The 115,343-nt window shown below is 45.9% G+C and carries 86 protein-coding genes (1 of these 86 running past the window's edge); 54 read left to right on the top strand and 32 right to left on the bottom strand.

Translation table 11 applies throughout. The features are described from left to right. On the bottom strand, positions 1–333 hold the 5' portion of the coding sequence (locus GVN20_RS15430) for a 2-hydroxyacid dehydrogenase (RefSeq protein ID WP_166559206.1). The gene continues 660 nt to the left of window position 1, outside the view; only the first 333 of its 993 coding nucleotides appear in the window; it begins with the start codon at positions 331–333; the stop codon falls past the left edge of the window. Between the two features lie 137 nt (positions 334–470). Between GVN20_RS15430 and lysM the strand changes: the two genes are divergently transcribed. Next, positions 471–935, top strand: coding sequence for a peptidoglycan-binding protein LysM (gene lysM / locus GVN20_RS15425; protein WP_166559205.1), 465 nt, complete (start codon positions 471–473; stop codon positions 933–935). 113 nt (positions 936–1,048) lie between these two features. Here lysM and GVN20_RS15420 read toward each other — a convergent pair whose 3' ends face one another. Then, complete coding sequence (locus tag GVN20_RS15420; RefSeq protein WP_166559204.1) at positions 1,049–2,005, bottom strand: GNAT family N-acetyltransferase; 957 nt, start codon at positions 2,003–2,005, stop codon at positions 1,049–1,051. 19 nt (positions 2,006–2,024) lie between these two features. Beyond that, positions 2,025–3,452 (bottom strand): chromosomal replication initiator protein DnaA, encoded by a 1,428-nt coding sequence (dnaA, locus tag GVN20_RS15415; protein ID WP_166559203.1) that lies wholly within the window; start codon positions 3,450–3,452, stop codon positions 2,025–2,027. A 363-nt stretch (positions 3,453–3,815) separates the two neighbouring features. Between dnaA and GVN20_RS15410 the strand changes: the two genes are divergently transcribed. The 12 genes from GVN20_RS15410 to GVN20_RS15355 all read left to right on the top strand — a co-directional run bounded on the left by GVN20_RS15410 (position 3,816) and on the right by GVN20_RS15355 (position 24,169). Beyond that, on the top strand, positions 3,816–5,195 hold the full coding sequence (locus GVN20_RS15410) for a methylmalonyl-CoA mutase family protein (protein WP_166559202.1): 1,380 nt from the start codon (positions 3,816–3,818) through the stop codon (positions 5,193–5,195). A 57-nt stretch (positions 5,196–5,252) separates the two neighbouring features. Beyond that, positions 5,253–7,391, top strand: coding sequence for a methylmalonyl-CoA mutase (gene scpA, locus GVN20_RS15405; protein ID WP_166559201.1), 2,139 nt, complete (start codon positions 5,253–5,255; stop codon positions 7,389–7,391). A 92-nt stretch (positions 7,392–7,483) separates the two neighbouring features. Next, positions 7,484–8,809: an AAA family ATPase gene (locus GVN20_RS15400; protein ID WP_166559200.1), complete on the top strand. Its 1,326-nt coding sequence runs from the start codon at positions 7,484–7,486 to the stop codon at positions 8,807–8,809. Then, on the top strand, positions 8,806–9,423 hold the full coding sequence (locus tag GVN20_RS15395; protein ID WP_166559199.1) for a hypothetical protein: 618 nt from the start codon (positions 8,806–8,808) through the stop codon (positions 9,421–9,423). The genes GVN20_RS15400 and GVN20_RS15395 overlap by 4 nt, the downstream gene beginning before the upstream one ends. Before the next feature lie 24 nt (positions 9,424–9,447). Next, positions 9,448–10,242, top strand: a complete 795-nt coding sequence (locus tag GVN20_RS15390; RefSeq protein ID WP_166559198.1) for a thymidylate synthase — start codon at positions 9,448–9,450, stop codon at positions 10,240–10,242. A gap of 45 nt (positions 10,243–10,287) precedes the next feature. Beyond that, positions 10,288–12,171, top strand: coding sequence for a helix-turn-helix domain-containing protein (locus GVN20_RS15385; protein ID WP_166559197.1), 1,884 nt, complete (start codon positions 10,288–10,290; stop codon positions 12,169–12,171). 249 nt (positions 12,172–12,420) lie between these two features. After that, positions 12,421–15,390, top strand: a complete 2,970-nt coding sequence (locus GVN20_RS15380; RefSeq protein WP_229599081.1) for a TonB-dependent receptor — start codon at positions 12,421–12,423, stop codon at positions 15,388–15,390. A 41-nt stretch (positions 15,391–15,431) separates the two neighbouring features. Further along, positions 15,432–17,027 (top strand): RagB/SusD family nutrient uptake outer membrane protein, encoded by a 1,596-nt coding sequence (locus GVN20_RS15375; protein ID WP_166559196.1) that lies wholly within the window; start codon positions 15,432–15,434, stop codon positions 17,025–17,027. A 40-nt stretch (positions 17,028–17,067) separates the two neighbouring features. Continuing rightward, positions 17,068–18,372 (top strand): SusE domain-containing protein, encoded by a 1,305-nt coding sequence (locus tag GVN20_RS15370; protein ID WP_166559195.1) that lies wholly within the window; start codon positions 17,068–17,070, stop codon positions 18,370–18,372. A gap of 184 nt (positions 18,373–18,556) precedes the next feature. Next, positions 18,557–19,471 carry an alpha/beta hydrolase gene (locus GVN20_RS15365; protein ID WP_166559194.1) on the top strand — a complete coding sequence of 305 codons (915 nt, stop codon included), beginning with the start codon at positions 18,557–18,559 and terminating at the stop codon, positions 19,469–19,471. 5 nt (positions 19,472–19,476) lie between these two features. After that, the gene (locus GVN20_RS15360) at positions 19,477–21,330 is read left to right on the top strand and encodes a glycoside hydrolase family 13 protein (RefSeq protein WP_166559193.1); all 1,854 of its coding nucleotides are present in this window, start codon (positions 19,477–19,479) and stop codon (positions 21,328–21,330) included. A 52-nt stretch (positions 21,331–21,382) separates the two neighbouring features. Beyond that, positions 21,383–24,169: an alpha-amylase family glycosyl hydrolase gene (locus GVN20_RS15355; RefSeq protein ID WP_166559192.1), complete on the top strand. Its 2,787-nt coding sequence runs from the start codon at positions 21,383–21,385 to the stop codon at positions 24,167–24,169. 3 nt (positions 24,170–24,172) lie between these two features. On the opposite strand, the gene GVN20_RS15350 is transcribed toward GVN20_RS15355, so the two are convergent. The 5 genes from GVN20_RS15350 to GVN20_RS15330 all read right to left on the bottom strand — a co-directional run bounded on the left by GVN20_RS15350 (position 24,173) and on the right by GVN20_RS15330 (position 30,279). Beyond that, the gene (locus GVN20_RS15350; protein WP_166559191.1) at positions 24,173–26,149 is read right to left on the bottom strand and encodes a hypothetical protein; all 1,977 of its coding nucleotides are present in this window, start codon (positions 26,147–26,149) and stop codon (positions 24,173–24,175) included. A gap of 8 nt (positions 26,150–26,157) precedes the next feature. Further along, a complete protein-coding gene (locus GVN20_RS15345) occupies positions 26,158–26,484 on the bottom strand; it encodes a MerR family transcriptional regulator (RefSeq protein ID WP_166559190.1) in 327 nt (108 codons plus the stop codon). A 142-nt stretch (positions 26,485–26,626) separates the two neighbouring features. Then, entirely contained in the window at positions 26,627–28,408 is a 1,782-nt protein-coding gene (locus GVN20_RS15340; RefSeq protein WP_166559189.1) for an ABC transporter ATP-binding protein, read from the bottom strand. Positions 28,409–28,530: 122 nt separating this feature from the next. After that, the gene (locus GVN20_RS15335) at positions 28,531–29,763 is read right to left on the bottom strand and encodes a carboxypeptidase-like regulatory domain-containing protein (protein WP_166559188.1); all 1,233 of its coding nucleotides are present in this window, start codon (positions 29,761–29,763) and stop codon (positions 28,531–28,533) included. A gap of 30 nt (positions 29,764–29,793) precedes the next feature. After that, positions 29,794–30,279 carry a GNAT family N-acetyltransferase gene (locus tag GVN20_RS15330; RefSeq protein ID WP_166559187.1) on the bottom strand — a complete coding sequence of 162 codons (486 nt, stop codon included), beginning with the start codon at positions 30,277–30,279 and terminating at the stop codon, positions 29,794–29,796. A gap of 145 nt (positions 30,280–30,424) precedes the next feature. On the opposite strand from GVN20_RS15330, the gene GVN20_RS15325 reads away from it, so the two are divergent. Then, entirely contained in the window at positions 30,425–33,796 is a 3,372-nt protein-coding gene (locus GVN20_RS15325) for an exodeoxyribonuclease V subunit beta (protein ID WP_166559186.1), read from the top strand. Positions 33,797–33,971: 175 nt separating this feature from the next. On the opposite strand, the gene GVN20_RS15320 is transcribed toward GVN20_RS15325, so the two are convergent. Both GVN20_RS15320 and GVN20_RS15315 read right to left on the bottom strand, forming a co-directional pair. Then, a complete protein-coding gene (locus tag GVN20_RS15320; RefSeq protein WP_166559185.1) occupies positions 33,972–35,669 on the bottom strand; it encodes a M14 family metallopeptidase in 1,698 nt (565 codons plus the stop codon). 84 nt (positions 35,670–35,753) lie between these two features. After that, positions 35,754–38,771 carry a PD-(D/E)XK nuclease family protein gene (locus tag GVN20_RS15315; protein ID WP_166559184.1) on the bottom strand — a complete coding sequence of 1,006 codons (3,018 nt, stop codon included), beginning with the start codon at positions 38,769–38,771 and terminating at the stop codon, positions 35,754–35,756. 227 nt (positions 38,772–38,998) lie between these two features. Here GVN20_RS15315 and GVN20_RS15310 point away from each other — a divergent pair, with 227 nt between their 5' ends. From GVN20_RS15310 to GVN20_RS15280, 7 genes are all read left to right on the top strand, one after another. Further along, a complete protein-coding gene (locus GVN20_RS15310) occupies positions 38,999–41,983 on the top strand; it encodes a TonB-dependent receptor (protein ID WP_166559183.1) in 2,985 nt (994 codons plus the stop codon). A 20-nt stretch (positions 41,984–42,003) separates the two neighbouring features. Further along, on the top strand, positions 42,004–43,410 hold the full coding sequence (locus tag GVN20_RS15305; RefSeq protein WP_166559182.1) for a RagB/SusD family nutrient uptake outer membrane protein: 1,407 nt from the start codon (positions 42,004–42,006) through the stop codon (positions 43,408–43,410). A gap of 60 nt (positions 43,411–43,470) precedes the next feature. After that, positions 43,471–43,974 carry a hypothetical protein gene (locus tag GVN20_RS15300; RefSeq protein WP_166559181.1) on the top strand — a complete coding sequence of 168 codons (504 nt, stop codon included), beginning with the start codon at positions 43,471–43,473 and terminating at the stop codon, positions 43,972–43,974. Between the two features lie 235 nt (positions 43,975–44,209). After that, positions 44,210–45,331, top strand: coding sequence for an efflux RND transporter periplasmic adaptor subunit (locus GVN20_RS15295; RefSeq protein ID WP_166559180.1), 1,122 nt, complete (start codon positions 44,210–44,212; stop codon positions 45,329–45,331). Positions 45,332–45,363: 32 nt separating this feature from the next. Next, entirely contained in the window at positions 45,364–48,471 is a 3,108-nt protein-coding gene (locus tag GVN20_RS15290; protein ID WP_166559179.1) for an efflux RND transporter permease subunit, read from the top strand. Positions 48,472–48,607: 136 nt separating this feature from the next. Continuing rightward, positions 48,608–49,027 carry a type II 3-dehydroquinate dehydratase gene (gene aroQ / locus GVN20_RS15285; RefSeq protein ID WP_166559178.1) on the top strand — a complete coding sequence of 140 codons (420 nt, stop codon included), beginning with the start codon at positions 48,608–48,610 and terminating at the stop codon, positions 49,025–49,027. Next, positions 49,024–50,124, top strand: a complete 1,101-nt coding sequence (locus GVN20_RS15280; protein ID WP_166559177.1) for an aminotransferase class V-fold PLP-dependent enzyme — start codon at positions 49,024–49,026, stop codon at positions 50,122–50,124. The genes aroQ and GVN20_RS15280 overlap by 4 nt, the downstream gene beginning before the upstream one ends. Before the next feature lie 702 nt (positions 50,125–50,826). On the opposite strand, the gene GVN20_RS15275 is transcribed toward GVN20_RS15280, so the two are convergent. Continuing rightward, positions 50,827–52,926: a hypothetical protein gene (locus tag GVN20_RS15275; protein WP_166559176.1), complete on the bottom strand. Its 2,100-nt coding sequence runs from the start codon at positions 52,924–52,926 to the stop codon at positions 50,827–50,829. Between the two features lie 133 nt (positions 52,927–53,059). Next, the gene (locus tag GVN20_RS15270; RefSeq protein WP_166559175.1) at positions 53,060–53,662 is read right to left on the bottom strand and encodes a pseudouridine synthase; all 603 of its coding nucleotides are present in this window, start codon (positions 53,660–53,662) and stop codon (positions 53,060–53,062) included. Between the two features lie 102 nt (positions 53,663–53,764). Here GVN20_RS15270 and murA point away from each other — a divergent pair, with 102 nt between their 5' ends. The 12 genes from murA to GVN20_RS15210 all read left to right on the top strand — a co-directional run bounded on the left by murA (position 53,765) and on the right by GVN20_RS15210 (position 67,813). Then, positions 53,765–55,072 (top strand): UDP-N-acetylglucosamine 1-carboxyvinyltransferase, encoded by a 1,308-nt coding sequence (murA, locus tag GVN20_RS15265; RefSeq protein WP_166559174.1) that lies wholly within the window; start codon positions 53,765–53,767, stop codon positions 55,070–55,072. 26 nt (positions 55,073–55,098) lie between these two features. Next, positions 55,099–55,971, top strand: coding sequence for a histidine phosphatase family protein (locus tag GVN20_RS15260; protein ID WP_166559173.1), 873 nt, complete (start codon positions 55,099–55,101; stop codon positions 55,969–55,971). Positions 55,972–56,032: 61 nt separating this feature from the next. Beyond that, positions 56,033–57,280 carry an MFS transporter gene (locus GVN20_RS15255; protein WP_166559172.1) on the top strand — a complete coding sequence of 416 codons (1,248 nt, stop codon included), beginning with the start codon at positions 56,033–56,035 and terminating at the stop codon, positions 57,278–57,280. A 13-nt stretch (positions 57,281–57,293) separates the two neighbouring features. Continuing rightward, on the top strand, positions 57,294–58,712 hold the full coding sequence (locus GVN20_RS15250; protein ID WP_166559171.1) for an amidohydrolase family protein: 1,419 nt from the start codon (positions 57,294–57,296) through the stop codon (positions 58,710–58,712). Positions 58,713–58,831: 119 nt separating this feature from the next. Next, positions 58,832–60,211, top strand: a complete 1,380-nt coding sequence (locus GVN20_RS15245) for a cytochrome ubiquinol oxidase subunit I (protein WP_166559170.1) — start codon at positions 58,832–58,834, stop codon at positions 60,209–60,211. Then, positions 60,211–61,245 (top strand): cytochrome d ubiquinol oxidase subunit II, encoded by a 1,035-nt coding sequence (cydB, locus tag GVN20_RS15240; RefSeq protein WP_166559169.1) that lies wholly within the window; start codon positions 60,211–60,213, stop codon positions 61,243–61,245. Before GVN20_RS15245 ends, cydB begins: the two co-directional genes overlap by 1 nt. 143 nt (positions 61,246–61,388) lie before the next feature. After that, a complete protein-coding gene (locus GVN20_RS15235) occupies positions 61,389–62,060 on the top strand; it encodes a C1q-like domain-containing protein (RefSeq protein ID WP_166559168.1) in 672 nt (223 codons plus the stop codon). 43 nt (positions 62,061–62,103) lie between these two features. Further along, on the top strand, positions 62,104–62,667 hold the full coding sequence (locus GVN20_RS15230) for a hypothetical protein (RefSeq protein WP_166559167.1): 564 nt from the start codon (positions 62,104–62,106) through the stop codon (positions 62,665–62,667). 127 nt (positions 62,668–62,794) lie between these two features. Next, on the top strand, positions 62,795–64,000 hold the full coding sequence (locus GVN20_RS15225) for an acetyl-CoA C-acetyltransferase (RefSeq protein WP_166559166.1): 1,206 nt from the start codon (positions 62,795–62,797) through the stop codon (positions 63,998–64,000). Positions 64,001–64,055: 55 nt separating this feature from the next. Beyond that, positions 64,056–64,445: an endonuclease domain-containing protein gene (locus GVN20_RS15220; RefSeq protein WP_166559165.1), complete on the top strand. Its 390-nt coding sequence runs from the start codon at positions 64,056–64,058 to the stop codon at positions 64,443–64,445. Between the two features lie 41 nt (positions 64,446–64,486). Continuing rightward, positions 64,487–66,628: a 3-hydroxyacyl-CoA dehydrogenase NAD-binding domain-containing protein gene (locus GVN20_RS15215; RefSeq protein WP_166559164.1), complete on the top strand. Its 2,142-nt coding sequence runs from the start codon at positions 64,487–64,489 to the stop codon at positions 66,626–66,628. Between the two features lie 84 nt (positions 66,629–66,712). After that, positions 66,713–67,813, top strand: a complete 1,101-nt coding sequence (locus GVN20_RS15210; RefSeq protein ID WP_166559163.1) for a DNA alkylation repair protein — start codon at positions 66,713–66,715, stop codon at positions 67,811–67,813. An 82-nt stretch (positions 67,814–67,895) separates the two neighbouring features. Here GVN20_RS15210 and GVN20_RS15205 read toward each other — a convergent pair whose 3' ends face one another. The 11 genes from GVN20_RS15205 to GVN20_RS15155 form a co-directional block, all read right to left on the bottom strand. Beyond that, on the bottom strand, positions 67,896–68,441 hold the full coding sequence (locus GVN20_RS15205; RefSeq protein ID WP_166559162.1) for an NADH-quinone oxidoreductase subunit J: 546 nt from the start codon (positions 68,439–68,441) through the stop codon (positions 67,896–67,898). A gap of 73 nt (positions 68,442–68,514) precedes the next feature. Further along, positions 68,515–69,093, bottom strand: coding sequence for an NADH-quinone oxidoreductase subunit I (locus GVN20_RS15200; protein ID WP_166559161.1), 579 nt, complete (start codon positions 69,091–69,093; stop codon positions 68,515–68,517). Between the two features lie 63 nt (positions 69,094–69,156). Further along, entirely contained in the window at positions 69,157–70,254 is a 1,098-nt protein-coding gene (gene nuoH, locus GVN20_RS15195; protein ID WP_166559160.1) for an NADH-quinone oxidoreductase subunit NuoH, read from the bottom strand. Positions 70,255–70,314: 60 nt separating this feature from the next. Next, positions 70,315–71,406 (bottom strand): 2Fe-2S iron-sulfur cluster-binding protein, encoded by a 1,092-nt coding sequence (locus GVN20_RS15190; RefSeq protein WP_166559159.1) that lies wholly within the window; start codon positions 71,404–71,406, stop codon positions 70,315–70,317. A 31-nt stretch (positions 71,407–71,437) separates the two neighbouring features. Beyond that, positions 71,438–72,778 carry an NADH-quinone oxidoreductase subunit NuoF gene (gene nuoF / locus GVN20_RS15185; RefSeq protein WP_166559158.1) on the bottom strand — a complete coding sequence of 447 codons (1,341 nt, stop codon included), beginning with the start codon at positions 72,776–72,778 and terminating at the stop codon, positions 71,438–71,440. A 21-nt stretch (positions 72,779–72,799) separates the two neighbouring features. Further along, positions 72,800–73,300 carry an NAD(P)H-dependent oxidoreductase subunit E gene (nuoE, locus tag GVN20_RS15180; RefSeq protein ID WP_166559157.1) on the bottom strand — a complete coding sequence of 167 codons (501 nt, stop codon included), beginning with the start codon at positions 73,298–73,300 and terminating at the stop codon, positions 72,800–72,802. Positions 73,301–73,312: 12 nt separating this feature from the next. Continuing rightward, positions 73,313–74,545: an NADH dehydrogenase (quinone) subunit D gene (gene nuoD, locus GVN20_RS15175; protein ID WP_166559156.1), complete on the bottom strand. Its 1,233-nt coding sequence runs from the start codon at positions 74,543–74,545 to the stop codon at positions 73,313–73,315. 74 nt (positions 74,546–74,619) lie between these two features. Then, a complete protein-coding gene (locus tag GVN20_RS15170) occupies positions 74,620–75,120 on the bottom strand; it encodes an NADH-quinone oxidoreductase subunit C (RefSeq protein WP_166559155.1) in 501 nt (166 codons plus the stop codon). Positions 75,121–75,178: 58 nt separating this feature from the next. After that, complete coding sequence (locus GVN20_RS15165; RefSeq protein ID WP_114069742.1) at positions 75,179–75,724, bottom strand: NADH-quinone oxidoreductase subunit B; 546 nt, start codon at positions 75,722–75,724, stop codon at positions 75,179–75,181. Between the two features lie 86 nt (positions 75,725–75,810). Beyond that, positions 75,811–76,179 (bottom strand): NADH-quinone oxidoreductase subunit A, encoded by a 369-nt coding sequence (locus GVN20_RS15160; RefSeq protein ID WP_166559154.1) that lies wholly within the window; start codon positions 76,177–76,179, stop codon positions 75,811–75,813. Between the two features lie 147 nt (positions 76,180–76,326). Continuing rightward, on the bottom strand, positions 76,327–78,498 hold the full coding sequence (locus GVN20_RS15155; protein WP_166559153.1) for a T9SS type A sorting domain-containing protein: 2,172 nt from the start codon (positions 78,496–78,498) through the stop codon (positions 76,327–76,329). 146 nt (positions 78,499–78,644) lie between these two features. Here GVN20_RS15155 and ffh point away from each other — a divergent pair, with 146 nt between their 5' ends. The 6 genes from ffh to GVN20_RS15125 all read left to right on the top strand — a co-directional run bounded on the left by ffh (position 78,645) and on the right by GVN20_RS15125 (position 86,229). Then, positions 78,645–79,958 (top strand): signal recognition particle protein, encoded by a 1,314-nt coding sequence (gene ffh / locus GVN20_RS15150; RefSeq protein ID WP_166559152.1) that lies wholly within the window; start codon positions 78,645–78,647, stop codon positions 79,956–79,958. A 38-nt stretch (positions 79,959–79,996) separates the two neighbouring features. Then, positions 79,997–80,488, top strand: a complete 492-nt coding sequence (locus GVN20_RS15145) for a hypothetical protein (protein ID WP_166559151.1) — start codon at positions 79,997–79,999, stop codon at positions 80,486–80,488. Positions 80,489–80,508: 20 nt separating this feature from the next. Next, positions 80,509–81,036, top strand: a complete 528-nt coding sequence (locus GVN20_RS15140; protein ID WP_166559150.1) for an NADH-quinone oxidoreductase subunit J — start codon at positions 80,509–80,511, stop codon at positions 81,034–81,036. Between the two features lie 87 nt (positions 81,037–81,123). After that, complete coding sequence (locus GVN20_RS15135) at positions 81,124–82,032, top strand: LD-carboxypeptidase (protein ID WP_166559149.1); 909 nt, start codon at positions 81,124–81,126, stop codon at positions 82,030–82,032. Between the two features lie 46 nt (positions 82,033–82,078). Continuing rightward, positions 82,079–83,056 carry a glycoside hydrolase family 43 protein gene (locus GVN20_RS15130; RefSeq protein WP_166559148.1) on the top strand — a complete coding sequence of 326 codons (978 nt, stop codon included), beginning with the start codon at positions 82,079–82,081 and terminating at the stop codon, positions 83,054–83,056. A gap of 68 nt (positions 83,057–83,124) precedes the next feature. Further along, positions 83,125–86,229 carry a two-component regulator propeller domain-containing protein gene (locus GVN20_RS15125; RefSeq protein ID WP_166559147.1) on the top strand — a complete coding sequence of 1,035 codons (3,105 nt, stop codon included), beginning with the start codon at positions 83,125–83,127 and terminating at the stop codon, positions 86,227–86,229. 16 nt (positions 86,230–86,245) lie between these two features. Here GVN20_RS15125 and GVN20_RS15120 read toward each other — a convergent pair whose 3' ends face one another. Continuing rightward, a complete protein-coding gene (locus tag GVN20_RS15120) occupies positions 86,246–88,015 on the bottom strand; it encodes a long-chain fatty acid--CoA ligase (protein ID WP_166559146.1) in 1,770 nt (589 codons plus the stop codon). Positions 88,016–88,221: 206 nt separating this feature from the next. Here GVN20_RS15120 and GVN20_RS15115 point away from each other — a divergent pair, with 206 nt between their 5' ends. Together GVN20_RS15115 and GVN20_RS15110 are read left to right on the top strand one after the other, a co-directional pair. After that, entirely contained in the window at positions 88,222–89,682 is a 1,461-nt protein-coding gene (locus GVN20_RS15115) for an META domain-containing protein (RefSeq protein WP_166559145.1), read from the top strand. 127 nt (positions 89,683–89,809) lie between these two features. Beyond that, complete coding sequence (locus GVN20_RS15110) at positions 89,810–90,904, top strand: AI-2E family transporter (protein ID WP_166559144.1); 1,095 nt, start codon at positions 89,810–89,812, stop codon at positions 90,902–90,904. Positions 90,905–91,188: 284 nt separating this feature from the next. Here GVN20_RS15110 and GVN20_RS15105 read toward each other — a convergent pair whose 3' ends face one another. The 3 genes from GVN20_RS15105 to GVN20_RS15095 are packed head-to-tail and all read right to left on the bottom strand — an operon-like array spanning position 91,189 to position 92,456. Beyond that, a complete protein-coding gene (locus GVN20_RS15105) occupies positions 91,189–91,731 on the bottom strand; it encodes a hypothetical protein (RefSeq protein WP_166559143.1) in 543 nt (180 codons plus the stop codon). Further along, the gene (locus tag GVN20_RS15100; RefSeq protein WP_166559142.1) at positions 91,728–92,210 is read right to left on the bottom strand and encodes an RNA polymerase sigma factor; all 483 of its coding nucleotides are present in this window, start codon (positions 92,208–92,210) and stop codon (positions 91,728–91,730) included. The genes GVN20_RS15105 and GVN20_RS15100 overlap by 4 nt, the downstream gene beginning before the upstream one ends. 42 nt (positions 92,211–92,252) lie before the next feature. Then, on the bottom strand, positions 92,253–92,456 hold the full coding sequence (locus GVN20_RS15095; RefSeq protein WP_166559141.1) for a hypothetical protein: 204 nt from the start codon (positions 92,454–92,456) through the stop codon (positions 92,253–92,255). 178 nt (positions 92,457–92,634) lie between these two features. On the opposite strand from GVN20_RS15095, the gene GVN20_RS15090 reads away from it, so the two are divergent. From GVN20_RS15090 to GVN20_RS15075, 4 genes are all read left to right on the top strand, one after another. Further along, positions 92,635–93,993 (top strand): aspartate aminotransferase family protein, encoded by a 1,359-nt coding sequence (locus GVN20_RS15090; protein ID WP_166559140.1) that lies wholly within the window; start codon positions 92,635–92,637, stop codon positions 93,991–93,993. A gap of 3 nt (positions 93,994–93,996) precedes the next feature. Beyond that, complete coding sequence (locus tag GVN20_RS15085) at positions 93,997–94,929, top strand: carbon-nitrogen hydrolase family protein (protein ID WP_166559139.1); 933 nt, start codon at positions 93,997–93,999, stop codon at positions 94,927–94,929. Between the two features lie 66 nt (positions 94,930–94,995). Beyond that, positions 94,996–95,433, top strand: a complete 438-nt coding sequence (locus GVN20_RS15080; RefSeq protein ID WP_166559138.1) for an antitoxin Xre/MbcA/ParS toxin-binding domain-containing protein — start codon at positions 94,996–94,998, stop codon at positions 95,431–95,433. A gap of 2 nt (positions 95,434–95,435) precedes the next feature. Further along, positions 95,436–95,888 carry an RES family NAD+ phosphorylase gene (locus GVN20_RS15075; RefSeq protein WP_166559137.1) on the top strand — a complete coding sequence of 151 codons (453 nt, stop codon included), beginning with the start codon at positions 95,436–95,438 and terminating at the stop codon, positions 95,886–95,888. Between the two features lie 103 nt (positions 95,889–95,991). Here GVN20_RS15075 and purB read toward each other — a convergent pair whose 3' ends face one another. Continuing rightward, positions 95,992–97,335, bottom strand: coding sequence for an adenylosuccinate lyase (gene purB / locus GVN20_RS15070; RefSeq protein ID WP_166559136.1), 1,344 nt, complete (start codon positions 97,333–97,335; stop codon positions 95,992–95,994). 105 nt (positions 97,336–97,440) lie between these two features. Between purB and GVN20_RS15065 the strand changes: the two genes are divergently transcribed. Both GVN20_RS15065 and GVN20_RS15060 read left to right on the top strand, forming a co-directional pair. Then, positions 97,441–99,552 (top strand): PQQ-binding-like beta-propeller repeat protein, encoded by a 2,112-nt coding sequence (locus tag GVN20_RS15065; RefSeq protein WP_166559135.1) that lies wholly within the window; start codon positions 97,441–97,443, stop codon positions 99,550–99,552. A 92-nt stretch (positions 99,553–99,644) separates the two neighbouring features. Next, positions 99,645–100,343 (top strand): MIP/aquaporin family protein, encoded by a 699-nt coding sequence (locus GVN20_RS15060; RefSeq protein ID WP_166559134.1) that lies wholly within the window; start codon positions 99,645–99,647, stop codon positions 100,341–100,343. 75 nt (positions 100,344–100,418) lie between these two features. Here GVN20_RS15060 and GVN20_RS15055 read toward each other — a convergent pair whose 3' ends face one another. Beyond that, positions 100,419–101,081: a hypothetical protein gene (locus tag GVN20_RS15055; protein ID WP_114462601.1), complete on the bottom strand. Its 663-nt coding sequence runs from the start codon at positions 101,079–101,081 to the stop codon at positions 100,419–100,421. Positions 101,082–101,268: 187 nt separating this feature from the next. On the opposite strand from GVN20_RS15055, the gene GVN20_RS15050 reads away from it, so the two are divergent. Continuing rightward, positions 101,269–101,979, top strand: a complete 711-nt coding sequence (locus tag GVN20_RS15050) for a tetratricopeptide repeat protein (RefSeq protein ID WP_166559133.1) — start codon at positions 101,269–101,271, stop codon at positions 101,977–101,979. 79 nt (positions 101,980–102,058) lie between these two features. Here the strand turns inward: GVN20_RS15050 and GVN20_RS15045 are convergent, their stop codons facing one another. After that, entirely contained in the window at positions 102,059–103,285 is a 1,227-nt protein-coding gene (locus tag GVN20_RS15045; protein WP_166559132.1) for a sugar MFS transporter, read from the bottom strand. A gap of 226 nt (positions 103,286–103,511) precedes the next feature. Between GVN20_RS15045 and GVN20_RS15040 the strand changes: the two genes are divergently transcribed. From GVN20_RS15040 to GVN20_RS15015, 6 genes are all read left to right on the top strand, one after another. Further along, a complete protein-coding gene (locus GVN20_RS15040) occupies positions 103,512–104,660 on the top strand; it encodes a Gfo/Idh/MocA family protein (RefSeq protein ID WP_206023276.1) in 1,149 nt (382 codons plus the stop codon). Between the two features lie 104 nt (positions 104,661–104,764). Beyond that, complete coding sequence (locus GVN20_RS15035) at positions 104,765–105,358, top strand: RNA polymerase sigma factor (RefSeq protein ID WP_166559131.1); 594 nt, start codon at positions 104,765–104,767, stop codon at positions 105,356–105,358. Between the two features lie 181 nt (positions 105,359–105,539). Then, positions 105,540–106,640 (top strand): FecR family protein, encoded by a 1,101-nt coding sequence (locus tag GVN20_RS15030; protein WP_166559130.1) that lies wholly within the window; start codon positions 105,540–105,542, stop codon positions 106,638–106,640. A gap of 239 nt (positions 106,641–106,879) precedes the next feature. Next, complete coding sequence (locus GVN20_RS15025; protein WP_229599080.1) at positions 106,880–110,389, top strand: TonB-dependent receptor; 3,510 nt, start codon at positions 106,880–106,882, stop codon at positions 110,387–110,389. A gap of 20 nt (positions 110,390–110,409) precedes the next feature. Continuing rightward, positions 110,410–112,176: a RagB/SusD family nutrient uptake outer membrane protein gene (locus GVN20_RS15020; protein WP_166559129.1), complete on the top strand. Its 1,767-nt coding sequence runs from the start codon at positions 110,410–110,412 to the stop codon at positions 112,174–112,176. A gap of 221 nt (positions 112,177–112,397) precedes the next feature. Then, complete coding sequence (locus tag GVN20_RS15015) at positions 112,398–113,450, top strand: sugar phosphate isomerase/epimerase (protein WP_166559128.1); 1,053 nt, start codon at positions 112,398–112,400, stop codon at positions 113,448–113,450. 150 nt (positions 113,451–113,600) lie between these two features. On the opposite strand, the gene GVN20_RS15010 is transcribed toward GVN20_RS15015, so the two are convergent. Beyond that, the gene (locus GVN20_RS15010) at positions 113,601–114,122 is read right to left on the bottom strand and encodes a c-type cytochrome (RefSeq protein ID WP_114069764.1); all 522 of its coding nucleotides are present in this window, start codon (positions 114,120–114,122) and stop codon (positions 113,601–113,603) included. A 148-nt stretch (positions 114,123–114,270) separates the two neighbouring features. Beyond that, on the bottom strand, positions 114,271–115,343 hold a 1,073-nt coding region (locus GVN20_RS15005), incomplete at its 5' end, for a phospholipase domain-containing protein (RefSeq protein WP_166559127.1).

Here is a 115,343-nt window from a genome sequence, read left to right as displayed (position 1 = left end):
GATAAGTGCTACGGCGTGTTCGGCCACGGCGTGGGGCGAATACGCCGGCACGCGCACCACCGCAATTCCGTGGGCCTTGGCGGCCTGTAAATCCACATTGTTGAACCCCGCGCAGCGCAGCGCGATAATTTTGACATTTTTGGCGGCCAACTGCTCAATGACTTCGGCGTTGAGTTGGTCGTTGACGAACACACAAACCGCTTGGCTGTCACTCAGTAAATCTATGCTTTCGAGGCTCAAATCGGTATCATAAAACTTTAACTGATAGGACGTGTTGAAGCGATTAAAATAGCTGCGGTCATAAGACTTCGAACTGAAGAAAGAAATTTTCATAATGGATATTTTGCTTATATTAAAAGTGACCAAACACTAAAATAATAGTCAAAGGATTTGCAAGGACTTAAAAAAAAGGTAGATTTGAGTGTTGCCAAGTAATTTTTTCTAAAACTTAATCAAAATCTCGAACAATTATGGGACTCATGTCATTTTTTAAAGGAGTAGGTGAAAAAGTCTTTGGTAAAGACAAAGAAGTTGAAACCGCTGCTCCCGAAAAAGTTGCTGACTTAAAAGCCAGTGCTTTATTACAGCATGTGAAGACGCTTGGGCTTGCTTACAACAAATTGATTGTAAAAGTATCGGGCCACACGGTTATTCTTGAAGGAGAAGTAGCTGCTCAGGAAGATTCTGAGAAGATTGCATTGGCAGTTGGTAACGTAGAAGGCGTAGAGGCGGTTGACAATAACCTCGTTGTGGAAACTCCAGCTCCTGAAGCACAGTATCATGAAGTGAAAAAGGGAGATACGCTCTCTTTGATTGCGAAACATTACTACGGTGATATGATGAAATATCCGGTCATTTTTGAAGCCAATAAGCCAATGTTGTCTGATCCTGATAAAATCTATCCAGGCCAGATTTTACGCATTCCTGCGCTTTAGTTCGCAAAGATTTAGAATTTTAAAAGGGTTAAAAGTTGAGGTAATTTTGCCTAACTTTTAACCCTTTTTTGTGAGATTAACTGATTTATTATCAGTTATTTATAGGTTTTTTATTAAGCTAATTTTTCAATTCTCCAGTTTTGAATTTGCTTCAACGGAAAAGGCAAATCATTGAATGTGAATTGGGTATATATTTCTTCTACTCCCCCAAAACTTTGGTAAAATGAAGCAATAGAATCAAGTTCGGGGCTTTCAAAATCAAAGATGAGGTCAATGCTGGCGTATTCTTGGATGATTTGGTCAATCAACCATGTGCGGCTGTTTCCTTTTCGACCCGTAGGGGAGGCCGCATTGAAAAGATAAATGATTCGGTTCTCAAAAATCGCAAACAATGCGCCTGCTTCAATGCACCCATCTTTGGTAGCATAGACCAATCGCAGGGCGTTTTTTTGCGCTAATACCGCCGTTAGTTTACGTAATAAATCGTATGCTTTCTCCGATACTCCACCCACAATTTGGGAGGAATGATTTTCTTGAAATAGTTGGATAATCGGCTCAATGTCAGTGCTTTGTTTAGACTGCCAACCGAATCGTTGTGCGCGCCTTAAGTTCGTTTTTCGGTCATTTGAATAGTTTTGAAAAAGAACAGCGTAGGGGAGGTGCAGCGGTAAAATTATATTGCTCGCTTTTTTTATTTTTAATGAATTGGGAAAAACCGTTTGCGCAGCAAAGCGCCCCGTATAAATAGAAACGTAGCGAAATGAGGTAGTCAATTGGGACAAAAGCAGATTTGATGCTTCCTGAAAATCAACGTTTGAGTGGGTGAAAATTCCTAAAAGTTGACAGAAAAAAGGTTGGTGTATTACTTTCAAACCCCATTTTTGGCGACAAGGTAGAGGCATTACCGCTTGCCATTGGCCATTTTCTGTCAATACCAGCGCCTTCCAATCGGGCGAAACCGTATCCAAATACCATGAATAGGCGTAGAGAATCTGCTGCGGAGAAGCAGCAATAAAATCATCCCATTGGGTGGAATCTAGTTGGGAGCGATGAAGTAGAAGGACGGGCACATGATTAATCGTCTGATTACTAACTAAAAGTACTCCGAATTTTTTGAACAGCATCTTTGACCGAATCATCCTGTTCCATCAAATCGCTGATGGTCTGGATGGCGTGAATGACGGTGCTGTGGTCGCGGCCACCAAAATGATAACCGATGGATTTTAGCGATAAATCCGTCAGTTCTTTGGCGAAATACATCGCTACCTGACGTGGGTAAACTAATTCTTTCTTCCGACTTTTACCTTTCAAATCGGCAATGCTCACGTCGTAATAATCCGACACGATTTCCTGAATCGTATCAATATTGACTTCGCGGTCTTCGGCCGTCACGATGTTTTTCATGACGGTTTTGGCCAAATCGAGATCAATATCGCGGCGCACCAGCGAAGCTTGGGCCATCAATGAAATAATTACCCCTTCTAATTCTCGCACGTTGGTATTGACGCTGTGGGCAATGTATTCAATGACGCTGTATTCGATATAAATCCCCTCGGCCTGCAATTTGCGCTGAATAATGGCAATCCTTGTTTCAAAGTCGGGCTGCTGGAGGTCGGCGGTTAGGCCCCATTTAAAGCGGGAGAGCAATCGGTCTTGTAAGCCCTGCAACTCGCTCGGGCGGCGGTCGGAAGTCATGATGATTTGACGCCCCGATTGGTGCAAGTGGTTGAATATATGGAAGAACGTATCCTGCGTTTTTTCTTTTCCTGACAAAAACTGCACATCGTCCAGAATCAACGCATCGACTTTCATGTAAAAATCGGTGAAATCTTGGAGCGTGTTGCTTTTGATGGCGTTGATAAATTGGTTGGTAAATTTCTCTGACGAAACGTACAACACAAATTTATCGTGGTGATGGCCTTTGATGTGGTTGCCAATGGCCTGCACCAAGTGCGTTTTGCCCAGCCCTACGCCGCCATAAATCAACAACGGGTTGAAAGAGGTCACCCCGGGGCGTTGCGCCACGGCCATGCCTGCCGAGCGAGCCAAGCGGTTACAATCTCCCTCGATGTAATTGTCAAAACTATAAGTAGGATTGAGGTACAAATCCAACTCTGATGAATCGGGGCTACGCGGAGGTTGAGGGGTGGCTTTTTTCGGCTCAGAAGCGGCTTTTTGACGCGCTTCGGCGGCTTCGGGTGAGTTGGTGGTCGGAACGTGAACCTTGATAGGAGGCTGTCGGTCACCGCCCGTATCTACGATGATAGAGTACTCCAGTTGGCCGTCGCGACCGATGGCGTGGTCGAGTGCCCTACGCAGCACGTGAATGTAATTTTCCTCCAGCCACTCATAAAAAAATTGACTCGGAACTTGTATGGTCAAAGTTTTCCCTGCAAGCCGAAAGGGAACTATCGGCTCAAACCAAGTTTTAAAGCTCTGTTCGGGAACGTTGGCCTTAATGACTTGAAGGCACTTTTCCCATACAACAGCCACTTCTTGTTGAAAAAAACTATCCACTGAGTATCCTGAGTTATTCGTAAAAAACGGTCCAAAAATGTTGAGAGAGTACTATCTAAGTGTCAGTAAATCTGATTTTTAACGTTTAGCTCCGAATACATATAAGGTCACTAAAAGCCCTTTTTGCACAACCGCCCTTAAATTAAGGGTTGCAAAAATAGGAAAAAGGAATTAGAAACAATGACTTAAATATACTGATTTTGTTTTTGGAATGGCAAATTTAAAATGGTACAAGCTAATATTGTATTATAGATAGGATAGATAAGACGGTATTTGTTTTGTAGGAAGTTGAAAGCTCAAAATATAACTCCTATTTTTACCTTCAGTAACGTAAAACGTACTTTTTTTTATTAAAAACAGTTCATGAGCTTTTCCCTTTTTTCAGAATTTTCGCCATCCGATAAAAACGCGTGGGTACAACAGGCGCTCAAAGATTTGAAAGGTAAAGACTACGACAAGACATTGTTGTGGAATACCCCCGAGGGCTTTGTGGTGGAGCCCTATTATACCGACCAAGAGGTGCAAGAAACACAGCTTACGGGGTTGCAGGCGGCTCAACAAAAGAAATTAGGCTGGTTGAATCAACCCATAGTGACTTATGAAAGCGAGCGGGCTACCAATGCGGCGATGCTGGCGGTTTTGCAGAAAGGCGTTGATGCCCTGACGCTCGACTTACGGAATACCGACCTCGAAACCATTGAGTTTACCAAACTTCTCTACGGAATAAAACTCAGCGATACGCCTCTATTTTTCCAAATCAACGGGCAAAACAACGCTTTGATTCGTGCTCTTCAAACGTTTATTGCGTACCAAATGAAAGGTGGTTTGGCCGATGATGGCTTGGCAACATGGATGATGACGGGGCAACTTTCGGAAACGTATTTTGCCGAATTGGCAGCGGTAGCCATCGCGACAAAAGCATCGCCTAGCTTCAAAACCATCTGTGTAAGTAGCCATGTGTTTCACAATGCAGGTGCCAACGCGGCGCAGGAATTGGCCTTCGCGCTGGCTTCGGCGGTGACGTATGCTGATAAGCTGACCGATGCGGGCCTTGACCCAGATGCCGTTTTTTCGAAACTTTATTTTTCGGTTTCGATGGGTACCAACTACTTTATGGAGATCGCGAAGTTGCGGGCGCTGCGGTTTTTATGGCAACGAGTGCAGATGGGCTGGGGAATAGAGCCTAAAATAGCCTACGTTCACGCCCAAACTTCGACTTTCTACGATGCGGCCATTACGCCCAATACCAATCTGTTGCGGGCGACAACCGAGGCCATGAGCGCGGTTATTGGCGGTTGTGATGCGCTGACCGTTCACGCATACGACTCCACGTTTAGGACGCCAGATGAATTTTCGGAACGTATTGCCCGAAATATTTCTATTTTGCTGAAAGAAGAAAGTTATCTCGATAAAACCCTTGACCCTGCGGCGGGTAGTTATTTCCTCGAAAACCTGACCCAACAATTGGCAGAGGCCGCTTGGAGTTTGTTTTTGGAAGTAGAAGAAAAAGGAGGCTTATTGGCAGCTTTTGAACAGGATTTTATTCAAAATAAAATCAAACAAAACGCAACTGAGACCCTAGCCGCCCTTCAACAGGGAACGCGGGTAATGGTAGGTGTGAACAAATTTCGGGTGGATGAAGAAGTGCCTGTAAAATATACTCCAACTCCCGAAGCCGTCAATAAAACCGTGTCTTTTAAATTACTTCATCCCCAACGTATCGCTCAAACATTTGAACGATGATACAAATCGCTCAATTTCCCAAAATATTGCTAAAAAAATATAGTTGAACTACAACTAATGAAACCCAACTTCCTCAACATACATTCTTCCATTCAAGCCCCAATTACGGAAATGGGGTCGAGCAAACCTTTTGTGACTGCAGAAGGCATCAAAGTGAAACCTACGTTTACCAAAATGGATATTCGGGAGGCGGAACATTTGGGTTTTGGGGCAGGGATTCCGCCTTTTTTGCGCGGCCCGTACAGCACGATGTACGTCCTGCAGCCTTGGACGATTCGCCAGTATGCTGGTTTTTCTACGGCCGAGGAGTCCAATGCTTTTTATCGTCGGAATTTGGCCGCCGGCCAAAAAGGACTTTCGGTGGCGTTTGACTTGGCCACGCACCGAGGCTATGATTCTGACCATCCGCGCGTGGTGGGTGATGTGGGCAAGGCAGGCGTTGCGATTGACAGTGTCGAAGACATGAAAGTGCTGTTTGACCAAATTCCGCTCGACCAGATGTCGGTGTCGATGACTATGAACGGAGCGGTATTGCCCATCATGGCCTTTTATATCGTTGCGGCGGAGGAGCAAGGCGTAAAACCCGAGCAATTGGCAGGGACCATCCAGAACGATATTTTGAAGGAGTTCATGGTGCGTAATACCTACATTTATCCGCCCGCGCCGAGTATGCGTATCATTGGTGATATTTTTGCGTATGCCAGTAAGTTTATGCCCAAATTCAACAGCATCAGTATTAGCGGCTACCACATGCACGAAGCGGGCGCTCCCGCGCACATTGAGCTGGCCTACACGCTGGCTGATGGCTTAGAATACCTGCGCACGGGGCTGGCAGCGGGTATGGACATTGACGGTTTTGCACCTCGTTTGTCGTTTTTTTGGGGCATTGGCATGAACCATTTTATGGAAATCGCCAAGATGCGGGCGGGGCGACTGCTTTGGGCTAAAATTGTTAATCAGTTCGGGCCCAAAAACAGTAAATCGTTGGCATTGCGCACGCATTGCCAGACATCGGGCTGGTCCCTGACGGAGCAGGACCCGTTCAACAACGTGGCCCGAACCACCATTGAAGCCATGGCGGCGGCATTGGGACATACGCAAAGTTTACACACCAATTCGCTCGACGAAGCCATTGCGTTGCCGACCGACTTTTCGGCGCGGATTGCCCGCAATACGCAGTTGTATTTACAGTACGAAACCGATATTTGTCGCGTGGTAGACCCGTGGGGTGGGAGTTATTACGTCGAATATTTGACCAAAGAACTGACCGAAAAAGCCTGGGCGTTGATTGAAGAAGTGGAAGAAATGGGCGGCATGACCAAAGCCATCGAAGCGGGATTACCCAAAATGCGAATCGAAGAAGCCGCCGCCCGTAAGCAGGCCCGCATCGACAGTGGAAAAGACGTAATTGTGGGTGTAAACAAGTACAAACCCGATTCGGTAAAGCCGCTGGAATTGTTGGAAGTGGACAATAAAGCCGTTCGTGAAGCGCAGGTAGCGCAACTTGCGCGTATAAAGGCCGAACGGGATTCGGATAAAGTACAACGGACATTGGCGGCCATAACGGACGCTTGCCGACAGCAGGGAGGGATGGATAATAAAACTAATTTGCTGGCGTTGGCGATTGAGGCGGCCCGTGTGAGAGCTACTCTCGGGGAGATTTCGGATGCAATGGAAAACGTTTTTGGAAGATATAAAGCCGTGATACGTTCTATTTCAGGAGTTTATAGTGCGGAGGTTTCGGACGACGAGAATTTCCGAATTGCCCGCGAAATGACCGACCGCTTTGCCGAGTTGGAAGGCCGTCGACCACGAATTATGGTGGCCAAAATGGGGCAGGATGGCCACGACCGGGGGGCCAAAGTTATTGCGACGAGTTTCGCAGATTTGGGCTTCGATGTCGATATGGGGCCATTGTTCCAGACGCCCGAAGAAACCGCCCGTCAGGCGGCCGAAAATGATGTACATATTGTGGGAGCGTCTAGCCTTGCGGCAGGACATAAAACGCTTGTTCCTCAGCTCATTGAAGAACTCAAAAAACTCGGTCGGGAAGATATTATGGTTATTGCGGGGGGAGTCATTCCTCCGCAGGATTACGACTTTTTGTACAAAGCGGGTGTCAAAGGTGTATTTGGCCCCGGAACGGTGATTTCGGTCGCGGCCCAAAAGATTTTGAAGGAATTGATGGGAGAGTAAAGAAAAAAAACAAATATCCCACTTGAAGGTGCCTTGTTAGCAACAGCAAGGCATTTTTTTGTTAATTTGAGACGGAATTAAAGATAAAGACAATGGATAACTTTCGTATTGAAAGGCTGGTAATCAATAAAATTGGGCCGTTTGAGCACCTTAAGTTAGATTTCCCACTGAAAAAAGAACTCGATAAAGCTGAGATTCATATTTTGACTGGAGAAAATGGAACAGGGAAAAGTACAATTTTGGAGGCTTTGATTTATCCAATAAATGTTGATACTACCCGACAGTTTATTTATCCAGAAGATATGTACCGTATTCAAAATGGAATTGTAAACAAAATATGGAATCAAAGAATAGATAGTCGTATTCAAATTAAATTCAGCACCATAAATTCATTTTCTGCTTATTGGAGTGAAGATAAATGGATGGTAGATCATCTCCAAGCATATACAATTTTAGAGTATTTAAATAGAGCAAATCGGTTAGATAGTAATGATTTAAATATTGCTTTTTTTGCATATTCAGGTTATAGAAAAGCGGAAAAAACCAGTATTACTGGTATTCAGGAAATAGAGGAATCACCAATCGCTAACGCCCATAACTTTCATTTATCAATAACACCCCAAAATCTCATTCAATGGCTTGTAAATATTCAAACGCGCGAATTGATTGCAAAAGGGAAAGGTGACATTGAAAAAGCAAAACAATACCGCAGAACCATCGGAATCATAGAAGATGCGTTAGGAGAAATCATTGAATCCGAAGTAAAGTTTGATCTTGAAGAAGACCCCTTAGGAGTAAAAATCAAGGTTGACGGGCAATCGCTCAACTTTGACCAATTACCCGACGGCCTAAAATCCATGGTGAGTTGGATGGGGGACTTGTTAATGAGAATGGACAGGCTCAAATGGGTAAATAATACGCCTGTTTTAGAGCGGAATTTTATCCTGTTACTGGATGAAATTGAAGTTCATTTGCATCCGGCTTGGCAGCGAAAAATTTTGCCAGTTGTTCAAAAACTCTTCAAAAATGCCCAAATATTCATTTCTACGCATTCGCCTTTTGTAGTGGGTTCAGTGGATGGCGCTTGGGTGCATCGGTTTGTTAAAAAAGACGGATACAGTGTCTTAGCAGGGGAGCCGATTTTGTCGGAAGATGCCAAGAGTTATGATTATATTTTGGAAGAAATCTTTGGCATTAAGGAGCGTTTCGGAGTAGATGTTGAAAGGAAATTGGCTGAATTTCAGTTGCTTAAAAAAGAAGTGCTAAAAAGTCCAGAAACGGTTGATTTGACTAGATTTAAGGAGTTGATAGGAGAGTTGATGAATCAAAATAGTGTTGAAATTGAAAGCATCCTCGGTATGGAACTTAGGCAGCTTAAACGCCTTACCAACCAAGATTTTTCTGTTGCTGAAATATGAGAAAGTTTACGCGTTTAGATACCCCTGATGTTTTACTTGAACTGGATGCCAAAACAGAAAAAGCTCGGTGGCAAATGTACGGAGAACGATATGCGCAGCAGCGGGCAACCCATCCTTCATTTGAGTTTCAATGGCCCCAAATCAGCAGTAAAAAGTTAAATCAACATCTTTTGCCTCATTTGATGGCAATGACCGATGACCATTGCTCGTATTGTGATGGTTTTCCTTTAAAAAGAGGAGATGATACGATTGACCATTTTCATCCTAAGACCAATCCTGCGTTTTATTCGGAAGTCTGTAAATGGGAAAATCTGTATATCTCCTGCAAACACTGTCAAGATTCAAAAGGAAGTAAGTTTGAAAAGGTGTTGTTAAGACCAGATGAGATTGAGTTTCATTTTAACCGCTATTTTATTTACGATTATATTGAACACACAATTTCCCCCAATCCGTTTGCTTCTGAGGACGAACAATATCGAGCGCAAAAGACCATCGAAATCTTTGATTTAAAACACAAAAGCCTTTGCGTAAGCAGACGTCATGCGTATCAAAGGTACGTAAGTGACACTGATCCCGTTTTGTCGGATTACAATTTTAGGTTTATGTTTGAGTAAAAATTAGGTTTCAGGAATTCAACCATGCAACAATACCACGACTTACTTCGCCATATTTTAGCCCACGGAACCCGCAAAACTGACCGTACGGGCACGGGAACCATCAGCGTATTTGGGTACCAAATGCGCTTTGACCTACAAGAAGGCTTTCCGCTGGTCACGACCAAAAAGGTCCATACCAAATCCATCATCCATGAGTTGCTTTGGTTTTTGAAGGGCGATACCAACATCAAGTACCTCAAAGACCACGGCGTGAGCATCTGGGACGAATGGGCCGATGCCGATGGCAATCTCGGCCCCGTCTATGGCAAGCAATGGCGCAGTTGGGAAGCCCCCGACGGACGCGTCATTGACCAGTTTCAGGATGTGTTGAAGCAGCTTAAAAACAGCCCTGATTCCCGACGCATCATTGTATCGGCTTGGAATCCAGCCGATTTGAATAAAATGGCCTTGTCTCCTTGCCATGCATTGTTTCAGTTTTATGTGGCAGATAATAAACTTTCTTGCCAACTCTATCAGCGCAGTGCGGATGTGTTTTTGGGCGTGCCGTTCAACATCGCAAGCTATGCCCTTTTGACCATGATGATTGCGCAGGAGTGCGGGTTTGAGTACGGTGATTTTATCTGGACGGGTGGTGATACCCACATTTATAGTAATCACTTAGAACAAGTTGAATTGCAACTCTCGCGTGAATTGCGTCCGTTGCCTGTCATGAAGATGAATCCCGATGTAAAAAGTGTTTTTGACTTTAAATTTGAGGATTTTACGCTTGAAAATTATAACCCTTGGCCAGCCATTAAAGCGCCTGTCGCAGTGTAAGAATATTAAACTTTTTCAACGCACCGATTTCAATTTTTGAAAGCTATGAAGAGGTTGTTGTTATTGGTTGTTTTTGGGTTGCCATTCTTTGCCTTTGCACAAATTCGGGTAGAGATAACAAAACATACTCCGTTTAAAACAGCCAACCAACGTCTTTTTTTGGCTTGTGATTTTAACAATTGGCAACCTGGCGATGTTGAATTTGAGCTAAAGCGCGATGTAAATGGCGTGTACTCGTTGTTATTACCTGATTCTCTTACGCATTTCAAATACAAAGTAACCCAAGGAAGTTGGGGTTTGGTAGAAGGAGATTCAGAGGGAAACAGCCGCCCTGACCGTGTCTATGATCGTTTGACAGAGCCCAATCCTAAATTGTTACAACTTCAAATAGAAGGTTGGGAAGCGCACGCTACGTATCGGTTTGTAGTTACATCCATTCCTACCAATACCCCAAAAGATGCGGTAATTTACATTACGGGCAATTTTAATAACTGGAATACTAGTGATGAGAACTATCGGCTGAAACGACAAATGGATGGAACGTATCGTGTTACCGTTGTGTCTGATTTGGATCGCCTTGAGTATAAATTTTCCCGTGGCGATTGGAATAGCGTAGAAGGAAAAGAAAATGGAAAAACTCGACCCAATCGGCTGCTTTATCGTAATGAATCATTAAAAAGCGATAATATTACCGTCGAAATAATTAGTTGGGAAGATTTATCTGGCACCTTTCGTTCTATCTCCATTTACGACTTACTTTTGCTATTTTCAGCCTTTCAAAGTGCCTTATTGATTATTGCCATAACGTCTATGCAGGACTACAACCGTCAGGCAAATCGTTGGTTGGTAGTCTCGTTGGCATTTATGGCTGTTATTGTATTGATTCGAGTAGTAAGTGCTTATCGGGAAGTGGCACAAGAGTACACAAAGTTGTTGTTAATCCCCGATTTTGTGCTGTTTCTGTACGCACCGCTTTTTTATTTTTATATTCAGAAACTGCTTTTCAAGACGCCTAAATTCCCTTCTAAATGGTGGGGGCATTTTGTGTTGCCCAGCCTGCAGTTTTTGATGTATTTGCCCTATTTTTTAATGGAAGATAAAAGCCTTCAAATCAAAATCGTGAATCGTGATGTTGATTTGATGTGGCTTTTTTGGGGAACTGGCACGGTGGCGCTGATGGTAAATGTGTATTATTGGTTGGCCAGCCGGCGGGTAATTAGGTCGTACCGAGCTTTATACGCTAATCAGGCTTCTTATGAACAAAATCTGCAATACCTTTCAACGGTACTTGCCTTGCAGGCAGTTTGTTTGGTTTTATGGTTATTTTCGGGGGGGCTTTTTGTGGTAGGCTATTTTCTAAAAATGGATACCATATCCATTGTCCAAAAAAGTATTGATACGATTTGGCTGGCTTTTTCGACAATTCCTTATTTTTTGGGGTATTTTGCCATTCATCAACCCGAAATATTTAAATTACCAACGCAGCCCATTTCCTTTCTGAAACCCAACGATGAACCTTCGATTATAATTCAGGATGCCCTTACTCCTTTGGTAGAAAAAGAATCTGAATTGGTCGAAAATCTCTCCAATTACAAAGAGAAGCTGGAAAGCTACATGAAGAAAAACAAGCCCTATACCAACCCTGGACTGACCCTCAATGAACTTGCTCAGAAGCTCAAAATGACGCCGCATCTTCTTTCTAAAATTATCAACGAAGGGTACAATAAAAACTTTTTTGACTTCATCAATGAATATCGTATAGAGGAATTTAAACTACGTTTTGAAGACCCTCGCAACCGGCAATATACCATGTTGTCTATTGCCTTTGAAGTGGGTTTCAATTCTAAAACTTCCTTCAACCGAGCATTTAAGAAAATGACCCAACAAACCCCTCGCGAATTTTTCTACGAGTCGCGGGTTGAAGAATAGAAAATACGACCTTTTTCTCCCCCAATAAGTACCACCTTATAAAGTGGAACGCATTTGATTCTATTAAACCTTCTGGAAATCAGCTGATTTGAGCTGTGGAAAACCTGTGTTTTAAAATAGGTTTCAAACTACAAAGTGGAACGATTCGTCATAATACTGATGGTACTTTTGCAAGAAGTTTTTGACAATTACAGTTTGTAAAGTCAATTTCTTAGGTAAAATCTTCTAAACAATTTATTAAAAAAACCTATGATGATTCAGTTCTATAGCATGTTTTGGCAAGTGGGTGCAGCCCCGCGGTTGAAACTCATGGTGTTGGTATGGATACTGGCGGTAGCCTCTGCCACGGCACAAGACCTTTCCGTGTCTGGAAAAGTGCAGGAAAGCAACGGCTCGGCATTGCCAGGCGTGAGTGTTTTGGTAAAAGGTACTACCAGAGGAACCCAAACCGATGCCGAAGGAAACTTCAAAATTGTAATACCTGCCAATGCCACGTTGGTCTTCAGTTTTGTGGGAATGACTACGCAGGAAGTGGCGGTAGGAAACCGCACGACCGTTTCCGTGACGTTGCTTAATGACAACAAACAGTTGGCCGAGGTGGTGGTCATTGGTTACGGTACGCAGCGCAAAAAAGACCTTACGGGTTCGATTGCCTCTATTACGACCGCTGATTTTAACAAAGGAAACATTGCTACCCCTGACCAACTAGTAGCTGGTAAAGTGGCTGGGGTGCAAATAACGCCCAATGGCGGTGCCCCAGGTGCGGGGAGTACAATCCGTATTCGCGGAGGTGCTTCTTTGAACGCGAGCAACGACCCCCTCATCGTCATTGACGGTGTACCTTTGGACAACAGCGAATTGAGAGGCGCTCCCAATCCGCTAAGTTTAATTAATCCCAATGATATTGAGTCGTTTAATATTCTGAAAGATGCTTCTGCCACCGCTATTTATGGATCACGGGCTTCTAACGGAGTGATTATGATTACAACCAAAAAGGGAAAGAAAGGCGACATTATGCGCGTCAATTTGAGTACGCAAGCTTCCATAGGTCAAAGAACGGGGCAAATTGAAGTTCTTTCGGCTGATGATTTTCGAGCTTTAGTCAATCAATACGGGACGGGTGCTCAAAAATCGTTATTGGGGTCGGACGTCACCGACTGGCAAAAAGAGATTTATCGTACGGCTGTCAGCACCGACAACAACTTGAGTGTTACAGGTTCGGTGAAAAACATGCCCTACCGCGTGTCAGTGGGATATACCAATCAAAATGGTATTTTAAAAACCTCCAATATGGGGCGGACTTCGGCTTCCGTAGGCTTGACCCCGATGCTGCTCGACAACCACTTGAAAGTGGATATTAACGTCAAAGCATCTACTATTAAAAATCGTTTTGCCAACCAAGGGGCAATAGGTGCAGCAGTTGCTTTTGACCCTACTCAACCTATTTTTTCGGGTAAAGAATCGTACGGCGGTTATTTTGAGTGGGTAAATGCCGACGGAAAACCCAACACCATTGCAACCCGTAACCCACTTGGATTGTTGGATTTGACGGACGATAAAAGTACCGTTAATCGCAGTATCGGTAATATGCAGTTGGATTATAAATTCCATTTTTTGCCTGAACTGCACGCCAATCTAAACGTAGGTTATGATGTTTCCAAAAGTGATGGAAATCGCTCTGTACCCGCATTGGCAGCCTCCAATTTTAGTAATGGTGGCGAAAGAACAGTCTATACCCAAGACCGCTCCAATAAGTTATTGGATTTTTACTTCAACTACGTAAAAGACCTCACCAAGGATACGCGCATTGACTTAACGGCAGGGTACTCGTACCAAGATTTTTTGAATACCACCACGAGCATTACCAAAGATGCCGCAGAAACCAAAATCATCAACGATAGCCCTTACAAAACCCAAAATACGTTGGTATCTTTCTTTGGACGGGCAAATCTGAACCTTCAGGACCGCTATTTATTGACCTTTACACTTCGCCGCGACGGTTCGTCCCGTTTTGCCAAAGACAACCGTTGGGGAACTTTTCCATCGGCGGCTTTTGCGTGGAAAATCAACGAAATGGAGTTTTTGAAAAATTCTAACGTACTATCTGACTTGAAGTTGCGCTTAGGATATGGGGTAACAGGGCAGCAGGATGTAGGTCAAAACTTTGCGTATTTGGCACGCTATACGCCAAGTACAGCCACTGCTCAACAGCAACTGGGAAACACGTTTTATACTACGCTACGTGCCGAAGGATACAACGCAAACATCAAATGGGAACAAACCGTTACTCAAAACGTAGGCTTGGATTTTGCCTTCAAAAAAGCAAGAGTATCGGGTAGTATTGATTACTATCGGAAAGAAACTACGGACTTGCTAAACGTCGTGCCCGTTGCGGCAGGTACCAACCTCACCAACGAAATCTTGTCGAATGTAGGTTCGATTGAAAATAAAGGATTGGAACTGTTGTTGAACTACAACGCTGTCAGTAAAGAAGATTTTACGCTTGATTTGGGCTTTAATGCGACTTATAACGAGAACAAAATCACCAAATTAACCTCGGCCAACGATCCCAATTACAAAGGAGTATTAGTAGGCGGTATCGCAGGCGGTGTGGGCAGTACCATTCAAATCCATTCGGTGGGGTATCCAGCATCGTCGTATTTTGTGGCGCAGCAAGTGTATGACCAAAATGGTAAACCCGTTGAAGGTGTGTACGTTGACCGCAATCAGGATGGTAAAATTACCGTGGACGATTATTATCACTACAAATCTCCCGCGCCACGCGTTTTTATCGGTTTCAACGCCCAAACTTCTTATAAAAAATGGAGTGGTGGTTTTGTAGTTCGGGGTAACTTTGGCAACTACGTTTATAACAACATCGTTTCTACACGCGGCGTATTGCAGGCGTTCCAAGGAGCCAACAACTCACTGGCCAATGTTGTGCCCAACGTCAACGTAACCCAGTTTGCCACCCCGCAGTATTTCTCGGATTACTACATGGAAAATGCCTCTTTCCTGCGCATGGACAACCTTTTTGCGGGCTATGATTTGGGTAAACTTTTTGGCGGAAAAACCTCCGCACGCGTATCTGCGACTGTACAAAACGTGTTTGTAATCACCAAATACACGGGACTAAATCCCGAAGTAAGCGGTGGTATTGACAACAATATTTACCCCATGCCTCGGACTTATACTTTGGGTTTAAACATTGGATTTTAGGAGTTTATAACGAATAAACGTTTCCAAACAAACAAGAAAAAATGAAGAATTTTATCCATATAAATAATATAGTGGGAGGATTCGCGCTGGCGTTGGTGGTTTCCTCTTGTGTCAAAGACCTTGACAGAATGCCTTTTAATGAGGTTACTTCGGCAACTGTTTATAGCGACCCCGCTGCTTACCGACAAGTAGGTGCAAAGCTGTACGCAGGGCTGATGTTGACAGGCCAACAAGGCCCTGCTGGCGACGACCGTACCAAAGACATCAAAGGGATGGACGAAGGCTTTTCGAGCTATTTGCGTAATTATTGGTACTTACAAACACTTACGACTGACGAAGCCGTAATTGCTTGGAGTGATGCGGGTTTGCCTGAGTTGCACCAAATGAAATGGTCATCCAATAATCCTTTTGTGAGAGGTTTTTACAACCGAGTTTTCTATCAAATCGCCTCTTGTAATGAATTTATTCGAGAAACAAGCGATGCAAAATTGGCGGAAAGGGGAGTGTCAGGTACAATCCTTACCGATGCAAAAGCCCTGCGGGCCGAAGCGCGTTTTCTGCGGGCACTGAGCTACTGGCACGCGTTAGATTTGTTTGGGGGAAATGTGCCATTTGTTACCGATAACGACGTTGTAGGCTCAGCGCCACCTATACAGACAAATGCTAAGGACTTGTTTGCTTATATTGAGTCAGAATTGAAAGCCATTGACAACGAGTTGGTTGAAGCGCGTAAAAATGAATATGCCCGCGCTGACAAAGCGGCGGCTTGGATGCTGCTTGCCAAACTGTATCTCAACGCAGAGGCACAAGGCCAAGGCAACCGTTACGCCGATGCTGCCACTTATGCCAAAAAAGTGATTGACGCAGGGTACAGTTTGCAGTCAAAATACGATGATTTGTTCAAAGCCGACAACCATAACTCATCTGAAGTGATTTGGGCATTAGCGGCCGACGGAAACCGCAGTCAAACCTGGGGGGGGATGACTTTTCTGTGCCACGCGCCTGTGGGTGGTTCGATGCCCGCTTCGAGTTATGGTATCGACGGCGGTTGGGGCGGTGTTCGAGTAACGCCTTCCTTTGTAAAGCTGTTTGCTGACCCATCAGGCAAGACTGATAAAAGAGCCATGTTTTATACCGACGGACAAAAGTTGGAAATAAACGAAATTCCCACTTTTACCGATGGTTATGCCATGCCTAAATACAAAAATATAACCTCTGCTGGTAAGGTTGGAACGAATTTAACCCATCCTGATACTGATTTCCCTATGTTTCGTTTGGCGGATGCGTATTTGATTTATGCTGAAGCAGCGGCACGCGGGGCTGGTGATAAAGCATTGGCACTTGATTATGTCAATAAACTTCGGGTAAGAGCCTACGGAAATACGTCGGGGAATATTGCAGCGGCTGATTTAACCCCTGATTTTGTATTGGCCGAGCGCGGTCGTGAGTTGTCTTGGGAAGGTGGCCGTCGTACAGACTTGTTACGCTTCGGCAAATTTACCAGTTCCTCTTACTTATGGGCGTGGAAAGGCGGTGTAAAAGACGGGGCAGGCGTGCAGGATTATTTGAAAATCTTCCCTCTCCCTTCTACCGACTTAACGGCCAATCCTAATTTGGTGCAAAATGCTGGTTATTAAGCCCCTGAAAATCTCTGATTACAGATTAACACAAAAAAACATGAAAAATTGGTTTCATAAATTCATATACGCTGTCGTAGTCCTAACGACATTGAACTCCTGCGAAAAAGACGAAATAAAGGCAGTCATTAATTCAGGAGCTGTGCCCGTGGTGACACTTTCGGCCTCGTCGGTGGTGTTGACCAAAGAAAATGCCGATAAAGATGCGTTGACGATTTCGTGGGCAAAGCCTGATTATGGTTTCAACGCGCCCGCAGCATACACGATTTTGATTGATAAAAAAGGAGGAGACTTCTCAAATGCGACTGCAATAACAACGGGTGCCGAATTGAAGAAAACCTTCAAAACCTCAGAATTAAACCCTATTTTATTGAAATTAGGCTTGAAAGTAGCCACTGCCGGAGATGTGGACGTAAAAGTGCAGTCGTTTTTGGGCGGAAGTACCAATCTGAATTCGTCGGTTGTTTCGCTGAAAGCAACGCCTTATCTGGACAAACTTGACCTGAGTACGAATCTCGGTGTGGTGGGGTCGGCTGCTAATAACTGGGGAGCGACGCCCGATTTGCCTTTCTATAAAACCGACAAATCCAACGTATATGTAGCCTATGTGACACTCACCGATGGCGAAATTAAATTCCGTGAAAACAACAAGTGGGACGTAAACTACGGAGGCACTAACGGTACGCTTGTGAAAGGGGGAGACAATATCGTGGTCAAAGCTGGTTCGTATAAAATCACAGTGGATTTTGAAGCCCTCAAATATACCGTGGAGAAGTTTTCGTGGGGAATTGTCGGCTCGGCTACGCCAAATGGCTGGAGTGCGCCAGATGTGCCCTTTTTCTATGACCCTTCTTCTGACCAATGGAGATCGATTGCAACGTTGAAAGACGGCGAAATCAAGGTTCGTCAGAACGAAGATTGGACCGTAAACTATGGTGACAAAGGCGCTGATGGTACGCTCGAAGTGGGGGGTGACAATATTGTGGTAAAAGCAGGGACTTACTTGGTGACGGTTGACTTCAAAACCCTGAAATATACCATTGTTCCTACCAAAGTATGGGGGGTAGTGGGTAGTGCGACTCCTAACGGATGGAATGGGCCCGATGCTAAATTTAGACCCGATTTTGGTACCGAAGGTATTTTTACACTGTCCAATATCAAGCTGATTGATGGAGAAATCAAATTCCGCCAAAATGATGATTGGGCTGTAAACTATGGCGACGACAAAGCCGATGGTGTGATTGAAGCTGGCGGGGCAAATATTGCCGTAAAAGCTGGTACGTACGATATTGTTCTTGATTTTACCAATGCCGCCAAACCCACTTACAAGTTCATTAAGAGATAGATAAAAATCCAAACTGAAAACTAATAGGTTGATTATCGAAAGCACCGATAAACTTTTGTCGGTGCTTTTTTAATCATCTATCGAGTTTATTACGGTATGCGTGAGCGGCAGCTCTGACCTACAAGTAACTTTACCAGCAAAAGGTCTAATTGAGATGCCATTGAAAACGAATAAATTAAAAACGATGAAATCATTATTGATCCTAGGCCTGTTATCTGTCGGTACTTTTGCCCAAAATCTACCCAAAGTCAGCTCGGGAAGCATCAAAAGAATAGAAAACCTCGCTTCTCAATACGTCTCGGCAAGAAACGTGGATGTTTGGCTACCTGAAGGATATACTCCCCAAAAAAAATACTCAGTGCTCTATATGCACGACGGACAAATGTTGTTTGATAGTACCAACAATTGGAACAAACAGGAATGGGGGGTGGATGAAACACTGGCCAAAATGATGGCCGATGATAAAATTAAAGCTACTATCGTGGTGGGTATTTGGAATTCGGACAAAGGCCGTCATGCCGATTATTTTCCACAAAAACCCTACGAGCAATTAACAACGTTAGAAAAACAATTTGTGGTTGAACAACTCCAAAAAGCAGGCCGAACAAAGGAGGCTTTTCAGCCTGTATCAGACTATTACCTGAAATTTTTGGTAACTGAGCTAAAACCCCTGATAGATAAGACTTACGCTACGCTTCCCGATAGAAACAACACCTTTGTGGCTGGGTCGAGCATGGGTGGACTTATTTCGATGTATGCGATTTGTGAATACCCTACTGTTTTTGGAGGAGCGGCCTGCTTGTCTACCCACTGGCCTGGGATATTCAGCACTGAAAACAACCCTGTTCCGAATGCTTTCTTTAGCTATCTGACAACCCATTTGCCCAATCCTGAAAATCATAAGATCTATTTCGACTACGGCGACCAAACCCTGGACGTGCTCTATCCACCGCTTCAAAAACAGGTTGATACTATTTTACATGCAAAGGGATTTACGGATAAAAATTGGGTGACCCGATTTTTTCCAGGCGATACCCACAGCGAGCAAGCGTGGAAAAAACGAATTCCTATTCCTATTGAATTTTTACTAAAAAAATGATGAACATGAAAAAAAAAATTGCTCTTATCTTTCTTTTGTCTGCCTTATGGTGGGGCGCAACTGCTCAAATACAACACGTAGAACCCCTCAATTGGTGGGTGGGAATGAAAAATAAAAACCTTCAATTGTTGGTTCATGGAAACAACATTGGTGAAACCACTCCCGTGATTAATTACCCAGGCATTTTTATCAAAAAAATCCACAAAGCCGACAGCAAGAACTATTTGTTCATAGATGTTGTCGTCGAAAAAAATACCAAGCCGGGTACGTTTCCGATTCGTTTCCAAAAAGCAGGCAAAACGCTTTATTCTTATGACTATAGTGTGCTTCCAAGGCTTTCTGAAAGTGCACAACGAAAAGGGTTTAATGCCTCGGATGTGATTTATCTGATTACTCCCGACCGATTTGTTAATGGCGATTATACTAACGATGTGGTGCCAGCGATGAAAGAAACCCAAATCAATCGCAAATTTGAGGGAGCAAGGCACGGGGGGGATATCAGGGGAATTATCAATAGCCTCGATTACATCTCAAGTATGGGTTTTACGGCCATTTGGCCTACTCCATTGCTCGAAAACGATATGCCAAGCTACTCGTATCATGGCTATGCTATTACCAATCATTATAAAGTAGACCCAAGGTTTGGTACGTTGGAGGATTACAAAGAGTTGTCTTTGAAAGCACGTCAAAAAGGCATCAAACTGATTTTTGACGAAGTGCTCAATCACACAGGCTTGGGCTATTGGTGGACGAATGACTTGCCCTTCAAAAATTGGATTAATTACCCCAATGTTTATCAAGCTACCAATCACCGCCGCACCGTCAATCAGGATAAATATGCCTCTGAGTTTGATAAAAACTTGATGAAAAATGGTTGGTTCGATAAAATGATGCCCGATATGAACGGACAAAACCCCTTTATGGCCAACTATTTAATTCAAAATTCCATTTGGTGGATTGAAACATTGCAGCTTGGCGGTATCAGACAGGATACATATGGCTATTCGGATAAAACTTTCCTAAAAAATTGGAGCTGTGCCCTCATGCATGAATACCCCAATTTCAGTATTGTGGGTGAAGAATGGAGTATCAATCCGTTAATAACATCGTATTGGCAAAAGGGAAAGCAAAATGCCGACGGCTATGATGGCTGCCTTACAAGTGTTATGGATTTTCCACTGCAAGCAGCTTTGGTAGAGGCATTAAAAGAAAAAGACGATGCGAATTTCGGTAAAGGATTGCCCGCTTTATACGAAGCCTTGGCCAATGATTTTGTCTATGCCAACCCCTTTCAAATTTTGACCATGGGCGATAATCACGACATGGACCGATTGTACACGCAGCTGAACAATGATGCCGAACTGACTAAAATGGCCCTAACGTTTTTATTGACCACTCGGGGCGTGCCTCAATTGTTTTATGGAACAGAGGTGTTGATGGAGAATACGGGTCACCACAAAAATGATGGCCTGATTCGTTCTGATTTTCCGGGTGGTTGGAAAGAAGATACCGTGAGTGCATTTTCGGGCAAAGGATTGAGCCCTCAACAGCTTGATATGCAGCTTTATCTCAAAAAACTGTTGAATTGGCGGAAAAACAATACAATTATTGCCACCGGGAAAACCCTTCATTTTGCGCCTTCAGGCAGCGTGTATGTTTATTTTAGATACACCAACGAGGCAAAGGTCATGGTGGTGATGAACAAAAGCAAACAAGCTCAAACGCTGGATTTAGCGAGGTATTCGGAAATATTAAAAGAGGGAAGTGTCGTAAAAAACGTAGTCACTGATGAAGTAAAGACCCTGGGTAGTACCCTTTCTGTCGCAGGGAAAAGCGCGGTGGTTTTTGAAGTAAAATAAAGCATAGGAATAGGACTTATTGTGTCGGATAATCAATTAACTAATACCATCGATGGAAAAGCTAACGCGTTTACTTTTTTGCCTCTTTTTTGCAAATTTTGCTTTTGGGCAAGCGCTCATTGTTAAGCCCGAATTTCCAACCTCGGAGGGAGAGATTACCCTAGTCTTTGATTTGACACAAGCAAAAGACAATCGAAAAGCAGGCTTACTTAACCAAGCAAGTGGGTTGTATATTTGGGCGTGGGGCGGGTCTGACCCCGCCAACAAAACAGCAGAGTTTGGGCCAGCGGGGCAAATGAGTTTTTCGCAACCCTTTGCCCCTGGATTGTTGACCCGCGTCAGTGATAATATATGGACTATCAAGTTGACTCCCAATAAATACCTCAACGTAACTGGAAGAAAAGCTTTACGTTGGATGGGGGTTTTGGTGAAAAACGCCAATGGCTCGGCTCAAACCGAAGATTTTTTGTTTGACTTTTACGCTTCCAATCAGTTGTTTGTACGATTTAATACCCCAACCGGAAAAAACTTTTTCGTCGAGGCCAACCGTTCTATCTCCATAAAAGCAAGAGCATCTATTACGGCTAAATTAACTTTGACGCTCGACGGAACTGCCGTGGCAACGGCCACCGATACAAGTATTTCGGTAACGATTCCAACTGGAACGGCCTCTAACCAACGCCGTACGGTGCGTGTCACGGCCAGCACAGCAAATCAGGAGGTTTTTGAGGAGTTTACTTTTACAGTTAGTCCATCACCTACGGTGGCTGCTTTGCCTTCGGGATTGCGAAACGGCATCAATTACACCTCGGCTACCTCGGCTACTTTAGTGCTTTTTGCTCCCGATAAAAAGTTTGTGTATGTCTTGGGCGATTTCAATAACTGGGAAAATCAGGCTGATTATTTAATGAACCGTACACCTGATGGGCAAACGTACTGGCTGGAAATCAAAAATTTAACCCCACAAAAAGAATATGCTTTTCAGTATTTGGTAGATGGGGTAATCGCCGTAGGAGACCCCTACGCTGAAAAAATACTTGACCGCAACAACGATAAATTTATCCCCGCCACTACCTACCCCAATTTGTTGCCTTTTCCTCAAAAAGCACAAGGAAATATTGTGTCGGTCTTGCAAACCAATCAAGCGCCTTATGTTTGGAAGGTCAATAACTTCAAACGCCCCGCCAACGAAGATTTAGTAATTTACGAACTACTAGTGCGTGATTTTGTGGGTAGTCGTTGGTACAAAACCGTAGCTGACTCATTGCCTTATCTGAAAAAAATGGGCATTAATGCCCTTGAGTTGATGCCTATTATGGAGTTTGCTGGTAATGATTCTTGGGGCTATAACCCCATTTTTCATGTTTCTCCAGACAAAGCCTACGGAACCCCCAACGACTTAAAGACATTAATTGATAAGTGCCACGAAAACGGCATTGCGGTCATTTTGGACATGGTTTTGAACCAAGCCGACTATGATTTTCCGTATGTAAAAATGTACTGGGACGGAACGCAGCCCGCTGCTAACAATCCCATGTTTAATCCACAGGCGACACATCCGTTCAGTGTCTTTTTTGATTTTAACCACGAGGCCGCTGCTACCAAAGACTACGTGCAGCGTGTCAATGAGTTTTGGTTGAAAGAGTACCGTTTTGACGGCTTTCGTTTCGACCTTTCCAAAGGATTTACCCAAACGAATTCAGGCACTGATGTGGCGCGTTGGGGAAGATACGATGCCAGCCGAGTGGCTATTTGGAAACGGATTTATGACCAAATTCGCAAAAATGATCCAACGGCTTATGTGATTTTGGAGCATTTTGCTGATGATCAGGAAGAAGCCGAACTCGCCAACTACGGCATGATGCTGTGGGACAATCAAAATGGGGTGTTTAGAGAAGCGGTTAAAAACGGTAAAGGTAATTTTAATCGCCTTTCGTGGAAGAACCACGCTGGTTTTCAGAAACCTGCCACAATTGGTTACATGGAAAGCCACGACGAAGAAAGGATAATATACGATGCCATTATCAACGGGAATGCTGAAGTGAAAAATATCCCGACGGCCTTGGAACGAGTGAAAGCCGCCGCCACGCTGTTTATGCTTACGCCTGGACCTAAGCTGATGTGGCAGTTTGGTGAATTGGGGTACGATGTTTCAATTGACGAAAATGGCCGTACAGGGGCAAAGCCGATTCGGTGGGAATACCTAAAAGATGCCAATCGGTTGAAACTGTACAAAGTTTTTTCAGAACTTATTCGCTTCAAAACTACGCAAGAAGTTACAAAAACGACCGATTTTACGCTCGAAACCTTCGATAATATTAAACGCCTGACCCTCCATCATTCGTCGATGAACGTACGGGTTATTGCTAATTTTGGACTAAACGACCAATTAATTTCATTGCCAGCAGGGCGTTGGTTTGATTATTTTACGGGACAAGAAATAAATGTGGACTCAACACACCCGCAATATACCTTTCAAAGTGGTCAATTTCATGTTTTAACTTCCGTAAAAATGGCGATTCCAGAGTTGAATTTAGTACCTTGGAAACTACAGATTATTACAGCGGTAGCACCTCTTGTATTTGATAATGAATTACTTGTCTTTCCTAACCCTTCGCAAAAATGGCTGCATTTAGAGTGGGAAAGCACCTACCGAGGGGAAGTGAAAATTGAGATTACCGACATGGCTGGTCGGCAGCTTCGGTATTTTGTACCTCAAAAAACGTCCAACTTTATGAAGCAGCAACTGCCCGTCAATGATTTGCCTTTGGGGAGCTATTTGATACGTATTTTGGAGGGAGAAAAAAGTCAGATGAAGCGATTTATGCGGGAATTTTAATCATTACAATTCTTCTAAATACAGCGTATTCCCCTCTACGTTTCGCTGTATTTTTTTGCCGTTGATGGTGGTCGTAAACATGACTGGCTCGAAGGCTTCGGCAAAATTGTCCTGAAACAACAGCAGACGTTTGCCCGTTTTTGGGTTTTTCCACACTTGTAGCCACGGCTGATTGTGTTTAAACGCCCGCGCAAACTCTCCCGTGTCATTTTGCCAAACCGCTTTTATGGTTTCCTGCGTTGCTCTTCGGTAGTCAAAACCGTAGCTTTCGCGGGTTTGGGTGCCATCCAGAATGTGCTGATACTTGGCAAACAACTCATGTGCCTGCACCATGGTAGCTATCCCGAGGGCGTCTTTGCCGATGTAATCTTCGTTGAGTGAGGGGCAGGTGGGTTGGTCGGGTCCTTGGTACTCATACACAAAATACCCCCCCGTCTTTTGCGATTCACACGAAAGATTTCCGTTGATTTTGGAATACCTCAACGCCTGATACGGATTGTAGGATTGGCCAAAAATCCAGTAATTGGTGTAGAAAACGCGTGGATTGCAGAGATGAATAAATACTGCATCGCGCACCAGATTCATGGGGTACATCACCCGATTGTCTAGTTGCCTGATGTAGCCTTTGGTGCCATTTCCTACCCTAAAACGCCGCGTGTAGCTGCGTCGGGCGTCGGCGGGTTTGTCTTCGTAGGGCCAAATAAAGTTGAGGAATTTTACTTTTTGGGGAACAATCAACGATTTTAGATTGAGGATGTCCAGCGTTCGCAGGTACCAGTTGACGGGCGCTTTCCAGACTTGAGGGGGTTGGTCGGTGGCATCACTCGTATTGACGGTGCTGCTGGTATAGCCAAAACCCGTCATGAGGATGGTCGGATAAGGGATTTTTATGTTTTGGATGGATTTTGCTTCTTGATGAATGGCCAAATAGTCATCAATATTTTTTTTGCCGGCGCTCCAGTTGTCGTTGGCGTAGCCGTCCAATGTGAAGCTGTTCCCCTTAAACGTAAACGACGGTGCATCCCCAATCCACGAATAAAACAACTTTCCGTGGCGTTTGTAAATTCGATCTGAAAGCTCATACATGATTTTCCCAAAGTTGGGGTCAGACATGTCCCAATACCATCCTTCTTCGGCTTTGCCAGGCTCAAAATCGACCGAAAAAGCGTCGGCAGGGGTGCTTTTAGCCAACCAATCGGCGGCTTGGTCGAGTTGTTTGGAGTCAAAACGGGTAATTCCTTGCTTATTTTGCGGCTTAATGTGCTTGATTAAGCCATCCACTTCACCCGCGTACAGGAGTTTAAATTTAGTGGGATTAACGTTCCAACTGACCTTTTGTAAGTTCTTAACGGGTTCGTCAATGGGCAATGATTCAGAACCGTATTTTTTATTAAGCAACGTGAATGCGGGGGTTTGTTTGAAAATCCGACTGTCGCCCACGGCACCATTATTGGGCCAAAGCGGCTGAGTGTAGGCGATTTTAAAGGGGTTTTTATCCAACGAATCCCGCACCCAAAAAATGGCCTCGTAGGCGGCGGCGTATTTGGCCTGCCCAGCGGCCACGTTAAACGCCGACGTGAGCCAGCTTTCTGAATTTACGTTGGCTACTTCCGTGACGTATTTGACAAGATGAATCCAGCGATTGGGTAAAAGCGGTTGCTGCGTAAGTTGACGAGCATCCACCCGGTTGACACTGCCATTGAGGGCATAATAGGTCGTGCGCCCTTGCTCTGGTTTTGAGGCATCGACCAGGTATAATTTATTGTCGGTACGGCGTTCAATCCTCAATTGGAGTTGTTGGTCTTCGTAGCGGTTGGGGTCAGGCTCAAATTCAAAATGAACAAGAGCTGCTTGGGCGCGTGGAAGGGCTTTGAGCGGAGGAACAGCTTGGAGGGTGGTGGTAGGGGTGGGTTCGCCAAAAAAATATGTTGCGATTAGGTAAATACCCGCAATGAGCCCTGCTGTTATGCCTATTTTCATGCTGTTTTTCACTTGAGAAGTTCTTTGACGTCTTGGAGGTAACGTTTAACAACTTCCAACTGTTGTATAGCCCGTTTTATTTTGATTCGCTGACTCCGGTCCGATTCCATGATTTGGCGGGCGGCCGACAATTTGTGTTTTTTGTGCTCAACGAGATAGACAATTTCGTCGAGAATTTCCAAATCTGCTGATGTGTAGATACGGTCACCACCGCGTTTTTCGGGCTTTAGCATCGGAAACACTGATTCCCAATACCGAAGTTTGGAGGCATCAAAACCGTAACGAGCGGCTACTTCATTGATGTTATAGTAGAGTTTGTGTGAATCGTCAAGCATAAGGGTGATAACGGTTTAAGGAAAGCTTAAAAATCAATTTCCCTTAGTTGAAAGCATTGCTTCTTGATTCCCAATACTTTTACTTTTCAAATTTGCCATTTTATATTTTGTGGTTTCCTAAGACTTTAATAAAATCAGTCGGTTACACTTCTTCGCTCTGCAACTGCTTTTCATACAGTTCTTTATATACCCCGTTTTGGTCCATTAAAAGTTCGTGGGTGCCTTGCTCTACGATTCGCCCTTCGTCCAATACAACGATAAAATCGGCTAGTTTCGCCGACGAAACCCGGTGCGAAATGATGACCGACGTACGGTCTTTCATGATGCGGCTCATGTTGTTCAAAATGGTGTTTTCGGTTTGAGTATCTACGGCGGAGAGGCAGTCGTCCAAAATCAATATTTTGGGGTCGCGGGCAATGGCGCGGGCGATGGAAAGACGTTGTTTTTGGCCGCCCGAAAGCGTAATGCCCCGCTCACCGACGCGGGTGTTAAATCCTTCTGGAAACTCGATAATGTTGGCGTAAAGGTCAGCGTCTTTGGTGGCTTGTTCGATTTTTTCAAATGACATTTCGGTTGAGCCAAACGACACGTTGGATTCGATGCTGTCGGAGAATAAAAATACATCTTGTGGCACGTAGCCCATTTGCCCGCGTAGCGATTGCAGTTTGAAATCTTTAACGGGGATGCCATCAATCGAAATGTCGCCTTCGGTGGGGTCATACAGGCGCATGAGCAGATTCGCGACCGTACTTTTGCCCGAACCTGTCGTGCCCAAAATGGCCACGGTTTCCCCCGATTTTACGCTTAGGTTAAAGTTTTTGAGGGCTTTGATGCCAGTATCGGGATAATCAAAACTTACATTGCGGAAATGAATATCTCCCGCAATGTCATGTTCAAGGTTTTTGGTGGAAACCAAATCCGTTTTTGTGTTCAGAAACTCGTTGATGCGTTGCTGCGACGCGGCTGCCCGCTGCGTTTGGCTGGTGGTCCAGCCGAGCGCCATGACGGGCCAAGTGAGCATACTCACGTACAAAATAAACTCCGTAATGTTGCCGGGCGTTAGTCGACCCGACATGATTTCTTGCCCACCCACGAAAACAATAAGCACGTTGCTCAGGCCGACAAGGACCATGATGAAAGGATAGAATAAAGAGTCTACAATGGTTAGTTTCAGTGACTTATTTCGGTAGTCGTTGCTTTGTTTGACGAAGTTTCGCAATTGCTCATGTTCGCGGACAAAGGCTTTGATAACCCGAATACCCGAGAACGATTCCTGTACGTAGGTCGAAACGCTGGAAAGTTGCGCCTGCAATTCTTCTGAGCGCTTCATGATGATGGTGTTGACGAAATAAATGCTAAGTGATAAAATCGGCAGTGGCAGCAATACATAAAACGTCAGTTTGGCATTGACCGAAACCATGTAGCTGATGACCAGGATAAACAGCGTGATTAAATTGATGCCGTACATGATGGACGGCCCCACATACATGCGTACTTTGCTGACATCTTCGGAGATACGTGCCATCAAATCACCCGTATTTTGGCGACGAAAAAAGCTCAATGGCAGGGTTTGGTAATGAGCATAAATCTCGTTTTTGAGGTCGTACTCAATATGTCGCGACATGACGATGAGGGTTTGGCGCACCAAAAACAAGAATATCCCTTTCAGCAAAGCCATGATAAGAATCAAAATCCCGTAGAGCAAGATACTAAACGCGAAAATGTCGTAAAGATTAGCTTGAAGCGAAGAGCCTTTAAAGAGAAAGTATACATCAAGCGTATCTTTCACTAAATCAAGCGCATAACGGACTAGCTGGGCGGGAATGATTCCAAAAAGATTGGAAATAATCGTGAAAACAGTCCCTAAAATCAGGTACCATTTGTATTTAACTAAGTATTTGTTGAGGTGAGCGAGTGCTTTCAAAATGACGCTTGTAGTTGGGTTGCGGGACTGTATTTCGTCTACTCTATCGGTTTTAACACCAAAATTTCAGAAAACGTTTGCTGAGAAGCCAAAGAAACTACCCGAAAAGGGAGCACCTGGGATTAGTTTTCCTCTTCTTCAATGATATTGAAATCCTTCCAAAAATCATCATCAAAGGTCATGCTTTGTTCCGAAAAAGAGGCATCAATTTTCAAAATTTGATTTAACGGAAATTTTTGTACGTTACGGTTGCGGATGTGAGTAGTTACAAAAGCCATTTGATTATGGAGCCCGACCCCCACATCAATGCGCTTGGGGGCGTTTTTGGGCCGCGTTCCTTTAGGCCAGACATAATATTCGTACTCAAAATCATTCACCACGCGTGCATCGTGGAGGTACCATTTGCCCTCAAAAGGAGCGTAATTGATGATGTATTTACGGTTTTTGAGGCGTATACCTGGATAGCTGAGTTCGTATTGACGCAATGCCGCATCGCTCAATTCGTATTCTGCTTTAACCACCGCGAGGCTTTCAGTTTCGATGTAAAGGGTTCCTTTGTAGGTCGCAAATCGCTGATTAGCTGAGCGTTTGGTGACGGAATTGTTTTTGAAGTTGATTTTGTACAGAAAAGTGTTGCCGATGCTTTGGGCGCCGTCGTATTCAAAAGTGTAGGAATTTAAGTCATACAGGGGAAAATCCCGCGCTCGGACCACGTCCAGAAAATAGCCAAGATACGGTCCGTTGGTAATGCTCGGAATTGGGCACGTATCATTTTGGACGGTAACAACGGCGGTCGGGAGTTCTTTCTTGCGGCCTTTAATCATCCGCGCCTGATCGGGGATATTGGTATCTACGCCAGATTTGTAGAGTTGAATAACCCCTTCCGAAAACGCAAAGTATTGATTCGCCGGTACTTGTTTGACAGATTCTCGGTAAAAGCCTTCAATAATGCTGGGGTTTTGGTCATAATTTTGGGGTATGAGTGCTACGACTTGGTAAATGATTTCGGTGGGGTTTACGGGTTTTACCACCACTTCTTTCAGCCGAATGGCGTTTACGTTTAGTTTGATTTCCAGCGGGCTTGACTGAATGGCGGCTTTGACGGGGATTTGGTACGATTCAAACCCCATGCAATTGATAACGAGCACTTCCGAAGCGTATTGTTGGCTTAGTTTTAAGCTAAATCGCCCCTGCTCATTGGCCACCGTCCCGACGCTTTTGCCCACAATGCCCACGCCCGCAAAGGGAACGGGTTGATTGTTAGAGATATCCAAAACGCGCCCTTCAATGGTGATGGTTTGGGCGTAGGAAAAAGTGCACCAACCCATAAGCACAATCAATAGCAGGGTTTTCATGTTGTGTTTTTGTTATGATTTGGCCGAGTTTTATAAAACCAACTCAAATTGTACTTCCCGGACGGGGCGGCCCCATTCGGCGTGGAAGCGCTCGCCCGTGAGTTGGAAACCAAAAGAATCGTATAAATGCAGCGCGGCTTGTAATTCATCAAAGGTTTCAAGCGTAATTTTCTGATAACCCACTTCACGACAAAAATCAATGGCGAGTTGCATCAATTGACGCCCCAACCCACGACCGCGCACCGAAGGATGCAGAATCAGCGACCGCAGATGTGCCACGCCCGGACTTTCTTCGTACACCAGAATACAGCCCACGATGTGTTCGTCGGTTTCGGCCACCCATAAACGTTCCTTTTCGGGAGTATAATGTTGGATAAAATGCGTCAAAAAAGTAGCCACTTCGATGTCGTTCAGGAGGGTCATTCCGTACTCTTTGGCATAAATGATACCCACTAAATAGGTAATGTACCCAAGGTCTCCGGGGCGAATATCGGTACGAATAGTAATGGCAGACATAGCGTGATGGATTCGCAGAATCAGGAATTGAATTGAAGGGGCAAATTAGGGCGGATTTGGTTGAACACAAAATTCAAGACTTACTTTCTGCGGTTTCGTTTTGAATCTGACTAACTTTAGGACTTTAACTCCGGAAGATTTCTTTATGTTCAAAATTGTTAGTTCGTCGGCAGGGTCGGGAAAAACCTATACGCTTACCAAAGAATACCTCAAACTCGCCTTGCAAAGCGACAACGCCTATTATTTCAAGCATATTCTGGCCATTACGTTTACCAAGGCCGCCACGCGTGAGATGAAAGACCGCATCATGGTCAAGTTGGAGGCATTTGCCAACGGCCACGAAGACCCGATGCTGCACGACATCATTCAGGAGTTATACCCCGAATCCCTCGCCGACCGCGAAGGTGCGTACAAGCTCCGCGAACGCGACATTCGTAACCGGGCCAACCGCGTTTTTAAACAAATTTTGCACGATTATAGTGACTTTGCCATTCTGACCATCGACAGTTTTGTGCAAAGGGTGGTGAGCGCGTTTACCGATGAACTGGGGATTCCGTTTTCGTTTGAGGTGGAGATGGAGGCGGGGGAGTTGTTGCTGATGGCCGTAGAACGAATGCTCGAAAAAACGGGCGACGACGCATATACCGAGTTGACAGATATTCTTGAATCTTTTTATTTGGAAGCGGGGCAGGAAGGAAAAAATTACCACAGCCTGCCCGAAGCTATGGCGGGTTTTGCCAACGATTTGCTCAATGAGCAACGCTACGCCGCCATCATGAAAAATGCGCATCTGTCGGCCAAAGATTTTAAAAAAATTCGGCGGCAACTGGTGAGTGCGCTGCGCAAGTGGGAGAATCAACTGGTGCAATGGGCCGAAAAAGGGCATCAACTGATACTGGAAAGTGGCTTGGACGAGAAAGATTTTTCGTACGGAACGGTGTTTCGGTATTTCAAAAAACGCACCGATACTTCCGATGCGATGACCGAGCCAGGAGCGCGCGAAAAAGACGCATTCGAAAACGACAAAGGCTGGCTCACCAAAACCGCCCGCCCGTTTGTGGTCGAAGCGGTAGCGCAGATAAAACCGCAATTGGTGGATTTTTACGAACGAATTGAAGAAAATCGTTTGGCGGTGAGTGGGAATTATTTTTTGTACCAACAGCTCATTCCGCACCTGTATCACCTGTCGTTGTTGAATGAAATTAAGGAGGAATTTGACCGTCAGTTGCGGGAAAATAACCGCGTACATATCTCAGAGTTTAACCAAAAAATCCTGCAAATCGTGACCGAAGACCCCGTACCGTTTATTTATGAGCGGATGGGGGAGAAGTTTAACCATATTCTGATTGACGAATTTCAGGATACGTCCAAATTGCAATTTGCCAATGTGTTGCCGCTGATTGACAACAGCCTCGGCTACGACCACTTCAATCTCGCGGTGGGAGATTCTAAGCAGGCCATTTACCGTTTTCGGGGCGGCGACATGGACCAAATCATCGCGCTTCATTCCCAGAATTTGGACCGATTGGCGCAATCTCTGGGCGACAGCGAGTTGACGGTGGAGCGCCTAGAAAGCATTCAGTGGCATTTGACGGGCGATGTGCTACGGGTCAATCGTCGGAGCGCCAAAGAAATCATTGAGTTTAATAACGCGTTTTTTGGCAGAATTGAAGAACTTTATCGCGACCAATTTCCGCTTTCGCACGATGTGTTTGAGCAGGTGGCGCAGGAGTTGCCACCCAATCCCAAAACGGGCGGTGAAGTGCAGATTGAGTTTATTCCCGCCCTGAATAACGACACCAACGACGACGACGATACGCCCGCCATGATTAACCGCACGCTGGCTCTGATTCAGCAAGCAACCGAAATCGACGGGTTTAGCGTGGGCGATATTTCGGTGTTGTGTCGGTACAAGAAAGATGCAAAAAAAATAGCTAACCACCTGAAAGAGAATGGGTACAACATCATTTCAGACGATTCACTTTCGCTGCGTTTTTCGGGGGCCGTCAATTTGGTGACTGCCTTTATGCGCGTGCTCGTTAAGCCCGACAGCCGATTGGATAAGTACGAAGCGCTCTATTTATTTTTCCGAATGATTGTCAAACGCATTCCCGACAACAAAGACAATCAACGCCTAAAAACGGTGGTGGAATCGCACGATGTGCGGGAGTTTTACGTGTATATCAATGAATGTTTGCGCCAAGTCAAGGCCGAAGCTGGCGAGCTGAAAGAGGGCTATGTCGTTGATGCGTTTTTGAATCCGTACCGATTGCTCCAAATCAGTGCGTATGAGCTGGCCGAAAAATTGGTGCAGACGTTCGGGCTGTTTGAAATCGTAGATGAGCGTGATTATCTGTTTCGTTTTCTGGATGTGGTCTTGGAATTCAATACCAAACGCGGCAGTCATTTGGCCGATTTTCTGGATTATTGGGAAACCCAAAAAGAGAAGATTTCCATTTCGGCACCGTCAGACCCCAACGCGATTACGGTGCAGACCATCCACCGTTCCAAAGGCTTGGAGTACCCCGTGGTGATTATTCCGTACGCCGATTGGGATTTTGTGCCCAATGCCAAACGCGATTCGATGTGGGTAAATCTTGATAAGTCAGAGGAGTTGGGCATTGGCGGTTTTGGTACAAAAGACGCTGAAAGTGGTGAAATGATTGAACACACGGAGACCAAGTGGCTCCAAACGGGTTCGGTTCAAGTAAAAGAGACATTGTTGCAGACTACCGAGTCGGTAGCATTACAGTATAAAGAGGAGCGTGAGCGCGTATTTGTTGAAAACCTAAACTTGTTGTACGTGGCGTTTACGCGTCCGACCAAAAAACTGTACGTGTTGGCCAAAGAAGAAAATTTTGCCAAAATCAAATCTCCCAGAAAAGTAAGTTATTGGCTGTATCAGTATTTGGAAAGCACACCAGAACCCGCAATCGGGAGCCTTGAAACACTGGCGCAACTCGCTCCGCGAACTCCTCACGCCACCCTTCAGGCACCCACTTTTTATGTCCCGCAGATTATCTCTACGGACCGCAGCCGCGAGTTGCGCCTGCGGCGCTTGGCCAATCGTATCTTTGACGTAGAAACATTTGAGAAAAAACGCGACCACGGCAACAAAGTCCACCGTGCCCTTTCGATGGTACGTACGCCCGAGGACGTTCCCTCGGCTTTGGTTCGATTGCAAACGGAAGGCATAATTGATAATATCGAAGCCGAAGATATTCGTAAGAGCCTCGATAAAATTCTTCAACACCCTGATTTGCAAGGGCTATTTGAAATGGAGTCTAACGTCATCAATGAGCGCGAAATTTTAACCCCCGATGGAAATATTCACCGCCCCGACCGGGTAGTACACTTGAATGACCGAGTCGTAATCGTCGATTACAAAACGGGTATTCCGCTCGAAAGTCATACCATACAGATTAAACGTTACGCCAAACTTTTCTATGAAATGGGCTACCCAAGGGTCGAATCGTTGCTGGTGTATATTGAGCGAAATGAAGTAATCAGGGTTTGAATATTATATTTCGTATTTTTTTTGAAATGTGGTGACTTTTTTGGTGGTTTTTGCGTATATCATGTATAATATACACAAGCCCCAACCCTCCACCACATTATGGACCCTTTTTTTTACTTTGATGAAGATGAGTTTGAAACCCCCGAGCCAGTATTGCTCGTTGCGGAAAGCGAGGTTATTTCACCAACCTATACACAGGATAGCGTGAATATGTCTGCTCAAAATAAGGTGAGTTGCGATAAATAAATTCGAGTTGCGCCGCACCGCTTTTGGCAAAGGCTTCATCTGTTTTTTTTCTTTCTTCTAATTTTTGTTTCAGGGTCGCATCTTTGCGCAGCATTTCAGCCGCAATGTCTTCAAAAACATAGGCTGAAAAATGCTCTTTTTGTCCTAAGATACTATCAAAAAAGTTCCACGCAAAAAATGAATCAGGGCCTTGAGGTTCAAGGGTTTCGATGAGGTAGCGGTTGGATTTTTGGTTGGTTTCAATAAGATAATCCCCTTTGTAAAATTGTATTTTCTGCGTCTCTTTTCTGACCGTTACGCCCGTATGGTTATAATGGCCTTCGTAAGGCTTTTGGGGAATTTTGTAATCTTCAATATAGTATACTTCCACTTCCATTTGGGTATCTTTTTCTAAAGATTTTAGCGCTACCCCATTGATTTTGAGGAGTTCTGCCACCCGCGCCCAACTTTGCGGCAACACGTAGGCGTTTGGTTTCTGAACCGTCAAATCGGCTACGTAGTGGTCAAAAAAGGGAATACGTTTGGTAAACGGCTCGCTGCGCTCATAATACAAACGATTTAGTCCGCTCACTTCGCTGGGTTTGTACTTGGCCGCAAAGCCTTTGAAAGTAATCGAATCGGCTACGCTGCGGTCCAATTTCCAGCTTAATGGAAACGACTTTTGGGCCGCTACGGCTTCGTCGGCTTTTTGTTTGTTGGCAATCAACGTCGTGGCATGTTTGGTACTTAGGTTGAGGGTCGTTTCCATAAATACGTAAGTGCCTTTGACCCGCGTAGGATAATCCTTGAGCATGTGTAATTCAACCACGAAGGTTTCACAGTTGAACAGCGACGCGTAGCCCGAACTATACCTAGGGGCATCGTTGAAGCCCGAATAACCCGTTTCGGGGGTGCTGCCAAAGGCGTTTACGTAAGGCACAGGGTCAAAACCCGATTTTGATAATTGAGCGTCCAAAGCGGGCTTAAACTCTTTGGTGAAAAAGGCCGAAACAAGCGGATTAAACTTGTCTTTTTGCGTCGGAAAATACGTAACAGCGTGCTGATAATCAGCGCCATTGGAAGTGTGATTGTCTACGATGATGTGGGGCTTCCACGCCTGAAACATCTTTTGCCACGACTCCGAATTTTTAGAATCCGTTTTGATAAAATCGCGGTTTAAGTCATAATTCCGTGAATTGGCCCGAAATCCATAACTGTTGGGGCCGTTCTGATTAGGGCGCGACACGCCGCGGTTAAGGATACCATCTATGTTGTAGACTGGCACGATGCACAGCAACACATTGGGGGGCAGCATTTTCTTTTCCAACAGTTCTCGCGCCCACATCATGCTGGCGTCAATGCCCTCGGGTTCGCCGGGGTGGATGCCATTATTGATCAAAAGCGTTACTTTATCAGCCTGAGGTTTGAAGACTTTGTTGGCCGATAACACAAACAAATGTAGCGGTTTGCCAATGTCGCTCGTGCCTACTTCGAGTAGCGTGGCTTGGTCATATTTTTGGTCTAAATCTTGGTAAAAGCGGATAACTTCGTCGTACGTGGCGGTTTCTTGCCCTTTGCTTTTTTCGTAGGAAGTGAGTTGAGCAAAGAGTGCATTGGACAACAAAAGCAGTAAAAATAACTTTTTCATAAGGTGGGAAGTAGATGAAGTGTTTGGTTTATGGTGCAAGTTTAAGGTGCAAGTATCGGTAAAAAATAGACGAAACATCAACCCTTAGCGCCCACAAATTTCTTTATAATCACAATATTGACAGGCTTGCATATGGTCGGTTTTACGGAAAGGCTCGTCGGTATTGAGGAGTTTTTCGGTGATAAAGGCCCTGAGATACTCCTCCGAATGCGACACGTAACTTTCGGGGTCGTTGGCTTGGTCAAATTGTAAGGGGTTTTCGATGAAACCCCGTTTAATATTTCGCAATGAATAAAATCCAGACGTTACCTCGTAGTTGTCCAAGTGAAAATCCTGACCGCGTAGGTTGAGGCCTTGGTCGCGTAGCATCTGTTTGTAAATCAGGTACTGATAAATCCATAATTGCCTGATTTTTTCGTAGTTGCCGTTGCTGCCAGAGGTCATAATGTCGGCCAGTTTATCGGGCGTGACTTTGGGGAGTTGTTCGATTTTTCCTGTTTTATAATCGGCCACGCGAATGATGTTATCCACCAACTCAATGCGGTCAATTTTTCCCGCCACTTTAAACAAAATCGTCTTGTCACCCCATTGCAGTGGCAACGTCGCCGATAGTTTTCGCTCGGTAGCCAGCACCACCAGCGAATCGTTGCGCGTGCGCTGTTCCCGCAAGAAGTCCACCACGGTTTGTTCGGCCACTTGGTACAACAGTCGATTGATGCCCGATTCGGCATCGTAACCCCCAAATTGTTTATCAAATTCTTCTCGTAAAATCGCTTTTACCTCTTCGTCGGTGATGGGTTTGTTTTCCATCAGGTATTCTAAGTCGATGCGTTCTAGCACTTTGTGAATCCAAGAACCAAAGTCGGCCGAACCAATACGTTCTTCCACTTCTTCGTCTTCCGACACGCCCGCAATGCGGTTAAAATAATACTGGAGCGAGCATTTTAGGTACTGGTTTAAATGAGTAGCATACAACCCGTCTTTTTCGAGAGAAGCAATAAGAAAGGCAATCGTTTCGGGCGTTTTGGGCACGGTCCAATCAATTGTGGCAGCCTTTTGCCGCGCTATTTGTACTTTTTGTTCCTCTTCGGCTCCCTGTTTGTCGGCCTCCTTAAACATCACCATCATCTCCTGATACCGAACAGTGCTTTTGTCTTTTGTCATGGGCACCAACTCATGTTCTAGCTGACGAATAAAACGGCTTTTTTCGCCGCCGTTGTAGGTACTCGGGTCGGTGACGTACACGAGATGAACGTCTTTGGCGCGTTGGAGCAAGCGATAGAAATGGTAAGACATCACCGCGTCTTGGTCGCGGTAAATAGGCAAGCCCGCCTCTTGGGCAATGTCCCACGGAATCAGCGAGTTTTGACGTTTTGAAGCAGGAAAAACCCCTTCATTCATCGAAAGAATAATAATGCGTTCAAAATCGAGGGCCTGTGTTTCGAGCATCCCCATAATTTGCAGCGGGCTGACGGGCTCACCACTGAAAGGAATCCGGGTTTGGCGGATGAGTTCGTACATAAATGCCTTGAAGGTCCGTAAATTTAGCTTCTCGGCGTGGCTGGAGTTGAGGGTGGTTTCGAGTTGTTTTAGTAGGGTATAAAATAAATACAGGTACTCCGTCTCGATGGCGTTTTGGGTGTCTTTGTATACTTCGCGCAGCAAGTCGATGATGACGTACAGCGCTTTGATGACCGTGTGTGGGTTGTCGTCCCAGCGGCCAAACAGCGCCACAAAAAGCGGGTGATTTTCGCCCCATTCTAGCAATTGTTTGGGGTCGAGGTACACAAAATTGCGCCGTTGTATCTCGCCAATGGTGGTCTGAATGATGCTCGGCGCGGTCGAATCGCGTTGTTGCAACGCCAGAAATTCGTATCTCCTGATAAACGGGTGATTGAGTACTTTCTGAACAGTTCGGTGGTTGTATTTAGGGATTTTAACCGCGCGGCCGTCTTTAGCCCGGAATTCTGCCACCGTAAACTGCAATTCAAACAGCGAGTCTACAAGCGTGAACAACAGCGAGTTTCTCAGCGTGAGTCCCATCGTTACGTTGAGGTCACTGATGGTTTCGTCCAAACCGTTCAAGACAGGAACCAGCAGGTTTTCGTCGGCGAGCACCATCGCCACGGGGCGGTTTTCGGTGCCGCCTTGCTCAGCTGCACACCATTGTTGGTAAAGTTCGCCCGCTACTTTGGCCTGCATCGAGGCATTCGGAACGGCATAAACCGTAATGTCTTTGGGCGTTTGTAGAATGTGGTTTTCGGTCCATTTCCATTCGCCCGCCCACGCAGCATCTCGGTAGCCGCGCAGGGCTTTTCCACCTTCGATGTAGGGATTTTCGCGCATATAGTAGTGGTCAGTATCCCACAGAATTTCAGCGCGTTGGGCTTTGATAAGGGTCCGAATGATTTTTTCTTGCGCGGCACTCAAAGCGCTTAATCCGACAAAATAAAAGTCGGGCGAGGAGTCCTCAACGGTTTCTTCGGAGTTTGGTTGATTGGTCTCTTCTTTGTCGTTCAGCAAAAGTTCAAATGTATTTTCGGCCAACGTGCGGTAGGCCAAACCGCGATAAACGCGCTTTTTGGACTGAAGATGTTGTCGGAAACGTTGGTATACTTCTCGTAAATTGGAGAACAATTCAAAGTAGGCCTTTATGCGCTCTGAGTCGGTCGAAATTTTGTTTTTTGGCCAGTCAATCTCCCAACGCTCAATGGCTTTGGCCTCGGTGATGTAGTCGAATAAGTAATCGGAATCAACAAGGTATTGGTCAATCAAGTCAAAATCGCGCAGCAGCATACTACCCCATTGCAAGTAGCGCTCAAAGGTGATGTTTTTATCAACTTCTTTGAAAATGTCAAATAATTCGAACAATAAACTGACGTTGTCAGCAATTTCCACGCCGCACTTCTTGGTCACAAAATCGTCGATAGCCAACACTTCTGGGGCCAAAAATGGACGGTCAGAACACTGAGCCAGTGCTCGTTTAAAAAAATAAGCGGCCCGTCGGGTGGGCACAATTATTAATAAATTCTCAATTCGCTTTGTATGTCTTTTGGTTTCAAAAATATACTTGGCAGATTTTTCAAGAAAAGACTCAATCATTTGTATAATAGGCTATTTAGCGTCGTTTATGGGCATTGTACCCATAAAAAAGATCCTTTGTGGATATTACAAAAAGTATGCTGTTGAATGACATTTATCTTTTTTTATTTTTTTGACTTGTGTGTTTGCTCCCTATTTTCGCGATAACAATTTTCAAAGTTAGTTGTTTTACTGCTTGTGAGCAGTATCACCATTTTTATTTTAACCTAAAAACCAAACTAAATCTTATGCGGAAATTTTTACTGGCAGGCGTCTGCCTGTTGATGTCTATTTGTGTTCAGCTTCGGGCACAAGAGCGCACGGTTACTGGGACCGTTACCAGCAGCGACGACGGGTCGCCTCTTCCTGGGGTAAGCGTATTAGTGAAAGGGACTACTAAAGGAACCAACACAGATTCGGAAGGGAAATATCGAATTAGTTTACCTGCAGGTGCGCAATTGGTATTCAGTTATGTGGGATTCATGAAGAGTACTGTGGATATTGGTGCCAAAAGCGTGGTGGATGTGGCGTTGTCGCCCGACGACAACAACCTGAATGAAGTTGTGGTAACGGCTTACGGGGGTTCAACAGCAAAGAAGAACCTCACAAGTGCGGTAGCTCAGGTAAGCGGAAAAACCATCGAAAACCTGCCTTTGCAGTCAGTCGACCGTGCTTTGCAGGGTCGTGCTGCGGGGGTACAAGTAACTGCTTTGAGCGGTCAACCAGGTGGTGGAATCAACGTTCGGGTGCGCGGGGTAGGTTCTATCAACGCAGGAAACGAGCCTCTTTACATCATTGATGGGGTGCAGGTAGCCAGCGGTGGTCTTTCTTCCACGGCAAGTTCAAACGTGTTGGCCTCACTCAACCCTAACGATATCGAGTCGATTCAGGTGTTGAAAGACGCGGCAGGCTCGGCCATTTACGGTGCTCAGGGAGCAAATGGTGTGGTGTTGATTTCTACCAAACGCGGAAAAGCCGGAAAGACCAAGTTTACGGTTTCGTATCAGGAAGGCTCTACTCAGTTGCTTAAAAAACTGGATGTGCTTACGGCCTCTCAATTTGCTACGCTCAAAATCGAAGGCTTTGTCAATCGTGCTTTAGCCACTAACCAATCGGTAGAAACTGCCCGGGCCAATGCCATTGCCCAATACGGAGACCCTGCTACGGTTCAGAATACCGATTGGCAAGATTATGTATTCCGTACTGGTCGCCTTCGTTCTATCAATGCTTCAGCGGCGGGCGGTGACGGAAAAACAAATTTCCGTCTATCTACTGCTTATGACTACAATGCGGGCCAAGTAATCAAGTCTGACTTTGGTCGCGGAACGGTTCGTTTGAACGTAGACCATCAGGCAACCAAAAAATTGAAATTTGAAACATCCATTGGTTTGGCGGCTACCAAGCAAAACGGAGCCATCGCCGACGGTGCATTTATCAACAGTCCGTTTTTTGCGGCTGCTTTGATTTTGCCAGGCCAGCCTGTTTACAAAGAAGATGGCTCTTACAATGCGCCATTGACGGGAGCGTTTAGCTATAACCCCGTACAAAGCGTTGAGTATGAAACACGTCTTAATACAACGGTACAAACGGTCAGTAACTTTGCCCTCAATTATGAAATTCTTCCGGGCTTAAAGTTCCGTTCTTTCTACGGAATCGACTATGCCAACAACCGTGACGATGCCTACCGCGATCCAATTGTACCCCAATTTGCTTCAACAGGTGGTAGCTCAACGGTTAATAGCCGCTATACCCTCAACTGGAACACGGCGCAAACATTGAGCTGGAACAAATTATTTGCCAATGACCACGACGTCACCCTTTTGGGAGGAGGAGAGTATCGTGAAGAAGTACGCGAAACCGTAACCGCAACTGGTCAGGGATTCCCTAACGGGCTTTTCCGGACATTGGCTGCGGCAGCGCGTCCGATTACAACTACTGGTACGTATACCACTTGGCGTATTGCCAGTTTGTTTGGTTCGGCAAACTACTCTTTTAAAGAAAAATACTTAGCCACGGCAACGTTACGTTACGACGGTTCATCTCGTTTTGGAGCCAATACCCGCTATGGACTTTTCCCAGCGGCATCGGTGGGGTATCGTTTGTCGGAAGAAAGTTTTATGAAGGGTCTTGGCTGGTTGTCTGAATTGAAAATCTTTGCTGGTTATGGTAAAGCAGGTAACAATAACATCGACAACTTTGCTTCACGTGCCTTGTTTGGATTGGGAGGGCAATACATCGACCTTCCGGGGGTACGTCCTTCACAATTGGGTAACGCAAATCTCTCTTGGGAAGTAGCCACTACCATCAACGCAGGGGTTAACTACTCACTCTTCAATGGTCGTATATACGGAGAAGTTCAGGCCTATCGTAAAGTTAATGACCGACTTTTGCTTTCTCGTCCATTGCCTGATGATAGCGGTTTCGGGTCTATTTTTGAAAACCTCGGAAAAGTAGAAAACAAAGGATTAGAGATTGAATTCAACCATATCAACGTCAATCGCGGTGGATTTAAGTGGGAAACCAACTGGAACGTGTCGTTTCAGCGTAACAAAATCCTTCAATTATTGCCCGGACAAGACCGCATCGGAACGGGTTTGCGGGTAGGAGAGCCGATTGCCATTCACTGGTACCCAACTTATGCAGGAGCCAATCCCGCCGACGGTCGCTCGATGTGGCTCGATACACTTGGCAACATCACATACACCGTTCAAGCGCGTGATTCACGGGTTCAGGGAACTCCACTGCCCAAAGGATTTGGTGGTGTGACCAACCGCTTGTCGTACAAAGGACTTTCATTGGAGTTCTTTTTACAGGGACAATGGGGTAATAAATTGCTGAATAACAACGGTTTCTTTATGGAAAGTTCAGCATCGGCTGGTTGGAACAACTTGCAAAGCCAGCTTGATCGTTGGACAACCCCAGGGCAAATTACCCGCGTACCGAGGGCCTACGAAGGGGGCACCGAACCGGGTAGCAGTTCTCTCCAAACATTTTCGACGAAACAACTTGAAAACGGGGGCTACGTCCGCCTAAAACAAGTGACCCTCAGCTATGATTTGCCTTCGCGGTTGGTTAAAAAGGCTGGCATGAGCCGGGTGAATGTGTTTGCGCAAGCTATCAACCTATTGACATGGACGGCTTATACAGGCTTCGACCCTGAGGTACTGTCGATTGAACTAGGTACATACCCGCAAAGCAAGCAAATCACGGGCGGTATTCAAATCGAATTTTAACACCAAATCATTAGAACAAGATGTTGACAAGACAATTGAAAAATATAAGTTTAGCGGTGTTGGTGGCGGTTGCTTCTTCGTGCAGTGACCTACTCAATACGGAGCCAAAACAATCGGTGAGTTCCGATGTGGCACTCAAGGATATCACGGGGATTCGGGCGTTGCTGATTTCAGTGTATGACCGTTTGCAGCCCAGTACTTATTATGGTGCCCGCATCATGATTGCTCCTGAAATCATGGCTGATAACGTTCGTTTGACCAATACCAACTCAAACCGTTATTTCAACGAGCGTGTCAATGCCCCAAGCGCACACATGCAGCAGTTTTGGGCCAATTATGCGGCAATCAATGAGGCTAACTTCATCATCAGTGCTATTGACGCTGCCAATACTACCGCCGCCGATAAAGCACAGATCAAAGGAGAAGCGCTTTTCTTGCGTGCTCTTCTGTATTTTGATATGGCTAGGGTGTTTGCCTACGAGCCTACCAAAGTGGTCAATGGGTTTAATGAAGGATTGATTCTGCGCACTGAGCCTACCGACGACGTGTCAAAGGCTGATTTCCGGGCACGTTCTACCATTGAAGAAACGTATCAATTTATCGAGAAGGATTTAAAGGATGCCATTGCGTCTTTTCCAGCCACGGGTAACCGCTTTCGGGCCAACAAAGCCGCAGCTAACGCACTTTTGGCTCGGGTGTATCTCTACTGGGAAAAATACGCAGATGCCATTACTTACGCTACGGCAGCTTTGGATGCTCCCAACGGTGCATCTTTGGTAAGTGGAGCCAATTATGTGGCAGCATTTGCGGCAGCACCCAATCCTGAATCGTTTTTCGAAATCAACTATGTGCAGGCTACCGAGAGTTTGGGCGTGAATGAGTCTATGCACTCACTGACAACAAATTTAACGACTGGTAACTGGGGGGATGTAGTGCCAACCAATGAATTGTTGGGCTTGTACGAAGCGACGGACATCCGTCGTACGCAAGGGTTTTTTGCCGCCACCAAAGGAGGAGAAGCGGTGTTTTTTAGCCGTAAATTCCCTGGTGCACGCGGACCGTTTACTGATAACATTCCCGTTATTCGTTATTCAGAAGTATTGTTGATTCGTGCAGAAGCCTACGCCGCAACCGGCAAGGCTGATTTGGCCCTTGCCGATCTGAACCGTATTCGTACACGAGCAGGTGCAACGCCAGTGGCAGCTACCGTAACAGGTACTGAACTGATGGATGCCATCATGCGCGAACGTCGTTTGGAATTGGTGTTGGAAGGCCACCGTTTCTTTGACTTGAAACGCCGTGGGGAAGTTATTACCAAGGCGTCGCTTTCGGCTCCCGTTCCTTACAGTGATTTTAGAATTTTGGCTCCACTTCCCGTGGGACAAATTCAACTTAACCCTAAGCTAAAACAAAATCCGGGCTATTAATTTTCGGTCGTTTGGCAATGGATAAATCATTGTTTGTCAGAAACATAAAAATGTAAAAACATGAAACATAAAATCATTTATTTTTTCGCGATGGGGCTGCTTACCCTGTCATTGAGCGGGTGTTTTGAGAATCCTACTTGGACTTACGACGCGGCACCTGTTGCCGAATTTAAGAACCCTCGGGCAGGTTTTGCCACGCAACCCGCCAACAACGTATCCAATGGCGTATCTCAACGGACCATCCGTCAACTGTTGACCCGAGATAGTATTTTGGTTCAATTGGTAGGGCCACAGCAAAGCGCACCCATTACGTTAGGTTATACGATTGATGCTTCTAAGAGCACTGCCGTGGAGAATGTTAACTATCGTATTCTCGAAACCAAAGGTTCGGTGACGATTCCAGCCAACAGCAGTTCGGCGTACATCAAATATGAGATTTTACCAGGAATTGCGGCTTCGGTTCCAGCTACGCAAAACTTTGCGTTGGTGATGACCCTTTCTGGCAATGAGCAGGTAAAACCAAGTGAAAATTACAAAACGTTTACGGTGAATATTCGTCGATAAACGGGCATATTTCTTCGTTAAACAAAAGAAGCGACGCCATTTCTGGTGTCGCTTCTTTTGTTTCATTAGACGACACAAAAATCAACTTCGTCGATGCCAAATCAAAAACCGTTCTTTTTTGATTAAATAGCTATGAAATAAACCAAATCGGAGCCCATAAGTCAGCCCTAACGGGTATTTTTGCCTTTTATTTGTTACTGATTTTATTTACTACGAATACCCAATACTAACTGGAATGAGCAAACCTGTAAAATCAATTTTAACCGTACTTGTTATTTTAATCATAACTGGCTTGGCGTTTTATCCCCGGCTTAAAGAATATACCTCCAAAAAGGAAGAAAAAGGGGCAACAGCGCCCACAGGCGGTGGACCAGCAGCAAAGGGTGGTGCCAAAGGCGGCGGACCAGCACCTATCAACATTATGGTCATTGGTAATCAGCGCCTTGAGGAGAAAATACTTTCGACAGGAACCATCATTGCAAACGAAGAAGTGGACATTCGTAGTGAAATTGCGGGACGTATTACTTCCATTAATTTTAAAGAAGGCGACTACGTAAAAAAAGGGACGGTGTTGGTACGTATCAACGATGCAGATTTACAGGCCCAGCTTCAAAAATTACAATATCAGAAAAAATTAGCCGAGGTAAACGAAGAGCGTCAGAAAAAACTGTTGGAAAAAGAAGCTATCAGTCAACGTGATTATGACATTAGCTTGACAAACCTTAACAGCATGAATGCCGACATTCAGAACCTTGCGGCCCAAATTGCTAAAACGGTGATTCGTGCGCCGTTCGACGGTACCATCGGCTTGCGTTATGTGAGTGAAGGAAGCTATTTGTCGCCGGGGACCGTGGCTAAAATTGCTACCCTGACCAACGTAAATCCTGCTAAAATTGATTTTTCGGTTCCGGCCAAATACGCGGCCAATGTTGCCAAAGGCACCGCCATTACGTTTACCACCGAAAGCGGGGATGAAAAATTTTATGGTCGTGTCTATGCCATCGAACCTAAAATTGACCCCAATACGCGTACCCTCACGCTGCGGGCTACCAGTCCCAACAACAACCGTAAGCTGTTTCCGGGGTCGTTTGCCCGGATTGAAATTATCCTTAATACCAAAGCAAACGGCATACTTGTACCCACGGAAGCCGTTATTCCGGGCCTGAAAGGACATAGCGTGTTTGTAGTGCGAAATAACAAAGCCGAGCCTGTGGAAGTGCAAATCGGTACGCGCGGTGATAAAACCATTGAGATATACAAAGGGTTAAACGTAGGAGATACGCTTATCACTTCAGGCATTTTGCAGGTGAAGCCAGGAGGACCAGTTGACATCAAAGAAGTAATGGTTAAACAGTAACTAAGCCTGTTTTTGAAAAAATATAATTAACTATGGCATCTTTATCTACAACCAGCATTCAGCGACCCGTTTTAGCGGTAGTTATGTCGCTGATTATCATCATTTTTGGATTGATTGGGTTTTCGTATTTAGGGGTGCGGGAGTATCCTAGCGTAGACCCACCCGTGATTAATGTCGGGACGAGCTATACGGGAGCCAACGCCGAAATTATAGAATCCCAAATCACCGAGCCGTTGGAAGAATCCATTAACGGTATTTCGGGTATCAAGACCTTGACCTCGTCGAGCCGCGACGGTCGTAGTAATATCACCGTTGAGTTTGATTTGGGGGTTGATTTAGAGACCGCTGCCAACGACGTTCGCGACCGCGTTTCTCGTTCGTTGGGACTTTTGCCGCGCGACATCGACCCGCCGATTGTTTCCAAAGCGGATGCCGATTCCAACCCCATTTTCTTCCTGAACGTTAAGAGCGAGAAGCGCTCGATGCTCGACCTTAACGATGTAGTAGACCGTCAAATCAAAGAGCGTCTGCAAACCATTGCGGGCGTAAGTTCGATTCAGGTGTGGGGCGAAAAACGCTACTCGATGCGTTTGTGGATTGACCCGCTCAAACTGGCGTCGTATCGGCTCACGGCCATTGATGTGTTGAATGCCCTGACCAAACAGAACATAGAATTGCCTTCGGGAACCATTGAAGGCGCTTCGACCGAGCTTACGGTGCGTACGTTGGGCCGTTTGACCACAGTAGAGGAGTTTAACAACTTGATTGTCAAAGAAGAAGCCGACCGTGTGGTTAAATTTGTCGACGTGGGTCGTGCCGAACTAGGCCCCGAAAATGAGCGCACGCTCATGCGCCGCGATGGTGTGCCAATGGTGGGGGTAGCCGTAGTGCCCCAACCGGGAGCTAACCAAATTGCCATCGTCGACGAGGTCTATAAGCGTTTTGAACAAATCAAAAAAGAGCTACCCGCCGACATTGTGCCCGCTATTGGGTTTGATTATACCCGTTCGGTGCGCCGCTCTATTGCCGAAGTGGAAGAAACCATCATCACCGCTTTTGTATTGGTGGCGTTGATTATCTTTATCTTCTTGCGCGACTGGCGCAGTACGCTGATTCCGCTGACGGCCATCCCAGTGTCGTTGATTGGTACGTTCTTTCTGATGTACATCATGGGCTTTTCAATCAATGTGTTGACATTGCTCGGAATCGTGCTTTCTATCGGTCTGGTGGTAGACGATGCCATTGTGGTGTTAGAAAATATTTATACCAAAATCGAAGAAGGGATGTCGCCGTGGGATGCCGCAATTACGGGTTCCAAAGAAATTTATTTTGCCATCATTTCTACCACCGTTACGTTGGCGGCGGTGTTTTTGCCGATTATCTTCTTGCAGGGTGTTACGGGCCGATTATTCCGAGAGTTTGGAATTGTGGTAGCGGGTTCGGTGATTATTTCGGCCTTTGTGTCGTTGACGCTTACGCCGATGCTGAGTTCTAAGCTGCTCAAAACGCGCCACAAGCAACCTTGGTTATACCGCGTTACGGAGCCATTTTTCCAGTGGCTCAACGGCGCTTACGAATCATCGTTGGCGGGTTTTATGCAGGTGCGTTGGTTGGCGTGGGTGTTGATGGTCGGCTTTATCGGTATTATTTATGCGCTGTTCAAATACGATGCCATCCCGTCCGAGTTGGCTCCGATGGAAGATCGTCGAGGATTGAGGGTATCGCTGACTTTACAAGAAGGGGCTACGTTTGACTTTACGGATAAATACCTCATGGAATTTGCCAAAGTGGTGGAAGATGAAGTTCGTCCCAACGAGCGCGATGCTTTGATTACCATTACTGCACCAGGTTTTTCTACCAATGCCACCAATACGGGTTTTGTGCGGGTGGTATTGAGCGAACCTGAGCTGCGGCAGCGGTCACAAATGGAGATTTCTGATGCGATACAGGCAAAAGTGAAGAATATTTCGGGGGCAAAGTCATTCGTTATTCAAGACCCTACGATTCAAACTGGACAACGTGGCAACAACTTTCCGGTATCGTACGTGATTCAGGCAACGAGTTATGAAAAACTCCGGGGGGTGATTCCCGAACTGATGAAGCGGGTGAATGAAAGTTCGATGTTTGTAGGAACCGACGTGAACCTCAAATTTACCAAGCCTGAAATTCGACTGGAAATTGACCGTGACAAAGCCCAAAACTTAGGTGTTTCGATTCAGGATATTGCCCAGACGCTGCAATTGGGGCTTTCAGGGCGTCGTTTTGGATACTTCCTGATGAACGGCAAACAATACCAAATCATTGGGCAAATCGACCGTGTTGACCGCAACGACATCATGGATTTGAAATCGCTGTTTGTAAAAAGCAACCGGGGAGAATTGATTCAGTTGGATAATTTTGTCAAATTGACCGAGCAAAGTTCTCCGCCGCAGTTGTTCCGTTTCAACCGCTCGTCAGCCGCTACCGTAACCGCAGGCCTGGCCAAAGGCGTGACGCTGGGTCAAGCCCTCGACGAAATGGATAAGATTGCGAAATCGGTGTTGGACGATACTTACACCACGGCCTTGGACGGACAGTCGCGGGAATTTAAAGACAGTTCTTCGTCGCTTTTGTTTGCGTTTGGTTTAGCGCTGGTGCTAATTTATTTGATTTTAGCGGCCCAGTTTGAAAGCTTCATCGACCCCATCATTATTTTGTTGACGGTACCCTTGGCGGTTTGCGGGGCCTTATTGTCGCTCTGGGATTTTAGCCAAACCCTAAATGTTTTCAGCCAAATCGGCATCATTACGTTGGTGGGGCTGGTCACCAAAAACGGTATCTTGATTGTGGAGTTTGCCAACCAGCAGAAAGAAGCAGGGCTTAACAAACTGGAAGCGGTTAAAGCGGCCTCAGCGGCGCGTTTTCGCCCAATTATCATGACGAGTTTGTGCGCTATTCTAGGGATTTTGCCCATTGCTTTGGCATTGGGTGCAGGTTCCGAAAGCCGTGTTTCGATGGGGATTTCGGTAGTAGGAGGGTTGTTGTTTTCTACTATTCTGACCTTGTACATTATCCCAGCCATTTATTCCTATTTGTCATTGGGTAATAAAAAACATTCTGATAAAGCCGCCCCTGAAAAACTGATGGCGGAAGAAGCGTAATAGTGCTGTTATTCCATACCCTTTCTTTAGAGCCTCTGCAGAAACGCAGAGGCTTTTTTTGTGGGAAAACCCATTAAAAATGTTTTTTCTTCGTGGGAAGATAGTAATATTGTGCTTTCAGTAAAATGCCAATTCTGTGAAAAAAATTCTCATTATCAACGGGCCCAATCTTAATCTGTTGGGCAAACGCGAGCCAACCATTTATGGTAGCCAAACATTTGAAGAGTACTTCCAAACCCTCCAATCCCTGTTCTCGGACGTAGACCTGCACTATTTTCAGTCTAACCACGAAGGATCACTGATTGATAAAATTCACGAGGTCGGTTTTACGTTTGATGGAATCGTGCTGAATGCTGGGGCTTATACACATACTTCGGTGGCCATTGCCGATGCCCTATCGGCCGTCACGACGCCAGCCGTGGAGGTACATATTTCCAACGTCCACGCCCGCGAAGCGTTTCGGCACCATAGCTACCTGAGCAGTCGTGTCAAAGGAGTTATTGTGGGTTTGGGGCTGAAAGGTTACGAATTGGCGGTTAGGTACTTTTTATCATGATCACCTTTTATCCCGGTCCTTCAAAGGTATATCCACAGGTGGAAGGGTATCTACAAGATGCCTTTCGTTCGGGGATATTGAGTATGAACCACCGCAGTCAGGGGTTTATGGAAGTATTGCGGGAAACCATCCGCCTAATGCACCTCAAACTCAATATTCCCGAAGATTATTCTATTTATTTGGTTTCATCGGCAACAGAAGCGTGGGAAATCATTGCCCAATCGCTGACATTGCACCATAGCGCCCATCATTATAATGGTGCTTTCGGCAAAAAATGGTTCAGCTATGCCTCGCACATTGTGCCGCAATCGTCAGGGTCGCTGTTTTCCATTGAGCAAACGCTCACGCATCATTTGTTTGACCATGAAAACGATGTGGTCCGCGCAGAATTCAATCGCCAGCGTTTGCGCGACTATGAAGTGCTGTGCCTGACCCACAGCGAAACCTCAAACGGGACCCATATTCGGATGGAAGAATTAGCAAAAATTCGTACCATGAGCGATGCCCTTATTGCGATTGATGCCACTTCCTCATTGGGGGGCGTGGCTTTTGATTGGGCCTTGGGCGATGTTTGGTTTGCTTCGGTTCAAAAGTGTTTGGGGCTTCCTGCGGGTTTGGGTATCATGGTGTGTTCTCCTAAAACCCTCGAAAAGGCACGGCAAGCCAACGACATTCTGCGCTACAATAGCCTACTTTTCATACACGATAATTTCGAAAAATACCAAACCCACTATACCCCTAATACCCTTGGGATTTACCTGCTGATGCGCGTCATGGAGCAAGTGGATATTATACAAGAGGTAGGCGCAAGGAGCGAAGCGCGGGCGAAGGCCTGGTATAGTTTTCTGGAAAATGAGACCGATTGGCGACCCTTGGTTCAAAATCCTTCTACGCGCTCCGACACGGTCATTGCCGTAAAAGGAGAACCAGAAGCGGTTTCTGTCGTTAAAAAAGCAGCGCTTTCGGCGGGAATTACGCTCGGAAACGGTTATGGCGAATGGAAAAATAACACTTTCCGTATTGCTAATTTTCCCGCCTTTGAGGACGAGGAAGTGGCGATACTAAAAACGTTTTTGAAAAAAAGAGCTAGAACATAATGCGCTAGTGTAAGTAACTGTAAAATGTAGAATGAAAAATATCAACACAAATCACTTCTACCCAAAGAATTTTAATTCCCTCTAAAAAACAAAGACCTTCTAATAACGTTATGTATGTGCAGCACTCTTCGCAGCAAAGACGTAGAGGCGTTTGAAGTTTCGTTAAATGTTATTTTTATAAAACTGGAGGTTTTTAAATGGTCAATTGGTTGATTGCTAGTTTATTGCAAATTGAGGACGCAAGAATTTAGCATTTGATTCATTTAAGTTGGCGATTCGTTAGTTAATTCATTAATAACCAAGTAACTTTAAGCAAATCATTGAAAGATAGCCCGCTTTTTTTGCTCTTAAAGAAAGGTAACACTCAAGGTGAGCTCACTCATTCAATATTTTTTCTCATGCTTTTTTAACAGTAAACCAAATAAGATGATACTCACACTAGAAAATTCAGCCGTGCTTGCTATCGGGTTACTCATAATGATTTTTGACATTTGCAATCCGTACGCACGGCTCAGCAAATCGCTTGCGCTCATTCCAATACGTCGGTAATCAACCACGGCTTCGGCACCTGAGCATTATGGCCTGAAAACACACCCTACTGCGGCTTTTGACACCAAAGCCAGCAACACTAAAAACCCGCAAAAGCATCGTTTTTGCGGGTTTTTAGTGTATAAATAATGCCAGATCAGGAAAATTGGGTGGTTATCGAATCACCGTAATATGGAATTTTGTATTAGCTAGGTCGATGGGGGCAGCGGATACATTGTTAAATTTTACCAAAACCGTATTGGATGCCGAAACGCGGGCGTAGGCGATGATGATGCCATTGGTCAGGTCAGTATCTGGTGAAATATACACTGTGGAGCCCGCCTGGGCATTGGTCACGGTAAATGTTTGAGAAAAACTACCGTTGGCAGGAATGCTTGGCAAATCGGCCGCCTCGCTGATTTTGATGATTTCGTCAAGGGCGCTTCCGTTGATTCCTACTTTTACGGTACCGCTTACGTCTAGCTTGGCGGTAGCGGCGGTGGTATTAATCCCCACGTTGCCATTTGAAAGGATGGCCATGCGGGTGGCATTGCCGCCCGTGCGGAATTGCATGCTTTTGGTTCCTGCAGGGTTATAAATGACTCCTCCGCTCACGCCGCTGGAGGGTAGACCAAAGGTGATGCCATTTTCGCTGGCTTCGGGGGTTAGGAGAGAAATATATCCGTTTCCATTTTTTTCGAAAGTTGCGATGGTGTTTGGGCTCGGAGCAGCGCTCGATTCACTTTCAAAAACGTGCAGAAAAGATTCTGGGGTGATATTCCCAATGGCCGTTTTTCCATTTTTAAGCATCAGCAACCCGTTCCTGCGGTTTAGATCATTTTGGCCCGATCCAATCGTAAATAGGGGGTCGGTACCTACCCAAGTGTTGGCTTCTGCAAAGGGAAGAAGGTTAAAAGAACCCACCACCGTTGAGTAAAACGAATTGGCGTTGACGCCGTTGCCGATGGCACAGGCGTTGGTGCCAGACGCCCGCGTATTTTCACCAAAAGCAATGGTATTAGACGTGCCGTCAGAGATGGCATTGAACCCCATCGCAATGTTGCCGCGCCCCGTAGCCATTGAATTATAGCCTGATGCAAACGAATGAAGTCCGATGAAGGCTGGGTCCCAGTTGGTGTTATCGACGGAGCCGCACCGGAAAGCGCTTCTGGAGGGAATCCACATCATGCGTGTACCGCCGCCCAACACGGGAGCCGTGGGGGGATTGGTGATGTCGGTGGCCAACCAACCTACGGTGGCGGGGTTGTTTGACCAAAATCCGCCCGGGTTTGTATTTCTTATTTCGTTTCCTTCAATGCCTGCCAGTAGCCACAGAGAATTGATGGGCGCCCAAGAGGCATTGCCCGTCGCGTCTGTTCTTAAAAAACGACCTTCGGCCTCCCCGATATTGGTTAATTTTATTCCGTTGGTAACAAGAGCATTGCCGCCCACCTGCAACGTAAATGGCGTAGCGTCGATGTCGCTGATTGGGCGGTTTATACCCACGCGGTCGGTCGAAAAATTCCCACCAATCAATGGATTACCACCGCTGGTATTTTCGATGTAAAGTTTATCATCGCCCGTTTCTAGTCGGCCCGCATTGGCACCAATCATGATGTTGCCACTGCCAATTTTGGAAGAAGTACTGGTGCCGCCGCCCGCTCCACTCCCGATGACTGTATTGTTGCCACCGCCACCAAAATTCATGGCCGAATGACCGACTGCCACGGTTCCCGTACCGCTTGGAGCAAAAGAGCCAGCGCCGTTGCCGATAAAAACGCCTTGGTCGGTATCCGTGCTTCCCGCGCTCAACGTCCGGTGGCCGATGGCGACGGTTCCGCCGCCCCGGTTGTTTTCCATCGAAAAATGCCCGATGGCTAAGCTGCCGCCGTCCTGTGTGATTCCGCCCATGGCCCGGGTGCCGATGGCGATATTGAGCGCCGCGCTGGTGGTGTTGTAGTTGCGGAGGGCTTCAAAACCAATGGCCAATTGCGAAGCATTTAGCAAGTCGGTGGAATTGAAGGCTTTGGAGTAAGTCATCAGGGCGTCTTTGCCGATGGCAATGTTTCTTTTGGAATTAATATTGTTTTTCAGCGCATTTTCACCCATCGAGATATTAGTGGTATCTTCGGCCGTACTGAGGGGTAGGCTACCCCTGATTCCGTTGGGGCTAATGGTGATTCCTGCATTGGTTTTTTGAATGATGTTGATTTGGGAATAAACCGTTGAACTCATCAACATATAAGTGCAGACGCAGAATACGAGCTTTTTCATCGAAGTGATTGGTTTGGTTCAAAAGTATGAACTACACCAATCCGCTTCAACTACTGAAATAAGTAGGTAGGCTGCTCGGTAAGAGCGCGGTTCTGGGCATTTTAAAAGGTGAATAAAACGTTCAAAAGTTTTTTTATTCTTTACCGAAAACCCGCTCAAAAAACTCCACTTCGGGGATTTCCCGTACTTCACCGGGCTGAAGGGTGTCAAGGGTCAGGTTTTCGATTGAAATCCGAATCAGGCGCAAACAGCGGTGCTTTACGGCGGTCATCATTTTGCGGATTTGACGAAATTTGCCTTCTGTAAGGGTCATCAAGAGCCACGTGTGCGGAATGTTGTCGGGGTATTCCCAGCCGCTTTGAAACAGATTGGTGGGTTTTTTAATGATTTCCGCCTCACATGGAGCTGTTTTGTAGATTCCGTTGTCTTTGACCCGAATCACTATCCCGTTTTTGAGTTCTTCCAGCGTTTCGGGTTTTACTTCTCGATACACCTGCAATAAATAAGTTCGTCGATGCGGTTTTTTGCCTTTAAAGAGCAGGTGGGTAATTTTTTTGTTGGTCGTTAAAATCAATAAACCCTCAGAGTTGTGGTCGAGCCGACCGATGCAATGCGTGCCTTCAGGAAAGGGATACCCTAAATCGCCTAACATAGGCCGACCCTCCACGCCCGTAAACTGGGAGTGCATATCGTAGGGTTTGTTGACAATAAAATAGCGGTGCAATTCAGGAATCATGGAGCGTGTTTTTTTGCTATCTTTTTTCAAAAATTGATAGCTTTGCACAAAACAAATAATAATTAACGAATCCTCTTTAATTCCTAACGCAAGTCCCCCAATATGGCTTCATTCAAAATAGCAGGCGGTCGTCAGATGAAAGGTGAAATCACCCCGCAAGGTGCCAAAAACGAAGCACTGCAGATACTTTGTGCAGTGTTGTTGACGAAAGAACCTGTTACGATTCATAATATTCCCAATATCCGCGATGTCAACCAACTTATTGATTTATTGGGTGATTTGGGCGTAAAACGTACCCGTTTGAGCAACAGCTCCATTCGATTCGAAGCCTCTGATGTGCATCTCGAATTCATGGAAACCGAAATGTACCGCCAAAAAGCGGCAGCCCTGCGGGGTTCGGTGATGCTGCTGGGACCGATGTTGGCCCGTTTCAAAAAAGGCCGTATTCCGCGTCCGGGTGGTGATAAAATCGGGCGTCGGCGATTGGATACGCACTTTTTAGGCTTTGAACGCTTGGGCGCAAAGTTTGACTATGACCCCAACGACGGCGGTTTTTATCAGGTAGATGCCAGCGGATTGCACGGCACTTATATGCTCCTCGACGAAGCCTCCGTAACGGGTACGGCTAATATCCTGATGGCGGCGGTCATGGCCGAAGGTATCACCACGATTTATAATGCAGCTTGTGAGCCGTACCTTCAGCAGTTGTGCAAGATGCTCAACCGCATGGGCGCAAAAATCAGCGGCGTTGGGTCAAATTTACTGACCATAGAGGGGGTATCATCATTGAATGGCACCGAGCACACCATGCTCCCCGACATGATTGAAATTGGTTCGTTTATCGGGATGGCGGCCATGACGAAGAGCGAAGTGACCATCAAAAATTGCTCCATCCCTGATTTGGGGGTTATTCCTGGCGTTTTTCAAAAGCTCGGAATCCAGATGGAATTTCGCGGCGATGATATTTTTATCCCAGCGCAGGAGCATTATGAAGTTGAATCATTTATCGACGGGTCGATGTTGGTGGTGGCAGATGCGCCTTGGCCTGGGTTTACGCCAGATTTGTTAAGTATCGTGCTGGTAACGGCTATTCAGGCTAAAGGAACGGTTTTGATTCACCAAAAGATGTTTGAAAGCCGCCTGTTTTTCGTCGATAAACTCATCGAAATGGGCGCGCAGATTATTCTTTGCGACCCGCACCGCGCTACGGTCGTGGGTCTGAATAGAGCCACGCGACTTCGGGGTATTCGCATGACTTCTCCTGATATTCGGGCGGGGGTATCGTTGTTGATTGCCGCCATGTCGGCGCAGGGAGTGAGCATTATTGATAATATTGAGCAAATAGACCGTGGGTACCAAAACATTGATACGCGCTTGAATGCCATTGGGGCAGAAATTGTGCGTTTGTAAGGAGCCTACAAAATCTGAAATACATCATGAGGCAGGGAATAAATCAGAAACTGTGGTTGTTATCATCGTTGGTGTTGATGGTTTGTATCGTGGCCTGTAAAAAGGAAGACGCGGTTTTGCCGCTACAAGCGTTGGGGTTTGACGGCAAAACGGCCCTCGTTTTGCCGTCTGGGAGCCTCCGCATTAAATTTAATCAGCGTGTAACGTGGAAAGTAACGGCAGGAACAGCCACGCAAACAGCCCAAGATTCTTTGGTTTATACCGCGCCGAGTGTGGTAGGAGCGCAGCGAATTACGGTCAAAAGTGAAGACAATGTCAACGACAGCTTGGTGATAAAAGTAGTCGTTACGCCACGTGCTGATGTGCTACGGCCCTTGCAAAAAGGAGGGTATGTGTTGGTATTTAGGCACGCAGCGGCGGATGTTGGCTCGGACCAAACCAACTCGACCGTGGCCAACTGGTGGAAATCCTGTGATTCAAAACTGGCTCGCCAACTCAATGATTTGGGTAAAAAAGAGGCCGAAGCCACGGGTAAAGTATTGAAAAATCTGGAAATACCCGTTAGCAGGGTGTTTTCTAGTGAGTTTTGCCGATGCTTTACCACAGCCGACTTGATGGCCCTTGGAGTGCCGACGCAGCAAACCAAAGAGTTGACCTATTACGTATATGAAGAAGCGAAGCGATATGAAAATATGATGAAGCTGGTTGATAGTCAGGTTATAGATGCCAACAATACGGTGTTGGTAGGGCATACAGGATTTATGGGGACATTGCCATCGCCCGCGCCGCTGGCAGATCTTAACTGGGGCGATGCGGCCGTGTTTCAATCGGTTGCTGGTCAGCCAGCACGTTTTATTGCCAAGATAAAAGTATCGGAGTGGACCGAATTAGCACCGTAACAATCTCATTGTTGCTCGGCTTATTGACCGCTAACCTCTGTAATCTCACCCCACCTAACGAATGAAATATCGCTATCGTGCCTTAGCTTTTTTGTTTGCACTTTCGATTATTACCTTTCTTGACCGCGTTTGTATGAACGTGGTCAGTAAGTACGTAAAAGCTGATTTAGGCTTAAACAATGAAGAATTTGGCTGGATTTTGGGCGCATTTTCATTGGCGTATGCTTTGTTTGAAATCCCGACGGGGGCCATGGGTGATTCCATCGGCCCCCGTCGCGTGTTGACCCGGGTGGTGTTGTGGTGGTCGGGTTTCACGGCCCTGACTGGCACCGCTTTCAGTTTTATTTACCTTCTTGTGGTGCGTTTTTTGTTTGGCGTGGGCGAAGCGGGGGCCTACCCCAACGCCACGATTGCCATTTCGCGTTGGTTTCCCGCCGTTGAAATCGGCCGCGCACAATCGGTGATTTGGGCGGCTGGTCGCATCGGGGGAGCGCTGACGCCCTTGTTGGTGATTCCGCTCGTTCATGCAGTGGGCTGGCGCTGGTCGTTTGTGGTGTTGGGAGTAGTAGGTGGGGTTTGGGCGTTGGCTTGGTACGCTTGGTTTCGCGACGAGCCTGCCGAGAAAGAAGGCATTTCGGTAGAAGAAGTAGAAGAAATTGAGACAGGTCGTAACATCAAACGCGCCGACCACGCCATTCCTTGGAAAACCATCATTCTCAATCCAGATATTTGGGCGCTGATGCTTATGTGTCATTTGTTTTTTTACGGCGCGTATTTCTTTACCAACTGGTCATCTACCTATTTTCAGGAAGGGCGTGGCATGACCGAAGACCAATCCAAGAATTTTATCTCTCTGTCGTACTTTTTGGGGGCCATCGGCTGCGTAGTGGGAGGATTGCTGAGTGATTTTTTAACCAAAAAATACGGACTAAAAATCGGACGTCGTGCCGTAGCCATCACGGGTTTGGGCTTATCAAGTATCTTCTTTCTGGCAGCTGGGCTTACGCCTGATAATCAATTGGCAGGTTATTTATTGGCCATTTGTGTATTGACCAAAGATTTGGCGTTGCCTGTATCTTTTGCGGTCTGTGTCGATATTGGCAAACGCAATGCAGGGACGGTAGCTGGTTCGATGAACTTTGCGGGGCAGATGGGCGGTTTTTTCATCACTATCATTTTCGGCTCGGTGGTAGAAAGCACCAAAAACTTCAATATTCCATTGTACCTGATTTCGGGATGTCTGTTTGTCGCTGCTTTGCTGTGGTTCAAAATTGACCCCACCAAGACGGTGGATTTAAAAAAAGCTTGATAGTCATCTCATTATGAAAAAAATACTGCTGTTAACGCACATTTTAGCAAGCTGCGTTCTGTTATCCTCTGCTCAAAAAAGACCCGTTGATGTACTGATAAAATCGGGTAACTTGATTGAAATTCAGACGGGAAAACTCCTTACCAAGAAAATCATTGTTGTGAAAGGCAAAGAAATTGTAGGCGTTTTTGATGAATCACAGGCCAAGAATTTTGAGGCGAAAAAGGTAATTGATGCCACGGGCAAGTTCATCATTCCGGGGCTTTGGGACATGCACGTACATTTTGGGGGAGGGGATACACTCATTCAGGAAAATAAAAACTTGTTGCCTCTGTACGTAGCACACGGCATTACGGCCGTGCGCGATGCCGCGGCCGATTTGAGCCCGAGCGTTTTGCAATGGCGCAAAGAAATTGCTGATGGTGCGCTTTTCGGCCCAACGTTGTTTACTTCTGGGCCGAAGTTGGAAGGCTATAAGTCGACGTGGATTGGGGACATTGAAGTCAGTACCAAAGAGGAAGTGAATAAAAGTCTGGATTCACTCCAAAAGATGAAAGTGAATTTTATCAAAATCACCGACAACGCCATCAAGCCCGAGATTTATCTTTACATTTTGGCCGAAGCCAAAAAACGAGGCATTAAAACCTCTGGGCACGTACCATTTGCCTTGACGATGGACGAAGTGTCGGCGGCAGGGTTAGGCTCGGTAGAACACATGAGTTACGTGTTGAAAGCAGGCTCCACGCGCGACAAAGAAATCTCAGAAAAAGTAATGGCGGGGAAATTGGCGTACCGCGTGGCGCTTCCCATGGCTTTACAGAGTTTTGATGAAAATACCGCAATGGCGGTGTATCGACGCATGGCCAAAAACGGCACGGCTGTGGTTCCTACCCTGAGTATTAGCCAAAGCACTGCATTTTTGGACCAAGACAATCACCAAAACGATGCGTATTTGCAATACCTTGGCAAAGGACTCAAGAAAACCTACGAATGGCGCGTCACACGTGCGGCGCAGGACAGCCCTGACGCCATTACCGAGCGCCATGAGATATATTTTAAAACGACTTCTTTGTTGCCTTTACTCCTGAAAGCAGGCGTGACCATTATTGCAGGTACAGATGCGGGATTTCTGAATTCGTACGTATATCCAGGGTTGGGTTTGCACAAAGAACTGGAACATTATGTCAAAGCGGGCTTGACACCGTTGCAGGCTTTGCAATCGGCGATTATCCCAGGACCTACATTTTTGAATCAACCTCAATACGGGAACATTGCGGCGGGAAAAAGCGCCGATATTGTTTTGTTGAATCAGAATCCTTTGGAGAATATTGAAGCAACGCAGGCGATTAATACGGTGATTCTGCGGGGTGAAGTATATGACCGCAACGCGCTAGATGCTATTTTGGAAGAGGTAAAAAAGAAAGCAAAATAAACTCCCCCGAAAATCGGTACGTATAATAAATCAAGCGTGTTTATGACCCACAAAAAGCCGTTGGTTGGTTCAGCCTACGGCTTTTTGTTGTACTTTTAAGCCTTACTCACAGCACGCTTATGAACACAGAAATTCTCTCTCGCATACAGTTTGCTTTCACCATTGCTTTCCATTATATCTACCCTCCGTTGAGCATTGGTTTAGGTGTTGTTCTGGTCATTATGGAAGGAATGTATCTCCGCACTGGCAAACAAATCTACGAACAAATGACCCGCTTCTGGATTAAGATTTTTGCCTTAATTTTCGGAATCGGTGTCGCCACGGGTATCGTCATGGAATTTGAATTCGGTACCAACTGGGCGGTATATTCGCGCTACGTTGGGGATATATTTGGCAGTGCGTTGGCGGCCGAAGGGATTTTTGCCTTTGCGCTCGAATCGGGTTTTTTAGGAATTCTGCTTTTCGGTTGGAATCGTGTAAGCCCAAGGGTGCATTTTTTTTCAACAATTATGGTCGCTTTAGGGTCGATGTTTTCGGCTATTTGGATTGTGGTGGCCAACTCTTGGCAACAAACGCCAGCGGGGTATCGTATCGAAGGTGAGGGCATGAAAGCACGGGCCGTTATCACGGATTTTTGGGAAATGGTCTTCAATCCTTCCAGCGTAGACCGCCTTTCACACGTTATTATCGGCTCTTTTTTGGCGGGTTCTTTTTTGGTTTTGAGCGTCAACGCGTATTATATTTTACGACAACGCCATCTCGAAATCGCCAAAGCAAGTTTTAAAATAGCCCTGACGGTGGCCACCGTTGCTTCGTTGATGCAATTGTTTACGGGCCACCGCTCGGCCGACGGTGTGGCCAAGCACCAGCCTGCAAAACTAGCCGCTTTTGAAGGTCATTATGATTCGTCGGCCGTGGCGGATATGTACTTGATAGGCTGGACCAATGCCGACAAACGAGAAATAACGGGTTTAAAAATCCCTGGAGGTTTGTCCTTTTTGCTTCATCAAGATTTTACAACGCCCGTAAAAGGATTAAATGCTTTTCCGAAAGAAGACCGTCCTTCCTCCCGCGCCGTTAATGTAGTTTTTCAGACCTATCACCTGATGGTTGCCATCGGAATGGCATTGATTGGTCTTTCATTATTGGCGGTTTTCTTATGGTGGAAGGGGAAATTATTCGAACAAAAATGGCTGCTTCAGTTGTTTGCGTGGTCGGTGCTGTTGCCACAAATTGCTAATCAGGTCGGCTGGTATTCGGCCGAAATTGGGCGACAACCGTGGGTGGTGTACGGTTTGTTGCGTACGTCAGATGCACTGTCGCAATCGCTCAAAACGGAGCAGGTATTGTTTTCTTTGATTATGTTTACCTTGGTTTACGCGCTTTTATTTGCCTTGTTTTTGTATTTACTGAACAAAAAAATCAAGCACGGTCCCGTAGATACCCACTCCGAAACAATTCCAGATTCTTCAAAACGTGATAACCCGATTTTAAACTGATGGAAACAATACACGGTCTTGATTTGCCCACGTGGTGGTTTTTGGTCATTGGTGCGGTGTTTAGCGGTTATGCTATTCTGGATGGTTTTGACCTTGGGGCGGGGGCTTTGCATCTGTTTTTTAAGAAAGAAGAAAGCCGACGCATTGCGCTCAACGCCATCGGGCCCGTGTGGGATGGCAACGAAGTGTGGTTGGTGATTGGTGGTGGGGCGCTTTTTGCGGGCTTTCCCGTAGTTTATGCCACCATCTTGTCGGCGCTGTATGAACTGTTTATGGTGTTTTTGGTAATGCTTATTTTCAGGGCTATTTCCATCGAATTTCGTTCCAAAGAGCCCATGTTCTGGTGGCGTAGGCTTTGGGATATCTCTTATAGTGTATCTAGTATTCTGCTGGCGTTGGCGTTGGGATTAGTCTTAGGAAATGTGATTCAGGGGATTGCGATTGACAAAAACTACGCTTACCAAGGCACCTTGCTCGATTTGTTTAATCCGTATGCGTTGTTGGTGGCGGTCACGACGCTGTCGTTGTTTATGATGCACGGGGCCATTTATTTGGTGATGAAAACCGAGAATCGCCTGTATGCCAAACTCACGATTTTGGTCAAAAATACCACGATTTTCTTCGTGCTGATGTTTGCCATTACGTCGTTGGCAACGTTGCTGTATATTCCACACATGATTACACGCTACAAAGAAGTGCCTTATATGTTTGCCTTTCCAGTATTGGCTATTTTGGCAGTGGCCAACATTACCCGTCAGATTGCTTATCGGAAGTACTTTTTTGCCTTTCTTTCGTCGGCGTTTGTGACGGCTATGTTGATAATTTTGGTAGCGGTTGGACTTTTTCCAAACATCATTTTGTCGACGATTGACCCCGACCTGCACATTACGGTCTACAATGGTTCGTCAACCGAAAAATCGCTCAAAATCATGCTCACCTTCGCGGCCATTGGGGTACCGTTGGTGGGTGTTTATACTTCCTTTGTGTTTTGGACTTTTCGAGGTAAAGTGAAATTGGATGAGACAAGTTATTAAAAAATTGGGCTTCAAAACAACGGCTAACCTATTATTTGCTACGTTTTAATTCACAATTCTTCCTCTTTGATTTGAAGTTTTTGTGGTGGATTTTAAGTGGTTTTATGTTTGAAGAAACATTTCTTTAAACTCAACATAAAGGCATGAAAGCTACTACTATTCTTACAGTTTGTTTGCTGCTGTTTATCGGCTCAGTTTCTGCTCAATCAGTTACCATCAATCCAGCTGCGCTGGATTTGCCCCGAGTAGCCTCACTTCCAAGTTGTTCGGCGTCGACCAAAGGAAGAATGGTTTACAACACCTCCGACAATAAAATGTATTATTGCAACGGAACCGCTTGGATAAACACCGAGGTGGCAGGCCCGCAAAATGCACCAGCGTTTGGAGTTGCCAATATTGGTGGGCTAAACATTGAAACCAGTGGAACTACGATTGTCCCTTTTACAACAGAATCTTACGACATTGGGAATAATTTCAATTTAGCCGCAGCTGGAGTAGACCCCAACACATTTATAGCTCCTTTTGATGGTATTTATCATTTTGACGCGTACGTTTCGTTGAATATTTCAGGGGCAACAATCATCAGTAGTAATTTTGCGAATATTCAATTGTTAGTTAATAATGCCGTGGCCACCCAAGCGAGCTATATTCCTGTGGCAAATTCTAATTTCATTCTTCAGATAAGTCGCGATTTAAAACTGGTGGCTGGTGACAAAGTAAAAGTGGCTGTGTTTGAAGATATTGCGGGGACCCAGTACCTCAAAATGGGGGCTTTAATGTGTACATTTAGCGGACATTTAGTGACTAAATATTAGGGGTCGGGTGAATTTTTTACCCAAGTCTTTTTAGCTTTGTAGCATGAGCAAATCGTTTTATCAATTACTTTATCAAAACGAAACCCTATACCGGGTACAGGGGGAGACTCCCGTCAGTGAATCCGTGGAAGCAAGGTCTCCTTCCTCCATGATTGCCGTGGAGGAGCCTGCTGTTCCACTTGCTCCAGTCTCTACTCCTAAGGTGAGCGCTCTGCCTGCTTCAACTTCAGTTCCTTTGCCGAGGCTCAATCATCAGATTCTTATATTGGTAGATGAAGCCCCAGCGATGTCGGCTAGTAATACGATTTTTCTGGAAAAGGTACTGAAAGCGGTCAATTTGAACCTCGAAGGCGTGGATATTCTCAATCTGGCAGGGGCAAAACAAATGGATTTTAGGCCGTTGCTGCAAAATAAAACAGTGCATCATTTTATTTCTTTTGGGGTGCCGTTTATCAACATCAACCTCGAAATAATGATGAACCGCTACGACCCCAAACGCATTTCAGGCGTCAACTTTTTGTTGTCCGAGTCGTTGGATATTGTCCAGACCGACGATAAAAACAAACGTGCTTTGTGGGGCGCCCTCAAGAAAATATTTATGGCATAACGCCTTTTCTTCTTTTCACTTACTTCGCCTTGGTTTTATCAAAATGCGCTGTATTTTTGTTGTATAATAGTATGCAGGCAGAGTATTGTTTACTATCCTCTTTCTACTTTTAAACGTCTAAAACCCCATGGCCGAAGCATTTATTTATGACGCCGTCAGAACCCCGCGCGGACGCGGCAAGTCGGACGGGTCGCTGCACGAAGTGCAACCGATTCAATTACTCACTTCCGTTTTGAAAGAAATACAGCAGCGCAATCAATTGGATACCAGCTATGTAGATGATGTGATTATGGGCTGCGTAACGCCCGTGGGCGAACAAGGGGCGGACATAGCCCGTACGGCTGTCATTGAAGCTGGCTACGCCGAAAGCGTGGCTGGAGTGCAGCTGAATCGTTTTTGCTCGTCGGGGCTAGAGGCAATCAACCAAGCCGCTGCCTACGTGATGTCGGGTCAGGTAGATATGATTGTGGCGGGCGGTGTGGAGTCTATGAGCCGCGTGCCGATGGGCACCGACGGTGGTGCTTTATTTATGAATCCGCAGATTGTGGCGCGTCATAATATTGTTCCGCAAGGCATTTCGGCCGATTTAATCGCTACAAAATACGGTTATTCACGCACGGATGTAGATACGTTTGCGGCCGAATCGTACCGCAGAGCGACGGTTGCTCAAAAAGAAAATCGCTTTGCGAAATCACTGGTTCCTTACAAAGACGAACTAGGCATTACCCTGCTCGACCGTGACGAAGGCGTGCGTCCAGGAACGACCGTAGAATCGCTAGGAAACCTAAAGCCCGCTTTTGAAATGATGGGCAGCATGGGTTTAGATGCTTTGGCACTGATGAAATATGCCGAAGTCGACAAGATAAACCACGTTCACCACGCGGGTAATTCTTCCCAAATCGTCGACGGAGCGGCGGGTTTGTTGATAGGCTCTAAAGAAATCGGTGAAAAATTAGGTCTAAAACCCCGCGCCAAAATCAAGGCATTCGCCATCATCGGCTCGGAGCCGACTATCATGCTCACTGGCCCCGTACCTGCCACCCAAAAAGTGCTTAAAAAAGCAGGAATGAGCATTTCTGACATTGATTTGTTTGAAGTAAATGAAGCTTTTGCCGCCATTCCGCTCTTTTTTATGGAACAATTGGGCGTTGACCATGCTAAAGTCAACGTTAATGGGGGCGCTATTGCTTTGGGGCACCCGCTGGGGGCGACAGGCGCGATTATTTCGGCTACGCTCATTGACGAACTGGAACGTTCGGGCAAGCAATTTGGCCTTTCTACATTGTGCATTGGCGGAGGTATGGGAATTGCAACGATTTTTGAAATGGTATAACCTCATCCCCCGACCCCTTCTCCTCAAAACGAGGAGAAGGGGAGAAATTGAAACCATGGCTATTATCTATAACATTAAGCAGATGGAAGTTACTCGTCGTTTATTACGAAAGGAGCAAACAGAATCAGAAGATGCTTTATGGGAAGTTTTGCGAAATCGTCGATTTGAAAACCTGAAATTTAGACGGCAATACAGTGCCGGGTACTTTGTATTGGATTTTTACTGTCCACAGGAAAAATTAGCTATTGAAGTAGACGGTAGTGTACATGATTCTATTGAAGCTCAACGCTATGATGCTTATCGCACAGAAACGCTTAATGGAATTGGAATTCAGGTAGTAAGATTTCGAAATGAGGAAATACTAAAAAATTTACCTCAAGTTTTGACTCGAATTAAAAGTTTTTTAAAAAGTACATCGCCTGCATCACTAGAACCCCTCTCCTAATTTTTAGGAGAGGGGCAGGGGAGAGGTTAAATTTTATCATTATGACAATCAACTACACAATCAGTAACAACATAGCAATCCTGAGCTGGAACATGACTAGCTCGCCCATGAATGTCCTGAACGACGAATCGGTGCCTGCCTTTGGGGCGGCGCTTGAAAAAGCGTACAGTGATGCAGACGTCCGGGGCATTATTATTACTTCCGACAAGCCCGAATTTGTGGCGGGAGCGGATTTGAAAATGATTTTACGGAATCAGAACGAAAACCCTGCCGAAATCCTGAAAATCTCGGTAGAGCTTAACCAACTTTTTCGCAAAATAGAGACCAATGGCAAACCCGTCGTGGCGGCCATCAATGGTACCGCTTTGGGCGGAGGGCTGGAAATCTGTCTGGCGTGCCATTATCGGGTGGCGTTGGATAACCCTAAGACTAAACTAGGGTTGCCAGAAGTGAAAGTAGGGTTATTGCCTGGCGGTGGCGGTACGCAGCGGTTGCCCCGCATGATCGGGATGCAGGCGGCGCTGCCGTTGATGTTGGAAGGCAAAGAACTGACGCCCAAAGAAGCGCTGGGTTTGGGAATCGTTGATGCCGTTGTGGGTACACGTGAAGAAATGCTCGAAAAAGCCGAGACTTGGATTGTCTCGAATCCTAAACCCGTAAAACCATGGGATGAAGTCAATAAGAAAACGGGTAAAATTCAGGCCAAAGACAATTATAAAGTGCCCAATGGCGCGGTTTTAAGCCCCGTAGGAATGCAAACCTTCACGGTGGGTACGGCCATGATGATGGATAAATCCAAGGGGAATTACCCGTCTACGCAACACATCATGTCGTGCGTGTACGAAGGATTATTGGTTAATATCGACCGTGGCATTGTGATTGAATCGCGGCATTTTGTGCAGGTAGCCACCTCCAAAGTAGCAGGGAGTTTGATTCGGACTATGTTTTTGGGCCTGAACGAAGCCAATAAAGGTGCCAGTCGTCCAAAAGATATCCCGAAGACGGATGTGAAGAAACTCGGTATTTTGGGGGCGGGAATGATGGGCGCGGGCATCGCCTACGTGAGTGCGGTGGCGGGCATTGAAGTAGTGCTGAAAGATGTAAGCCTCGAAGCGGCCGAAAAAGGCAAAGACTATTCGCGGGCGTTGCTCAAAAAAGCCATCGAACGCGGGAAAATGGACAGCCTCAAGGCCGAAGGAATCCTGAACCTCATCAAACCTACGGACAATGTGGTTGATTTACAGGGTAGTGAGTTGATTATTGAAGCCGTTTTTGAAAACCGAGACTTAAAAGCCAGCGTTACCAAAGAAGCGGAACCCATGTTGGCTGAAGGTGGTGTTTTTGGTTCTAATACCTCTACTTTGCCCATTTCAGGTTTGGCTAAAGCCTCGGCAAACCCTAAAAATTTTGTAGGAATTCATTTTTTCTCACCCGTTGATAAAATGATGTTAGTGGAGTTGATTGTTGGGAAAGAAACCTCCGATTATGCCTTGGCCGTGGCGGTGGATTTTACCCGCAAAATCAGAAAAACGCCCATTGTGGTCAACGACTCACGCGGGTTTTATACTTCGCGGTGTTTCGGAACTTACACGTCGGAAGGTATGGAACTGCTCAAAGAGGGAGTGAACCCTGTATTGATTGAAAATGCAGGTAAGCTTGCAGGAATGCCCGTAGGACCCTTGGCCGTGACTGATGAAGTGGCGTTGGATTTAGTGTATAAAATCTCGGGACAAGCGGTGAAAGACGGTGTATTGGCTGACACTGATACGAGCTACCAAATCGGTAAGCAATTTACGGAGATGGGACGCTTGGGTAAAAAAGCCAAGGCGGGCTTTTATGAATATCCAGAAGGCGCTCAAAAACAGCTTTGGTCGGGACTCGCTGACTTATTTCCCGTGGCGTCGCAGCAACCTTCGCTGGAGGAAGTTAAAACGCGTTTGTTGTATCGTCAGGCGCTCGAAACCGTTCGTTGCTACGAAGAAGGAGTCATTCGTACCAAATTAGATGCTGATTTAGGCTCTATTTTGGCGTGGGGTTTTCCACCTTATACGGGTGGTACGCTCTCTTTTGTGGATTTTGTAGGCATTAAAACCTTCGTAAGTACCCTCGACCGCTTGGCCGATACGTATGGCGAACGTTTCCGACCCACTCAAAAACTACGGGAAATGGCGGCAATTTCCTAAAACCTACTGCCATAGGGTTGTCATCGTGAGGGTTTATCTTTGCAGTGAAATAAAGTATTTTCCTGTCAAGATAAACCAACAGCCATGAGTGCATTAAAAGATATTTACTCTCCCGATTTTTACAACACATTTGCAGAAACGCTGGCCAAAACCAATCCCGATTTTGACAAACAGCGGTTTCTTGCGTTGATTTTTGATGCTGAATTTGCGCAAAAAGAGCTAAAAGACCGCATGAGGCATACCACAAGGGTACTGCATCATTTTCTACCGATTAAATTTAGTGAGGCTGTTAAGTTGATTGAAAAAATCATCACTCAAATTCGTCAAAATAAAGAACAAGAAGATAGTTTGGCGTACATCTTTTTCCCAGATTACATCGAAACCTATGGATTGGGGGACTTCGAAAATTCGGTAAAAGCGATTGAATTTGTGACCCAATTTGTCAGTTGTGAGTTTGCTGTCAGGCCGTTTTTGTTGAAATATGGCGACAAAATGATGAATCAAATGCATAATTGGTCACTGCACGGAAATCATAAAGTACGGCGGTTGGCCAGTGAAGGCAGTCGACCACGGTTGCCTTGGGCGATGGCGATTCCTGCGCTAAAAAAAGACCCGACGCCCTGTATATTGTTACTAGAAAATCTTAAAAATGACCCTTCCGAATGGGTTCGCCGCAGCGTGGCCAATCACTTGAATGATATTTCAAAAGACCACCCCGATTTGGTACTGAAGGTGGCCAATGCATGGAAAGGGAAAACGAAAGAAACAGATGCCATTATCAAACACGCTTGCCGTACATTGCTGAAACAAGGCCACCGCGACGTATTGGCCCTTTATAACTTAGTGAGTGAGCAGGTTCACGTAGATAATTTTTCGATTTTAACCCCTGAAATTGCCATTGGGGAAAATTTGGAGTTTATGTTTTCGATTTTTAACCAAAATGAAAGCCATCACACGGTGCGTTTGGAATATGCGGTTTATTATCAAAAGCAAAATGGCCAACTGTCGAAAAAAGTATTTAAAATAAGTGAGCGAGAATATGCCCCAGCCGAACGGGCAACCATTCGAAGAAAACAAAAGTTTGTGCCCATCACTACCCGAAAATTTTACCCTGGAACCCACCAGCTTTCGATTATTATCAATGGCGACGAAAAGGAGATGGGCGTTTTTGAATTAACGGCATAGACGGTATTTTTCGGAGAAGCCTATAAATCAAAATCCCCCGTAGAACTTCTGCGGGGGATTTTGATTTGAATAAATTCAGTTCCTAGAAGTGGCGGTCGCCTGCCTCGCGACGCCCGAGCATCACGGCACCAATCATGGCAACTAAAAATAAAATAGAGGCCAATTCAAAAGGAAGTAAATAATCTTTGTATAAAACTTCGCCGAGGCTTTCCACCATTCCCACTTGCGAGTCGAAGCTGTACGCATTAAAAGCACCAAATTGTGTCTTGCGGAAAACAGCGACGAAAATCAAAAACAGTGTCCCACCCGTTACCATCGCGGCAATTTTGGTCAAGTTGGTTTTTGATTCTTCGTCTTCTTGTTTGAGGTTCAGGAACATAATGACAAACAGGAACAATACCATGATGGCACCCGCATAAACGATAATATTGACCGCTGCCAGAAATTGGGCGTTCAAAAGTACATAATGTCCTGATAGACAGAAGAATGTTGCAATCAAATACAACACGCTGTGGATGGGGTTTTTGGATAAAACCACCATCAAACCCGTCAAAATTGTCAAAAATGACAGGAAGTAAAAAAAGCCCGTTGCAGGCGTAAGATTATTTAAAAAGCTGGAAAAATCCATAGTTCGTAGTTTATACGGGGTCGCCCGTGCGATGGATAACGAGAAGTGTGCTCCCGTTACTTTCTATCATTAGTTACAGTTGGGTTCTTGGTTCAGCCTCTACACCTTTCAAATCTTGCTCACGTGCTTCTTCTTTGGTCCATGCTTTGCGCAGATAGCGGTTGTTCATGTTTTCGGCCAGTAAATCTTTGCCCCAAATCACTTGGTCGCGCTCGGTAAATACGGGAACAAACTCATCGTGGCGTAGGTAAATCGCTTGTTTAGGACAGGCTTCTTCGCACAAACCGCAGAAAATACAGCGCAGCATGTTGATTTCATACACGGCGGCGTATTTTTCTTCGCGGTAGAGTTTTTCTTCTCCCTTTTCGCGCTCAGCAGCTACCATCGAAATGGCCTCAGCAGGGCAAGCTACGGCGCATAGTCCACAGGCGGTGCACCGCTCGCGTCCTTGCTCGTCACGCTTTAATACGTGCCGTCCACGGAATACTGGGCCGAGAAATTGCTTCACTTCTGGGTATTGAATGGTTACTTTTTTCTGAAAAAAGTGCTTTATCGTAATTCCCAGACCCGTAGCGATAGCGGGCAGATAAATCCGCTCAGCAAAGGTCATTTGCTTATTGCTGACTTGCTTCGAACGATTTGTTAATTGCATATTTTTATGATTTAGGACGTTGGACTCCTTGGTGTTGGAATGCCAATGTCAAATCTTCGAAATTTATTTTAAAAAACTCACTATCAACGGTTTCAAGAATAAAATAGCTCCCCCCGTCAGAATAATATTTATCATGGCCAACGGAATAAGTGCTTTCCAGCCCAAATTCATCAATTGGTCATAACGAAAACGTGGCAATGTCCAGCGTACCCACATATAAAAGAATACGAAGAACAACGATTTTGCAAAAAACACCAAAGTTCCGATGAGCGTGCCCACGTTGTGGCCGGCTATTTCACCCAATGAGCTCGTTAATTGTGCCTGTACCCAATCCATTCCAGGGTAGTTGTAACCACCAAAGTAAAGACTGGAAATCATGGCCGAAGAAACGAACATATTGATGTATTCGGCAAAAAGATAAAAGCCTAATTTCATTGAGCTGTACTCGGTGTGATAGCCACCAATCAACTCGGTTTCGCACTCTGGTAAGTCAAAAGGAGTACGGTTACACTCCGCAAACGCGCAGGTGATAAAAATGATAAAGCCGAGCGGTTGGTAGAAAATATTCCAGTTGCCGCCGTGCTGCTGCTCCACAATGTGGCGAATCGAGAGAGAACCCGTCATCATCAAAATGGCGATAATGGCCAAGCCCATTGAAATTTCGTAGCTAATGTTTTGAGATGCGGCACGAATGGCCCCTAACAACGAGAATTTATTGTTGGAAGCCCAGCCTCCTACCATAATTCCGTACACACCCAGCGAAACTACGCCAAAAACGTACAGAATACCGATATTTACGTCAATCGCCTGCACAGGAATATCCCATACTTTGCCGGGTGCTGACTCATACTTTACACTGTCGCCAAACGGAATAACGGCGCTCGTCATCAATGCGGTCAACATCGAAAGGCACGGGCCTAAAATGAAAAGCCATTTGCTGGCTTGAGAAGGGATGAAGTCCTCTTTGAAAAACATTTTGACGGCATCGGCAAGCGGTTGTAATAGTCCAAATGGCCCTGCGCGGTTGGGACCGATACGGTCTTGCATGAAAGCCGCCACCTTGCGTTCTCCGTAGGTTGAGTACATCGCTATCAAGAGCGTAATCCCAAAAATGAGCAATATAATAATTGCCTTAATGATAAGAGCGACGTCTATAGTCATAGTTAGTGGACGTTGGAGGTTAGAATCACTTTTCTTCTAACTCGTAATGTCAATTCAAAATTAATTATTCTCGGCGAGTGAACGCTGATTTGCTTTCGCGTTATTTTCTTTACTCAATTCTCGAATCGTGGTTCCATCGGTAATATACGGACGAGAATCGTCGATTTGTTTGTATTGGGCCTCGGCTACTTTCAATCCAAACGCAGGTTTTTTCAAATCTGCGCGGTATTTATTGGCCATAATAACCGAGTGGCGAGAGATTTTGGTGGGGCCTTCAATGGTCCAGTCGCTGGTTTTTTTACGTTCAAAACGACAGGTGTTGCAGATGAATTCCTTTACTTCGCCCCATTCATTTTTGCGGGCCGTTACCCGAATTACTTCATCCCCTCGGTACCAAAGTGTTACATTTCCGCTGCATTTTTCGCAGTCGCAATGTGCCTCAACGGGTTTACTGAACCACACCCGGCTTTTGAAACGATACGTTTTATCGGTCAAAGCACCCACAGGACATACGTCAATCACGTTGCCTGAAAAATCATTGTCGATGGCTTTCTCGATGTACGTACTGATTTCGGCGTGGTCGCCGCGATTCATTACGCCGTGCACCCGTTTATTGGTAATCTGGTCGGCCGTAAATACGCAACGATAACACAGAATACAGCGGGTCATGTGCAACTGCACATAGGGGCCGATGTCGTGTTTTTCAAACGTGCGGCGTTCTTCTTCGTAGCGGGTTGTAACGCGTCCGTGCTCAAAAGCAAAATCCTGCAAATGACATTCACCCGCTTGGTCGCACACTGGGCAGTCAAGTGGGTGGTTAATCAATAAAAATTCCACGATTCCGCGACGTGTTTCTAGCACGGATTCGTTGGTGGTGTTTTCGACTACCATGCCATCCTGAACGGTGGTGATGCACGAAGGCACCAATTTAGGCATGGGACGGGGGTCTTTCGCCGACCCAGCGGTTACTTTCACCAAGCAAGCCCGGCACTTACCACCTGTTCCTTTGAGGGGCTCATAATAGCACATGGCAGGGGGGGCGTAGTGCGGCCCTAACTGACGAGCAGCCTGCATAATAGTTGTTCCTGGCGGTACTTCGATTTCGATACCATCGAATGTGATCTTGAACAACTGGGGTGCGGTATTTTCCATATTTTTGGTCAACTTCCTTTTTAAGTCAATGTTACACTAATTCCATGGCACCGCGATAAACGGCTCCGGGCTGAGTGGCCTCTTGAGGATGCTTTACGTGCCACTCAAACTCATCACGGAAGTGACGAATGGCGGAGGCAACGGGCCACGCAGCGGCGTCTCCTAGGGGACAAATAGTGTTTCCTTCAATCTTTTTAGCCACATCCACCAACAAATCAATGTCGTGCATATTTCCTTTGCCGTGTTCGATTCGTTCGAGCACTTTATCCATCCAACCCGTTCCTTCGCGGCAAGGCGAGCATTGTCCACAGGATTCGTGGTGGTAAAAACGAGCAAAGGTCCATGTATTTCTTACAACACATGCGGTTTCGTCCATGGCAATAAAGCCACCTGAGCCAAGCATGGTGCCTGTGGCAAAACCACCGTCCGACAACGACTCATAGGTCATCAATCGTTTATCGCCATTGGCTAGGTTGAGAATCAGATGAGCGGGCAAAATGGGCACTGACGAACCTCCCGCAATCACCGCTTTTAAGTGGTGACCGGGGCGAATGCCGCCACACCATTCGTCGGCATAAATAAAATCTTCAACGGTGATTCCCAGTGGAATTTCGTACACACCAGGTTTATTGATGTGGCCAGAGGCCGAGATAAGTTTGGTTCCCGTGCTGCGTCCGATTCCCAGAGAAGCGTAGGCGTCGCCGCCGTTGTTAACAATCCAAGGCGTATTGGCAATGGATTCTACGTTATTAACAACGGTGGGGGATTGATAAAGACCTTTTACGGCTGGGAATGGCGGTTTATTACGTGGATTCCCACGTTTGCCTTCTAGTGATTCCAACAGTGCGGTTTCTTCGCCGCAAATGTAAGCGCCGCCGCCGGGCTGCACCACCAACTCAAGGTCATAGCCCGAACCCAGGATATTTTTTCCTAAAAAACCCGCTGCTTTTGCTTCGGCAATGGCTTTTTCGAGAATGTGAATTACGTACATCAATTCGCCGCGCACGTAAATAAACGACTTATTGGCCCCAAGGGCAAAGCTAGATACGATCATTCCCTCAATCAAAAGGTGGGGAATTTCGCGCATCAAAAAATGGTCTTTAAATGTTCCGGGCTCCGACTCGTCGGCGTTGCAGACTAAGTAGCGGGGTACACCTTCGGGTTTGGCCAGAAAGCTCCATTTCATTCCCATCGGGAACCCTGCGCCACCGCGACCGCGTACGCCCGATTTTTTGACTTCCTCTACAACCTCTTCGGGAGTCATTTTTTTCAGTGCCTTTTCAACGGCGGTATAACCACCCATTTTGCGATAGACATCGAAGGTGTTGATACCAGGGACGTTGATATGTTCGGTGAGAATTTTAACTGCCATGATTAGGATTCAGAAAATCGGTTAGTCTTTACTCAATTCTTCAATTATTTCATCCACTTTGCTGTTGGTCAAATTCATGTAATATTTCTCACGAATTTGAAAAACAGGCCCCCAACCGCACGCGGCCAGACACTCCACTTCTTTGAGCGTAAATTTGCCGTCGGGAGTGGTTTCACCCGTATCAATGCCCAATTTTTGCTTTAAGTGCCCATACACATCCTCTCCGCCCATCAGGCAGCAAGGCCCAGTACGGCAATATTCTATCACGTGTTTGCCAACTGGGTCGAGGTGAAACATTGTATAGAATGAAGCTACTTCGTATACTTCAATCGGTAAAATGGAAAGCAAACCCGCAACATAATCCATAACGTCGGAACTAACCCAACCGTATTGTTCCTGGGCAAGGTGCAACAACGGTAAAAGGGCGGATTTTTGTTTACCAGCGGGATAACGAGCGATGATTTCCTGCGCTTTGGCAAGCCGCTCAGGGGTAAAAGTGATGGGGGTGGTGGTATCGGTCATTTTCTAAGTCAATTAAGCATCAAGCTCTCCTGCAATCACGTTTAAACTACTCATGGTGACAATGGCGTCGGAGATGGTACTGCCAACGCACATTTCAGGGTAAGCCTGATAATAAATAAAGCATGGACGACGGAAGTGCAAACGGTAAGGCGTACGGCCGCCGTCGCTGAGGAGGTAGAAACCTAACTCTCCGTTGCCGCCTTCTACGGCGTGATAAACCTCACCGACTGGTGCTTCGATTTCGCCCATCACGATTTTAAAGTGATAGATGAGGGCTTCCATACTGCGGTATACTTCCTTCTTGGGAGGTAGATAGAACTCAGGAGCGTCGGCGTAATAGGGCCCTTCGGGAAGGTTTTTCATGGCTTGCTCAATAATGCGGAGACTTTGCCACATCTCTTCGTTGCGAACCATGTATCGGTCGTACGTATCGCCGTGTTGTCCTACGGGAATATCAAATTCAAAATCTTCGTAAGATGAATAAGGGCTCATTACCCGCACATCATAATCCACGCCCGCCGCCCGCAAGTTGGGGCCCGTAAATCCGTAGCTCATTGCTCGCTCGGCCGAAATTCCGCCCACGCCGATGGTACGGTCCATAAAAATACGGTTACGGTTAAAGAGCTTTTCAAACTCTTTAAGTACCGGCGGAAATGTTTTGAGGAAGTCGTTGATTTTACGAATGGCGGTCGTGCTCAAATCGCGCTCCATTCCACCCACACGCCCCATGTTGGTCGTCAGGCGGGCACCGCATACTTCTTCGTATATCTCATAAATATCTTCGCGTTTTTCGTACAAGTACAAAAAGCCCGTAAATGCCCCCGTATCTACGCCCAAAATACCGTTACAAACGATGTGGTCGGCGATACGGGCCAATTCCATCATAATAACCCGGATGTACTGGGCGCGTTTGGGTACTTCAATGCTAAGGAGTTTTTCGACCGTCATGTGCCATCCCATGTTGTTGATGGGGGAGGAGCAATAATTCATGCGGTCGGTGAGGGTGGTAATCTGATAAAACGGTCGGCGCTCGGCTATTTTTTCAAATGCACGGTGGATGTACCCGACGGTTTGTTCACCCGCCACGATTTTTTCGCCATCCATCGTTAGCACGTTCTGAAAAATACCGTGCGTAGCTGGGTGGGTGGGGCCTAGGTTAAGGGTCGTAAGTTCGTTGACGTATTGTACCTTTTCGCCTTGGGCGAGATCGGCGGTATCTTTGGGGGCAACTGCAGTTTCTGTCATTTTTTTGGACTTAGGATGTTGAACGGTCAACGTTGATGGGCAGCGTCGATGTTCAATGTCAAACGTCTTAAAGGTTATCTTCCAAACAAAGCATCAATTTTATCTTCACGCGTTGGATCTTCGAGGGGATATTCTTTGCGCATTGGGAAATAATCCATTTCGTCCATGTTCAGAATGCGCTTTAGATTGGGGTGCCCGTCAAACAAAATTCCGAAAAAATCGTAGGTTTCGCGTTCCATCCAGTTGGCAGAGGCAAAAAGGCCCGTCGCCGTTGGAATATGAACATCGGCCTCAGCCAGAAAAACTTTGATGCGGATTCGGAAGTTGTGAATGAAACTATGCGTATGATAGACCACACAAAATTCCTGACCAACCCTGTCAGGATAATGGATAGCCATTATGTCGGTGAGAAAATTTACCTGAAATTGGGGATGCGCCTTTAAGTAATCCAACATCGGGATAATTTGTTCACGCGTTGTACTGAAGGTCAGCATTCCAAACGGCTCTTCAAAATCGAACACGTCGTCTCCAAATTTTCTGATGATTTCTTCGGCTACAGATTGGTTTGTAAGCATAGTTACTTGAGATGTTAACTCCTAACCCTTAAACGGTTAATGAATAACGTTTAATTTTTTACTGAATGTTATAAGAGGCCAGCAACGCTTGGTATTCGGGCCCGTTGCGACGGCGAAGCGACTCGTTATGGGTCAGCTCGCGTACTTGCATAATTCCTTCCAAAATTTGTTCGGGGCGGGGCGGGCATCCAGGAACGTACACATCGACGGGAATCACCCGGTCAATTCCCTGCAATACACTGTAAGTATCAAATATCCCACCGCTAGATGCACAGGCACCGATGGCAATTACCCAACGAGGTTCGGCCATCTGAAGATAAACCTGCTTCAGGATGGGGGCCATTTTTTTTGCGATTGTTCCCGCTACCAGCAGCATATCAGCCTGACGCGGCGAAAAGCTCGGACGCTCCGACCCAAAACGGGCCAAGTCGTAACGAGAGGCCATCGTTGACATAAACTCGATACCGCAGCAGGAAGTAGCAAACGGCAGGGGCCACAACGAGTGGCTGCGGGCCAACCCTACAACTTTATCAAATGAGGTGGCGAAGAACCCCGAGCCTTCGTAGCCTTCGGGAGCTTCTACTATTTTAATATCTTGTGTCATGTTTTTCTTTCGTTTTTTCACCGTCCGATGACCTGAATAAACAAGTCTTATTTCAGTAACTAATTCGGACTATTGATGGTTTTAGTTTACTTTTCCCATTCCAATACTCCTTTGCGGATGATGTAGTAGAAACCTGCTAACAACAGCCCCATAAAAAGGATCATTTCTATAAAGCCATCGCTTCCGAGTTTGATAAAGTTGACCGCCCAAGGGTACATAAAAATGACCTCGACATCAAACAATACGAATAAAATGGCGACCAAAAAATACTTGATGGATATGGGGGTGCGGGCGTCTCCCTGAGACTCAATACCGCACTCAAAGGCTTCATCTTTCAGTTTGCTGTTACGCTTAGGTCCGATGGCGTGCGTGACGAGCATCGTGCCCACGATAAAAGCAAGCGCAAGACCAAGTTGAATCAAAATGGGGAGATAATCGGAGGGTAAGTAATTCATTACGGTTTGGTGATTGGTTGATGCAGGTTAGATAACCCAAAGTTACAACTGTCGTTTAATCAAACCAAATGTTTGTACACAGGTTTTAAAACGACGACGTAAAATTAATAAGAAAGGCTTCTGCAACACGCAGAAGCCCAAAAAATATCAATTATCAATGATAATTCTTTTAGATTGTTTGAGCGTCGTTGAAGACAATGTAAGAATATAGGCCCCTTCATTGACATAACTGAGGTCAATTTCTTTGCGGATTTTCAAATCTGGAAATTTGCCAGAGTAAACAACCTGTCCGCTCAACGACGTGACAGTGATTTCTACATCGGTTAAATCTTCGAGCGTTTCAATCGCCACTTTGCCCAAACGACTTGGATTTGGGTAAACAACTAGACCATCAGCCGTTTCTCCAGTGGGTTGATACAGTACAGCAGCAGAGAAAGGGGAAAGGCAGGTACGGGCGCTTCCACCAGAATTGGCCACAAACGTCACTCTTGAGCGCGTCGTAAACTCGCCCGTTTGGGTTACTTTAATCGCTGACTCGGTGGCCGTAAGGCTTCGGCCTCCTTGTCGCCAATCCCACGTAATACTTGAGACTTTTGTGTCGGCAAATGAAAATATGGTGCTATCTGGCGTGGCCTGGACACTATACGGGCCCGACTGGATGAGCTTGGGTGCTTGAATACTGATGGTTTTGATGGTCACTGGTGCAGAAAGGGTAGGTGAACTACATCCGTAAATATTACTTAGGCGGGCAGTGTAGGTGCCCGGCGTTTTTACATTGATGGTTCGACCCACGAGACCATTGCTCCAAGTAACGGTATTTACCGATGAAACATTCACCGTTAAGGCAATGGAAGAATCAGCACAAATGATTTGTTCTCCATTTGGAGTAATCACAGGATCAGGAAGTCTTACGGACGGTTCGGTTACCACCAATGCAGGAGTAAGGTAAGTATTACCTGCATTGTCTTTCATTGTTACCTGATATGTGCCTGCTCCTTGTACGGTGATGGTTTGTGTGGTTTCTCCGTTTGTCCATCGGTAGGATACAAAGCCATCGGGAGCTTTGACGTTAAAACTTGCGTTTCCAGCATTACAGGTAACAGTAAGCGGCCGAGCAGGGCGGGGTGATACTGGAACTACGGTAGCAAAAAAGCTAGGTTGTAAGGAGTTATCCCAAGCTTGGGCCAAATCTATTAGTCCTTGTCCCTGAAAGTGAACGAGGTCAATAGAGCCGTTAATGGGATTTAAAAGAGGCCGCGGTACCTGAATATTATCAGTAAATGGGCCTGGATAGGATTTGTTAAAAGGGATATTGATGATGGCCGTTTGGGCATCTATTACCGATTGAGAAGTAAATGAACTGGTATTGATGGCATACCTTGAGGTGCGGGATAACACCCAAGGTAGGGAAGAAAGCACCTCACCTTGTTCGATACGGGCTACGTTTACTAAGCCTTGCAGAGAATTTTGGTAAGCATCTTTTGTCACATTGGCCGCGGCATCATTTTCCCCCTGCAACCATAATACCGACCGCAGGCCCAGAATAGAGCCGTAATATTGGAGAGCATTTTTTAAGTTGAGATAGGGCATCCCAGCGGGCAAATCCTCGTTTATTCGGTTTTTTACTGGTTTGCCATTGGCCGAATCCAACCAGTTTTGGGTAGAGGTATCAATCCACCCAGCGTTCATAAATAAGATAGGAACGTTTAATTTTCTGGCCAACAAATCTCCTAAAGGCCCCCAGCACCACGCACTGCGGCCGCGCGGACCAATGACTCCCTCGGCGGTAAGTCGGGTGAATGAAAACGTGAGATTATTGGTTCGGTCGGAGTTTTGATTATCCCAAGTGATGGTATTTACGCGGTCATCGTTGACGGCGGGAGCGCCAAAGCCGAAAAAGCCCTGTGCGTTTGATTGACCAGCAATTAAAAATACTTCACCTACACCCAACTTCGAGAGGGCATCGCGCCCCACTTCTACGCCCCCAAAAAACGCCCTGACTTCGAGCGTATACCAGCCGCCACGGCCCGTTAAAGTGCCTAAAAATACACCGCCTCTGGGATTGGATTCGATGGTAGTCCAGTCGGTGGCTTGACCTTGACCCACCGATACTGGAACGAGTCGGGCTTCGATGCGGTCAACGGCCTGCGTATAATACCCCCCGATGGAGATGGAAGCTTGGTTTGCGTTGTTACGTTGAAAAACGGCCCGTTCTACCGGGAACGTAATTTTTATCTGAGCTGTCAACGTACCTACTGTTAATAAAGTGACTAATAACACATTCAAGCAGCGCCAATAGGTAGTGTTTTTTTGCATCATAATATAAGGGTAACTTTAAGAGTTTTGGTGTTTTTGCCGCGCAAATTTAAGATTATAACAATACTTTTCACACACGATAATAAAGATATTATGGTTTGAACGCATGATTCACTAAATTTGTCCCCTCATTTTACTTATCGGTTATTATGTTTGAAAGCTTACAGGATAAATTAAACAAAGCCATTCGGACCCTTAAAGGGAAAGATAGAATATCAGATATTAACGTAGCGGCCACAACCAAAGAAGTGCGTCGGGCATTGGTAGACGCCGACGTTAACTTCAAAGTTGCCAAAGAAATTACGGATAAAATAAGAGAAAAAGCCCTCGACCAAAAAATTCTGATTGCGGTAGAGCCAGGGCAAATGTTTGTAAAAATTGTCCATGAAGAGCTGACCGCGCTCATGGGTGGACAGGCCGAAGCCATCAATATCAAAGGCGACCCCGCTGTTATTTTGATTGCAGGTTTGCAAGGGTCAGGTAAAACGACTTTTTCAGGAAAACTAGCCCACATGCTCAAGCGGCAGGGGCGGCAGGTGCTGTTGGCGGCTTGCGATATTTACCGCCCAGCGGCGATTGACCAGTTGAAGGTATTGGGAGAACAAATCGGCGTGGAGGTTTATTCAGAGCCAGATAATAAAAATGCCGTTTCGATTGCCCAAAATGCGGTTGCTCACGCCAAAAAGTCGGGCAAGAAGATTGTTATCGTCGATACCGCGGGTCGTTTGGCCGTGGATGAGGTGATGATGCAGGAAGTGGAAAATATCAAATCTTCCATCAAACCGAGCGAAATCCTCTTTGTAGTTGACTCAATGACGGGACAGGATGCGGTCAATACGGCCAAAACCTTTAATGAGCGCCTGAATTTTGACGGAGTAGTGCTGACCAAATTGGATGGTGATGCCCGCGGTGGAGCAGCCCTTTCGATTCGGCAGATTGTAGACAAGCCCATCAAATATATTTCGACGGGTGAAAAAATGGAAGCCCTCGACAGCTTCTACCCCGACCGTATGGCGAGTCGGATTTTGGGCATGGGCGACGTGCTTTCGTTGGTGGAACGCGCGCAGCAAGCCTTTGACGAAGACGAAGCCAAGCGCATTAACGCTAAAATGCGGGCCAATAAATTTGACTTTAATGACTTTTTAGGGCAATTGCAACAAATCAAAAAGATGGGTAACGTCAAAGATTTGTTGGGGATGATTCCAGGGATGGGGTCGGCCATGAAAGACATGGAAATCGACAACGACTCCTTCAAGCCCATTGAAGCCATCATTCATTCCATGACGCCCAAAGAGCGCGAAAACCCCGATGTGATTGACGGAAGTCGCAAAAAACGCATTGCGGGTGGTAGCGGAACGTCACTTCAGCAAGTCAACAATCTGCTCAAGCAGTTTGACGAAATGCGGAAGATGATGAAGAAAATGAACACGATGGAAAAAATGGGAAAACTGAAGGTGAAGTAAAAAGAAGAGTGAAGAAAGTGATTGTAGCCGATGTTCTTATGATAAAGGTAAATTTTCAGTTTTTATTCCCCGACCAAAAAAGACGTTGGTCGGGGATTTTTTTGGTATTGTTTGGATTAAGCGCCACGGCCAATGCCCAGTCTATCGGATATTATCCATGGAACGGATTGCTGTCTGTCAGTACTAATCCCATTAAGCCCGTTTGGCTGGACGTTCGGCTTCAGACCAACACGCTTTTCGGAAGTTTAAGTACCGAAATTTTGCCAATGGTCAACCTTTCGCGCAAGGAAAACTATCAGGTGTATTTGGGGGGCGGAATTCGCTTTAATTTCATTGGGGTGCTTGCCAACCAGACCAACAATATCGTGGAAGGGTATTCGCTCAACATCGGCACACGCGTGGCTCCGTTTAAATCGGTACCCAACGTGCGGGTCGCCTTTGAGCTGGCTCCTTATGTGGTGCGAAAATTTGATTCTGGCGTTTTAAAAAGTAACCTTGGCGTTGTGTACACTTTTGGACGGAAAGAGTAGCTACTTTATTTTAATTCATAATGGCTGAGATTGCATTTTATGGTTTTTCAGCGCTGTGTATCGGTGCGGCATTAACGATACTATTTACCCGCAATGTCATGTATGCGGCGCTTTGCCTTTTTTTGTCGTTGTTGGGTGTTGCAGCGCTATTTGTGTTGGCGGGTGCTGATTTTTTAGCTATTACCCAAATCTTGATTTACGTAGGTGGCGTGTTGGTTTTGCTTATTTTCGGGATTATGCTCACCTACCGTCCCGACCGTGAAAGCAACCAAAAGAAAAACCTTGTGCTGACCAGCCACCTGAACCAATTTTGGGGCGGACTAGTGGCTTTGGGCATTTTTGGTGTGTTGTTTTGGGTTATTCTCAACGCTAATTTTATGATTATTCACTCGCCACAGTTGGCAGAGTTTACACCGCAGCGATCTACGATACGAAGCATTGGGGTTCATCTGATGACTACGCACGTATGGGCTTTTGAGGTTGCAGGGCTTATGTTGTTGATGGCTCTAGTGGGGGCAGCTTATATTGCGGCTCAGCGTGAGAAATGAGGGGCCTAAACCTCAGATTTATAATTACGCAAAGTCGCAGAGATTGAATGTCGTGCGTAAGGTTTCTTTTTGATAAATCCTAATAAAGTGAAACGACCTCCTTATTTACGAGCGGGCGACCGTGTAGGTGTATTGGCGTTGGCGAGTCAGGTATCGTACGATGCGTTGTTTGAAGGCTTGCGGATGCTCCGGGAAGATTGGCAACTAGATGTAGTGGAAGGCGCTACGTTACGGACGAGTTACCACCAATTTGCGGGTACAGACGATGAGCGTCGCACCGACTTTCAGCGTATGTTGGACGATCCGAGTATCAAAGCTATTTTTTCGGCACGAGGAGGGTACGGAAGCTCTAAGCTCATTGATGGACTGAATTTTAGGAGATTTAAAAAACATCCCAAATGGATTGTAGGGTTCAGTGACATAACTGCCTTGCACTGTCATCTTCATCGCCTATCGTTTGAAAGTTTACACGCCACCATGCCTAAACTATTTGGACAAGAAGGAGCCTCTAATGCCGTAGAAACGCTGCGAAAGGCGCTTTGGGGAGAACCATTACAGTATGAAGTAGTTGCGCACCCTTTCAATCGGACTGGTACCGCTACTGGGCAAGTAGTCGGTGGGAATTTATGCCTCTTGGCGCATTTGATTGGCTCGCTTTCGGAATTGGACACCCGAGGCAAGCTGCTTTTTATCGAAGATGTAGAAGAGACCTATTACAACCTCGACCGCATGATGGTGCAGCTCAAAAGGGCCCGAAAATTAGACCATTTGGCAGGACTGGTTGTTGGGCAATTTACGGATATGAAAGACAATGATACCATCAAGTTTGGCAAAAATGCGAATGAAATCATTGCTGATTTTGTAGCGGAATATGATTATCCCGTTTGCTTTGATTTTCCCGTAGGCCACGTGCCCGACAACCGCGCGATGATTGTGGGGCGGGAAGCTCAACTGTCAGTCAAATCCGAAAGTACAAGATTGATTTTTGTAAATTGATTCTTCCCTTAACCCTGTTTTCCTTTTTTAAAACCCCAACCATTCTATGAAAAAAATACTATTTCTATCCCTTCTGTTGCTCACCGCTCAACTCTATGCCCAAAAAAATACCGCAGAAACCTCTGGAAACCCTCTTTTTAAGGGTTGGTATGCCGACCCCGAAGGGATTATTTTTGGCAAAGAATACTGGATTTATCCAACGTTTTCTGCCCCATATAACAAGCAAGTGTTTTTTGACGCCTTCTCTTCCCCTGATTTGATTCACTGGACTAAGCATTCAACAATCCTCGACACGGCCCGGGTCAAATGGGCAAATCGCGCCATGTGGGCTCCTTCCATTATTGAAAAAGGGGGGAAATATTACCTGTTTTTTGGGGCTAACGACATTCAGAGTGATAAAGAAAAAGGCGGTATCGGGGTAGCGGTGGCCAACCATCCAGCGGGGCCTTTTACGGATTATCTTGGCAAACCGCTGGTTGATAAATTTCACAACGGAGCGCAACCTATCGACCAGTTTGTGTACAAAGATGGCAACAATTATTACCTCATCTACGGCGGATGGAGGCACTGTAATATTGCTAAATTGAAAGACGATTTTACGGGCTTTGTCCCTTTTGAAGACGGAAGTACGTTTAAAGAAATTACGCCCGAAAACTACGTAGAAGGCCCGTTTATGTTTAAAAAGAACGGAAAATACTACTTTATGTGGTCGGAAGGCGGTTGGACAGGCCCCAATTACAGCGTGGCGTATGCCATTGCTGATTCGCCTTTTGGTCCTTTCAAGCGTGTTGGAAAAATATTGCAGCAAGACCCAAAAGTAGCCACGGGTGCGGGGCATCATTCGGTGATTCACCACCAAAAAGACGATGCATGGTACATTGTTTACCACCGCCGTCCGTTGGGTGAAACCGACGGAAATGCCCGCGTTACTTGTATGGACCAGCTGTTTTTTGATGAGAACGGTTTGATAAAACCTGTAGTGATTACCAACGAAGGAGTAGGAAAACGCCTTCTCGGTAAATAGTATATTTTTTGTAACTTGCTGCCTAACGCTTTCAATTAGAAGAAGTTGATTTAAACTTTTCTACGGCCTTGTACAAATTCATCGTCCTCATAGTAGCTATCGGTGTGGGTCTGAAAGGGTGGGCGCAAGACTACCGTTTGGAGCATATTGGGGTGAATCAGGGACTATCGCAAGGGTCTCCCTACCACATGCTCAAAGATTCGCGTGGGTTTATGTGGTTTGGTACTCAAGATGGGGTCAATCGCTACGATGGACACACGTTTAGGGTCTATAAACCCGACGTGAAAGACCCGTATTCGCTGCATGGAGTCAACATTGCGGGGCTGGTGGAAGATAAGCAGGGAAACGTATGGTTAGGTACGGAAGAAGGACTCAACTGTTACGAACGAGCCACTGACCGCTTTCGCTTGGTGATAGATAAATCCCAAAAAGGCATAAAACGCCGTACGTCTCCTTTTTATGTTAATGCGGATGAGCTTTGGTACATACGCGAAGGCGACGGTATCTTGGCGTATGAATTTAAAACAGGTAAGCACCGGTTGGTAGCCCCTAAAGTTTTTATTACCCAGGATTTTGACTACATCGACTGGACTACCCGCACCCCCGCGGGGGACGTGTGGATGGTGGGTACAAAGGGGGTGGTAAAATATAACATAAAAGAAAAAAAATACCATTATTATTTCAGTGACCATGCAGAGAATAAACTAGGTTATCCACTGAATATCATTTGTTTATACGTTGATTCTAAAAATATCGTCTGGCTCGGGTCATTGCAGGGGATGATTAGACTCGACCCTGCCTGTGGAGAGTTTCAGTTGTTTGATAAAACGCCCGATAACCGAAACTTGGGTGCGGTGTACAGCATTGCCGAAGGAATCAATCATAAACTCTGGATCGGTACGCAACGCAACGGATTTTGGAATTTTGACACCAAAAAGCGAGAGCTACAAGTAGTTTATTTACCTCATGTGACGCCGAGAAATTTGGATAATTATGAAATTACCAGAATATATGTTGATAACCGGGGCATCATTTGGGCCAATGTTGACCCCGACGGACTGCTTAAAATTATCCCTAACGCTTCAATTTTTTATAAGATTACGGACAGCCCCAACTTGCCACCCGCGAGGAGGTTAGACAATTTTTCGGTGCGATGCATAATCCAAGCTCCCGATGGAAATATGTGGATTGGAACCGAGGGGAGTATCGCGGTACTTAATCCCAAAAGCCGAACCATTCTTAAACGTTATCTGACCCAATCGAATTCGCCCTCGCTGCCTTCTGTCAATTTTATTAAATCGTTTCTCCGCGACAGCCACAATCAAATGTGGCTGGGGACTTATGGCGGACTGATGGAATTTGACGCTAAAACCGAAAAATTTCAATTATACCAGTTTGACCAAAACCCATCCCGAAATAACTATACCCGCAATATAATTGAGTTGTCGGATGGGCGTTTGTTTTTAGGGACTCCGCTTGGACCGTGGATTTTTGACCCCAAGACCAAAACTTTTTCGGAATCGCCGATTTTGAAAAATAGGAATGTGTTTTCGGTTTATCAGGCCAAAGATTCTACCATTTGGCTCGCGGCTTATTTTGAGGGACTGTATGGTTTTAAATACCAGAACCGACAGTGGAAACAGGTGTATTCAGGAATGAAACAATTCAATATCAACGTAATACGAGAGGATACGGTGAGCCAAAAACTTTGGATTGGTACTGAAAAAGGATTGATTGAACTGAATCCCGTCGACCGCCGGTATGCATTTTACGATGAGCGTCATGGTATTGCCAATTCGTACATTTATGGCGTTGTGCCTGATAAACAACGCAATTTGTGGCTCAGTACCAACCACGGGATTTCGCAGTTGGATATTCAAACGCGTCAATTTCGCAATTTTGACCTAACAGACGGTATTCAGGGCTATGAATACAACGGAAACGCCTTTGCAATGAGCAAAGAAGGGGAGATTTTTTTTGGTGGGGTCAAAGGATTTAACAGTTTTTTTCCCGAACGAATTCGAAAACTTTCTTTTAAACCAAGCGTTCATTTATATAATTTTAAAGTTAATGAAGGCGTCTATCCTCTAGCCAAACAAATCAACGAAACTGATGTGATTTCGCTGTCTTACGATCAAAATACCCTTTCGATGGAGTTTGCGGCCATTGATTATTACAGCAATGGGCAAAATACCTATCGTTATAAATTGGAGGGATTGGATAAAAAGTGGATCATTAGCAATGATCGAAATTACGTTCGTTATGCCAATCTTGCCCCCGGTAAATACATATTCAGGGTATTGGCCGCCAACCGGGACGGGGTATGGAGCGATAGTGAAAAGATACTGTACATCCGAATCAATCCTCCTTTTTGGCAAACGTGGTGGTTCTACATTTTTTGCACGGGGCTGGTGGGTTATGTGGCGTTTATGGCGGGCAGAAATCGCCTCGTAAGCTTGAAACAGAAGGAGCAAGAACGCCTAAAAATTGCCCTTGAGGCGCAGGAACAAGAGCGGAAGCAGATTGCACAAGACCTGCACGATGAAGTGGGAGCACGCTTGGCAACTTTGAAACTATACGCGTCGTCGCTGACAAAATACCTTTCTGACCATCCCGAAAGCCAGGAAATCAAGAAAAAGACCCTCGAAATTATCAATGATTCTATCGTAGATATTCGGCGAATGCTGCGGGAACTCAGCCCCCGAATGCTCGAACAATACGGCTATGCCGCCGCCGTAGAGGCTTTGGCCGAAAAAATTAGGCAATCGGGGGAGGTCAGTGTAGAAGTGGATGCATCGCGTTTGCCCGAACGTTTTCCCGCCGAAATTGAAACGGGCCTGTATCGAGTTACGCAGGAGCTGATGAATAATACGCTTAAACATGCCGAAGCCAAAAAAATCACTATTCGGGTCCATCTCGACGATGATATCATCCATTTTGACTACTTCGACGACGGCAAAGGATTTACGTACAGCCAAGCAAAACAAGGCCTTGGCATTGGCAATATCGAATCGAGGGTGGCGGTTTTGCGAGGCCAGATTGTGTGGACGCCCATCGTTGGGGAAGGAAATGCTGTCTTTATTCAAATTCCGTTGTATCCCAGATTTCCCGCTTTTTCCCTCCCCAATCCGCAGGATATTTTAGATGCTATTCAGAAGTTTTTTCAGAAATAGTCAGATTCACTGCTTCTTACGCAAACATTTCTTCAATCTCCGCTTTGTATTTTTCTTGGATGATTCTCCGCTTGGGTTTAAGGGTAGGGGTTAGTTCGCCATTGGCGGCCGACAACTCACGGGACAATAAATGGTATTTTTTTACGCGCTCGTAGGGGGCTAATTCTTTGTTCTCATTTTCTATTTCACTCCTAATTTTAGCACTTACCTTTTCGTTTTTAATAATCTCATCGTCAGAGGTATAGGTGATATTTTCGATTCGGCAAAACTCTTTGATGGCGTCAAAAGAGGGAACAATCAAGGCGGCGGCGTATTTTTGCCCGTCGCCGAGAACTACCGCCTGTTCGATAAAAAATGACTCCTTCAATTTTGCTTCCACGGCCTGCGGGGCTACGTATTTTCCAGCCGATATTTTGAAGATTTCCTTTTTTCGGTCGGTCAATTTTAAAAACTTATCATCGACCCACTGGCCAATGTCGCCCGTATGAAACCAGCCATCGCTCGAAATCACTTCGGCAGTCAGGTGGGGTTTTCGGTAATATCCCTTCATGACATTGGGACCTTTGACCAAAATTTCGCCATCGTCGGCGAGTTTTACTTCCACGCCATCAATCACCATACCAACCGTGCCGATGCGAATTTCCTGTTTGGGATATAAACGGTTAAAGGAAATAACGGGCGAGGTTTCGGTCAGACCGTAGCCTTCACACACGGGAATCCCTGCCGCCCAAAACACGCGGGCAATGCGCGGTGGGGTGGCCGCCGCACCGACCACAATCATCTGGAGTTTGCCGCCGAGGGCTTCTTGCCATTTGCTGAAAACCAGTTTTTTGGCCAACGAAAGTTGGGTGTTGTACCACCAGCCCATGTCTTTATTAGGGTCGTATTTTAATCCTAAATCCAATGCCCAAAGGAAGATATTGCGCGAAACTCGCGACAATTCATAGCCTTTTGCCACGATTTTGTCATACACTTTTTCGAGTAGACGCGGCACCGTCGATAGTACCGTAGGACGCACTTCACGCAGGTTTTCGGCAATGGTTGCCACGCTTTCAGCGTAATAAATTGAGATGCCCGAGCGCAAATATACATACTGAACCATGCGCTCAAATACGTGATTGAGCGGCAAAAAACTCAACGCCCGCGCTTCTGAGCCAAAGGCAATCAGTTTTCTGCCTTCTTCGGCATTGCTCAAAATATTGCGGTGCGAAATCATCACTCCTTTGGGGTCGCCGGTGGTACCTGAAGTATAAATTATGCTCAATAAATCGTCGGGTTGAACTGCGGCCTTCATGGCTTCGAGCTTGGGTCGATTGGCTTCGTCGGCTTTGTGCGTAACATCCGTGAGGTTTTTTGCACTTTTGACGGCATCAAATGTGTACATTTCTTCCACAGAAGGGGCCGTAGCTACCACGTCAATCAGTTTTCTAAACAGGCCCGCGTCGCCCACAAACACAAACCGGACTTCGGCTTCGTGAAAAATATATTGAAAATCGTCGAGCGTCAGGGTAGGATAAATCGGCACCGAAACGGCGCCAACTTGCTGAATACCAAAGTCTACAATGTTCCATTCGGGGCGGCCTTCCGACACGATTGCGATGCGGTCTCCTGCTTGTACACCTAATTGGATGAGGCCCAAACTGACTTTGTCGACCTCTTCGCAAAACTGCTGTGACGAAAACGTAATCCATTCGCCGTGGCGTTTACAAGCCAGCGTATCGGGTTTATTTAGGGGTTTTATGTAGAGGTCTAAGAAATCAAATATACGGGTAGCAACGGTTTGCATGTTGTTGGAAGAGATTGATTGGGCGTAAAGTAAAGTAAAAAACATAGACGCACGAAGGACAAAGTTATTAGACGGCAATAAATGAAACAATAACCCTGAAAAATTGTGGAAAGTTGATTCCTTCAACTTTTTGAGCGTAATTTAGTTTTAGCTTTTGATGAGTCATTCTCCGTTATGTATCGTTAACTATTAAACGCCCCTCTCGCATGAAAACCTTTTATTCCATTCTACTTGTTGGATGTTTGTTTTTATTGGGTAATGGCCTTCAAGCGCAGCGCCTTCGAGCTGGTTTTGACAAAGCAGAATACATCGAAATGCTGAAAATATCGGCCCGATTTGGCGCTCCTAACTACGTTGCGGCTTTCCCTGCGCCTACAAATTACCAATCGGTGTACCGTTCGCCGATTGTTGGGCTAGATAATATGTGGGATTTATGGACGCACAACGACAATACCATTGCTGTAATCAGTATCCGGGGGACGACCGAGAAGGAAGTAAGTTGGTTGGCGAATTTCTACGCTGCGATGGTGCCCGCCAAGGGTGAGTTGCAATTGAACCAAAGTGAGACTTTTACATACGAACTTTCGGCCGACCCCAAAGCCGCCGTACATGTGGGTTGGCTGCTTGGTACGGCCACGATGTCGAAGGATATTTTGTCAAAAATAGATTCTTGTTACAAAAAGGGTATCAAGGATGTCATCATCATGGGGCACAGTCAAGGGGGAGCCATTGCGTATTTATTGACGGCTTACGTTTACAGCTTGCAAAAGCAAAAGGCAATTCCTGCCGACATTCGCTTCAAAACCTATTGTAGCGCTGCCCCCAAGCCTGGAAATCTGTATTTTGCGTACGAGTATGAGTCATTGACCCAAAACGGCTGGGCGTACAACGTCGTCAATTCTGCGGACTGGGTGCCAGAAGTGCCCATTTCTATTCAGACCATCGACGATTTTAACGTGACGAATCCGTTTGTGGGGGCCAAGGACATGATCAAAAAGCAAAAATTCCCCAAAAACCTCGCTCTCAAATATGCGTATAATCAGCTCAGTAAGCCCACGTATAAAGCCAATAAAAACTACCAAAAATACCTCGGAAAAATGGCTTCGACGATTGTAAGCAAAAACATGACGGGCTTCACTCCGCCGCCAGCGTATTATAATAGCAATCATTACGTACGCACGGGAAATACGATTGTTTTGAAGGCCGACGAGGACTATTACCAACGCTTTCCCGAAAGCAAAGCGAAAATTTTTGCGCACCATTTCCACCCGCCGTACCTGTATTTAACCGAAAAACTTACCACTCATAATGAAAGCATGACGACCGCCTCACCCCTTGACGGAACTTGGGAACTCAATTATATTGCAGGGGTTTCGGTGCCTTTTGATAGCCTGTATCCCGACAAAAAACCAATGATGATATTTGACGGAGCCAATGGGCAAGTGAGCGGAAACACGGGCTGCAACCGTTTTTCGGGTAAACTCAACACCGACGGTAACAAGCTCAATTTCAATTCACCCATGGCTTTGACCAAGATGTTTTGCCCTGGTGAGGGAGAAAATCGGTTTCTGGAAACATTGAAAAAAATAAATACGTACTCCATCAACGAAAATACGCTGACATTTATCATGGGCGATATTGCCGTGATGCGGTTTGTGAGGAAGTAGGGGTGGGAAGGTACAAACTCGTTACTTCGTAACTGAAGTGGTGTATTGCAGACTGATTTTTTTTGTAACATTGACCTAAGATTCTCGGCAATAACAAATCGGCCGATTTATATTCAGTCACAACGCTATGCACACCTCGTCGCTTTCCAAAACCCTTCAAGTTCTTGCCCTTTTTTTTCTGGTTATCGCTGGCTTGTACTTTGCCAAACCCTTTTTGGTGCCCTTGGCGCTGGCCTGCATTATTGCGATGCTGATGTTGCCGCTGGGTCGTTGGATGGAAAAGAAAGGGATGGCTCGTGGGTTGGCAACCTTTCTCTGTATTCTTTTTTCGGTTGTCGTGGTGATTGGAATTATTGGGATACTTTCATGGCAAATCGCCAGTTTTGTCGATGACCTCCCGAAAATGCAACAGTACGTTGGGGAGTTAGAAAAGAAATTGCAAGAAACATTAAGTAATCAATTTGGGCTCTCTCCCCAAAAACAAAAAGAATTGCTAAAGCAGCAACAATCGTCGGGGGTGGGCAATGCCGGAAAAATGGTGTTGTCGGTCATGAGCTCGTCTACGAGTCTGTTGGTAGATATGGTATTGGTGCTGGTTTATACTTTTTTGTTGATGTATTCACGCACACACTTGAAGCAATTCATGCTAAAAATGGTGCCCGTTGACCAAAAAGCAAAAGGCAATAAAATCATCAGCGATGCGTCGCACGTGGCTCAACAATATCTCTTGGGGCTGGCCATGATGATTGTCATGCTTTGGGTGATGTACGGCGTTGGATTTTCGATAATCGGCGTAAAAAATGCACTCTTTTTTGCCATGATTTGCGGTTTGTTTGAAATAGTGCCCTTTGTGGGCAACATTACGGGCACCACGCTGACCGTCATTGGCGCACTATCACAGGGAGGTGATTCGGGCATGGTGCTCGGGATTGTACTTACCTACGGAACGGTTCAATTTCTGCAAACCTATATTTTGGAACCGTTGGTGGTAGGAGCCCAAGTCAAAATTAATCCATTGTTTACCATTATTGCCATTGTGGTTGGGGAGCTGGTTTGGGGTGTGGCGGGAATGGTGATGGCTATTCCTTTGGTGGGCATTGCCAAAGTTATTTTTGATAATATTGAGCCCTTACAACCCTATGGTTTTTTGATTGGCGAAGAAAAGAAAAAGGGAGAAAGCGGCTTTATAGACACGATTAAAGCGAGGGTCAAAAAATCGTGATTCTTTAACTGAAAATAAGGTAATGGTTTTGAGTTATTAACTTTATTTGACAAAATTCAGTCAAATAAGGTTTTTGTTTTGATCTTATTTGGCTGAAAAATAGAAAAAAAGCTATATTTCTTAACAAAAACGAAAATAGCATTAACCCCATTCCATGACCCCCGAAAACCTAATCTCCGAAGACTAAAGCGATATTAATTCTTCCGAGCAACGCAGCCTTTATAATCAATCGTTGGATAATGAAACAAAATTTGAACCTTGGCAACGCTTATGTTTCCAATACCTCAGGAAAGACCGGCCAATGTTTCGCTGAGCCTCTTCAGCCGTTTTGCCCAAATTCTGTATAAAAATGCCAATTGAACCAAGAATACGAGGATAATAGCGGCCAAAGAATAGTATTTGGCAGTAGTCAATTCTATTGAATACGTAAAGAATAACAGCAAGCCGGCAGCGTAGCACATTCTTGAAATCAGGGATCCGATTGCGTATAGTTTGATACGGGAAATATGCTTTTCCAGCGAAGCCGTAAGCGCAGCGCCATTTTCCGGGTACTTGACCAGTGCATAGCCGTACAACGTATGGGCGATAGAGATCACTAACGCAGTCACCAAAATGGCATTGACCGACAAAGGTCTTGTTGCGCCGTCAAACATAGTATAATAACAAAGTAAAAAGGCAGACCAGCCCAACAGCTCTATAGTAAGTTGTTTTCTGATTCCTTTCAAGACCGGATGTCTGTTTTCCTGTAGCATCAGTTTGATTTCTTCATTTGTTTTGGTGGGTGGCGCTATACCTTTCCAAGCCAATTTTAATTCGTCGGAGTTCATGATTCTTTTATTAAAAGTTGTTGAATTTTCGTTTTTATTCGATTGATCTTAACGCCCACATTGTTTTCGCTGATTCCAAGGATTTCTGCAATTTGCAAATAACTCAGGTCATCCAAATAGAGTGCGATGATTGCTTTTTCGCTTTCACTTAACTGCTTTATGGCGGTAAGTAAACGTTCTTGGCGCAGTATAAGCTCTTCGTTTTGAAGCTCTTCGGCAAATTCGGGCAATGTCTCAACGTAGTCGATAGTCGGCTTCTCTTTTCGATAAGAAGCGATGGCTGTATTTAAAGCAATGCGATAAAGCCACGTGCTGATCAGAGAGTTGCCTTTGAACGAAGGAAACGATTTCCAAAGTTGGAACGTAATTTCCTGAAAAAGGTCTTCACGATCTTCGCGGCTGTCACGATATAGTCGGCATATTTTATGAATGATCCCTTGGTGCTCGGCCATGAGAGTTAAGAATGCGGTTTCATTCATTGTCTGTTTTAATCATATCAGTAATTCGCGAAAATAAGATAGTTATTTTTGATTTTTCAGCGCGTTTAATTCCCTACGAATAGCGCTGAGGCTGTCAAGAACAGCCCTGTTTTGCCGGTTCAGATGCTCGATTTCAACTTGGAGTTTTTCATCGCGTATTTTTGATCGGCCTTCGGGGGAGGATTCATTGCTGCATGCCGTGCAGGAAAGTAAAAGAACAATGGCGGAGTATTTAAATAGTTTCATCTTGTTTTTATGTTTTGAACAATTAGTAGCAGAAAGCGCTGAAAACTTACATTGACCCATTTTTTTTAGTAATTGATACAAACGGATAACAAATGACCCGAAGCCTGTTTATGATAATTCTTTTATCTTTACAACCACGGCTTAGGTACACTTTTATGTAACTTTCCAAACCCATTCCATGACCCCCGAAAACCTAATCTCCGAAGACCAGGGAGACATCAACTCTTCCGAACAACGCCAATTGTACACCCAATCGTTGGATAAAGAAACCTTGCATTGGCTAGAAGAAGATGCCAAATATTTCTTTCATCAGGCGCTTTCTACGCCCGTCATGAACGTGCTTTCTAAGACCGAAGGCGCGTATATCTATGACCTAAACGGCAAAAAATACTTGGATATGCACGGCAATGGCGTCCATAATGCGGGATTCAATAATCCCCAAGTGGTGGAAGCCATGATTCGTCAAATGACAGAAGCGTTGGCTTTTACGCCCCGGAGATATACCAACATTCCCGCCATTCAGTTGGCCAAAAAACTGACCGAAATTACGCCTGCAGGACTTGACCGGGTACTTTTTTGCCCAGGCGGCTCAGAAGCTATCGAAATGGCGGTGATGCTGGCGAAGCAAATCACAGGCAAGTGGAAAACCATTTCGTTTTGGGATGCCTACCACGGCACGGGGTTTCAATCGGGGGCCGTGAGCGGACAAGCGCACTTTCTGAAAGGTAACGGGCCGATGGTGCCGGGGGCACTGCACGCGGAGTTTCCCAATTACTACCGCAATCCGTGGAAATGGGACGATACCGATGCCATCGACGACGAATACTTGCGTCAAATCAAACTCATTATTCGCAATGAACCCGACATTGCGGCCATCGTGGCCGAGCCGATTTCCTCCACGCCCGTGGTACCGTCTAAAAATTATTGGCAAGAAATCCGCAGCCTTTGCGACCGTGAAGGAATCTTCTTGATTTTTGACGAAATCATTGAAGGTTTGGGGCGTACAGGAAAAATGTTTGCCAGTGAACATTACGTTACACCCGACGTATTGGTGCTGGGCAAATCGTTGGGTGGTGGCATGGTGCCGTTTGCGGGTATTGTCTCCAAATCGGAATATAACGTCTTGCAGGACAGCTCCATCGGGCATTTTACGCACGAGAAAAATCCGCTTTGTTGTGCGGCAGGATTGGCCGAAATCGAATACATTGAAGAGCATAAACTCGTCGAAAATGCGGCCACTAAAGGCGAGTATCTGATGAATGCTTTTCGGGAAATGCAGGACAAATACCCGCTCATCGGTAATGTAGCCGGCAAAGGGTTTCACATCGGCATCGACCTTGTCAAAGACCGCAAAACCAAAGAGCGCGCCTACGAAGAAGCTGAGCGTATCATGTATCGCTGCATGGAACGCGGACTGGCCTTTAAGATCATCGAAGGCAATGTCATCACCCTGCGCCCTTCCCTGATTTTGACGCAGGACCAATGCGATTTTATCATTGACACGATTGAAGACGCTTTGCGCGAAGAAACCAAGTAAAAAATGCAACACAAAAAGATAAAAGTGGGCGTAGTTCAGGCGACGCCAGCGCTGTTTGATATTGAAAAAACGGTCCAAATCGTCATTGATTGGATCGAAAAAGGAGCCAAAGAAGGCTGTGATTTGTTGCTTTTCCCCGAATCCTTCATTCCCTGTTATCCACGAGGACTCGACTTTGATTCCGTAGTCGGTCGTCGTACCGAAAAAAGCAGAAACCAGTGGTTAGAGTATTGGGAAAACAGCCTCGAAACGAATTCTTCCTACGTCGAACAAATCAGCGAAGCCATCCGTAAAGCGGGCATTTTTGTGGCTTTGGGCGTCACCGAGCGCGAAAGCGTTGGCGGGTCGTTGCATTGTGCATTGCTGTATTTTGATAAACACGGCAATCTCATCGGCAAGCATCGTAAACTCAAGCCTACGGGCTTAGAACGTTACATTTGGGCCGAAAGCGACGGCAGTACATTGGTCAGTTTTGATACCGAAATTGGTAAAATCGGCGGGTTGATTTGCTGGGAAAATTACATGCCATTGGCCCGGATGTCGATGTATCAACGCGGCATTGAAATCTACCTTGCCCCCACGGCCGATTCTCGCGAATCGTGGCAATCGACCATGCAGCACATTGCGTTGGAAGGTCGTTGTTTTGTGTTGGCTTGTAATCAGTTTATTCAAAAATCCGATTATCCCGAACGTTTTCAAGCAGATTTGACCCATGAGCCTGCCATCATGAGCAGTGGCGGTAGCGTCATTATTTCACCGTTGGGTGAGGTCTTGGCGGGGCCGCTTTGGAACGAAGAAGGTTTACTCACTGCCGAGTTAGATTTTTCAGTATTGGCCAAAAGCAAACTGGATTTTGACGTCGTAGGGCATTATTCCCGAAACGATGTGTTTAAACTCGAAGTGGTGGGGCAACCTGAGATGGCAAAGGTGAGATGATAGGCAATATTTCTTTTTATAAAAGGTAATATTACCTATATTTGTCTTTGTACAATCAAAGTCATCATGAAAACTAAACACGAAATTGTTGAAGATACGAGCCTATGGGAAGAGGTGCCAGCGCAAATAAGCGACAGTGAAGTATTGGTATTTCTTCAAAATAGAGAGATTGATTGGCGCTACGTGGAGACCATCAAAAAACGAACGGATTTTAATGATGATGTCATAGGAGATTGGTTAAACGTTAGCCCCAAAACGTTCAGGTCGTATCGCCAAACAGAGAACAAATTTAAAGCAAATTTACAGGAACATATTTTGTTGCTGTTGGCATTGATTAAGCGGGGAATTCAATTATTTGGCAACACCAAAGGGTTTGATCAATGGCTGAATACCCAAAATTTCTTTTTTGACAATCACCGCCCGGTGATGTACCTGACGACCGTAAGCGGAATCAGATTTGTAAACGACCGACTTACTGCGCTGGAGTTTGGCGATAATGTGTAGTTATGGAAGTGTTCAGGATTTGTCATGAGAAATACGCCAATCAATTAACCCCTTCGGGCAGCGCTAATCGTTGGAATTTTCAGGGCCAAAACGTGATTTATACGGGCAGTTCCCGCTCTTTATCTACGCTTGAATTGGTCGTACACCGCAACGCTATCGTTCCGACCTTTCTTTACAAGGTGATGGTAATTTCCATTGCGGACGAAGACCGTCTTATTAAACAGGTTCGTTTGTCAGAATTACCCTTGGATTGGCGGTCGTTGAATGCCTATTCAAAGCTTCAACGGATGGGTAGTGAATGGTATCATCGTCAGGAAACGCTTATGCTGAAAGTCCCGTCGGCGGTTATTTCTCAGGAATATAATTACGTCATCAACACGGAGCATCCCGACTTTGCCTCAAAAGTTCAATTGGTGCGAACAGAGGATTATTTTTGGGATAATAGGCTGCTGTAAATTCTTGGGAGTAAAAAAGCCGTTGGTGAGAAACACAAACAGCGGTAAAATTAGGCGTCTGACGGTTTGGAACCGTCGGACGCCTAACCGCGTGGCGGTAAAACTACACCCCCGTATAACTAAACGGCGAAATAGCTCTTAATTCTTCTTTGATTTCGTCCGAAATATCCAAACCATCAATGAATTCGGCGATGGCGTTGGCCGTGATTTTTTCGTTTTTGCGGGTGAGATTTTTCAGCGCTTCGTAGGGTTGTGGGTAGGCTTCGCGGCGCAAAACGGTCTGAATTGCTTCTGCTACTACGGCCCAGTTGTTTTCTAAATCGGCGTAAAAAGCGCTTTCGTTTAGTTCCAGTTTGCCCAATCCACGCATCAAGGCTTTCAAGGCAATGACGGTATGCGCCAACGGAACGCCCAAGTTGCGCAGCACCGTAGAGTCGGTCAGGTCGCGCTGAAGGCGAGAAATAGGAAGTTTGGCCGACAGATGTTCAAAAATCGCGTTGGCAATGCCCAAATTTCCTTCTGAATTTTCAAAATCAATCGGATTCACTTTGTGCGGCATGGCCGATGAGCCAATTTCGCCCGCTTTGATTTTTTGTTTAAAATACTCCATCGACACGTACGTCCAAATATCACGATCGAGATCTATCAGGATGGTATTCAGGCGCTTGAAGGTGTCCATCAGCGCCGCTAACATGTCATAATGTTCAATCTGCGTAGTCAATTGACTCCGCGAAAGGCCCAAGTGATCGTTGACAAAATGATTGCCAAAAGCCACCCAGTCAATGTCGGGATAAGCTACGTGATGAGCGTTGAAATTGCCCGTTGCTCCGCCAAATTTTGCCGCAAAGGGTACGGCTTGAAGCATTTGTAATTGTTTTTCAAGGCGTTCGGCAAATACCCCAAATTCTTTCCCCAACCGCGTCGGTGAGGCAGGTTGCCCGTGCGTGCGGGCCAGCATCGGAATGTGTTTCCACTCTTCTGCCAAGGCTTTTAATTTGGCCAACACTTCATCAAACATCGGTACAATTTCAGCTTTGAGGGCGTCTTTGAGCGACAACGGAATGGAGGTATTGTTAATATCTTGGGAAGTCAATCCGAAGTGGATAAATTCCAAAAATTGCTCTAACTTCTTGTCTTTCAGCTTTTCCTTGATGAAATACTCCACCGCTTTCACGTCGTGGTTGGTCACTGATTCAATCTCTTTGATCATCAGCGCGTCTTTCTCCGAAAATTCGCCGTAGAGTGCGCGCAAGTCGGAATAATGCACTTTGTCGAAGTCTTTCAATTGCGGCAATGGCAATTCACAGAGAGAAATAAAATATTCCACTTCGATCAGAATGCGGTAGCGAATCAGTCCAAATTCGGAAAAATAAGGGGCGAGTTTTTCAACTTGCCGACGGTAGCGCCCGTCTACGGGAGAGATAGCTGTCAGGGAATTTAATTGCATAGCTTGGGTTCTAAGGCGCAAAGATACGCCGGGAATCGGAAAAATTTGGTAGAAAACCCCAGAAAATGCTTTTATAAACAGTTTGGTATCGAAATCCTCTCCTTTATGAAAATAGTACCCTTTGTTGCCTTTTTAGCGGTCATTACGGCCCTGGTCAGCGCACCCAACCTTCCCGAAAATGGAGAAAATTGGCCCGAATACAACGGAAATGGTGCCCGCAATCATTATTCTCCCCTGGCCCAAATTAATGCCGAGAATGTTTCTCAACTCAAAGTGGCGTGGACGTACGCATCGGGAGGGGCGGATACCATTGGGCACCGTACCCAAATGCAGTGCAATCCCATTATTGTCGACGGAATTTTATACGGTGTTTCGGCCAATACTCAAGTGTTTGCGCTCGATGCCGCCAACGGAAACCCCATCTGGAAATCCAAAGTTACCGAAACCGAAGGCACTACCAGTCGTGGGGTAACTTACTGGCGTGAAGGACAAGAAAAAATTATCTTTTTTGGGGCGGGAAAATGGCTCTATGCCTTTGATGCCCTGCGGGGAAAACCCATTGCCTCATTTGGCCAAAACGGACGAATCAACCTCAAAGAAGGCCTCGAACGCCCGGGCGCGGATGAGTATGTGGTGGCCAATACACCCAACGTTATCTTTAAAAACTTGCTCATTGTCGGAGTTCGGGTGTCGGAAAGCGAAACCGCGCTTCTGGGCGACATCCGTGCGTATGATGTGCGGACGGGTAAAAAAGTGTGGACGTTTCGTACCATTCCCCAAATGGGTGAGTTGGGCGCTGATACGTGGCCGGCCAATTCGCGGCAAAACATTGGTGGTGCCAACGCGTGGGCGGGTATGGCCATCGACCGTGAGAGGGGTATCGTGTATGCACCGACAGGCTCGGCGGCGTTTGATTTTTATGGCGGAAATCGCAAAGGAGATAATCTTTTTGCCAACTGTCTTTTAGCACTGGATGCCAACACGGGCAAGCGACTTTGGCATTATCAACTCGTCAGACACGATATTTGGGACCGGGACCCGCCCGCTCCGCCCAACTTACTTACAGTGATGCACAACGGCCCCGACGGTCGGCCCCGAAAAGTGGACGCCGTGGCGCAAATTACGAAGCAGGGCTACATTTTTGTCTTTGACCGCGTGACGGGAAAACCGCTGTTTCCTATCGAAGATAGAAAGTATTCCTATGATGCCGTACCTGGGGAATTTCCCGCTGCGTCGCAGCCGATACCCCTCAGACCTACGTATTTTGCCCGGCAGCGGTTTGTGGAACAAGATCTAAATTCATTTGTGGCCGACCGCGATTCGATTCTGGGGTTGATTCGGAAATCACGTACTGGTGGCCCGTACATACCCATTGGAAAAGAAACGACGATTTTCTTTCCGGGCACCGACGGCGGCGGGCAATGGGGTGGGGCGGCAGCCGACCCGCAGGGAGTGTTGTACATTCCTTCCAAAGAAATTCCCGTGTATACCTCGCTAGTAATCAAAAATCAGGAAACAAACGGGGGATTTGTAACGGGAGCCCAATTGTATAAGCAAAACTGCGCGGCCTGCCACGGAACAGACCGACGTGGCAATCATGATGGCTCGTATCCATCATTGGTCAATATCAACAAGCGACTTACGGCCGATGCCCTCCACAAACTTATTCCCAAAGGGCGGGGCATGATGCCGCCGTTTGCGCACCTTTCGGTGGCTGAGCGCCAAGCCATAGTTGATTTTGTTTTTCAGAAAGAGTCAGATAAACAGGTGGTTAGCTCAAAAGGAGGGGCGTTGCCGTATCAGCATACGGGTTACAATCGGTGGTACGACCGCAATGGCTATCCCATCAGTCAGCCGCCGTGGGGGACCCTTACGGCCACCGATTTAAACACGGGCGAGCGCTTGTGGCAAGTTCCTTTGGGCGAATATCCTGAATTGACGGCCAAAGGAATACCCATTACGGGCACTGACAACTACGGCGGTCCACTCATAACGGCCAGCGACTTGCTCTTCATTGCCGCTACCCGTGATGAGCGATTACGAGTATTTGACAAAAAAACGGGAAAACAACTCTGGCAAACCCAACTTCCCGCGGCGGGTTATGCGTCGCCAAGTACTTACTCGATTGCAGGCAAGCAGTACGTTGTCATTGCGTGCGGTGGTGGAAAACTAAAAACCAAATCAGGTGATAAATACGTGGCTTTTGCATTGCCATAAGATGTTTTTGTATTTAATTGCGAACCTTTACTGTTTTGCCTACTCTTTAAACTCAAACCCTTTACACGCTAAACTTAACCCTCTACACTTAAATGACTCCTTCTCCTTTTTTGGGCGAGCTGCTCGGCACACTCGTTTTGATTTTATTAGGCAACGGTGTGGTTGCCAATGTTGTTTTAAAAAATACCAAAGGCCATAACGGTGGCTGGATTGTCATTACTGCCGGTTGGGCATTTGCGGTCACCATCGGTATTTTTGTGGCGAAAGCCTTTGGCGGTTACGATGCCCACCTCAACCCTGCCGTCACGATTGGTTTTGCCGTTGCGCAAAACGAATACAGCAAAGTAGTGGATTATGTGAGTGCTCAGATGATTGGGGCTTTTTTGGGGGGAACTTTAGTGTGGTTGTATCACTTACCACAATACGCCAAAACCGAAGATAAAGGAGCTAAATTGGCCACTTTTGCCACCGACCCCGCCATTCGCGCTTCGGGTTCCAATTTTTTTAGTGAAGTAATCGGCACCATCGTTTTATTGATGGGAATCAAAGGAATTGGGGCCGTTACGACGGGCTTGGGGCCATTTGCCGTTGGTATTTTGGTGTGGGCTATTGGGCTTTCATTGGGGGGAACCACGGGATACGCCATCAACCCTGCCCGCGATTTAGGGCCGCGTATTGCGCACGCTATTTTGCCTATCGTTGGCAAAGGTGATTCCGATTGGAAATACGCTTGGGTGCCGATTGCTGGACCAGTTACGGGCGCTATTATCGCTGGACTTTTATTTTTGTAAAGCTATTTTCTCACCGCACGGGGCGCAAAGGCGCTAAGAAATTCCTGCGTCTTAGCGCCTTTGCGTGAGAAATTTTCACTTCTCAAATTTGAGTTTAAAAACCCCACCCGACAAGACAATTTCGTCTTTCGTATCCTGTTTCTTATAGCCTCTTCCTTCGGGGTCGATGTCAGAGTCATAACCCGTGGCGCTCGTAAAGACCTTATCTTCTAGTTTGCCTTTCAGGCGACCTAGCCCTCCCAATGCCGTAGCTGACGTTTTTTCTTTGAAATGAGTGCCATCTAGTGTGCCCGAAAATTTTCCTTCCAAAAATCCGTCGGCGGCTTTGGTCACTTCAATTTCTCCCCCGTTTTCCCGACGCGATTTTCCCACGTGGTATTCCATGCGCGGCGATTTGGTTTCTTCTACATACTTAACGTACGCCACACCTTTGTATTTACCCTCGGCCATGATTGGCTGAACCGTATTCTTTCCGTTGAAATCTTCATCAACGATTTTGTAAAGTCCCACTTCTGGCAAGTCGCTGTTGGACCAAGTAACAAACCAAAAACGCAGTGATTTGTCGGGGCTGGTGGCATTGGCCGTAATGTACCATACGTTACCCATTCGTATCCGTCGCGGGGCGGTTTTGTATTCTTTGCCGTCTACCTGAACGGAGAGACTGTTGTCGTTTGAGATTTGCGCCATGGCCACCTGACTCAGGAGCCCAATCATAAGCGCCGCTAGCTTCTTATTCATTATCATTTGTGCTGTTTGATGTGATGATTTTTGAAAGTCGAAATGTACAGGTTTTCTGGTCGTTCTGAGCCAGGGATTGGGTTGAAATGTCATAAAAACTTACTGAACGGTTACTTATGGTCAATCGATTTATTGGCATCGCTATCATTCGCTTGTATCTTTGGGCGTTCAATTCAACCACTAATCAATGAAACACCTACTTCTAATTCTTTTAAGCAGTTTAATTTTGGGTCTTCAATCGTGCAGTTTTTCGTCAGAAGATAAATTTGAGAAAGGTAAAGCCCTGATGAAAGAAGGGAAGTTTCGCGAAGCGCTGACGTTTTTAAATGGAGCCATTGAAAGCGATAACAGTAACTACGAAGCCCTAAACGCCCGTGGCGTGGTGTATTATGAGCTAAAAGAGTACCAAAATGCCTTGCTCGATTATGACCAAGCCCTCAAATTGAAACCCGATTATTACCGCCCGTATTACAACCGGGCGTTGTTGAAAGTAGCCCAGAATGACGGCGACGGCGCGTTGAAAGATTATGCCGAAGCGGTTCGACTAGACCCCAAAAATGCGGAGATTTTTGTCAACCGAGGTCAGCTATTGGCTGCCTTGGCGCAGCCCGATGCTGCCCTTCGGGACTTTGAGCAGGCTACTGTTCTTGATTCGACCAATGCCTTGGCGTGGTACAATCGCGGCAATGTTTTATTCCAAAGGGAAGAGTTTAAGAGTGCTATTGAATACTTTGAAAAAGCGGTCAAGTCCGATGCCAAGTTCGGCAAAGCGTTTCACGCGTTGGGAGTTGCGCAAATTTTAGAGAATCAAAAAGAAGTTGGATGCCTCAATCTTAAGCAGGCCGAGCGGTTAAAATATCCCGCCGCCAAAGCATCCATTGAACAATATTGCAAATAACCGCAGGCCCGCCCCTACAACAAAACACCCCGCCAAATAACTTAGCGGGGTGTTTTGTTTATAAAACTACGGCAAACGACTAGTGCGCGGCGGCAGTCGCAGTTTTTTCCGTTTTGTAATTACGCATCCAAAAAAACAGAATAGTGAAGGCAACAATCAAAACCGCTGGGAAAATAGCCATGGTACTGAGCGTAGCCTGACCAGCCGCCAACTCCATTTCATCGCCGGTTAAGCCGAGAGCTGTTTTTTCAGCGCGAGCGTTATCAATCCATTGACCTATGAAGGGTTGGAAGATAGAAGTCGAAAACATACCGACTCCCCCCAAAATTGACATTCCTAAAGCGCCGCTTAGGGGTACTTTTTCCGCAATAAAACCGATCATATTGGGCCAAAATAATGCTACTCCCATGGCAAAAAATACGGCAGCCACATAAGCCATTGTACCGGTTTGTGTACTGAATAAATAAACACCGATGGTGGCTAATACAGCCGAGCCCAACAATACGCCAGTCTGGTCAAATTTTGCGACAATCGGTCCGGCAAAATACCGGATAACGGCCATAAGTCCCGTTACCAACGCCAAAATCAACATCGGACTTGCCCCTGATTTACTCATGATCAGGCCGGTCCATTGCTGAGGTCCGAATTCTGAGATAGCGGTAAGGGCCATGCAGCAGAACATGAAGATGTACAAAGGAGTAAACATCGCTTTCAGGTTTTCACCCAATGAAGTAACACCTTCGGTCTTTGGTTTTGGAAATGCCTGACCCCAGAACAGATACGCGTAGATCAGGGTTGGAATCATGATCAACCATATTTGTGCCTGCCAGCCGGTGTTGGCATCGGTCATGAATTTAGAGATCAAACTGCCAACGACGATTCCACCCGGAAACCACATGTGGAAGCGGTTTAACATTTTGCTCATTTCGGCACCGGAATAGGTATCGGCAATCATAGGGTTACAGGCCGCTTCGGTACAGCCATTGCCTAAACCGATTAAAAAGGTAGAAATCAAAAGGCCGATGTAACCTCCTGAATAAATGGTTAATACGATACCTAACGCGTGCGATACAAACGCAATCATCATGATTTTTTTGGGGCCGACGGTATGATAAACCAATCCGCCGATGATCATGGCTAAGGGAAAGCCCAAGAACCACATAGAGTTAATGAAACCGAGTTGCTCAGCAGTTAAATTAAACTCTGTTCCTAATTGTGCCAGAATTCCAGCCCGAATACTGAATGAAAAAGCTGTTGTTATTAGCGCAAAACAGCTTCCGTTAAAAAGTCTTGCTTTGTTGATCATTTTTGAAAAGTTGGTTAAAGGTTAGATAAGACATCTTACACAAGCAGGCAAAGTATTAATTTTGATTTTTTTACCCAAACTTCGTGAGAAAAAGGTTTTTTTTTACTTTGCCTACTAAAATGAGACGCCGCAAGTGTTGATTTACATTCAATTATAAAAGGCGAAACGCTCAACAAACTGAATATTTATTGAAATAAAATACCAAATCACAAAAATTCAAAAGTATATGGCTCGTAAAATCAGAATGGGGATGGTAGGTGGAGGCCGTGGGGCTTTTATCGGTGGGGTTCACCGAATTGCCGCTGCTATCGACGGTGAGATTGACCTCGTATGCGGGGCTTTTAGTTCTACGCCCGAAAAATCGAAAGCGTCGGGCGAAGACCTCATGCTCGACCCATCGCGTTGCTATGGCGATTATAAAGAAATGATTCAGAAAGAAAAACGGCGTAAAGACCGCATCGACGCGGTGTCGATTGTGACGCCCAACCACATGCACTTTGGCCCCGCCAAAATGGCATTGGAAAATGGCTTTCACGTCATTTGCGACAAACCCGTTACGTTTTCTTTGTCAGAAGCCAAAAAACTCAAAGATATTATTGTCAACACAGGCTTAACCTTTGCCCTTACGCATAATTATACAGGCTATGCGATGGTGAAAGAAGCCCGCCAACTCATCAAAAATGGCTTGTTAGGTAAAATCCGCAAAGTGATTGTAGAATACCCGCAAGGCTGGTTGTCGTTCCCGATTGAAAAAGAAGGCGCAAAACAAGCCGAATGGCGTACCGACCCCAAACGGTCGGGTATTGCCGGCGCCGTGGGGGATATTGGTACGCACGCCGAAAACTTGGCCGAATACATTACAGGACTGAAAATCACCGAACTATGCGCCGATGTGAACCGAGTAGTAGAAGGACGTGTACTGGACGATGATGCCAACGTATTGCTTCATTTTGACAATGGTGCCAACGGGATTTTGCATTGCAGCCAAATCTCCAATGGAGATTGGAATGGGTTGAATATCAGAGTGTATGGCGAATTGGGAACGCTGCAATGGCACCAAGAACGCCCCCAGTACTTACACCATAAAACGACCGAAGGATACCAAATCTATCAGCCATCGGTCGGTAAATTATCTGACTCGGCCAATGCCCACACGCGTATTCCTTTTGGACATCCTGAAGGCTATCTGGAGGCATTTGCCAATGTTTACCGAAATTTTGCGCGTACGGTGCGCAAGCGCATGAACGGCGAAGAGCCCAACGAATTTGACTTAGATTTCCCAACCATCGACGACGGAATCCGCGGAATGCAGTTTGTCGAAACGGTCATTGCCTCCGGCAAAAGCAATAGTAAATGGGTGAAATTTAAGAGTTAGTCAAAAAGGTTGAGGAGCGGAAAACAAAAAACCGCTCCTCAATTCTTTTCGAAAATGATTCAATTATTGACAAACCTACTTTGAACGATGTTTTTTATACGTCCATGATTCTCAGTCAGATTCAACAGGAAGAATCCTTGCTTTGGGAGCGACTGAAAGCGGGCGATACGGCTGCTTTTGGGGAGATTTCCTTGCGGTATTATCGGCTGTTGTTTGATTACGGACGAAAATTTACCAAAGACCGTGAGCTTATCAAGGATGTCATTCAGGATGTGTTGTTGTTGGTTTGGCAAAAAAGAGGGCAAATTGACTCCAACGAAAACGTAAAGCTCTACCTCCTCAAGATTGTTCGTAACCGCTTGTATAAAGAATTGCAAAAACAGCAATTACGGGCTTCTGAAGATTATTTCGAGCAGTTGGAAGTGGCTGATTCGGAAGAAGCGTTGATTATTTCAACGGAATCCACCCAAGGTATCGTTGCAAAGTTAAATCTTCACCTTAAGGCGCTTCCCAAACGGCAGCAGGAAGTGCTTTTTCTTAAATTCTACCAAGACCTTACCAATGATGAAATTGCGGAGGTGATGCACATCAACCGTCAATCCGTCGCCAATTTGCTGCACAATGGCCTGCGCCTGCTCAAAGCCCGTTTTTTTCTGACCACCCTCGGTATTCTGTTGCTAACCTGGAGTGGACAATAGCTCTGACTCTCAGTTAGATGCTCTAGCCTACTTTGAGTCTTGACAATTTGATAATGATTCAAATTATCCCCGACGGGAAATAATTTCTTCTTTTGCGCAAAAATTTTTGACTTTCAATGAGTATCGGGAGGCATTCTTTGGATATACCTTATTGTATGCTCTAATAAGTACTATTTTTTCTATGATAGATTATAGTAAATTTAAAGTTGAAGACTTCGTAACGGATGAATCTTTTTGCCTTTGGGTAAAGGGAACCTCGCCCGAGCATACTGCTTTTTGGGAATTTTGGACGGAGGCACATCCCGAAAAATTGGAAACGATTACGCAGGCCCGCCTGCTGTTGCTGGGCCTGAAAAACCAGCCTACCGCCATCAACGAAGATGAGATTTCGCTGGAAGTAGAGAAAATAGTACGGTTGGTAGAAAAACCTTCTTTAACTTTTAAAGCCCATTTTAAGCTGCCTATTTGGTCGCGTATAGCAGCGGTAGTGGTTTTGGCAGCGGGACTGGGCTGGTGGTTGTGGTTGCGAAATCCTATTTCGATTTCTGAACTGAAACGTCCCGAAATAACCGCGCAAATCGGTGAAAGTACACGGGTCGAGGTTTCCAATAATACCCATTCCGATTATACCGCAACGCTACCTGACGGAAGTACCGTTCAGTTAAAAAAAGGTAGTAAAGTGAGTTTTTCGGAGAAATTTTCGGGGGATAAGCGAGAGGTTTTCTTGACTGGAGAAGGTTTTTTTCAGGTAGTTCGTAATCCAAATAAGCCCTTTTATGTGTATGCTAACGATTTGGTAACTAGGGTGTTAGGGACGAGTTTTACGGTAAAGACCTATTCTAAGGAGCAAAAAGTAGTGGTGGCCGTCAAGACGGGAAAAGTAATGGTTTTCTCTCTGTCGGAACTGAAAAAATCCGAAAAAATCGCCAATTATCATTTACAAAGTTTGTACCTCCTGCCCAATCAACAGGCTACTTTCGAACGCCAAAATGAGAAATTCAATAAGGCATTGGTGGAGCAGCCAGCCATCGTGACTCAGCCCGTAGAGACGCCCAATTTTACTTTTGAAAATACCCCCATAGCCGAAGTATTTGCCAAACTGAAAAAAGCCTACGGTGTAAATATTATGTATGATGCCGACCTCATGAAAAACTGTTCGGTTACGGCGCCGTTGGGCAATGAATCCCTTTTTGTGAAGCTTGATATTATCTGTAAAACGATTGGGGCGCGCTACGAGATTGTCGAGACCGAAATCGTGGTTTCGAGCCGAGGGTGTCCGTAATTGCTTAAATTATAACCTTTTAACCATTACTCTATGTCCCCATAGCTACCCAACTACAAAAAAGAAGTCGGCAATGTTGCGACCATTACCGACCCTCTGATTTAGCCCCTTCATTTGTTAGCTGCAAATACCCGACGAATCGGGTGCTGAGGGGTGTTTTTATTCAAAAAAACTTGAACTAAAACCAATTCAAATGTATGGAAAGTTTACCAAAAAAGCGCAAACTGTTGCTTATAGCTATGCGAATCACATGTTTACAGTTGTTGATCAGCGTCGTGCTCAGTGGCTTGGCCGTCGCCAATGAAGGGCTGGCTCAGGAGTCCCTTGCCCGAAACGTGAGTGTGCAGATCGAGAACAAACCGCTCAAAACAGCTTTGGGCATCTTGGAAAAATCGGCAAATGTGAAATTTACGTATCTGCCCCAACTGGTTTCCAAAAATGATAAAGTGTCTATCTCGGCCAATATGCAGCCGTTATCGGTTATCCTCGAAAAATTACTCAAACCGCTCAACTTAGCGTATGAGGCATCGGGTGAGTACATTATTTTGACCAAAGCCGAAACGCAATTGCTCGAAAAAAAAGGTTTTACGCCCATCAAGGCCATTGACCAAAATGTAAAAGGTCGGGTCAATGATGAAAAAGGAGAAGGTCTGCCGGGGGTAAGCGTACTCATTAAAGGCTCCCAACGCGGTGCCACAACCGATGCCAACGGCGAGTTTTCGTTGACAGTCCCCGACGAAAAAGCAATCTTGATTTTTAGTTATGTGGGCTATTTGCCGCAGGAAATTGTGGTTGGCAATCAGACCAGCATCACTCTTTTGCTTAAAGCCGATCTAAAAACCCTCAACGAAGTAGTTGTGGTAGGGTATGGCGTTCAAAAGAAAGCCAATTTAACGGGGGCCGTAGATATGATTACGAGTGAGGTGTTTGAAAATCGCCCTATGACCAACCTCAACCAAGGGCTTCAGGGTGTTTTGCCCAACCTTAACATTAAAATGGGGGATGGAAAACCAAATCAGGCCCCTAGTTTCAACATAAGGGGTACCACATCCATTGGTCAAGGTGGAAGCGCGCTCGTACTGATTGACAACGTGGAAGGCGACCCGAGTTTGTTGAATCCCAACGATATAGCCAGTATTACGCTCTTAAAAGATGCCGCTTCTGCGTCCATTTATGGCGCTAGGGGGGTGTTTGGGGTGGTGCTGATTACCACAAAAAATCCTACGGCGGGAAAAACCAACGTGACGTATTCAAGCAATTATTCAATCAAACAACCGATTGCAAGGCCTGATTTGGTCACTGATGGTTACACTTGGGCTTCAATGTTTGCCGAATCATTTGTCAATTTTGGCGGTACTTTTCCCCAAAATGCCAACAAAACCCTTAAATTTTCTCAGGCATATTTGAACGAACTGAAAAGAAGGTCGGAAGTAGGAGGATTGCCAGAGGTGGAAATTGACCCCGCGACGGGCGAGTACGTCTACTACGGAAGTACCGACTATTATGGGCATTTATACAAAAAATACAACAGTTCGAATGAGCACAACCTGAGTATTTCAGGGAGCAGCGACAAGGCAAGTTACTTAATAACAGGCCGTTATTTTGGACAGGAGGGGTTGTTTCGCTACAATTCAGACGATTATCGGGTGTTTAACTTTACGGGAAAAGGTTCAATCCAACTTTTCCCTTGGTTGAAAATCAACAATATGTCGCAATACTCCGACATGAAATACCACAACCCGCTCAACGTAGGCGAGGGCGGCGGTATATGGAGAAACATCGCGGACGAAGGTCACCCGCTAGCTCCCATGTTAAACCCAGACGGAACCCTTACCTTTTCGTCGGCGTATAGTATCGGAGACTTCTATTATGGCAAAAACGGTATTGACAACAACAAAAAAGTGTTCAGAAATACGACAGGTTTTGCGGCCCAGTTTTTCAATGATAAATTCAGAGTGAAAGGTGATTTTACGATTCAAAACACCGACAACAACGACCGAACTAAAGCCGTGCCCGTGCCTTACAGCATCAAACCCGGCACGATAGCTTATGTAGGAACCACCACGAATTATATCAACGATGTGTACCGCGAAACAGCCTACATGACCACGAACTTTTATACCGAGTACGAGGATACGTTTAAGGAAAACCATTATTTGAAAGTGTTGGCGGGTTACAACTACGAACAGTCTAATTTCAGACGCCTCTCGGCGCAGCGAAACGGATTGATTTTTGAAGATGCCAACGACATCAATTTGGCCCTTGGACAAGCCATCAACGCCACCGGTGGCTGGGAGCGCTGGAAAATTCAAGGAGGTTTTGCTCGACTTAATTATTCCTACAAAGACAGGTATTTGTTGGAGTTAAATGGCCGCTACGATGGTTCTTCAAAATTCCCCAGCAATCAGCGTTTTGCTTTCTTTCCTTCCTATTCTGTGGGCTGGAGAGTTTCAAAAGAACCTTTCTGGAAAGTGCCCGCACACATTATTTCTGACTTGAAATTCAGGGCTTCCTACGGTTCTCTAGGAAACGGTAACATTGGCTCGTATGCTTACTTAGAGCAATTCTCGATTTCACAATCTGCAATGGTGCTCAATGGCCAAAGACCCCAGCAAACCAGAAACCCAACGGTGTTGCCAGAAGGGTTGACGTGGGAAACCGCCACCACCAAAAACGTCGGAATTGATTTGTCGATGCTCTCCAATCGACTCACGTTTGTGGCCGATGCGTACATCCGAACCACCACCGATATGTTTACGGTGGGTTTGACGTTGCCCGCCGTGTTTGGGGCGGCTGCGCCACGAGGCAACTACGCAGACTTGGAAACCAAAGGTTGGGAGGCAATGCTTTCGTACCGGGATAAATTTTCGGTCGCTTCAAAACCCTTTAACTTCGATGTTCGCTTGACCCTCGCTGATTATAAGGCGGTGATTACCAAATACAACAATCCGCAAAAACTTTTGAGTGATTATTACGAAGGGCAGGTATTGGGAGAAATTTGGGGGTATCAGACCGAAGGTTTTTTTAAGTCTGCCGACGATGTGAAAAACAGCGCTAGCCAAAATTTATTCAGAACGGCGTCTAATGGGCTGTGGTTTCCGGGCGATATTAAATTCAGAGATGTAAATGGTGACGGGGCCATTACCCCAGGTACTGATAGAATCGAAAACCCAGGCGACCGTTCAATCATCGGAAACTCCACTCCGCGATATACGTACGGGATGATGTTGGGAGCCGATTGGAATAACTTCTTCTTATCGGCCTTTTTTCAGGGTGTTGGAAAACAAAACTGGTACCCAAGTCGGGAAGCAAACCTATTTTGGGGGCAATACAACCGTCCTTATGGCGACATTCCCAAAAGCCAACTTGGCAATATCTGGACGGAACAAAACCCCGATGCTTATTTCCCAAGATATGTTTCTCGTATTGCTAGCAATGCCAACGGAACCCTCAGCGCCGCCCAGACCAGATACCTCCAAAATGTAGCTTATCTACGATTGAAAAATATCCAATTGGGCTACAATCTGCCGCGTACCATTGCTGGGAAAATCGGCGCATCGGCCGCTCGGGTGTTTCTTTCGGCCGAGAATATCTGGTCATTGTCGCCGTTGTACAAAATCACCCGTGATTTTGACGTAGAAAGCGCCGTGGCTTCCGATCAAGTATTTAATCCCGGTGGAAACTCGGGCGACGCCTATAATTATCCGTTGATGAAAAGTGTCACCTGTGGCTTGTCTATCACGTTTTAATCACTTAAAAAAGCACGATCATGAAGCTCAAATATATTTTTGTATTACTGACCTCTGCCTTGTTTATGGGCTGTAATTTGGAGGAACTTCCCGAAGCTACCACCTCAAAAGGCCCTATATTTGGCAGTGAGAGCGGTTTGGTACTTTATACAAATTCGTTTTATACGATGTTCAACGGTAAAAATCTTCACCGGGCCGATGCCATGTCGGACTATTTGGCCCGTAGAGATTCGCCACCGTTTATTACCGAAGGTAACTTCAGCGCCCAAGTAAGCTCAGGTTGGACATGGAATGATTTAAGAAATATTAATTATTTCATCCAGAACTGTAATGACCCCAGGGTTCCCGCCACGGTCCGCAATAATTACCTCGGGATTGCTAAGTTTTTCAGAGCGTGGTTTTATTTCGATAAAGTAAAAAGGTTTGGCGATGTGCCGTGGATTGGCAAACCACTTGATGTGACCGATACCGAATTATTATTTAAGGGCCGCGACCCCCGCACCATGGTGATGGATTCGGTGTTGGCTGATTTGGATTTTGCCTGTCAAAATATCATTACGGGAAGTGAGCCTTCTCGTAGTTTAGTGACCAAATACGTGGCCTATGCCTTCAAAGCACGGGTTGCCCTCCACGAAGGGACGTTTCGCAAATACCACACCAATCTGGGGTTGCAGGCTACAGCGAGTGGGTTGCTAAACCAAGCAGTAGTAGCGGCCAAAAAGGTAATGGATGAGTCGGGGTATAAATTGTACGACGGGGCAGGTATTGATAAATCGTACCGTCAGGTGTTTATCAATGGCGCGCCGATTGCGACCGAAGTAATGCTCTCGGCGGTGTGTGATTTGGCATTAAATAACTTAAATGATGCCAACTGGTACTGGACCAGCGGTACATATGGCGACAAAGCTAGTTTTATCCGAAGCTTTATCAATACTTACTTGAACATCGACGGTATGCCCTTTACCAACAATCCAGCCTACAAAACCATGTTGTTTAAAGACGAGGTAAAAGGGCGCGATAAGCGGCTAACCCAAACCATCCGTGCAGGAGACTACAAGCGCGTAAACGCGGGAGTGTTGGTGCCATCTCCGCCGCTTTTCTCGTATACGTTTACGGGCTATATGCCTATCAAATGGGCATTGGATGATATGTATTACGATACCCGTGACCTCAATATCAACTCAGTAAGCATTTTCCGCTATGCCGAAGTGTTGTTGGTGTATGCCGAAGCCAAAGCGGAGCTCGGAACACTTACGGATGCCGATTGGGCCTTGACCATCGGAGCATTGCGCAAAAGAGCAGGGATTACGGGCGGCCTTACTACCAAACCAACCGTGGTTGATAAGTATCTGCAATCCACGTATTTTCCTGCCATTACTGACCCCGTTTTGTTGGAGATTCGCCGCGAAAGAGGCATTGAATTGTGCTTGGAAGGATTCCGTTTTGACGACATCGTGCGCTGGAAAAGGGGGGAGTTGATGCAAATGGAATGGAACGGAATGTACGTTCCTGAACTGAATAAACCGATGGACTTGAACGAAGATGGTATTTTGGATGTCGCTTTCTATAAAACGCTACCAACCAAAGTTCCGGGTGTAACCTACGTAGAAGTTTCGCCGTCTATTGCGGGTAAGCCAAATTCTCAGCTTATTTCAGGAGATACTTCGGGCGAACTTATTTGGCTGAATAATATTCCCAGAAAATGGGCGGAGAGAAACTATTACTACCCCATTCCAACGGGAGATCTTATTACCAATCCAAAACTTACCCAAAATCCAGGTTGGTAGACTGAGTCTAATATGAAGGAAAGACGTTAAGTATTTGTTTTGCTATTAGCGCATTAGCTCGGGCCATGACCGAGCTAATGCTGTTTGTGGGGGAGAATAACGATTATAAAAACAGTAATAAAATTCTTTTTTTTACTTTACCTATTTATCAAAAAGCTTGCAGCGATTTGCTTAATTGCGGGCATAAATACCAATTTTTAGTCTTTTACTTATTCAAATCAATGAAAACCATCAAAGGACCTGCCATATTTTTGGCGCAATTCATGGGCGACGAAGCCCCTTTTAATTCGTTGGATACCATCGCCGCTTACATGGCTGATTTGGGGTATAAAGGCATTCAAATTCCAACGTGGGATCCGCGTTGCATTGACCTTAAAACCGCCGCCGAGTCAAAAACGTATTGCGACGAATACAAAGGAAAATTGGCCGACATTGGCGTTGAAATCACCGAACTTTCTTCGCACCTGCAAGGGCAATTGGTGGCCGTTCACCCCGCATACGACCCCATGTTTGACGGTTTTGCGTCGCCCGAAGTACGGAATAATCCTGCGGCCCGGACCGAATGGGCGGTGCAGCAGTTGATGTGGGCAGCCAAGGCATCACAAAATTTGGGGCTTAAATCACACGTAACTTTCTCGGGTGCGTTATTGTGGCCGTTTTTGTATCCGTGGCCGCAGCGCCCTGCGGGATTGGTCGAAACGGGCTTTAAAGAACTCGGAAAGCGGTGGACACCGATTTTGAATGCGTTCGACGAAGCGGGCGTCAACGTTGGTTATGAGCTTCACCCTGGCGAAGACCTCCACGACGGAATTACGTTTGAAATGTTTCTGGAAGCCGTGGGCAATCACCCACGGGCAGGTATCAACTACGACCCAAGCCACTTTGTGTTGCAACAATTGGATTACCTCCAATTCATTGATTTCTACCACGAGCGTATTTTTGCGTATCACGTTAAAGATGCCGAATTTAACCCAACGGGCAAACAGGGCGTGTACAGTGGATTCCAAGGTTGGGCCGACCGGGCGGGGCGTTTCCGTTCTTTGGGCGACGGTCAGGTGGATTTCAGCGGTATTTTCTCAAAACTTTCGCAATACAACTACGACGGTTGGGCCGTGTTGGAATGGGAGTGCTGCATCAAATCACCCGTACAAGGAGCTGCCGAAGGAGCACCGTTCATTGCTGATCATATCATTCAGGTAACAGAAAAAGCCTTCGACGATTTTGCGGGTACTGGCACCGACGAAGCCTTCAACCGTAAAGTGCTTGGTTTGTAAATTGCCACATAAAAACCTTCCGAAAGTTTTAAATTTTCGGAAGGTTCCCCATAAAAACTTATGTCAGGGTTTGAGAATCCTGGCACAATAAAAAAGCGTCAGACGGTTTCAAACCGTCCGACGCTTTTTTATTTGCGACGTTACAAAAGGCTAGTTTCTAGGAGGGGCGCCAGGACCGCCAGCGCGGGCTGTGTTTGGCCGGCCAGGGTGGGACTCACCACGGTGGCAAGTGCTACATCCGATACGTGGCTTGCGCTCTTTAGTGGCGTAAGCAGGGATGGTAGCCAGCAAATCATCGTTGATTTTACCAACCATCGCTACCATGTCGCGGGCAATAGCGTGGTCATGCTTTTCTTCCGAAGCCCAGTCGTTTACGTTGTGGCAGTGGCTGCAGCTTACGCCAAGCGTTTTGCTCCAACGGTTTTCCATAATACCCAATATCGCCTCCGCTGGCTGCCCCTTGAAAAGTTTGATGTTTTTGAAAACTTGTTCAGCGGGTAATTTTTCTTTGCCTGCAATGGCTTCTTTGACCATTTTGGTGTATTTGGCGCGGTCGGCGGCAAGGCTATCTTCGCGCGGGTCGGCCGACTTGGTCGAAACGGGCGAAGGAGTAAGAGCAACCAACGACACAATTGCCGTGAGTGCAAAAAGAGCAGTAATCCATTTTTTCATGCTAAAAAGGGAGGTTAAAAAGTTACAAAAGCAAACTTATGAAAAAAGTAAAAAGGTGCAAGTTATTAGCCAATAAATAGCAATAAAATGCCCCTTTTTAGTGATACTTTTTACAAACGTTACTTCAATGTTTGACCTAACGGCAGTGCTATAACTCCACTCTTCCCATGATGGGGTCGCTGAAAGAGGTTTTCCCCGTTTCTACTCTTCCCGCAAAGCGCTGTTCAAAGCTGTCAAACCCTTCTACCTCCACGCTGAAATCATACCAGCCAAAACTGGTTTTAAGGTCGAGAACTACCGACAGCACACTGCCTTTGTTGGATACGACGTCGAGTGTTTTGGTTTGAGTGGGCGTTTTGTAGGCATTATCAATAATCTTCACTTTGATTTTTCGCTGCGGACCTAGGTTACGCAGTTTCAACTCTACATTGCCTGTCAATTGTTTGCCCTGCGACGAAGACCGCTGGTATTCGCATTGCACAGAGATTTGCGGGTCGTTGGCATTTCCGTTGTATTCTCGGAAAAAACCGTTGGGACCGTATACGCGGAGGTGATAGGTGTCGTTCTCGAAATTTTGCAGCGGCCAAGTATCCGTCAGGGTGTCGCCGGCGGTCACGGCATACGACCACGCTTTCAGGTCTTCAAATGCGCCGCTGGGTTGGTTGCGGTATTTGTGCGGTGCATATACTTGAAAAGGTGCACCAACCGCCTTTTTGCCAAATACGTCATTTTTGGCGCTGAGCTGAATCTGAAACGATTTTTTATCAGCGCTCAATTTGCCTTCGGCATATAGTTCGTAGGGCAAGGCGGAGGCAGGGCGAATCCCTTTTTCTTGCTGCGGCATTAGCGGCGATGCGACGGGATTCTGGTTGATTTGTTCAATTTCAGCCGCGCTGAGTTGTTTGAAGTTGGACGGCGCTTTTTTGAATTTGGCTTTGTGAACACTTTGAATAAAAGCATCTTTGACCACCGACGTCGGCAGTTTGATTTCTTCGCCGTTGTAAGGTCGGAAAGCCGATGTTAAATCACCGCAGACCGTACGACGCCAAGCACTGATATTAGTTTCTTCGATTTTTTTCTTGGTTTTATGGCTCAAAAAATGTTCCATAAACTGCAACACCGACGTATGGTCAAATACCTGAGAGTTTACGTAACCACCTCGACTCCAGGGGGATGCAATCAGCATGGGTACTCGATACCCCAAGCGAATAGACCCCGCCC

This window comes from Runella sp. CRIBMP (genome assembly GCF_009905605.1).
Lineage (GTDB): Bacteria > Bacteroidota > Bacteroidia > Cytophagales > Spirosomataceae > Runella.
This window is presented reverse-complemented; position numbering and strand designations above follow the sequence as displayed.

Bases quoted from the DNA above. Each gene is read 5' to 3' on its own strand.
- GVN20_RS15030 (WP_166559130.1), top strand. From the start codon at position 105,540: ATGATAGATTATAGTAAATTTAAAGTTGAAGACTTCGTAACGGATGAA.
- GVN20_RS15290 (WP_166559179.1), top strand. From the start codon at position 45,364: ATGGCATCTTTATCTACAACCAGCATTCAGCGACCCGTTTTAGCGGTA.
- GVN20_RS15130 (WP_166559148.1), top strand. From the start codon at position 82,079: ATGAAAAAAATACTATTTCTATCCCTTCTGTTGCTCACCGCTCAACTC.
- GVN20_RS15330 (WP_166559187.1), bottom strand. From the start codon at position 30,279: ATGTCTGCCATTACTATTCGTACCGATATTCGCCCCGGAGACCTTGGG.
- GVN20_RS15010 (WP_114069764.1), bottom strand. From the start codon at position 114,122: ATGAAAAAATGGATTACTGCTCTTTTTGCACTCACGGCAATTGTGTCG.
- GVN20_RS15230 (WP_166559167.1), top strand. From the start codon at position 62,104: ATGAGCAAATCGTTTTATCAATTACTTTATCAAAACGAAACCCTATAC.
- GVN20_RS15235 (WP_166559168.1), top strand. From the start codon at position 61,389: ATGAAAGCTACTACTATTCTTACAGTTTGTTTGCTGCTGTTTATCGGC.
- nuoE (WP_166559157.1), bottom strand. From the start codon at position 73,300: ATGACCGATACCACCACCCCCATCACTTTTACCCCTGAGCGGCTTGCC.
- GVN20_RS15095 (WP_166559141.1), bottom strand. From the start codon at position 92,456: ATGAAACTATTTAAATACTCCGCCATTGTTCTTTTACTTTCCTGCACG.
- GVN20_RS15250 (WP_166559171.1), top strand. From the start codon at position 57,294: ATGAAAAAAATACTGCTGTTAACGCACATTTTAGCAAGCTGCGTTCTG.
- GVN20_RS15100 (WP_166559142.1), bottom strand. From the start codon at position 92,210: ATGAATGAAACCGCATTCTTAACTCTCATGGCCGAGCACCAAGGGATC.
- GVN20_RS15120 (WP_166559146.1), bottom strand. From the start codon at position 88,015: ATGCAAACCGTTGCTACCCGTATATTTGATTTCTTAGACCTCTACATA.
- GVN20_RS15375 (WP_166559196.1), top strand. From the start codon at position 15,432: ATGAAGAATTTTATCCATATAAATAATATAGTGGGAGGATTCGCGCTG.
- GVN20_RS15015 (WP_166559128.1), top strand. From the start codon at position 112,398: ATGAAAACCATCAAAGGACCTGCCATATTTTTGGCGCAATTCATGGGC.
- GVN20_RS15165 (WP_114069742.1), bottom strand. From the start codon at position 75,724: ATGACACAAGATATTAAAATAGTAGAAGCTCCCGAAGGCTACGAAGGC.
- murA (WP_166559174.1), top strand. From the start codon at position 53,765: ATGGCTTCATTCAAAATAGCAGGCGGTCGTCAGATGAAAGGTGAAATC.
- GVN20_RS15040 (WP_206023276.1), top strand. From the start codon at position 103,512: ATGGCTCGTAAAATCAGAATGGGGATGGTAGGTGGAGGCCGTGGGGCT.
- nuoD (WP_166559156.1), bottom strand. From the start codon at position 74,545: ATGACAGAAACTGCAGTTGCCCCCAAAGATACCGCCGATCTCGCCCAA.
- GVN20_RS15270 (WP_166559175.1), bottom strand. From the start codon at position 53,662: ATGATTCCTGAATTGCACCGCTATTTTATTGTCAACAAACCCTACGAT.
- GVN20_RS15345 (WP_166559190.1), bottom strand. From the start codon at position 26,484: ATGCTTGACGATTCACACAAACTCTACTATAACATCAATGAAGTAGCC.
- GVN20_RS15080 (WP_166559138.1), top strand. From the start codon at position 94,996: ATGAAAACTAAACACGAAATTGTTGAAGATACGAGCCTATGGGAAGAG.
- GVN20_RS15085 (WP_166559139.1), top strand. From the start codon at position 93,997: ATGCAACACAAAAAGATAAAAGTGGGCGTAGTTCAGGCGACGCCAGCG.
- GVN20_RS15295 (WP_166559180.1), top strand. From the start codon at position 44,210: ATGAGCAAACCTGTAAAATCAATTTTAACCGTACTTGTTATTTTAATC.
- GVN20_RS15055 (WP_114462601.1), bottom strand. From the start codon at position 101,081: ATGAATAAGAAGCTAGCGGCGCTTATGATTGGGCTCCTGAGTCAGGTG.
- GVN20_RS15060 (WP_166559134.1), top strand. From the start codon at position 99,645: ATGACTCCTTCTCCTTTTTTGGGCGAGCTGCTCGGCACACTCGTTTTG.
- GVN20_RS15280 (WP_166559177.1), top strand. From the start codon at position 49,024: ATGATCACCTTTTATCCCGGTCCTTCAAAGGTATATCCACAGGTGGAA.
- scpA (WP_166559201.1), top strand. From the start codon at position 5,253: ATGAAACCCAACTTCCTCAACATACATTCTTCCATTCAAGCCCCAATT.
- GVN20_RS15170 (WP_166559155.1), bottom strand. From the start codon at position 75,120: ATGCTTACAAACCAATCTGTAGCCGAAGAAATCATCAGAAAATTTGGA.
- GVN20_RS15410 (WP_166559202.1), top strand. From the start codon at position 3,816: ATGAGCTTTTCCCTTTTTTCAGAATTTTCGCCATCCGATAAAAACGCG.
- GVN20_RS15380 (WP_229599081.1), top strand. From the start codon at position 12,421: ATGATGATTCAGTTCTATAGCATGTTTTGGCAAGTGGGTGCAGCCCCG.
- cydB (WP_166559169.1), top strand. From the start codon at position 60,211: ATGGAAACAATACACGGTCTTGATTTGCCCACGTGGTGGTTTTTGGTC.
- GVN20_RS15050 (WP_166559133.1), top strand. From the start codon at position 101,269: ATGAAACACCTACTTCTAATTCTTTTAAGCAGTTTAATTTTGGGTCTT.
- GVN20_RS15360 (WP_166559193.1), top strand. From the start codon at position 19,477: ATGAAAAAAAAAATTGCTCTTATCTTTCTTTTGTCTGCCTTATGGTGG.
- GVN20_RS15065 (WP_166559135.1), top strand. From the start codon at position 97,441: ATGAAAATAGTACCCTTTGTTGCCTTTTTAGCGGTCATTACGGCCCTG.
- GVN20_RS15205 (WP_166559162.1), bottom strand. From the start codon at position 68,441: ATGGATTTTTCCAGCTTTTTAAATAATCTTACGCCTGCAACGGGCTTT.
- GVN20_RS15315 (WP_166559184.1), bottom strand. From the start codon at position 38,771: ATGATTGAGTCTTTTCTTGAAAAATCTGCCAAGTATATTTTTGAAACC.
- GVN20_RS15215 (WP_166559164.1), top strand. From the start codon at position 64,487: ATGACAATCAACTACACAATCAGTAACAACATAGCAATCCTGAGCTGG.
- GVN20_RS15310 (WP_166559183.1), top strand. From the start codon at position 38,999: ATGCGGAAATTTTTACTGGCAGGCGTCTGCCTGTTGATGTCTATTTGT.
- purB (WP_166559136.1), bottom strand. From the start codon at position 97,335: ATGCAATTAAATTCCCTGACAGCTATCTCTCCCGTAGACGGGCGCTAC.
- GVN20_RS15245 (WP_166559170.1), top strand. From the start codon at position 58,832: ATGAACACAGAAATTCTCTCTCGCATACAGTTTGCTTTCACCATTGCT.
- GVN20_RS15400 (WP_166559200.1), top strand. From the start codon at position 7,484: ATGGATAACTTTCGTATTGAAAGGCTGGTAATCAATAAAATTGGGCCG.
- GVN20_RS15335 (WP_166559188.1), bottom strand. From the start codon at position 29,763: ATGAAAACCCTGCTATTGATTGTGCTTATGGGTTGGTGCACTTTTTCC.
- GVN20_RS15255 (WP_166559172.1), top strand. From the start codon at position 56,033: ATGAAATATCGCTATCGTGCCTTAGCTTTTTTGTTTGCACTTTCGATT.
- GVN20_RS15140 (WP_166559150.1), top strand. From the start codon at position 80,509: ATGGCTGAGATTGCATTTTATGGTTTTTCAGCGCTGTGTATCGGTGCG.
- GVN20_RS15355 (WP_166559192.1), top strand. From the start codon at position 21,383: ATGGAAAAGCTAACGCGTTTACTTTTTTGCCTCTTTTTTGCAAATTTT.
- GVN20_RS15035 (WP_166559131.1), top strand. From the start codon at position 104,765: ATGATTCTCAGTCAGATTCAACAGGAAGAATCCTTGCTTTGGGAGCGA.
- GVN20_RS15160 (WP_166559154.1), bottom strand. From the start codon at position 76,179: ATGAATTACTTACCCTCCGATTATCTCCCCATTTTGATTCAACTTGGT.
- GVN20_RS15045 (WP_166559132.1), bottom strand. From the start codon at position 103,285: ATGATCAACAAAGCAAGACTTTTTAACGGAAGCTGTTTTGCGCTAATA.
- GVN20_RS15395 (WP_166559199.1), top strand. From the start codon at position 8,806: ATGAGAAAGTTTACGCGTTTAGATACCCCTGATGTTTTACTTGAACTG.
- nuoH (WP_166559160.1), bottom strand. From the start codon at position 70,254: ATGACTATAGACGTCGCTCTTATCATTAAGGCAATTATTATATTGCTC.
- GVN20_RS15190 (WP_166559159.1), bottom strand. From the start codon at position 71,406: ATGGAAAATACCGCACCCCAGTTGTTCAAGATCACATTCGATGGTATC.
- GVN20_RS15155 (WP_166559153.1), bottom strand. From the start codon at position 78,498: ATGATGCAAAAAAACACTACCTATTGGCGCTGCTTGAATGTGTTATTA.
- GVN20_RS15145 (WP_166559151.1), top strand. From the start codon at position 79,997: ATGATAAAGGTAAATTTTCAGTTTTTATTCCCCGACCAAAAAAGACGT.
- GVN20_RS15105 (WP_166559143.1), bottom strand. From the start codon at position 91,731: ATGAACTCCGACGAATTAAAATTGGCTTGGAAAGGTATAGCGCCACCC.
- GVN20_RS15020 (WP_166559129.1), top strand. From the start codon at position 110,410: ATGAAGCTCAAATATATTTTTGTATTACTGACCTCTGCCTTGTTTATG.
- GVN20_RS15260 (WP_166559173.1), top strand. From the start codon at position 55,099: ATGAGGCAGGGAATAAATCAGAAACTGTGGTTGTTATCATCGTTGGTG.
- GVN20_RS15110 (WP_166559144.1), top strand. From the start codon at position 89,810: ATGCACACCTCGTCGCTTTCCAAAACCCTTCAAGTTCTTGCCCTTTTT.
- GVN20_RS15320 (WP_166559185.1), bottom strand. From the start codon at position 35,669: ATGAAAAAGTTATTTTTACTGCTTTTGTTGTCCAATGCACTCTTTGCT.
- GVN20_RS15325 (WP_166559186.1), top strand. From the start codon at position 30,425: ATGTTCAAAATTGTTAGTTCGTCGGCAGGGTCGGGAAAAACCTATACG.
- GVN20_RS15075 (WP_166559137.1), top strand. From the start codon at position 95,436: ATGGAAGTGTTCAGGATTTGTCATGAGAAATACGCCAATCAATTAACC.
- GVN20_RS15385 (WP_166559197.1), top strand. From the start codon at position 10,288: ATGAAGAGGTTGTTGTTATTGGTTGTTTTTGGGTTGCCATTCTTTGCC.
- GVN20_RS15300 (WP_166559181.1), top strand. From the start codon at position 43,471: ATGAAACATAAAATCATTTATTTTTTCGCGATGGGGCTGCTTACCCTG.
- GVN20_RS15210 (WP_166559163.1), top strand. From the start codon at position 66,713: ATGAGTGCATTAAAAGATATTTACTCTCCCGATTTTTACAACACATTT.
- GVN20_RS15365 (WP_166559194.1), top strand. From the start codon at position 18,557: ATGAAATCATTATTGATCCTAGGCCTGTTATCTGTCGGTACTTTTGCC.
- GVN20_RS15390 (WP_166559198.1), top strand. From the start codon at position 9,448: ATGCAACAATACCACGACTTACTTCGCCATATTTTAGCCCACGGAACC.
- GVN20_RS15275 (WP_166559176.1), bottom strand. From the start codon at position 52,926: ATGAAAAAGCTCGTATTCTGCGTCTGCACTTATATGTTGATGAGTTCA.
- GVN20_RS15200 (WP_166559161.1), bottom strand. From the start codon at position 69,093: ATGCAATTAACAAATCGTTCGAAGCAAGTCAGCAATAAGCAAATGACC.
- GVN20_RS15220 (WP_166559165.1), top strand. From the start codon at position 64,056: ATGGCTATTATCTATAACATTAAGCAGATGGAAGTTACTCGTCGTTTA.
- lysM (WP_166559205.1), top strand. From the start codon at position 471: ATGGGACTCATGTCATTTTTTAAAGGAGTAGGTGAAAAAGTCTTTGGT.
- GVN20_RS15090 (WP_166559140.1), top strand. From the start codon at position 92,635: ATGACCCCCGAAAACCTAATCTCCGAAGACCAGGGAGACATCAACTCT.
- nuoF (WP_166559158.1), bottom strand. From the start codon at position 72,778: ATGGCAGTTAAAATTCTCACCGAACATATCAACGTCCCTGGTATCAAC.
- GVN20_RS15350 (WP_166559191.1), bottom strand. From the start codon at position 26,149: ATGAAAATAGGCATAACAGCAGGGCTCATTGCGGGTATTTACCTAATC.
- GVN20_RS15115 (WP_166559145.1), top strand. From the start codon at position 88,222: ATGAAAACCTTTTATTCCATTCTACTTGTTGGATGTTTGTTTTTATTG.
- GVN20_RS15025 (WP_229599080.1), top strand. From the start codon at position 106,880: ATGCGAATCACATGTTTACAGTTGTTGATCAGCGTCGTGCTCAGTGGC.
- GVN20_RS15305 (WP_166559182.1), top strand. From the start codon at position 42,004: ATGTTGACAAGACAATTGAAAAATATAAGTTTAGCGGTGTTGGTGGCG.
- GVN20_RS15370 (WP_166559195.1), top strand. From the start codon at position 17,068: ATGAAAAATTGGTTTCATAAATTCATATACGCTGTCGTAGTCCTAACG.
- GVN20_RS15225 (WP_166559166.1), top strand. From the start codon at position 62,795: ATGGCCGAAGCATTTATTTATGACGCCGTCAGAACCCCGCGCGGACGC.
- ffh (WP_166559152.1), top strand. From the start codon at position 78,645: ATGTTTGAAAGCTTACAGGATAAATTAAACAAAGCCATTCGGACCCTT.